General features: G+C 61.6%; 107 protein-coding genes and 2 tRNA genes (2 of these 109 cut by a window edge). 41 read left to right on the top strand and 68 right to left on the bottom strand.

Annotated features, from left to right (window positions below; genetic code table 11):
- The 3 genes in view from KYT97_RS28485 to mca are tightly spaced (at most 19 nt apart) and all read right to left on the bottom strand, a layout consistent with a single transcriptional unit that may run on beyond the window.
- Positions 1–376 carry the start of a thioredoxin domain-containing protein gene (locus tag KYT97_RS28485; RefSeq protein ID WP_219111403.1) on the bottom strand. It extends 1,634 nt beyond the left edge of the window, so the window shows 376 of its 2,010 coding nt (coding positions 1–376); its start codon is at positions 374–376; its stop codon lies beyond the left edge, outside the window.
- A 19-nt stretch (positions 377–395) separates the two neighbouring features.
- Complete coding sequence (locus KYT97_RS28490) at positions 396–710, bottom strand: hypothetical protein (RefSeq protein ID WP_219111408.1); 315 nt, start codon at positions 708–710, stop codon at positions 396–398.
- 2 nt (positions 711–712) lie between these two features.
- Positions 713–1,585, bottom strand: coding sequence for a mycothiol conjugate amidase Mca (gene mca / locus KYT97_RS28495; protein WP_033234618.1), 873 nt, complete (start codon positions 1,583–1,585; stop codon positions 713–715).
- Between the two features lie 184 nt (positions 1,586–1,769).
- On the opposite strand from mca, the gene KYT97_RS28500 reads away from it, so the two are divergent.
- Both KYT97_RS28500 and greA read left to right on the top strand, forming a co-directional pair.
- On the top strand, positions 1,770–2,195 hold the full coding sequence (locus tag KYT97_RS28500) for a DUF4307 domain-containing protein (RefSeq protein ID WP_033234528.1): 426 nt from the start codon (positions 1,770–1,772) through the stop codon (positions 2,193–2,195).
- Positions 2,196–2,482: 287 nt separating this feature from the next.
- Positions 2,483–2,977, top strand: coding sequence for a transcription elongation factor GreA (greA, locus tag KYT97_RS28505; RefSeq protein WP_033234619.1), 495 nt, complete (start codon positions 2,483–2,485; stop codon positions 2,975–2,977).
- 61 nt (positions 2,978–3,038) lie between these two features.
- On the opposite strand, the gene KYT97_RS28510 is transcribed toward greA, so the two are convergent.
- The gene (locus KYT97_RS28510; protein ID WP_141486281.1) at positions 3,039–4,106 is read right to left on the bottom strand and encodes a C40 family peptidase; all 1,068 of its coding nucleotides are present in this window, start codon (positions 4,104–4,106) and stop codon (positions 3,039–3,041) included.
- A 144-nt stretch (positions 4,107–4,250) separates the two neighbouring features.
- Between KYT97_RS28510 and KYT97_RS28515 the strand changes: the two genes are divergently transcribed.
- Together KYT97_RS28515 and KYT97_RS28520 are read left to right on the top strand one after the other, a co-directional pair.
- Complete coding sequence (locus KYT97_RS28515; RefSeq protein ID WP_239654783.1) at positions 4,251–4,550, top strand: hypothetical protein; 300 nt, start codon at positions 4,251–4,253, stop codon at positions 4,548–4,550.
- Complete coding sequence (locus KYT97_RS28520; RefSeq protein ID WP_033234529.1) at positions 4,547–5,344, top strand: FAD:protein FMN transferase; 798 nt, start codon at positions 4,547–4,549, stop codon at positions 5,342–5,344. Before KYT97_RS28515 ends, KYT97_RS28520 begins: the two co-directional genes overlap by 4 nt.
- Before the next feature lie 53 nt (positions 5,345–5,397).
- On the opposite strand, the gene KYT97_RS28525 is transcribed toward KYT97_RS28520, so the two are convergent.
- The 3 genes from KYT97_RS28525 to KYT97_RS28535 are packed head-to-tail and all read right to left on the bottom strand — an operon-like array spanning position 5,398 to position 8,595.
- Entirely contained in the window at positions 5,398–6,570 is a 1,173-nt protein-coding gene (locus tag KYT97_RS28525; protein ID WP_033234530.1) for a cystathionine gamma-synthase, read from the bottom strand.
- Between the two features lie 44 nt (positions 6,571–6,614).
- Positions 6,615–7,169 carry a hypothetical protein gene (locus tag KYT97_RS28530; RefSeq protein WP_219111410.1) on the bottom strand — a complete coding sequence of 185 codons (555 nt, stop codon included), beginning with the start codon at positions 7,167–7,169 and terminating at the stop codon, positions 6,615–6,617.
- Between the two features lie 40 nt (positions 7,170–7,209).
- Positions 7,210–8,595 carry a cystathionine beta-synthase gene (locus tag KYT97_RS28535; RefSeq protein ID WP_033234532.1) on the bottom strand — a complete coding sequence of 462 codons (1,386 nt, stop codon included), beginning with the start codon at positions 8,593–8,595 and terminating at the stop codon, positions 7,210–7,212.
- 71 nt (positions 8,596–8,666) lie between these two features.
- Between KYT97_RS28535 and KYT97_RS28540 the strand changes: the two genes are divergently transcribed.
- Positions 8,667–9,635 (top strand): SGNH/GDSL hydrolase family protein, encoded by a 969-nt coding sequence (locus KYT97_RS28540; protein ID WP_415395141.1) that lies wholly within the window; start codon positions 8,667–8,669, stop codon positions 9,633–9,635.
- 123 nt (positions 9,636–9,758) lie between these two features.
- Positions 9,759–10,976 (top strand): acetyl-CoA C-acetyltransferase, encoded by a 1,218-nt coding sequence (locus KYT97_RS28545; RefSeq protein ID WP_033234533.1) that lies wholly within the window; start codon positions 9,759–9,761, stop codon positions 10,974–10,976.
- Positions 10,977–11,027: 51 nt separating this feature from the next.
- On the opposite strand, the gene KYT97_RS28550 is transcribed toward KYT97_RS28545, so the two are convergent.
- A complete protein-coding gene (locus tag KYT97_RS28550) occupies positions 11,028–11,771 on the bottom strand; it encodes an enoyl-CoA hydratase/isomerase family protein (protein WP_219111412.1) in 744 nt (247 codons plus the stop codon).
- Positions 11,772–11,860: 89 nt separating this feature from the next.
- Positions 11,861–12,703 carry an SDR family oxidoreductase gene (locus KYT97_RS28555; RefSeq protein WP_219111414.1) on the bottom strand — a complete coding sequence of 281 codons (843 nt, stop codon included), beginning with the start codon at positions 12,701–12,703 and terminating at the stop codon, positions 11,861–11,863.
- A gap of 114 nt (positions 12,704–12,817) precedes the next feature.
- Between KYT97_RS28555 and KYT97_RS28560 the strand changes: the two genes are divergently transcribed.
- On the top strand, positions 12,818–13,045 hold the full coding sequence (locus KYT97_RS28560; RefSeq protein WP_204368998.1) for a PLD nuclease N-terminal domain-containing protein: 228 nt from the start codon (positions 12,818–12,820) through the stop codon (positions 13,043–13,045).
- 51 nt (positions 13,046–13,096) lie between these two features.
- Here KYT97_RS28560 and KYT97_RS28565 read toward each other — a convergent pair whose 3' ends face one another.
- The 7 genes from KYT97_RS28565 to KYT97_RS28595 all read right to left on the bottom strand — a co-directional run bounded on the left by KYT97_RS28565 (position 13,097) and on the right by KYT97_RS28595 (position 22,552).
- Positions 13,097–13,954 carry a Bax inhibitor-1/YccA family protein gene (locus KYT97_RS28565; protein WP_172937472.1) on the bottom strand — a complete coding sequence of 286 codons (858 nt, stop codon included), beginning with the start codon at positions 13,952–13,954 and terminating at the stop codon, positions 13,097–13,099.
- A gap of 175 nt (positions 13,955–14,129) precedes the next feature.
- On the bottom strand, positions 14,130–15,263 hold the full coding sequence (locus KYT97_RS28570) for a class I SAM-dependent methyltransferase (protein ID WP_219111416.1): 1,134 nt from the start codon (positions 15,261–15,263) through the stop codon (positions 14,130–14,132).
- Between the two features lie 57 nt (positions 15,264–15,320).
- Positions 15,321–16,007: a nitroreductase gene (locus KYT97_RS28575; RefSeq protein WP_141486289.1), complete on the bottom strand. Its 687-nt coding sequence runs from the start codon at positions 16,005–16,007 to the stop codon at positions 15,321–15,323.
- 53 nt (positions 16,008–16,060) lie between these two features.
- Positions 16,061–16,966, bottom strand: a complete 906-nt coding sequence (locus KYT97_RS28580; protein ID WP_219111420.1) for a TIGR03619 family F420-dependent LLM class oxidoreductase — start codon at positions 16,964–16,966, stop codon at positions 16,061–16,063.
- Between the two features lie 3 nt (positions 16,967–16,969).
- Positions 16,970–17,761 carry an SDR family NAD(P)-dependent oxidoreductase gene (locus tag KYT97_RS28585; protein WP_045069865.1) on the bottom strand — a complete coding sequence of 264 codons (792 nt, stop codon included), beginning with the start codon at positions 17,759–17,761 and terminating at the stop codon, positions 16,970–16,972.
- 128 nt (positions 17,762–17,889) lie between these two features.
- The gene (locus KYT97_RS28590) at positions 17,890–20,253 is read right to left on the bottom strand and encodes a putative bifunctional diguanylate cyclase/phosphodiesterase (protein ID WP_245005949.1); all 2,364 of its coding nucleotides are present in this window, start codon (positions 20,251–20,253) and stop codon (positions 17,890–17,892) included.
- Positions 20,246–22,552: a putative bifunctional diguanylate cyclase/phosphodiesterase gene (locus KYT97_RS28595; protein WP_245005950.1), complete on the bottom strand. Its 2,307-nt coding sequence runs from the start codon at positions 22,550–22,552 to the stop codon at positions 20,246–20,248. The genes KYT97_RS28590 and KYT97_RS28595 overlap by 8 nt, the downstream gene beginning before the upstream one ends.
- Positions 22,553–22,945: 393 nt before the next feature.
- On the opposite strand from KYT97_RS28595, the gene KYT97_RS28600 reads away from it, so the two are divergent.
- Positions 22,946–23,623, top strand: a complete 678-nt coding sequence (locus tag KYT97_RS28600) for a TerD family protein (protein WP_033234542.1) — start codon at positions 22,946–22,948, stop codon at positions 23,621–23,623.
- A 306-nt stretch (positions 23,624–23,929) separates the two neighbouring features.
- On the top strand, positions 23,930–24,112 hold the full coding sequence (locus KYT97_RS28605) for a hypothetical protein (protein ID WP_045069339.1): 183 nt from the start codon (positions 23,930–23,932) through the stop codon (positions 24,110–24,112).
- Positions 24,113–24,164: 52 nt separating this feature from the next.
- On the opposite strand, the gene KYT97_RS28610 is transcribed toward KYT97_RS28605, so the two are convergent.
- Positions 24,165–24,872: a metal-dependent transcriptional regulator gene (locus KYT97_RS28610; RefSeq protein WP_219111421.1), complete on the bottom strand. Its 708-nt coding sequence runs from the start codon at positions 24,870–24,872 to the stop codon at positions 24,165–24,167.
- 104 nt (positions 24,873–24,976) lie between these two features.
- On the opposite strand from KYT97_RS28610, the gene KYT97_RS28615 reads away from it, so the two are divergent.
- Entirely contained in the window at positions 24,977–25,657 is a 681-nt protein-coding gene (locus KYT97_RS28615) for a response regulator transcription factor (protein WP_045069336.1), read from the top strand.
- 56 nt (positions 25,658–25,713) lie between these two features.
- Here the strand turns inward: KYT97_RS28615 and KYT97_RS28620 are convergent, their stop codons facing one another.
- Complete coding sequence (locus KYT97_RS28620; RefSeq protein ID WP_245005951.1) at positions 25,714–27,120, bottom strand: sensor histidine kinase; 1,407 nt, start codon at positions 27,118–27,120, stop codon at positions 25,714–25,716.
- A 137-nt stretch (positions 27,121–27,257) separates the two neighbouring features.
- Between KYT97_RS28620 and KYT97_RS28625 the strand changes: the two genes are divergently transcribed.
- Together KYT97_RS28625 and KYT97_RS28630 are read left to right on the top strand one after the other, a co-directional pair.
- Positions 27,258–27,776 carry a hypothetical protein gene (locus tag KYT97_RS28625; protein WP_172937394.1) on the top strand — a complete coding sequence of 173 codons (519 nt, stop codon included), beginning with the start codon at positions 27,258–27,260 and terminating at the stop codon, positions 27,774–27,776.
- 62 nt (positions 27,777–27,838) lie between these two features.
- Positions 27,839–28,186: a DUF3703 domain-containing protein gene (locus tag KYT97_RS28630; RefSeq protein WP_033234546.1), complete on the top strand. Its 348-nt coding sequence runs from the start codon at positions 27,839–27,841 to the stop codon at positions 28,184–28,186.
- 154 nt (positions 28,187–28,340) lie between these two features.
- On the opposite strand, the gene KYT97_RS28635 is transcribed toward KYT97_RS28630, so the two are convergent.
- The 7 genes from KYT97_RS28635 to KYT97_RS28665 all read right to left on the bottom strand — a co-directional run bounded on the left by KYT97_RS28635 (position 28,341) and on the right by KYT97_RS28665 (position 33,384).
- Entirely contained in the window at positions 28,341–28,685 is a 345-nt protein-coding gene (locus tag KYT97_RS28635) for a TraR/DksA family transcriptional regulator (RefSeq protein ID WP_092807355.1), read from the bottom strand.
- Between the two features lie 136 nt (positions 28,686–28,821).
- Positions 28,822–28,898 (bottom strand) — tRNA-Leu (locus KYT97_RS28640).
- Between the two features lie 100 nt (positions 28,899–28,998).
- Positions 28,999–29,961 (bottom strand): Ppx/GppA phosphatase family protein, encoded by a 963-nt coding sequence (locus tag KYT97_RS28645; protein ID WP_219111422.1) that lies wholly within the window; start codon positions 29,959–29,961, stop codon positions 28,999–29,001.
- Positions 29,958–30,503 carry a DUF501 domain-containing protein gene (locus KYT97_RS28650; RefSeq protein WP_045069327.1) on the bottom strand — a complete coding sequence of 182 codons (546 nt, stop codon included), beginning with the start codon at positions 30,501–30,503 and terminating at the stop codon, positions 29,958–29,960. Before KYT97_RS28650 ends, KYT97_RS28645 begins: the two co-directional genes overlap by 4 nt.
- Positions 30,500–31,168 (bottom strand): FtsB family cell division protein, encoded by a 669-nt coding sequence (locus KYT97_RS28655; RefSeq protein ID WP_033234549.1) that lies wholly within the window; start codon positions 31,166–31,168, stop codon positions 30,500–30,502. Before KYT97_RS28655 ends, KYT97_RS28650 begins: the two co-directional genes overlap by 4 nt.
- Positions 31,169–31,190: 22 nt before the next feature.
- On the bottom strand, positions 31,191–32,477 hold the full coding sequence (gene eno, locus KYT97_RS28660) for a phosphopyruvate hydratase (protein WP_033234550.1): 1,287 nt from the start codon (positions 32,475–32,477) through the stop codon (positions 31,191–31,193).
- Between the two features lie 196 nt (positions 32,478–32,673).
- Positions 32,674–33,384: a lytic transglycosylase domain-containing protein gene (locus tag KYT97_RS28665; RefSeq protein ID WP_371851326.1), complete on the bottom strand. Its 711-nt coding sequence runs from the start codon at positions 33,382–33,384 to the stop codon at positions 32,674–32,676.
- Between the two features lie 244 nt (positions 33,385–33,628).
- Here KYT97_RS28665 and efeU point away from each other — a divergent pair, with 244 nt between their 5' ends.
- The 4 genes from efeU to KYT97_RS28685 all read left to right on the top strand — a co-directional run bounded on the left by efeU (position 33,629) and on the right by KYT97_RS28685 (position 37,905).
- Entirely contained in the window at positions 33,629–34,528 is a 900-nt protein-coding gene (efeU, locus tag KYT97_RS28670; protein WP_219113185.1) for an iron uptake transporter permease EfeU, read from the top strand.
- 15 nt (positions 34,529–34,543) lie between these two features.
- Positions 34,544–35,674 (top strand): iron uptake system protein EfeO, encoded by a 1,131-nt coding sequence (gene efeO, locus KYT97_RS28675; protein WP_045069320.1) that lies wholly within the window; start codon positions 34,544–34,546, stop codon positions 35,672–35,674.
- Positions 35,674–36,960, top strand: coding sequence for an iron uptake transporter deferrochelatase/peroxidase subunit (gene efeB / locus KYT97_RS28680; protein WP_141486309.1), 1,287 nt, complete (start codon positions 35,674–35,676; stop codon positions 36,958–36,960). Before efeO ends, efeB begins: the two co-directional genes overlap by 1 nt.
- A 117-nt stretch (positions 36,961–37,077) precedes the next feature.
- Positions 37,078–37,905: a glycoside hydrolase family 16 protein gene (locus KYT97_RS28685; protein WP_245005952.1), complete on the top strand. Its 828-nt coding sequence runs from the start codon at positions 37,078–37,080 to the stop codon at positions 37,903–37,905.
- A gap of 166 nt (positions 37,906–38,071) precedes the next feature.
- On the opposite strand, the gene KYT97_RS28690 is transcribed toward KYT97_RS28685, so the two are convergent.
- The 6 genes from KYT97_RS28690 to KYT97_RS28715 are packed head-to-tail and all read right to left on the bottom strand — an operon-like array spanning position 38,072 to position 45,888.
- The gene (locus tag KYT97_RS28690) at positions 38,072–38,911 is read right to left on the bottom strand and encodes a glycoside hydrolase family 16 protein (RefSeq protein ID WP_233363441.1); all 840 of its coding nucleotides are present in this window, start codon (positions 38,909–38,911) and stop codon (positions 38,072–38,074) included.
- Positions 38,908–40,065, bottom strand: coding sequence for a glycosyltransferase family 4 protein (locus tag KYT97_RS28695; RefSeq protein WP_179300855.1), 1,158 nt, complete (start codon positions 40,063–40,065; stop codon positions 38,908–38,910). The genes KYT97_RS28690 and KYT97_RS28695 overlap by 4 nt, the downstream gene beginning before the upstream one ends.
- Positions 40,058–41,833 (bottom strand): hypothetical protein, encoded by a 1,776-nt coding sequence (locus KYT97_RS28700; RefSeq protein ID WP_141486311.1) that lies wholly within the window; start codon positions 41,831–41,833, stop codon positions 40,058–40,060. Before KYT97_RS28700 ends, KYT97_RS28695 begins: the two co-directional genes overlap by 8 nt.
- Positions 41,830–43,617 (bottom strand): glycosyltransferase family 2 protein, encoded by a 1,788-nt coding sequence (locus tag KYT97_RS28705; protein ID WP_179300854.1) that lies wholly within the window; start codon positions 43,615–43,617, stop codon positions 41,830–41,832. Before KYT97_RS28705 ends, KYT97_RS28700 begins: the two co-directional genes overlap by 4 nt.
- A 4-nt stretch (positions 43,618–43,621) precedes the next feature.
- Complete coding sequence (locus KYT97_RS28710) at positions 43,622–44,854, bottom strand: lipopolysaccharide biosynthesis protein (RefSeq protein ID WP_141486313.1); 1,233 nt, start codon at positions 44,852–44,854, stop codon at positions 43,622–43,624.
- Between the two features lie 38 nt (positions 44,855–44,892).
- The gene (locus KYT97_RS28715; protein WP_141486314.1) at positions 44,893–45,888 is read right to left on the bottom strand and encodes a glycosyltransferase family 2 protein; all 996 of its coding nucleotides are present in this window, start codon (positions 45,886–45,888) and stop codon (positions 44,893–44,895) included.
- A 230-nt stretch (positions 45,889–46,118) separates the two neighbouring features.
- Here KYT97_RS28715 and KYT97_RS28720 point away from each other — a divergent pair, with 230 nt between their 5' ends.
- A complete protein-coding gene (locus tag KYT97_RS28720) occupies positions 46,119–47,054 on the top strand; it encodes an endonuclease/exonuclease/phosphatase family protein (RefSeq protein ID WP_141486315.1) in 936 nt (311 codons plus the stop codon).
- A 218-nt stretch (positions 47,055–47,272) separates the two neighbouring features.
- Positions 47,273–49,081: an alpha/beta hydrolase family protein gene (locus tag KYT97_RS28725; RefSeq protein WP_219111423.1), complete on the top strand. Its 1,809-nt coding sequence runs from the start codon at positions 47,273–47,275 to the stop codon at positions 49,079–49,081.
- Between the two features lie 271 nt (positions 49,082–49,352).
- On the opposite strand, the gene KYT97_RS28730 is transcribed toward KYT97_RS28725, so the two are convergent.
- The 11 genes from KYT97_RS28730 to KYT97_RS28780 form a co-directional block, all read right to left on the bottom strand.
- Positions 49,353–50,135, bottom strand: coding sequence for a glycosyltransferase family 2 protein (locus KYT97_RS28730; protein WP_095888475.1), 783 nt, complete (start codon positions 50,133–50,135; stop codon positions 49,353–49,355).
- Between the two features lie 276 nt (positions 50,136–50,411).
- On the bottom strand, positions 50,412–51,341 hold the full coding sequence (locus KYT97_RS28735) for a nucleoside triphosphate pyrophosphohydrolase (protein ID WP_095888474.1): 930 nt from the start codon (positions 51,339–51,341) through the stop codon (positions 50,412–50,414).
- Positions 51,338–54,964 (bottom strand): transcription-repair coupling factor, encoded by a 3,627-nt coding sequence (gene mfd / locus KYT97_RS28740; RefSeq protein ID WP_051730510.1) that lies wholly within the window; start codon positions 54,962–54,964, stop codon positions 51,338–51,340. The genes KYT97_RS28735 and mfd overlap by 4 nt, the downstream gene beginning before the upstream one ends.
- Before the next feature lie 103 nt (positions 54,965–55,067).
- The gene (locus KYT97_RS28745; RefSeq protein ID WP_245005953.1) at positions 55,068–57,611 is read right to left on the bottom strand and encodes a glycosyl hydrolase 2 galactose-binding domain-containing protein; all 2,544 of its coding nucleotides are present in this window, start codon (positions 57,609–57,611) and stop codon (positions 55,068–55,070) included.
- Positions 57,611–58,597, bottom strand: a complete 987-nt coding sequence (locus tag KYT97_RS28750) for a DUF1839 family protein (RefSeq protein WP_033234562.1) — start codon at positions 58,595–58,597, stop codon at positions 57,611–57,613. The genes KYT97_RS28745 and KYT97_RS28750 overlap by 1 nt, the downstream gene beginning before the upstream one ends.
- Entirely contained in the window at positions 58,597–59,553 is a 957-nt protein-coding gene (locus tag KYT97_RS28755; protein ID WP_045069309.1) for an amino acid--[acyl-carrier-protein] ligase, read from the bottom strand. Before KYT97_RS28755 ends, KYT97_RS28750 begins: the two co-directional genes overlap by 1 nt.
- Complete coding sequence (locus KYT97_RS28760) at positions 59,550–60,740, bottom strand: acyl-CoA dehydrogenase family protein (RefSeq protein WP_045069307.1); 1,191 nt, start codon at positions 60,738–60,740, stop codon at positions 59,550–59,552. Before KYT97_RS28760 ends, KYT97_RS28755 begins: the two co-directional genes overlap by 4 nt.
- The gene (locus KYT97_RS28765; RefSeq protein WP_033234563.1) at positions 60,737–60,979 is read right to left on the bottom strand and encodes an acyl carrier protein; all 243 of its coding nucleotides are present in this window, start codon (positions 60,977–60,979) and stop codon (positions 60,737–60,739) included. Before KYT97_RS28765 ends, KYT97_RS28760 begins: the two co-directional genes overlap by 4 nt.
- Positions 60,976–61,449, bottom strand: a complete 474-nt coding sequence (locus KYT97_RS28770) for a holo-ACP synthase (protein WP_095888469.1) — start codon at positions 61,447–61,449, stop codon at positions 60,976–60,978. The genes KYT97_RS28765 and KYT97_RS28770 overlap by 4 nt, the downstream gene beginning before the upstream one ends.
- A gap of 335 nt (positions 61,450–61,784) precedes the next feature.
- Complete coding sequence (locus KYT97_RS28775; protein ID WP_033234297.1) at positions 61,785–62,426, bottom strand: ScbR family autoregulator-binding transcription factor; 642 nt, start codon at positions 62,424–62,426, stop codon at positions 61,785–61,787.
- 188 nt (positions 62,427–62,614) lie between these two features.
- Entirely contained in the window at positions 62,615–63,247 is a 633-nt protein-coding gene (locus KYT97_RS28780; RefSeq protein ID WP_219113189.1) for a TetR/AcrR family transcriptional regulator, read from the bottom strand.
- A gap of 184 nt (positions 63,248–63,431) precedes the next feature.
- Here KYT97_RS28780 and KYT97_RS28785 point away from each other — a divergent pair.
- The 5 genes from KYT97_RS28785 to KYT97_RS28805 all read left to right on the top strand — a co-directional run bounded on the left by KYT97_RS28785 (position 63,432) and on the right by KYT97_RS28805 (position 68,589).
- A tRNA-Gln gene (locus KYT97_RS28785) sits at positions 63,432–63,502 on the top strand.
- 10 nt (positions 63,503–63,512) lie between these two features.
- Positions 63,513–65,012, top strand: a complete 1,500-nt coding sequence (gene glmU, locus KYT97_RS28790; protein ID WP_245005954.1) for a bifunctional UDP-N-acetylglucosamine diphosphorylase/glucosamine-1-phosphate N-acetyltransferase GlmU — start codon at positions 63,513–63,515, stop codon at positions 65,010–65,012.
- A complete protein-coding gene (locus KYT97_RS28795) occupies positions 65,009–65,989 on the top strand; it encodes a ribose-phosphate diphosphokinase (protein ID WP_033234295.1) in 981 nt (326 codons plus the stop codon). Before glmU ends, KYT97_RS28795 begins: the two co-directional genes overlap by 4 nt.
- A 249-nt stretch (positions 65,990–66,238) precedes the next feature.
- On the top strand, positions 66,239–66,907 hold the full coding sequence (locus KYT97_RS28800) for a hypothetical protein (protein ID WP_141486320.1): 669 nt from the start codon (positions 66,239–66,241) through the stop codon (positions 66,905–66,907).
- 101 nt (positions 66,908–67,008) lie between these two features.
- Positions 67,009–68,589, top strand: a complete 1,581-nt coding sequence (locus KYT97_RS28805; protein ID WP_033234293.1) for an SLC13 family permease — start codon at positions 67,009–67,011, stop codon at positions 68,587–68,589.
- Between the two features lie 24 nt (positions 68,590–68,613).
- On the opposite strand, the gene KYT97_RS28810 is transcribed toward KYT97_RS28805, so the two are convergent.
- From KYT97_RS28810 to KYT97_RS28835, 6 genes are all read right to left on the bottom strand, one after another.
- The gene (locus KYT97_RS28810; RefSeq protein ID WP_219113193.1) at positions 68,614–69,753 is read right to left on the bottom strand and encodes a PQQ-dependent sugar dehydrogenase; all 1,140 of its coding nucleotides are present in this window, start codon (positions 69,751–69,753) and stop codon (positions 68,614–68,616) included.
- A 52-nt stretch (positions 69,754–69,805) separates the two neighbouring features.
- On the bottom strand, positions 69,806–70,771 hold the full coding sequence (egtD, locus tag KYT97_RS28815) for an L-histidine N(alpha)-methyltransferase (protein WP_033234291.1): 966 nt from the start codon (positions 70,769–70,771) through the stop codon (positions 69,806–69,808).
- Entirely contained in the window at positions 70,768–71,532 is a 765-nt protein-coding gene (gene egtC, locus KYT97_RS28820) for an ergothioneine biosynthesis protein EgtC (RefSeq protein ID WP_033234290.1), read from the bottom strand. Before egtC ends, egtD begins: the two co-directional genes overlap by 4 nt.
- A gap of 1 nt (position 71,533) precedes the next feature.
- Positions 71,534–72,841, bottom strand: coding sequence for an ergothioneine biosynthesis protein EgtB (egtB, locus tag KYT97_RS28825; RefSeq protein WP_219111424.1), 1,308 nt, complete (start codon positions 72,839–72,841; stop codon positions 71,534–71,536).
- Positions 72,841–74,046, bottom strand: a complete 1,206-nt coding sequence (gene egtA / locus KYT97_RS28830; RefSeq protein ID WP_219111425.1) for an ergothioneine biosynthesis glutamate--cysteine ligase EgtA — start codon at positions 74,044–74,046, stop codon at positions 72,841–72,843. Before egtA ends, egtB begins: the two co-directional genes overlap by 1 nt.
- Before the next feature lie 94 nt (positions 74,047–74,140).
- Positions 74,141–75,373 carry an APC family permease gene (locus KYT97_RS28835; RefSeq protein ID WP_141486325.1) on the bottom strand — a complete coding sequence of 411 codons (1,233 nt, stop codon included), beginning with the start codon at positions 75,371–75,373 and terminating at the stop codon, positions 74,141–74,143.
- 56 nt (positions 75,374–75,429) lie between these two features.
- Here KYT97_RS28835 and KYT97_RS28840 point away from each other — a divergent pair, with 56 nt between their 5' ends.
- The 4 genes from KYT97_RS28840 to pth all read left to right on the top strand — a co-directional run bounded on the left by KYT97_RS28840 (position 75,430) and on the right by pth (position 79,708).
- Entirely contained in the window at positions 75,430–76,611 is a 1,182-nt protein-coding gene (locus KYT97_RS28840; protein WP_219111426.1) for an aminotransferase class V-fold PLP-dependent enzyme, read from the top strand.
- Between the two features lie 87 nt (positions 76,612–76,698).
- Positions 76,699–78,162: an FAD-dependent oxidoreductase gene (locus tag KYT97_RS28845; protein WP_219111427.1), complete on the top strand. Its 1,464-nt coding sequence runs from the start codon at positions 76,699–76,701 to the stop codon at positions 78,160–78,162.
- A 268-nt stretch (positions 78,163–78,430) separates the two neighbouring features.
- Positions 78,431–79,027, top strand: a complete 597-nt coding sequence (locus KYT97_RS28850; RefSeq protein ID WP_033234285.1) for a 50S ribosomal protein L25/general stress protein Ctc — start codon at positions 78,431–78,433, stop codon at positions 79,025–79,027.
- 108 nt (positions 79,028–79,135) lie between these two features.
- Positions 79,136–79,708, top strand: a complete 573-nt coding sequence (pth, locus tag KYT97_RS28855) for an aminoacyl-tRNA hydrolase (RefSeq protein WP_219111428.1) — start codon at positions 79,136–79,138, stop codon at positions 79,706–79,708.
- Positions 79,709–79,711: 3 nt separating this feature from the next.
- Here the strand turns inward: pth and KYT97_RS28860 are convergent, their stop codons facing one another.
- The gene (locus KYT97_RS28860) at positions 79,712–81,346 is read right to left on the bottom strand and encodes a fatty acyl-AMP ligase (protein WP_033234283.1); all 1,635 of its coding nucleotides are present in this window, start codon (positions 81,344–81,346) and stop codon (positions 79,712–79,714) included.
- 191 nt (positions 81,347–81,537) lie between these two features.
- On the opposite strand from KYT97_RS28860, the gene KYT97_RS28865 reads away from it, so the two are divergent.
- The 3 genes from KYT97_RS28865 to KYT97_RS28875 all read left to right on the top strand — a co-directional run bounded on the left by KYT97_RS28865 (position 81,538) and on the right by KYT97_RS28875 (position 84,626).
- Positions 81,538–83,232 (top strand): peptide chain release factor 3, encoded by a 1,695-nt coding sequence (locus KYT97_RS28865; RefSeq protein WP_033234282.1) that lies wholly within the window; start codon positions 81,538–81,540, stop codon positions 83,230–83,232.
- Positions 83,232–83,882, top strand: coding sequence for a nicotinamide riboside transporter PnuC (gene pnuC / locus KYT97_RS28870; protein ID WP_219111429.1), 651 nt, complete (start codon positions 83,232–83,234; stop codon positions 83,880–83,882). Before KYT97_RS28865 ends, pnuC begins: the two co-directional genes overlap by 1 nt.
- A gap of 153 nt (positions 83,883–84,035) precedes the next feature.
- A complete protein-coding gene (locus KYT97_RS28875; protein ID WP_141486329.1) occupies positions 84,036–84,626 on the top strand; it encodes a hypothetical protein in 591 nt (196 codons plus the stop codon).
- Positions 84,627–84,635: 9 nt separating this feature from the next.
- Here the strand turns inward: KYT97_RS28875 and KYT97_RS28880 are convergent, their stop codons facing one another.
- The 7 genes from KYT97_RS28880 to KYT97_RS28910 all read right to left on the bottom strand — a co-directional run bounded on the left by KYT97_RS28880 (position 84,636) and on the right by KYT97_RS28910 (position 91,287).
- Positions 84,636–85,295, bottom strand: a complete 660-nt coding sequence (locus tag KYT97_RS28880) for a pyridoxine/pyridoxamine 5'-phosphate oxidase (RefSeq protein ID WP_033234279.1) — start codon at positions 85,293–85,295, stop codon at positions 84,636–84,638.
- Entirely contained in the window at positions 85,292–85,795 is a 504-nt protein-coding gene (locus tag KYT97_RS28885; RefSeq protein ID WP_033234278.1) for a nuclear transport factor 2 family protein, read from the bottom strand. Before KYT97_RS28885 ends, KYT97_RS28880 begins: the two co-directional genes overlap by 4 nt.
- A gap of 557 nt (positions 85,796–86,352) precedes the next feature.
- The gene (locus KYT97_RS28890) at positions 86,353–87,381 is read right to left on the bottom strand and encodes an ABC transporter substrate-binding protein (RefSeq protein WP_219111430.1); all 1,029 of its coding nucleotides are present in this window, start codon (positions 87,379–87,381) and stop codon (positions 86,353–86,355) included.
- Positions 87,378–88,226: an ABC transporter ATP-binding protein gene (locus KYT97_RS28895; protein WP_187328613.1), complete on the bottom strand. Its 849-nt coding sequence runs from the start codon at positions 88,224–88,226 to the stop codon at positions 87,378–87,380. Before KYT97_RS28895 ends, KYT97_RS28890 begins: the two co-directional genes overlap by 4 nt.
- A 42-nt stretch (positions 88,227–88,268) precedes the next feature.
- Entirely contained in the window at positions 88,269–89,318 is a 1,050-nt protein-coding gene (gene fepG / locus KYT97_RS28900; protein ID WP_033234276.1) for an iron-enterobactin ABC transporter permease, read from the bottom strand.
- On the bottom strand, positions 89,315–90,397 hold the full coding sequence (locus tag KYT97_RS28905; RefSeq protein WP_219113195.1) for a Fe(3+)-siderophore ABC transporter permease: 1,083 nt from the start codon (positions 90,395–90,397) through the stop codon (positions 89,315–89,317). The genes fepG and KYT97_RS28905 overlap by 4 nt, the downstream gene beginning before the upstream one ends.
- A gap of 2 nt (positions 90,398–90,399) precedes the next feature.
- Entirely contained in the window at positions 90,400–91,287 is an 888-nt protein-coding gene (locus KYT97_RS28910; protein ID WP_245005955.1) for a siderophore-interacting protein, read from the bottom strand.
- Between the two features lie 224 nt (positions 91,288–91,511).
- Between KYT97_RS28910 and KYT97_RS28915 the strand changes: the two genes are divergently transcribed.
- Genes KYT97_RS28915 through KYT97_RS28925 form a run of 3 tightly spaced genes read left to right on the top strand, consistent with a single transcriptional unit; the run spans position 91,512 to position 95,420 of the window.
- The gene (locus KYT97_RS28915; RefSeq protein ID WP_245005956.1) at positions 91,512–93,173 is read left to right on the top strand and encodes an ABC transporter transmembrane domain-containing protein; all 1,662 of its coding nucleotides are present in this window, start codon (positions 91,512–91,514) and stop codon (positions 93,171–93,173) included.
- On the top strand, positions 93,170–94,927 hold the full coding sequence (locus KYT97_RS28920) for an ABC transporter ATP-binding protein (RefSeq protein ID WP_219111432.1): 1,758 nt from the start codon (positions 93,170–93,172) through the stop codon (positions 94,925–94,927). The genes KYT97_RS28915 and KYT97_RS28920 overlap by 4 nt, the downstream gene beginning before the upstream one ends.
- Before the next feature lie 25 nt (positions 94,928–94,952).
- Positions 94,953–95,420: an SRPBCC family protein gene (locus tag KYT97_RS28925; protein WP_033234272.1), complete on the top strand. Its 468-nt coding sequence runs from the start codon at positions 94,953–94,955 to the stop codon at positions 95,418–95,420.
- Positions 95,421–95,443: 23 nt separating this feature from the next.
- Here KYT97_RS28925 and KYT97_RS28930 read toward each other — a convergent pair whose 3' ends face one another.
- Positions 95,444–96,268, bottom strand: a complete 825-nt coding sequence (locus KYT97_RS28930) for an AraC family transcriptional regulator (RefSeq protein ID WP_033234271.1) — start codon at positions 96,266–96,268, stop codon at positions 95,444–95,446.
- Positions 96,269–96,421: 153 nt separating this feature from the next.
- On the opposite strand from KYT97_RS28930, the gene KYT97_RS28935 reads away from it, so the two are divergent.
- Both KYT97_RS28935 and KYT97_RS28940 read left to right on the top strand, forming a co-directional pair.
- Complete coding sequence (locus KYT97_RS28935; RefSeq protein WP_219111433.1) at positions 96,422–97,909, top strand: acetyl-CoA acetyltransferase; 1,488 nt, start codon at positions 96,422–96,424, stop codon at positions 97,907–97,909.
- Between the two features lie 209 nt (positions 97,910–98,118).
- A complete protein-coding gene (locus KYT97_RS28940; protein ID WP_045069265.1) occupies positions 98,119–99,507 on the top strand; it encodes an HNH endonuclease signature motif containing protein in 1,389 nt (462 codons plus the stop codon).
- A 193-nt stretch (positions 99,508–99,700) separates the two neighbouring features.
- On the opposite strand, the gene KYT97_RS28945 is transcribed toward KYT97_RS28940, so the two are convergent.
- Genes KYT97_RS28945 through KYT97_RS28960 form a run of 4 tightly spaced genes read right to left on the bottom strand, consistent with a single transcriptional unit; the run spans position 99,701 to position 104,292 of the window.
- The gene (locus tag KYT97_RS28945; protein WP_045069263.1) at positions 99,701–101,509 is read right to left on the bottom strand and encodes an ABC-F family ATP-binding cassette domain-containing protein; all 1,809 of its coding nucleotides are present in this window, start codon (positions 101,507–101,509) and stop codon (positions 99,701–99,703) included.
- Positions 101,509–102,444, bottom strand: coding sequence for a 4-(cytidine 5'-diphospho)-2-C-methyl-D-erythritol kinase (locus KYT97_RS28950; RefSeq protein WP_033234267.1), 936 nt, complete (start codon positions 102,442–102,444; stop codon positions 101,509–101,511). Before KYT97_RS28950 ends, KYT97_RS28945 begins: the two co-directional genes overlap by 1 nt.
- A 58-nt stretch (positions 102,445–102,502) precedes the next feature.
- Positions 102,503–103,279, bottom strand: a complete 777-nt coding sequence (locus KYT97_RS28955) for an ABC transporter permease (RefSeq protein ID WP_141486338.1) — start codon at positions 103,277–103,279, stop codon at positions 102,503–102,505.
- Positions 103,280–103,305: 26 nt separating this feature from the next.
- A complete protein-coding gene (locus KYT97_RS28960) occupies positions 103,306–104,292 on the bottom strand; it encodes an ABC transporter ATP-binding protein (RefSeq protein WP_233363407.1) in 987 nt (328 codons plus the stop codon).
- Positions 104,293–104,390: 98 nt separating this feature from the next.
- Between KYT97_RS28960 and KYT97_RS28965 the strand changes: the two genes are divergently transcribed.
- On the top strand, positions 104,391–105,359 hold the full coding sequence (locus tag KYT97_RS28965) for a helix-turn-helix transcriptional regulator (protein WP_033234265.1): 969 nt from the start codon (positions 104,391–104,393) through the stop codon (positions 105,357–105,359).
- Between the two features lie 98 nt (positions 105,360–105,457).
- On the opposite strand, the gene KYT97_RS28970 is transcribed toward KYT97_RS28965, so the two are convergent.
- Positions 105,458–105,661 carry a cold-shock protein gene (locus KYT97_RS28970; RefSeq protein ID WP_033234264.1) on the bottom strand — a complete coding sequence of 68 codons (204 nt, stop codon included), beginning with the start codon at positions 105,659–105,661 and terminating at the stop codon, positions 105,458–105,460.
- A 313-nt stretch (positions 105,662–105,974) separates the two neighbouring features.
- Here KYT97_RS28970 and KYT97_RS28975 point away from each other — a divergent pair, with 313 nt between their 5' ends.
- Genes KYT97_RS28975 through KYT97_RS28985 form a run of 3 tightly spaced genes read left to right on the top strand, consistent with a single transcriptional unit; the run spans position 105,975 to position 108,591 of the window.
- Positions 105,975–106,184, top strand: a complete 210-nt coding sequence (locus KYT97_RS28975; RefSeq protein WP_033234263.1) for a heavy-metal-associated domain-containing protein — start codon at positions 105,975–105,977, stop codon at positions 106,182–106,184.
- A 5-nt stretch (positions 106,185–106,189) separates the two neighbouring features.
- On the top strand, positions 106,190–106,357 hold the full coding sequence (locus KYT97_RS28980; RefSeq protein WP_155276682.1) for a hypothetical protein: 168 nt from the start codon (positions 106,190–106,192) through the stop codon (positions 106,355–106,357).
- Positions 106,354–108,591: a heavy metal translocating P-type ATPase gene (locus tag KYT97_RS28985; RefSeq protein WP_141486339.1), complete on the top strand. Its 2,238-nt coding sequence runs from the start codon at positions 106,354–106,356 to the stop codon at positions 108,589–108,591. Before KYT97_RS28980 ends, KYT97_RS28985 begins: the two co-directional genes overlap by 4 nt.
- 60 nt (positions 108,592–108,651) lie before the next feature.
- Here the strand turns inward: KYT97_RS28985 and rsmA are convergent, their stop codons facing one another.
- The 3 genes from rsmA to KYT97_RS29000 are packed head-to-tail and all read right to left on the bottom strand — an operon-like array spanning position 108,652 to position 111,846.
- Positions 108,652–109,548 carry a 16S rRNA (adenine(1518)-N(6)/adenine(1519)-N(6))-dimethyltransferase RsmA gene (gene rsmA / locus KYT97_RS28990; RefSeq protein ID WP_033234261.1) on the bottom strand — a complete coding sequence of 299 codons (897 nt, stop codon included), beginning with the start codon at positions 109,546–109,548 and terminating at the stop codon, positions 108,652–108,654.
- A 10-nt stretch (positions 109,549–109,558) separates the two neighbouring features.
- On the bottom strand, positions 109,559–110,686 hold the full coding sequence (locus KYT97_RS28995; RefSeq protein ID WP_033234260.1) for a resuscitation-promoting factor: 1,128 nt from the start codon (positions 110,684–110,686) through the stop codon (positions 109,559–109,561).
- A 35-nt stretch (positions 110,687–110,721) separates the two neighbouring features.
- The gene (locus KYT97_RS29000) at positions 110,722–111,846 is read right to left on the bottom strand and encodes a resuscitation-promoting factor (protein WP_095888450.1); all 1,125 of its coding nucleotides are present in this window, start codon (positions 111,844–111,846) and stop codon (positions 110,722–110,724) included.
- Positions 111,847–112,082: 236 nt separating this feature from the next.
- Here KYT97_RS29000 and KYT97_RS29005 point away from each other — a divergent pair, with 236 nt between their 5' ends.
- A complete protein-coding gene (locus KYT97_RS29005) occupies positions 112,083–113,531 on the top strand; it encodes an amino acid ABC transporter substrate-binding protein/permease (protein ID WP_051730475.1) in 1,449 nt (482 codons plus the stop codon).
- Complete coding sequence (locus KYT97_RS29010; protein ID WP_080711718.1) at positions 113,528–114,295, top strand: amino acid ABC transporter ATP-binding protein; 768 nt, start codon at positions 113,528–113,530, stop codon at positions 114,293–114,295. Before KYT97_RS29005 ends, KYT97_RS29010 begins: the two co-directional genes overlap by 4 nt.
- A 36-nt stretch (positions 114,296–114,331) precedes the next feature.
- On the opposite strand, the gene KYT97_RS29015 is transcribed toward KYT97_RS29010, so the two are convergent.
- The 3 genes from KYT97_RS29015 to KYT97_RS29025 form a co-directional block, all read right to left on the bottom strand.
- Positions 114,332–114,757 carry a DUF6578 domain-containing protein gene (locus KYT97_RS29015; protein ID WP_141486340.1) on the bottom strand — a complete coding sequence of 142 codons (426 nt, stop codon included), beginning with the start codon at positions 114,755–114,757 and terminating at the stop codon, positions 114,332–114,334.
- Positions 114,754–115,176, bottom strand: a complete 423-nt coding sequence (locus KYT97_RS29020; protein WP_245005957.1) for a DUF6578 domain-containing protein — start codon at positions 115,174–115,176, stop codon at positions 114,754–114,756. Before KYT97_RS29020 ends, KYT97_RS29015 begins: the two co-directional genes overlap by 4 nt.
- A 77-nt stretch (positions 115,177–115,253) precedes the next feature.
- Positions 115,254–115,343 carry the end of a TatD family hydrolase gene (locus KYT97_RS29025; RefSeq protein ID WP_033234256.1) on the bottom strand. 738 nt of this gene lie beyond the right edge of the window, so the window shows 90 of its 828 coding nt (coding positions 739–828); its start codon lies beyond the right edge, outside the window; the stop codon is at positions 115,254–115,256.

Below are 115,343 nucleotides of genomic sequence, written 5' to 3' on the forward strand. Positions count from 1 at the left end.
ACGTGCCGCAGTAGAACGGCGAACCGTCAGGAGTCAGGAAACACGTCATCGGCCAGCCACCCTGACCGGTCATCGCGACCGTGGCATTCATGTAGACGGCGTCGATGTCAGGCCGCTCTTCGCGGTCCACCTTCACACAGACGAAGTTGTCGTTCATGACCGCCGCGATGTCGCCGTTCTCGAACGATTCGTGGGCCATCACGTGGCACCAGTGGCACGCCGAGTATCCGATCGACAACAGAATCGGCACGTTACGTTCGCGTGCCCACTCCATGGCCTCCGGCCCCCACTGCTGCCAGTGGACCGGATTGTTGGCGTGCTGACGAAGGTAGGGACTGGTGGACCCACCCAGATTGTTCTTCATCCGTGGGTCCATGTGCCATACCTCGCTCGCGTCAGGATTCGTGCTTGGGAGTCTTCTCGGCTGATGCGTCGCCGGCATCCGTTTCCGGCGTGGCGATCGCACCACGATCCGTTCCTTCATCCAACTGCTGATCGGCTTCCGGGTGTTCGGGTTCGAAAGTTTCCGGCAACTTCTTGAGCTGACGGTTCATCGACACGACCAACAGGATCACACCGATGAACAATGCCAAGACGACAACCAGTCCGACCGGCGACGACTTGCCGAACTCAGGGCCCGAGGGGTTACTCGGGCTCTGTGCAAGCAATTGTGTTGTGCCGATTACCAACTCGGCGGACAGTGCATTCACTTTCAGACGTCCTCTTCAAGACCTGCGAACAGGTCGGTTTCCGGGATGGACGTAGAAACCCGCGTCTTCGCGAGTTCGAATTCTTCTGTGGGCCAGATCTTCTGCTGAATATCGAGCGGCACCGCAAAGAACGAACCGTTGGGGTCGATCTGCGTCGCATGCGCACGCAAAGCGTCGTCGCGCTGGGGGAAGTAATCGCCGCAGGCGATCTGGGTGGTGACCCGGACCATCATGTCACCGCGCTCGGTCTTCCACTTCTTGAGCCAATCCGCCATGGGGAACGGCTCGCCGCGGCGCTCGTACTCCTCTTGGAAAAGTTCGAGACGCTTACGGATGAAGCCGTGCGAGTAGTAGACCTTCTTGATCTCCCACGGTTCGCCGTCCTCGGGATGATATTCCGGGTCGGCAGCCGCTTCGTACGCAGCCATCGACACCTCGTGGCACCGAATGTGGTCGGGGTGCGGGTATCCACCGTTCTCGTCGTACGTCGTGATGACGTGTGGACGGAATTCGCGGAACACCTTGACCAGTGCGCGCGTCGATTCCTCGAGCGGCACCAGCGCAAAGCAGCCCTCCGGAAGCGGCGGCAACGGATCACCCTCGGGCAGGCCCGAGTCGACGAAGCCCAGCCAGCGGTGCTTGACGCCCAGAATCCGCGCAGCTTCCGCCATTTCTTCCTGGCGCACCTCGCTGATGCGGTCGCGGACGCCGGGGACATCCATGGCCGGGTTGAGAATGTCGCCACGTTCACCCCCGGTGAGCGTCAGGACCATCACTTCATGGCCTTCGGCTGCATAACGGGCGGTGGTGGCCGCACCCTTGCTCGACTCGTCGTCGGGATGGGCATGGACGGCCATGAGCCGGAATCCGCTCACGTGTTCGTTCACCTCAACTTCACCTGTAGCCGTTACCGGCGTCTGCTCCGAACTCTTGCCGTCAAACCTACCGGCAGCGCCAGTGGGCGCGTCCTCTATAGTTCCACCCGAGAGTTCCTGATGCAGCCATGACCCCAGTCCGCGGTTGCGTAGAACACGAACTCGAGTCTTCGAGAGCAGAGTGATGAGTAATACGCTTCCCCAAGATCGGTACCCGAGCGCGACTCGCACGGGCGGTTCCAAGAAGTGGATCGTGTGGGCTCTGACCGCCCTCGTCATCGTTGTGGGCACCGGTATCGCCTACGTCGGATACACCAAATTCTCGGTGAAAGAGATCACGACCGAAACGATCTCGTACGACATCGCCGACGACTCGACCATGAAGATCCGGTTCACCGTCACGCGTGACGATCCGAGCCAGGAAGCTGTGTGCATCGTTCGCGCCCGCTCCAAGGGTGGATCCGAAACCGGTCGACGCGAGGTTTACGTTCCCGCTACGACGTACCAGACCTTGGAGTTCAACACCGAGATCAAAACGTCCCTCCCACCAGGCATGGCCGACGTCTTCGGATGCAGCCTCGACGTCCCGGAGTATCTGACCAAAAACTGACTGCGCCTACTACCCGCCCTGTCCGACGTTTGAGTTCCGACAGGGCGGGTAGTCCTGCGTGATAGAATTGCTTGGTACACGGTTCCGGGTGGAACCGTGTATTGCTGCATTGACGGCCAGGTTGGCGTCGAGCGCAGCGCTGACGGCAAGATCACGCCTAGCCCAGGCGCGTTCGAGCCGTTGTTTATTGCTGTTGCAGTGAGTTCAGTGCTGTTGCGGTGAGTTCATTGCTGTCGCAGTGATCTGTCGAGGGAGCCCCCGGCTCCGACTACTAGGGAGTGATCGAGATGACCGAGACCCAGGTGACCTGGCTTACGCAGGAATCACATGACAGGCTCAAGAAGGAACTCGACCAGCTCATCGCGTACCGCCCCATCATCGCCGCCGAGATCAACGAGCGTCGCGAAGAGGGCGATCTGAAGGAGAACGGCGGCTACCACGCTGCACGTGAGGATCAGGGGCAGCAGGAAGCTCGTATCCGCCAGCTTCAGGATCTGCTCAACAGCGCAAAGGTCGGCGAAGCACCCACTCAGTCCGGTGTTGCACTCCCGGGTTCGGTAGTGAAGGTGTACTACGACGGCGACGAGAGCGACACCGAGACCTTCCTGATCGCAACCCGCGAAGAGGGCGCGCGTGACGCCAAGCTCGAGGTGTACTCCCCCAACTCTCCGCTGGGTAGCGCACTTCTCGAGGCCAAGGAAGGCGAGACTCGCGAGTACAACCTGCCTAACGGCGGCACCATGAAGGTCACCCTCGTTAGCGCGGAGCCGTACCACAGCTGATCGGTTACACACGAAACAAACGTCGCCCGGACCTACTCGTCCGGGCGACGTTTTTTCTTGCCTAGATCACTCGTCGCGCCTTCATACCGGCGAAGATCGGACCGACTTTCACTACGTCGCCGAAGGTCGGCGCGTGCAGCATCTGCCCGTTTCCGACGTAGATCGCGACGTGTCCGGGGCCGCCTGCCTGCCAGTTTCCGAACAGCAGATCACCTGGTTGCGCTTGATCGAGGGGAATCTCGACGCCGACACCCCATTGGGTTTCCGACGTGCGTGGCAAAGTGATCCCGGTTGCGGCGTGGATGGCGTACGACGTCAGTCCCGAGCAGTCGAACCCGCCCATCGACGGACCGTTGATGTTTCCTCCGCCCCACACGTACGGCAGTCCGAGGAATTTCAGTCCGGCTTGGACTACACCGCCTACCGCGGCCGCAAGATTGTTGTAATTGAACGGCGCAAGCATCAGGGCAAAGGAATCCTGCAAGGACGTGACCTGCGCGACGAAGGGTGCCGCAGTCTGATCCTGCGGAACGCCGTGCGCTGCCCGCACTGCCTCGGGCCCGACGTCGTAGGCTGCCAGCGCCAGTTCGACGGTATCGCCCTGGACCTCCCCTGATTGCTGCCACGACTGGGCCTGCTTCACCAGTTCACACAGTCGGTAGCCGGACGTCATCACGGGGTCTGCGACACCGAAGATGTCCATCTTGCCGTCGCCGTCGCCGTCCTTGCCGTACGCCGTCCACGCTGCTGTGGTGAATCGGCCAGGTCCGCGCCCACCCTCGTCTGACACTTCTGCGCCGGGGCCGTATTGAAAGCCACTGCGCGTCGAATACAGAGATGCCACCACCGCCGGCGTGATCTCCGGGCAGATTGCGCCCGCTTTCTTGACCCACGGAGCAAATACCGCGACCGCGCCAACCGGCGCCAGAGCAGCACCGGGAAAATTGGACGGCACCGAGGGCACAAGCCCTTCCGGATTCTCTTGTGCTCGCACCGGCCCGCCCCAGGCCGCGAGTGAGATTTCCGCGGCGGGAGCTGCATTCGCCTCTGCGGGCGTCCCCAGTGTTGCTCCTATCACCCCCAGTGCAGTACCGATCGACACAGTGATCGCCAGGACACTCACTGCCATCAAAAACCTCCGGTAACTGATCGATCCACGAGCCGGCCGAACCTGTCGGTGGCACCGCCTAGGGTTTCGAACATGCATTCGATATCCCCGGTGGCACACCAACCTGTAACCAATGTCTCATTTATCACGTCAGACGTTACCCAAATGACCACATACCCCAAGGCTTTTCTCAGGTTCGGCGGGCAGGCTGTGGACATGAGCGACGATCGGACACGGCCCACTCGGGCTCGCACCTCGGCATACCGACCCGTTCACCTCGCGCTTGCTGCGACGGCTGTTGCGGGCGCCATCGCAAGTGGTGGCTTATCCCTCGTTTCCAACCCCACCGACAGTTCCACCACGACGGCCATCTCCACCGACACCACCTCGAAGCATGCGGCCGCATCACGACTGGTCGTAGCCAGCGGGTTCGGAGTTCCGGACGCCGTCTCGAACGGTTCGTGAACGCACCACGCGCCGCAACCGAATGGCTCACATGGGGCGTCCAGGCCCGCGTAGTCGTCACCGATCCCGGTGCCCTCGCCTCCGCCGCCAGTCTCGTGCGGGGTTATCTGAGCGCTGCCGACGCGGCCACCAATCGCGATCGCGCAGACTCCGAGATCCGCACATTCGGATCCGGCCCGGCTCTCGAGGTCGACGGCGCCCCCATAACGCCGATGTTTGCGCATTTCCTCACGGACGCACTCGCGATCGCGCGCCTCACCGACGGCAAACTCACCCCAACGGCAGGCTCGCGAGATCCACACTCCTGGTGGAAGATCCGCGTCGAGAGCAACCGGGTGTTCAGCCCGGCCGACGTTGTCCTCGATCTATCCGCCACTGCGCGCGCCAGTTCGGCTGACCATTGCGCCGCAACCACAGCCGAACTTCTCGGCTGCGGGGTTCTCGTTGCCTTGGGCGGAGACATAGCCGTGGCCGGACCGTCGCCGGAAGGCGGCTGGCAGATTCAGGTTCAAGATCTCCCGGGTGACCCCACGTGTCAGGTTGCCGTTCCTTCCGGGTGCGGCATCGCGACGGCCAGCACCGTCAAGCCGCTTGCCCGGGAATCGACGGCAACATCGATGTGGCGCACGGTATCGGTGATAGCCGAATCCTGTGCGGAGGCAGCAGCACTGAGCCGGGTAGCCGTGGGAATGAGCGGCTCCGCCATCGATTGGCTGCACAAGCTGGATCGCCCGGCCCGCCTGGTCGATCAGGAGTTCCGGGTCACCACCCTGGCGGGGTGGCCGGACGACTGACACTGTGCGCCTTTGTCAACCGCCCGCGGTTGACAAAGGCGCACAGCACAGAGTTACGCCAGCGCCTGCTCGATATCGCCGACCAGGTCGGAGGCATCTTCGATACCAACCGACAGACGGACCAGGTCGTCGGGAACCTCGAGCGCCGAACCGGCGGTCGACGCGTGGGTCATGGCGCCGGGGAACTCGATGAGCGATTCGACGCCGCCGAGAGATTCTGCGAGCGTGAAGATTTCGGTGCGTGAGCACAGTTCGAGCGCGGCAGCTTTGCCACCCTTGAGGCGCACCGAGATCATGCCGCCGAATCGCCGCATCTGCTTGGCCGCAACCTTGTGCGACGGATGCGAGGCGAGACCCGGGTAGATGACGCTCGCGACGGCGGGGTGCCCGTCGAGCAGTTCGACAACCTTTTCGGCGTTGTCGCTGTGACGCTCCATCCGCAATGCCAATGTCTTGATGCCGCGCAGCGTGAGGAAGGCGTCGAACGGACCGGGAACGCCGCCGGAACCGTTCTGCAGGAACGCGAAAGCGTGGTCGAGCTCTTCGTCGTCGCAGACCAGTGCGCCACCGACCACATCGGAGTGTCCACCGATGTACTTGGTAGTGGAGTGCAGAGCGATGTCGGCGCCCAACTGCAGGGGCTGCTGCAAGTAGGGCGATGCAAAGGTGTTGTCCACCACGATCTTTGCATTGCCCTCATGCGCAACCTCGGCCAGGAGTTCGATGTCACCGATGTTGAGCAATGGGTTCGTAGGTGTTTCCACCCACACCAGCTTGGTGTTGGGTCGCATCGCTGCGCGTACCGCGTCGACGTCCGAGACCGGAGCCGGGGTGTACTCGATGCCCCACTGTGTGAAGACCTTGTCGATGAGTCGGAAGGTTCCGCCGTAAGCGTCGTCGGGGATGACGAGGTGGTCACCCGGGCGCAGAACGGATCGGAGGAGGCAGTCAGTGGCAGCCATGCCCGAGCTGAAAGCCCGACCGTAGCTACCTGATTCGAGTGCCGCCAGGTTCGCTTCGAGCGGTCGACGAGTGGGATTGCCCGTGCGCGCGTACTCGAATCCACTGCGCATCCCACCCACACCGTCTTGCGCGAAGGTGGAACTCGCGTAGATCGGAACGTTGACGGCACCGGTCAGCGGATCGGGCTCGTAGCCCGCGTGTACCGCTTTCGTGGAGAAACCCTGCCAGCTGATGTTGTCGGCCTTGCTGCGTTGCTCGCTCATGCCCACCAGACTAGTAGCCACCTCGCCGATGCAGGGCGGCTGTGTCAGTTCTCGACCAACTCCACGACTCTGATTGCCGCATCCAACGCGGCGGTCTCGGTGAGGTCGGGGCTGTACATCACCATGGTCATGTGTTCGGGTGAGAGAACAGTGATCGTCAGACCACCTTTGGCAACCGCACCCAAACTTCTCAGTCGCGGGTCCTGCAGGTCGTATCCACTTTTTGCCATCGTCTCGCGCGTACTCTGCGAGTTGGTCATCGTAAAGGACGTGATGGCGATGGACCTGCCGCCGTCCATCCAGATGCACCCGTTCGGCATGTCGTTGGGGGCGCCGTACGGTTCGACGATGTCACGGACTGCCGGCATGAGTGTCGAGCATTTCACCGAGCCTGAGAAGGCCGGAGCGAGCGATGCCGTCGGCTTAACCGTCGTCGGCGCCGTTTCGGCGGTAGTCGACTTCCCGGACGGGGCGGTAGTCGACACCGCTACCTTTGCCCCCGATGCTGCTTGCGGAGTGCCGGCAACCGTCGAACTACACGCCGTTGTCACCAGCACTGCCGCAAGAACACCGATATATCCGACGAGTTTGTCCCCCATGGGCGCTGACCCTACCTTCCGGGGGACAAACTCGGATGTCTCAGGATCCGGCGCTGAGGAATCCCAAAAGGTCGTGGCGGGTGATGACACCGACGGGCTTACCGTCGTCGACGACCATGAGGGCGTCAGTATCGCCGAGTGCCTTGGTCGCGGCCGAGACCGGCTCGCCCGATCCGATGAGCGGGAACGGCGCACTCATGTGCTTTTCGACCGAATCGGCAAGTTGCGCACGGCCTTCGAATACTGCGCTGAGCAGATCACGTTCGGTGACACTGCCGGCCACCTCACCTGCCATGACGGGCGGTTCGGCACCAACCACCGGCATCTGTGACACACCGTATTCACGCAGGATCTCGATGGCGTCACGCAAGGTTTCCGATGGGTGCGTGTGCACGAGATCGGGCAGTTCTCCCGACTTTCCGCGCAGCACGTCGCCCACGGTGGGGACGTTTGCCTTGCCGTCGAGCGGAGTCCGCAGGAAGCCGTACGACGCCATCCACTGATCGTTGAAGATCTTGGACAGGTAGCCGCGGCCACCGTCGGGAAGGAGTACGACAACAAGTGCGTCGGGGCCTTCGCGCTTGGCGACCTCGAGTGCCGCGACGACAGCCATGCCGCACGATCCACCGACCAGCAGGCCTTCTTCACGGGCCAGACGACGCGTCATCTCGAAGGAGTCCGCATCCGACACGGCGATGATCTCATCCGGAATGGACGGATCGTAAGCCGTGGGCCAGAAATCTTCGCCGACACCTTCGACCAGGTACGGACGACCCGTGCCGCCGGAGTAGACGGAACCTTCGGGGTCGACGCCGACAACCTTGACCTTGCCGCCCGACACCTCCTTGAGGTAGCGGCCGGTGCCGGTGATGGTTCCACCGGTGCCGACGCCGGCGACGAAGTGCGTGATCTTGCCGTCGGTGTCTGCCCAGATCTCGGGGCCGGTGGTCTCGTAGTGGCTTGCCGGTCCGCCCGGGTTGGAGTACTGGTTGGGCTTCCAGGCACCCGGGATCTCACGGGTGAGCCGATCGGAGACGCTGTAGTAACTGTTGGGGTGCTCGGGTGCGACGGCTGTGGGGCAGACGACTACCTCGGCTCCGTAAGCACGCAGAACGTTTCGCTTGTCTTCGCTGACCTTGTCGGGGCAGACGAACACGCACTTGTATCCGCGTTTCTGAGCGACGAGCGCCAAACCGATTCCGGTGTTGCCTGACGTCGGTTCGACGATGGTGCCGCCCGGCTTCAATTCTCCGGAGGCCTCCGCCGCGTCGATCATCTTGACGGCGATACGGTCCTTGGAGCTACCGCCCGGGTTGAGGTATTCGACCTTGGCTGCCACAGTGCCGTAGTTCTCGCCCGTGACGGACGTGAGTTTGACGAGTGGGGTGTTGCCGATGAGGTCTACGACGTGTTCCGCGATGCGCATCGCTCCATGTTCCCAGATCCGGCGAATCGCTGCGCGTAGACGTCGGGCGAAGGTGCGGCGATCCGGCTAGATTGACCACTGTGAGTCGGACCGGAGTGAAAGCGTCGGTGGCCACAGTGGTGGCCGGGTCGAGCGCCGGCACGGCGACGTGGTTGGCGTACCAGTACCTGATGTCGCAGGCCGGTGCCGCACGCGGCTTGATCGGACGCAATGTCTCCAAACCACCCGAAGCGGACGGTGTGTATTTGCCGGGCATCGACGCACCGGAGCGGTGGTGGCGCGGCGTTCCGTTCGACCTCCATCTGATGATTTTCGGCGATTCGTCAGCCGCTGGTGTTGGCGCCGTGACCGCGGACGAGGTACCGGGGGTGCGGATCGCGAAACTCCTCTCGGAGGAGACCGGGAAGCGAATCCGCCTGAGCACCAAGGCTATCGGCGGCGCCACGTCGCGCGGTTTGAGTGGCCAGGTCGACGCCATGTTCATTGCCGGGGCGGCGCCGGACGCGGCGGTGATCCTGATCGGCGCAAACGACGTGACTGCCAAGAACGCTATTCGAGCATCGGCCAGGCGTCTCGGTGACGCAGTACGGCGCTTGCGTGAGAGCGGCGCCGTCGTCGTGGTCGGCACGTGTCCCGATCTGGGGGTGGTCACCGCGATCCCACAACCGCTGCGAACCGTCGTACGCGAGTGGGGACATCGTTTGGCGGCAGCGCAGGCGTCGGCGACAAGAGCTGCGGGTGGGCATCCTGTTCCGCTGGCCGATCTGCTCGCAAAAGAATTCCTCGCTTCGCCTGACACGATGTTCTCGGCTGATCGGTTCCACCCGTCGGCGGCCGGCTACGAGCTCGCGGCCCGCCAGATCGTGCCGGTGCTCGCTGCGGCGTTAGGCGAATGGACCGGCGGACCACTCCCCGATCTCCCCCAGATCTCGGACGCCGCACAGGCACAGACGATGGCTGCCCGCGTATCCACTGCTCTGCACCGCGTTGGGTGGATCGGCCACCCGAAACCCGCAGTACAGGAGCTTGGCGACGACTGAGTGAGACTCCGTGCCCCTGTTTTCGGGTCGGCAACGTAAATTGGCAGTCGAAGCTGCATTCATCTTGCCCTGCTCGTCGCGCAGTCGTCTGCGCCGACCACGCAGTACACAAAAGGAGTTTTCATGCCCGAGGCAGTAATCGTCTCAGCAGTACGGTCGCCCATCGGCCGCGCAATGAAGGGTTCGCTCAAGGACATCCGCCCCGATGACCTCGCCACCCAGATGGTTGCAGCCGCGCTGGCGAAGATCCCCGAGCTCGACCCCACCGAGATCGACGACCTCATCATGGGTTGCGGTCAGCCTGCCGGACAGTCGGGCTTCAACATCGCCCGCGTCGTCGCAGTTCAGCTGGGCTACGACTTCCTCCCCGGCGTGACGGTCAACCGTTACTGCTCCTCGTCGCTGCAGACCACCCGGATGGCACTGCACGCCATCCGCGCAGGCGAGGGTGACGTCTTCATCTCCGCCGGCGTCGAGTCCGTCTCCAGCTTTGTCACGGGCAACGCAGACGGCCTGCCGAACACCAAGAACCCGCTCTTCGACGCAGCGCAGGCGCGTAGCGCCAAGCTCGCCGAAGGTGGAGTCGCCTGGACCGATCCTCGCGAAGAGGGACTGCTCCCCGACGTCTACCTGGGCATGGGCCAGACGGCGGAGAACGTTGCCTCCGCTACCGGCATCAGCCGCGAAGATCAGGACCGCTTCGCTGTTCGCAGCCAGAACCGCGCAGAGGAAGCCATCAACCGTGGCTTCTTCGAGCGTGAGATCACCCCGGTCACCCTCGCGGACGGCACCGTCGTCTCCAAGGATGACGGCCCGCGCGCCGGCACCACCTACGAAGGCATCAGCGGCCTCAAGCCCGTCTTCCGTCCCGACGGCACCGTCACCGCAGGCAACGCCTGCCCGCTCAACGACGGCGCTGCCGCTCTGGTGATCATGTCCGACACCAAGGCCAAGGCTCTGGGCCTGACGCCCCTCGCCCGCATCGTCTCCACCGGCGTCTCGGGTCTGTCCCCCGAGATCATGGGCCTCGGCCCGATCCAGGCCGTCAAGAACGCCCTGAAGTTCGCGGGCAAGTCGATTTCCGACATCGACCTGTTCGAGATCAACGAGGCTTTTGCGGTCCAGGTCATCGGATCTGCTCGTGAGCTCGGCATCGACGAGGACAAGCTCAACATCTCCGGCGGTGCACTGGCACTCGGCCACCCCTTCGGTATGACCGGTGCACGTATCACCAACACCCTGATCAACAACCTGCGCGAGCAGGACAAGACCTTCGGCGTCGAGACCATGTGTGTCGGCGGCGGACAGGGCATGGCAATGGTGATCGAGCGCCTCAGCTGATCTCCTGAGCACGTCGAAAACGGCCGCCCGGCTTCTGCCGGGCGGCCGTTTTCAGGTGGTCGTGAATTTCTGAGCAAAACTTCCCAACTCGCGGATCAGCTCGCGCGCGGCATCGTCTTCGCGTTGGACCGCCGCTCGGGCTTCCTCCGACCATCCCTGGCGCAGCAGCTTTTTCGCGGCCAGGACTGCGGGTCCGACATTGCCCGCGATCTGCGACGCAGCCTCCATCGCTCGGGGATGTAGCTGATCAGCCGGAACTGCCGCGACCGCAATGCCAATCTCGGCTGCTTCTTTTCCGCTCAGCCATCTGGCCGTCAACAGAAGTTCGGACGCGCGTTGCGCGCCGATCACCTTGGGCAGCATCCAACTACTTGCCGCCTCGGGCGCCGTTCCGAGCGATGTGAACGGGGCACGCAACCGAGCATCGTCGGCAACGTAGACGACGTCGCAGAAGAGCAGCATCGTCAGACCGATACCGACAGCGGCGCCGTGCACGGCAGCGACGAGCGGCTTCGGGAACTCCACCAGCGCCACGATCAACGGCGCAAATGCGTGTCCGAAATCAGCAGTATCCGCCCCAGGTTCGGAGAGCGCGCGCAGGTCCACTCCGCTCGAAAATGCCTTGCCCGCACCCTCGATCACCACCACCGCGACGCTTGAATCTGCGGCCGCGTCGTCGAGCGCTTTGGTCAGAGCCCGGAAGCCTGCGGCATCAAAAGCGTTGAGTCGCTCCGGTTTGTTGAACGTCACTGTCCGCACAGATCCGTTGTCCGAGACGAGTACAGGTGTCGACATGGATATACGCACGCCCTTCATCGATAGGAACCAAGCAACTGCTAGGTATCCCAAGCACCGTAACCCGGCCGCACCGACATAAGAAGTTGTCAGGAGTCGTAGGACAGAGATTCCGAAAGGTCGCGGTTCGCATCGAGCTGGGCCGAAATGACGGCAAGGTTCTGCTCGACTCCGCTAATCGCGTCCGCGCCGGCGACGAATCGCAGCGGCAATGTCTCCGAGTCGGAAAGAGTAACGAGAGCTCGGGCGAGCTTCTTGGGGTCGCCTCCCTGCTGTCCGTTCATGCTCTTCCACGCCTCGATCGTCTGGGCAGTACGTTCCGCATAGTCCTCGATCTCGAGCTCCGGCCAGATCGTGGACGAGCCTTCGACCAACAGTTCCGTCCGGAAGAATCCGGGCTCTACAGCCATCGTGCTGATGCCGTACGGCTCGAGATCGAAGCGCAGAGACTCCATCCACCCTTCCAGAGCGAACTTCGATGCGGCGTAGGCGGCGCAGAACTCCTGACCGATCAAACCGGCAGTGGACGTGATGGTGATGACCTGACCTCTGCGCCGGCGCCGCATGACGGGGAGGACAGCACGAGTCACGTTGAGCGGGCCGAAAAAATTGGTTTCCATCTGCGCCCGGAACTGTTCAGGACTGATGTTCTCGAAGTAACCGGCGTAGAAGTTTCCGGCGTTGTTGACCAACACGTCGATTCGACCGAATCGTTCGACTGCAGTCGCAGCTGCCGCCTGCGCCGCTTCGGTTGAGGTGATATCGAGAGCAACGGCGAGTAGCTCCTCATGTGCACCGATAGCCTTCTCGACCCGGTCCGCGTTTCGTCCCGTCGCGACGACCGAATGTCCGGCGGCGAGCGCGGCTTGGGCGATGTCGACACCCATTCCTCGACCAGCGCCGGTAATGAACCACACCTTCTTTTCAGACATGACACACAGTCAAACTCGGTTTGTCCGAAGGAGGGAGACCCTGTCTATACGGTTAATGCCAGTGCCTCCCTGGACTCGTCTACGGGGACGGGAGCGGGAATGGAGGAGTACGACGTGAATGAAGAGACTCACAATCCGACGGTGCCGATCGGTTTCGACATCGCTTGGTCTGTGTTCATGCTGTTGTGGATCGTTCTCACGGTGACTGCGGTGGTGTCCATCGTGAGGTCCGATGCCGATCCGGTCGCAAAAATCGGATGGTCTGCCCTCTCCGTCATCCTGCCGATCGTCGGGCCTGCGGCATGGTTCTTCGCGAGCAGGCGTCGACAGAACGCGCTATGACAAAAGAAATGGCCCCCGCATCGCGGAGGCCATTCTTGTTACTGCGAGTTGTCAGTCGCGACTGAAGTAGCTCAGCAGGCGCAGGATCTCGACGTACAGCCAGACCAAGGTGACTGTGAGGCCGAGGGCGACGCCCCAGGCTGCCTTCTCGGGAGCCTGTGCGCGGATCAGCTGATCAGCGGCATCGAAGTCGAGCAGGAAGCTGAAGGCTGCGAGACCGATGCAGACCAGGCTGAAGATAATGGCGATTGGTCCACCGTCACGCAGGCCGAGTCCGCCGTCGATAAAGAAGCTGGCGACGAGGTTACCCAGAGCCAGAACCACGACGCCGATCAAGGCACCGATGATCATGCGGGTCAGTCGCGGCGTCACACGAATGGCGCCGGTCTTGTAGACCACAAGCATGCCGAAGAACACGCCGAACGTGCCGAGAACTGCCTGTGAGATCAGCACCGAGGCCGACACACCGCCAGCCGCTTCGATCGGGGCAGTGAACATGAATGACAGAGCACCCAGGAAGAGGCCCTCGAACGCGGCATAAGCCAGCACGATGGCCGGGTTGTCCATCTTGCGACCGAAAGTCGCAACGAGAACCAGGACAAGTCCGACCAGACCGCCGACGATCACAAACGGCGATGCGAGACTCGGGTCGTTGTTCACGAGGAAGTACGAGACCAGCGCGGTCAACGCAAGCACACCGAGCGTCATGCCCGTCTTGGTGACAACATCGTCGATTGTCATAGCCCGCGAGGTGGGGCCGGTCTGGTACGGCTCGGCCGGAGCGTACTGCGGCTGACCGAACTGCTGGGTGACCTGCGAGGCGCCCGCCGTCGCAGATCCGAACGAGGCGTATCCGTTGCCCTCTTGCTTGGGCAGATTGCGGAACACCGGGTTGCTGGTGGTGCGCACCGTGATCATCCCTTCATCGTGGTGACCTGCGACGGGTGCGTCGCGGGTTCGCCGAACGGATCCGAGTTTCCGACCGGTCCGTGTACTTACTAAAAGTAAAGCACTCGTAATTTACAACGTCGGAGCGTTCGCCGTAGTTCCCGGCAGGTTTCCGGTGGGTCAACAGTTCCCGATACTAGGACGCTTTGATCGATCGCATGACGATGAACTTCGCGTTCTTCGCCATCGCTTGACTCTCACCGACTGCTGCTTTCAACGGTTCCCGGTATCCCAGGTGGGCGTTGTGCACGGTCCATAGCTGCCCGCCCGGACGCAGTACCCGACCTGCTGCCTCGAACAGCTTGAGTGCACCACCGGTATGAACGGCGGCACCGACGTGGAACGGCGGGTTCAGGAGGACCAGGTCGACACTGGCGTCGGGCAGAGTGCTCATGGCGTCGTCCCGCAGGCCGCGAACTCGATCTCCGACGCCGTTGGCCGACGCCGTAGCCATCGCCGACGCCACGGCCGCCGACGACTGGTCCGTCGCAACTACCTGAGCGTCGGAGAACTTCAGCGCGATAGCCGTCGCCAGAATGCCACTGCCGCAGCCCAGGTCGACGACGTCCCGGGGCGTGATGTCGATCTTGCCCAGATTCTCGAGCAACAACCGGGTTCCGATGTCGAGGCTCGCACCGGCAAACACCGCTCCGTGTGCAACCACGTCGAGACCGAATTCGTCGAGCCACTCGGTCATCGGGAACGTGACGGCGACGTCGGCCTTCGGCTCAGCGGCCCGCAGAACCCGGGACTTCTGCCGGCCTCGCGACGCGCTTACCGCCGAAAAGGACTCTGCGAGAACCTTGTTCATGGCCGGAGTGATGTGCTTGTCGCGCCCGCCTGCGAAGACGCGTACCTCTGGATCGGCGTGCAGCGCGATCAGCTGGCTGATCTCCCCCAGCTCGGCGAGGCTGCGCGGCAACTGCATGAGGACAACGCGAGCGCCGCGCAGCAGGGCTTCGCCCAGTCCGTGCGATGTGTAGCGCTCGGTGAATCCGAGTTCGCGGGCATTGTTCGCCAACGCCAGTTCGCCGGTGAGCGGGTCCTGGTAGACACGCACCTCGGACCGGCCGTGCTCGAGAACCGCTCCGGCCGTCAACGCTCCGTAGTGATCGCCGACAACAACTACCGATCCCGACGGCGCCGCCGCAAGGGCGTCGGCCGCCTCGTCGAGGATCAGCCGATCAGCCGCATCGACAGCAAATAGATTGGGTGCCTCGATGTCGGGAAAGCGGCGGAGTCGATCGAACATTTCGGGGGTGTCGGACATGCGGACCAGTCTCTCAGGTCCGCCTGCCCAACACTCAATCCCGCTCCGAGCAGGTGATCAGTTCGACATCCACTGCACGACGTTGTCGACGTCCTCGCGGGCTGTGCGGAACCCGTTCACGGGGTGTTCCGTGTCCGCGTATCCGAAGGAGATCGCGCACACGACCTTGCGGGTGTCGTCGATGCCGAAGTGCTCGTGGATGAACTTGGAGCAACCGGCAAGCGCTGCCTGCGGGATCGTGGCGACACCAAGACTTTGAGCAGCGAGCAGGAAACTGTTGACGTAAAGCCCACAATCGACGGCCCCGTAGGTCCCCAATGCCTCGTCCGTGGTGATGATGGCGACGTGCGGAGCGCCGAAGAGTTCGAAGTTCTTCATGGTCTGCGCACCGGACCCGGCACGATCACCGTGTTCGATACCTACGCTCGAATACAGCGCCATCGCGCAATCGAACCGGCGCGACTTGTAGACACCCTGGTACTCACGCGGGAACTCGAAATCGGACTCCTGTGGATTGGCCATGACATAGGCGCCCAGACCGGCCCGGAACCTTTCGGTCCCCTCACCTTCCGTGATTGCCACCTGCCACGGCTGTGTGTTGCACCAGGAGGGGGTCTTCTGCGCGAGCCGCAGGATCTCGTTGACGACCTCGCGAGGAACCTGACGATCCTCGTATGCCCGGCAACTGATTCGGGAGTCGAGGAGAGATTCCAGGCTCGACAAGGTGGCGGTGGTCTCGGTCATGTATGCGTCTCCTCGGGCTTGACCAGCGAGTATTTACTAGCGTTCGTTAGACACTACGTGGTTACGGATGTGAAGGCAGATGCCAGTTCCCCGAATACGGCCATCGCCTCGTCCGGGTTCGGGTCGAGCGCTCCCAGTGCCACCAGCACATCGGTCGCGCCGGCCTCGACAAGTTCTTCGGCCCCGAGCATCGTCGCATGTAGGTCGATCGATCCGTCCGACGCCCTGACAATCGTCAGACGTCCACGAATGTCCAGGGTCGACGCATCCCGTCCGAGATCCGCCATCGCCTTACGGATGAGCGCTCCACCCTCTCGCAGGTCGTCGTTGGTGGCGCCCATGATCGGAATCCACCCGTCACCCCAGGTTGCGACACGTCGCACGACGGCCTTCGACAACGAACCTGACACCCAGATCGGGATTCCAGTGGCCGGCCGAGGCGCGCAGTACACGTCGTCGAACTTCAGGCGGGGTGTGTCGATGCTTGCCGGTGCCGAAGTCCACAGTGCCCGGCAGATCGCCAATGCGTCGTCGAGAAGCGGTCCGCGCTTGCCGAAGTCGATTCCCGCAGCGTCGTATTCACGTTGCTGCCAGCCGGTTCCGACTCCGAGATCCAAGCGGCCCCGCGAGAGAAGGTCGATGGTCGCCGCGGTCTTGGCCAGCACGGCTCCCCCGCGCAACGCCGCGATCACGATGCCAGTGCCCAGTCGAATCGTTGTAGTCTGTCCGGCAACAAAAGCCAGCACGCTCAAGGGTTCGAGCCAATTCGCGTCCGGCTCGGTGGGAAACGCCGACCATGTGTATGCGGAGTTGTCCGAACCCATCACGACGTGATCGGTGACCAGAACTCGATCGAACCCGGCTGACTCCGCGCTTTGGCAGACCTGAACCAGTTTCCCGTAGGAATCCGCTGCCAACGTAGTGCCGAAGTTCGGAACGTTGAGACTCAAAGTTGTCATGGGTCAAGCCTTTCGGGGGCGGTTGGTCCAACCACCCTCTTCGGTGGGGAACCAGCCGCCCGCGGCGTGGGAGCCACCGTCGACATGGATGACGGTGCCGGTGATGTACCTTGCCAGATCTGATGCAAGAAACAGTGCCGGCCCGGCGATATCCACTGGTTGCCCCGGACCACCCAACGGTGCCCACTGCGGCCACTTGGCCCAGTCGTCGGCGGCCACGATCGACCGGTACGGCACCTGCACGGATTCAATGAGATCGGGCGCAATTGCGTTGACGCGCACGCCTGTTCTACCAATCTCGACGCCGAGGCTTCTGGTGAACTGCGTCAGCGCGGCCTTGTACGCCGAGTACACGGTGTGTCCCGGGATTGCCCGATGCGCTTCCACGGTGGTCAGATTCAGGATCGATCCGCCTGCGCCGCGTTCGATCATGCCGGGAAGCAGGGCATGTGTCAGGCGCAGAACCTGGTCGAAGTTGATATTGCCCATGTCCGACCAGAACGCCGGCGTCGTGGCTGAAAAGGTTTGCGGCGGTGCCAGAAAGTGGCCGACGTTGTTCACCAGAATGTCCGGTGCGAAGTCGATCAGCTCCTGCGGAATTTCGGCCTTGCGGACGTCGTAGGACAAACTCGCAACCGAACCACCTGCTGTGGAATCGAATTCGATGTCCGCGACAGGCTCGGTGTCGACGTCGACAACAAGCACCTGGGCGCCATGACTCGCATAGGCCCGTGCGATTGCGGCGCCGATGGCGTGCGCGCCACCCGTCACCACCGCCTTCTTGCCCACCAACATCGGCCCCGGGACAAACGCCGAATCGCTCACCACACATCACTCCGTCACTGTTCTCGCTCGGCAACTCGAGATGAGGCCGCTCCGCAATGCACCATCACACAGAGAGAAACCAAACGCGGCGCGCGTTCTCACTCAGCGGCAGAAGGCAATCTGTAATTCCGGCGAGACTCGATGAACGCGTCGACGTCCGCCGCCGGCATCGGGCGACCTTCCAGATAGCCCTGAACGACGCGGCAGCCACACTCGGTCACCACGGCTCGCTGACGATCGGTTTCGACGCCCTCGGCAACCGTTTCCAAGCCCATCGACTCGGCAATGTCGACAATGGCGCGAAATACCGCGGTTCTCGACTCCGTCGGATCCGCGTCCAGTTGACTCACGAAAGCTCGGTCGATCTTCAATCTGTCCACCGGCAGCAAGGACAGGCTCGCGACCGAGGAGTACCCGGTGCCGAAATCGTCCATGGCGATGGCAACACCCAACTCCGCGATCCGTAGCAGGACTTCTCGATCCGAGTCGTCGATGACCAGCGACTCCGTCACTTCGATCTCCAGTCGCTCCGCAGCCAAGCCTGTTTCGCGGAGAACGTTGCGAACGGATTCGACGTACCCCACGGAACGCAACTGCACCTGAGAAACATTCACTGCAATACGCACGTGGTCGGGCCACGTCGTCGCCAGCGCGGATGCGGTGCGCAAGACCTCTGCCCCGATAGGAACGATAAGCCCTGTTTCCTCCGCGACCGAGATGAAGTCAGCCGGTGAAACCACACCCGAGACGGGGTGGTTCCACCTCAATAACGCCTCGAATCCCACGACCGCTCCAGTAGCTGCCGACACCTGCGGTTGGTAGGCAAGTTCGAACTCGCCGTTCTGCACCGCCATTCGAAGATCCAGGAGTGCCCTGGCCCTACCGGTAGCGCGCTCACGCAGAGTCGAGTCGAACCGTCGAATCTGATTCCGACCACTCACCTTCGCGTGATAAAGCGCGAGGTCCGCGACAACGACCAAATCGTCGAGGTTTGCCGCATCATTCGGAAGTGAACCGTATCCAAGACTTCCCCGAACCCGAATCGAGTTGCCGGCGAGGTCGAATGGAACATCGATCGCATCGACGATCGACTGGAACCGCTCCTTGACTTCCTGCTCGTCGTCGATCCCGCTGAAAGCCACGGCAAATTCGTCCCCACCGAGTCGAGCACAGATTTCCGTCAGGCGCAGCACGGCGTTCAGCCGCGCCGCCACATCGACCAGCACGTTATCGCCGACGCGGTGCCCCCAGCGGTCGTTGATCGACTTGAAATTGTCGAGGTCGAGCATGGCCAGCCAGACATCGTCTCCGTCGGCGATCATCTTCGACAACCGCGCCGTGAACGTGTACCGATTCTGAAGTCCGGTGAGCGAATCCACCTCGGCAAGTTCGCGAATGTACTCCCGCTGCTGATGAACGCGCGTGATGTCGGAGCCGACGCCGCGCCAACCGCCGTCGGAAAGGCTGTCACTCCTACGATGCCCGGACATCGACCACCGTCGAGGTCGACCGCCGATCCACACGTCCAATTCGATGTCACGGAATGCGTCACCGTTGTCGAGGCGCTCGACAAGTGTGTCGAGCGCAATGCGTCCGGTCGCTGTTCTGTCGGCCCCGACGCCCTTCAGAATCTCGCTCATAGCCCGTCCACTGATCTCGGCGGCCGGCAATCCCAGACTCTCCGCAAAACGATGGGACACAGCCACCGCGATACCCTTGTCGTCGGTTTCCCACAGCCAGTCCTGCGCACCGTCTTCGAGATCGTTGAGTAGCAGTTCGACAAGATCGCGCTGATCCTCCGCGTTGAGTTCTGCGCGGAGGCGACGCTCGAAAACGTTTGCCAACACCAATGTTCCGCATTGGAGCGACACGAGATAGAGACCGAGCAATCCTAGTAGTACCCAACGCTCCGAACCTGGTTCAGTCCAGAATCCCCACGCCAGACCACCGCCGACAATCACGATCCACACAGTCGTCAAACCCCGGAACATCACTACCGGAATGATCCCAACTACCACGCCTCCCAACAAAATTGCCGTCAGCGTCAGCTCTTGGGCCGCTCCGAGAATTGGAAAGAGAACAAAAGCGGCCCAAGCCAGCAACGCCGCCCATGTGACTACCTGAATCGCCACGACGACAAGATCCGTGATCTCCCGCTCGGCCTCGCGTTTTTTGAGTCTCGTGAACCAGAACACGGCGAGCGAGATATTGGATCCAAGTACCAAAGCCATCCAAGTCCACCGGAACCAACCGGTTTCGACAGGCATAAAAGCGACGACCAAGCTCAGTGAGAATGCCGCGACGAGGAATGCCATGGGCGCGACGCGCGCAGAGTAGTGCAATCGGCGGATGAGAAGTCTTCGATCTTCGTAGTACGACGCGGGGTCGCCCGTCCACGACGGATCGATGAGATGAAACACCGTGTGGAATGCCCGCTGCCTCATCCCTCTGCTCTCACTCATGGTGCACCGACAAGATCCGCATCAGATTCTCGAGCGTCATCGCCTCACCCGCGACACGACCCTGCACCGTCCGCACTTTCATGTCGGCCGCACCCGCGAGTTGCTCCTCGCTGTCGACCCCCAGCATCACCGCCTCCAAACCCAACGACTCGACCAAGGTCACAACGGCGGCAAGAATCGGCCACTGCCCCGGAACGGTTCCCGAGAACGACCGATCGACGCGGACTCGAGTAAAAGGGAGATCCGACAGCGATGCAAGGGACGAGAATCCGGTTCCGAACTCGTCGACGGTCAACGAAACACCAAGCCCAGCCACTCCACGCATCCCAGCCTTCGCTCGATCCGAGATCGCCGATGATTCGGTGAGCTGCAACTCGATTCGACGAGCAAGAACACCCCATCTGTCGAGCGCGTCCGCAACATGGTCGACAAGCCCATCCGATTCGAGTTCGCGCCCAGAGACGCTGATTGCCAACCGGATATCACCCGGCATTTTCGACGCAGCGCTGCATGCCTTCTCGAACAGCATCGAGCCGACGGTCGACGACAGTCCGGCGTCGTCGACAACAACCATGAATTCGGTTGCCGGCACCATTCCCAGCCTCGCGTTGTTCCACGTCGCTTTGACCTCGACCGCGACTATCGAGCGCGAAGCCACGTCGAGCTGCGGCAGAAAGCGGAGCTCGATATCGTCGGGCGATACGCCATTTCCGATGTCTTCCAACAGATGCGCGCGTCTGGTCGCGGTCAGTTGCATCGAATGCTGATACTGGAGGATTGTTCCTCGCCCCGATTCTTTGGCTGCGTAGAGCGCAAGGTCCGCCGCCACCAGTAGCGCATCAGCGGTTTGTCCCCGATCAGCCGGAACGTGGAACCCTATGCTGCATCCGATATCCAACCGGTTACCGGACACCAAAACCGGTTCTCGGAGAATATCGACGTAACTCAGCAGATCCGTGTGCACGCTGTCGTGATCGTCAACCGTTCGGAACAAGATTGCGAACTCGTCACCGCCGAGACGCGCACACAGGTGTGCTGCTCCGCCTACCTCCACCAGGCGTGCTCCCACCTCTTTCAACACTTCGTCGCCTATCGAATGTCCCAGCGTGTCGTTCACCGATTTGAAGTTGTCGAGGTCGAGCATCGCAAGCGCGATCCGAGGTTTCCCTTGCTCCGAGTTACGCACGCTGCGTTCGAGTTCCAACCAGAAATTGTGTCGGTTGGGCATCCCGGTCAGCGCGTCGATCAGACCCATGCGAACGATTTCGTCGCTCTGAATCTTCACATCGGTGACGTCCGAGCCGACGCCTCGCCAGACAAAATCGTCAGGTGCCAGTCCGGGGGTAGGCCGACCGGACAGTTTCCACCACCGTATGGCGTCGCGTACCCGCACCGGAAGCATGACGTCGACAAACGCGTCCTTTGCGCTGCGAGCCTTCTCCAGTTCCAACAGCGCGTCACGTCCACCAGGTAGCTCATATGACCCCAGCTCGGCAAAGAGTTGCTGCCATGACACACCTCGCACCGCAGCCGGATCGATCCCGGCGTCGAACGCGAGCCTGCTGGGAATCCGCAAGAACCGACCTTTGCTATCGGTCTCCCACACAAAATCCGCGGCATTGCCTTCGAAATCGTCGAGCAGCATTTGCGCAACAGTCCGCTCTGCCGCGGCGCTGAGTTCCGCTTTGTAGCGCCCTTCGATATGCCCCGATACCACGATCGTGCCGGCGATCAGCGCGGTTCCGTATACCAGGAGACTGATCAGAAGCCGTCCGAACTCCGGGCCTGGTTGCTGCCAGAACGCGATGCCGAGAATCACCGTACTCGACAGAATCCAGATGACACCTAGAGAACGCAGCACCGCCGTAGTCAGCGCACCCGCACCGATAATCGCCGCCATCGTGCCCGTCATCACCAGGTCGCCGGCGTCGTCGAGGATCGGGTACAACACAATCGCGAGCGCTGAGTAGAGGACGCCAGCGGCGGCAAACTCGAATGCCAGGAAAATATAGGCAAGGTGCTCGGACTGCACGATCGCCCCTCGTCTGACGGCAACCCCTACATACGCGCCGACAAGGCCGACTACTCCTGCAGCAATCGGCCAGGCCCTGAGCAAAAGGCCGCCGTCCTCGGGAATGACGTACATCGACAATCCGAGTACAACCAGAAGGTGTACCGCTGCTGCCCAGGGCAACATCGTGAAGCTGACGGTGATCTGCCGGTTCCTGAGGTCACGCCGCTGCGCCGCTGTCAGTGCGCGCTGCTCGGCGAGCAGTGCCGAACGTGGTTCGAAACCCATCGAGCCCCCTCGCCCGTCGGACTCTGTGCGGACCGACCTACATGCAGCCTTGCACCAATCGGGCAATTATGCCGTAACAAGAATTAACCCATCGATACGGACGTCCAAGTGGCACTACGGTAGGAAACCACACGATTGCCCCAAAGTCAGCAAACCACGAGCGCCATCATGGCAACATCATGTGAATCGGCCGGACACCGGCCGTGACACCGGCCGTGACACCGGCAGGGTTCCGCACCGGCCGAGGAGGCTCGGTTGATGTCCACACCGTCACCAAAATCGGACATCAGGAACAATGGGATCTGATCGACCATCACAACGGACAAAATTCGCAACTGATCGCGCACCAGGTTCCACGATCGAACTCTTCGGGTTCAGAGAAGGACAACTACGATGGCAATCGACTACACCCGGCGCCCCTCGGAATCCACACCCTCGACAGGCTCGGTCAATCTGAGCAAGATCACACTGACCAAAGCCGCACCGACGGTCAATCTCGCCAAGGCCGGCGAACGCCAGGGAAACATGCGTGTGAATCTCAACTGGTCACAAGGTGCCGCGCCGAAGAAAACGGGTTTCCTGGCCAAACTCGCCGGCGCAGGATCTGGTGCCGTCGATCTCGACCTCGGCTGTCTCTACGAACTCGCAGACGGTTCCAAAGGGGTTGTCCAGGCACTGGGCAACAGCTTCGGAGCATTGAATACCGCGCCGTTCATCATGTTGGACGGCGACGATCGCAGCGGTTCGAACACCGGCGGCGAGAACATGCACGTCAATCTCGCCGACCCGAGCGTCTTCCGACGGATTCTGATCTTCGCGATGATCTACGACGGCGCACCCAACTGGGCTGCCGTCGACGGCGTTGTCACCCTGGAGCCGACCACTGGACCCCAAGTGGAAGTTCGACTGGACTCTGCGAGCAATCAGGCTCGCATCTGCGCAATCGCCTTCATCCAGAGTTCTGGACAAGGCGTGAGTGTTACCCGGGAAGTGCAGTACATCAACGGCAGTCAGTCCGACCTCGACCGCGCCTACAGTTGGGGCATGCAGTGGTCTGCGGGCCGTAAATAGGCAGCGACGAGACCAATCAGGGTCTGCCACTATTGCGCAATTTGTCCATATTTGACTGTGGAATTGGCTAGGCTCGATTTCTGTGGGGTCAGACATGAGGGGTCAACTCGACACCGATAGTGGGTCGGCCGTGCTATGTGCTTAGCCTGGTCGGCGGTGGTGCCCCGATTCCCTCGAGATCGGGGCATCACCTAGCTCCATCGCCACGTAATGCGCCGCAATTTCGCCATTTCACACGCGGTTTCGCGGCTCACCGGCACGGGTACCAGAGAGGAAGTTCTCCTCTAGCTTCTCAAGACTGAACTGGTGATCCGAATGTGGGTGAAGCGAACCGACACAGCGCTGATCGTCATCGTTGCCGTCATCCTCGGGATCATGGTGTGGATCTCGAGTTCTCACCTCGCCGCGTCGATCGGGGTCACCGTCGCCGCCGCCGCAACCTTCTGGATCGCCTGCGGATTCATCCACGGATTCCATTCCCCGAAATGACCTTCATCCCTACCGTAAACGAATAGTCAAGTACCGCAATATTTCTGACATGTCAGTTGAATGCCGATATATTCGAAGAAGTGGACGTGCAGTCGACATCAATGATGTGGGCCAGCTTCTTCGGGAGTTCGATCTCATCAAGACCTCTGACAGCGTAGGACTTTCCATTCGGCCTGATCGTCACGCGGGCACCGGGAATGACGCCGGCGTTGACCAGGAACCTGATGAGTTCGGGATCGGACTGCGCATGTTCGGAAATGGACCTGACGACGCCGGCCACAGGCAGTGTCGATTCCGGAATATCGGCCAGTTTTGTTGCTGCACCCGTTGATTCAACTGTAATTCCGAAGTGCTCCAGCCCCGGGATGGGGTTTCCCCACGGCGAAGTGGTCGGACCACCGAGGAGGTCGACAATGCGCCGCTCAGCCTCCTCGCTCATGACGTGTTGCAGGCGGCTGGCTTCCCCATGCACAAGTGTCGTTGGCATGTTGACGACGTCGGTGAGCAGTCGCTCGGCAAGTCGATGTTTGCGGGTCACCTCGATCGCACGGATGCTTCCCGGATCGGTAAGTTCGATGAGGTTATCGTCGGCAATCGAGACCAGACCGGCTCGTTTCATCCGTGTCACAGTGTGAAATACCGTCGCAGCGGCTTGGTGCATTCGTTCGATCAAGCGAGATTGCCGCACCGGGACACGATCCTCGTTGAGGTCGTAGATGGTGCGCAGATACATCTCAGTGGTGTTGACGATTTCCTTCACGCGGCCAGATGCCTTTCCAAACAGAAGTCGTGCTTGCTCGAACGCAGTGATGGTTCCGATACCGGACTTTGGTGGTGCCGGACCGGAGCAGGGATAGTAGAGCCGTGCGAATTCTTGTGGTGGACGACGACCGTAATGTCGCGGAAACTGTGCGCCGGATGCTGGTGACCGAAGGCTGGGTCGTGGACGTGGAACATGACGGCCGCGCTGGGCTGGAGAAGGCGACTACAGAGCATTTCGACGTCGTGATACTCGACATCATGATGCCTGCACTCAACGGGTACGAGGTGGTGCGCCAGCTGCGCCGCGACGGTGTGTGGACACCAGTATTGATGCTGACCGCCAAGGACGGAGAGTACGACCAGGCCGATGCCTTCGATTTCGGCGCCGACGACTATCTGACAAAGCCTTTCTCGTTTGTCGTGTTGATCGCGCGCTTGCGAGCTCTGGTGCGCCGCGGCGCACCGGAGCGGCCGGTGGTGCTGACTGCGGGTTCGCTGAGCGTCGATCCCACGTCTCACGTTGCCAAACGAGGAGATACCGAATTGACCTTGGCACCAAGGGAATTCGGAATGCTCGAGTTCTTGATGCGCCACAAGGGCGAAGTCGTGACCAAAACCGAAATCCTCCAGTCCGTGTGGGATATCAACTACCGAGGCGACGAGAACGTCGTGGAGGTGTACGTCAGCTACCTCCGGCGACGGATCGACACCCCGTTCGGGTGCAAGTCGATCGAAACGATTCGTGGAGTCGGCTACCGGTTGGCAGCCGACGGCGGAGGCTAGTCGCTCCACGGTACCGATCGTGGAGGCTATTCGCTCCACGGCACCGATCGTGGAGGCTATTCGCTCCACGGTGGCACCGGGAGGGTGAATCCGACTGTGGCGCCGCCGTCGGGAGCATCTGCAACAGTGACGTTTCCGTGGTGGGCCCGCACGATTTCGTCGACAATCGCCAAACCGAGACCTGAACCCCCACTGCTACGTTCACGGACAGTGTCGAGACGGACAAAGCGTTGCAGTACTCGCGATTTATCGGCATCGGCAATCCCGGGCCCATTGTCGGACACGGTCACACTCACATGACGCCGATCGGCGTCGACGGTTATCGCGAAGTCCAGACGGTCATGAGTGTGACGGGATGCATTGTCCGCGATGTTACGCAAGGCACGAGCCAGTTTCTCGCCGTCACCTTGCACCCGCACCGCGCTGATCTTCGCGGTAATCGTATGCCGACCAAGCGCTTCGAGCCGTGCAACCTCGGCGCTGACCACCTCGTCGATGTCAACGTCGGCCAGCCGCAGCGGCACACCGCGTTCGTCGGCGCGTGCGAGGAACAACAGGTCGGAAACCATCCCTTGCAGCCGAAGTGCCTCAGGCATCATGACTGTCGCGACGGTCTCCGGGTCGATGGGCTGCTTCGTTGTCCGGGACAGATCAAGCAGACCCACCAATGTGGTCAACGGACTGTTGAGCTCGTGCGACGCGTCGTTCACGAAGCGCATCTGCTCGGCCCGGGCAGTGCCGATGCGTTCGAGCATTGCATTCATTGTGGTTGCCAGAGTGGCGATCTCGTCGCCGGTATCCGGTACAGGCACCCGCTGATCGAGGTCTCCACCGGTAATGTCGTCAACCTGTCTACGAATGTCGTCAACCGGTTTCAGGGTCCGGGCGACAAAGTAATGGGTCAAGACAGCTGTCCCGATCACGATGATCGGGATCACCACGGCGGCCAGCACAGCAACAAAGCGAAAGAGCGAATCGAGGCGACTCTCGGCCGCCCCGACTTCCACCGTGACCACTTCACCACCCGGGGCGAGTGCACCGACAAGTGCCCCGCGATACGCGGGACCGTCCGGGGTTGTCTGCAAACCGCTTTCGCGTCGTTCCTCGCCAGGCCGCAGCCCCGAGCCGAGCGGACCAGCCGGATAACGCTCCCCGCTGAACACCACGTGCCCCGCGTCGTCCACCACCTGAATGATGTCGACGTACCGACTGTCAGTCAGCAACGACTCGTCGAGGCCCGCAAGCCCCTTCGACTCAATGACCGCCGCGATCTGCCTCGCACGGGCTGTAGTTGCCACGTCGGCTGACTGGCGCGACGACTGGTACAGGGCGTAGAGCACTGCCCCTGCCGCAACAGTCAACGTAAGCGCAACCAACAACGTCGCCAGCACCGTCAGACGGGTACGCACAGGCCTGAGCCGCCGACGAATTCGGCCGGTCCACGCAGTGAGTGATGAGTGCACGAGTAAGACAGTAGACGCGCCATGCGCTCGATCCGTAGCGCAACTCAGCGTCCCCTAAGTATTGCTGGTCCAGGATGCATTCTGTGCGACTTGCCGTAGATGCTGTCGTCACCACACGAACCGAAGGGACACCATTCATGGCTACTCGTACCGGGCACCGCCTGGCCGTCGCCGGCACCATTGCCGGCCTGTCGGCACTCGCCCTCGTCGTCAACCCGGCAATCGGCTCCGCAGCGATTACCGGCGGCGCATCCGTGCATGCCAACGCCGGCGCAGGCACCATCACGACCTCGATCACCGGCCTCAACACCACCAAGGCTTTCGTCAAGTGTGAGGGCACCGTTTACCGCGCCGACGCCACCATCCTCGACTCGACCACCAAGGTCGGCTCGAGCTACCTCGTCGTGGGCGACACCATGGTCGCCGGTCAGGTACTGACCAACGCCTCCGGCATCGGCACCTCTGCAGCCTTCCCCGACGGCGAGTACCAGGTCCGCACCAAGTGCAAGGAAGACGGCGACACCGAGTACCAGGATCCGATCGCATCGGTCCGCGTCACGGTCACCAGCACCACTCCGCCGACTACCGGTTCACTTGACCCGGCGGCCCTGCTGCAGGGCCTGCTCAACGGCGTCTTGAGCCAGTTCGGCAGCTAGAGCATCTGATTGCATACGCGGCGCGAACACCACACAGTCGAATCCGAACGAAGGAACCCGCCATGACAAGGATGCCCGAGCGTATTCGCGCCGCGTATAACGCCGAAATGTACGACGTCGGAACTACCAGCGACGACGCGCAGAAATGGATTCACCTCGAACAGGCGCACATCTTGGCGCAGCCATACCCCTGGCCGCACACGCGCAATCACGTCGCCATGCTCACACTGGCACTGCGGCAACGCGATTGGCGTGAAGTGCGCGGACAGCTCGTGCGGATCGTTGTTGCGGCACCCGGTTCGGCCCTTCGCCGCTACCCCTCCGGCAACACCGGACGCACTGCTGCTGGGCTCACGACACCGATGCCGATACCGGATCAGCTGGCGAACCTTCTCACCAATTCGGCTTAGCCGACCCGCCACCGGATTCGGTGGCGACTCGAACTGGAATGGCCAACCCACGATGCGGGCGGAAACTGTGCGGACCATCGCGACTGCTCGACATCGATCCGTGCTACAGGGGCGCAGGACAGTCTTCTCGATGCCGGATACACGCACAGAACTGTCATCGACTCCGTCGCACACACTCGATGCACTGCCGCGCAGTGGGTAGCGCCTCCAGTCTGGCGTCTGCAATCGGCTCCTGGCAGACCTCACAAATTCCGTATTCACCTGACCGGAGGCGGGTTGTCGCCGCTTCCAAATCCCGCAATTCGGCTTCGGTATCGGCAATGAGAGACGCGATTTTGGCCCGCTCGAACGCGATGGTCGACCCTTCGGGATCGTGTTCATCGTCGTCGGTAGTCCAGCGGGAACCTTCGATTATGGATTCGAGTCCTTCGCGGAGTGATGCCAAGCGGTGCTCTGCCCGCCGCCGTTCCAGGCCGATGGTCGCGTGGAAATCCTGCATCATAGTATTCAACGCTGCCCGAGCACCGCGCACAATGCGTGCGATCGGCTGGTCGGAGAGCTGCGTACCCTCTGCGTACCGAAGCGAAGTCGGATGAACATCCGAGGCTTCGAATTGTGCGGTGAGCTGGTCTTTTTGGTGCCCCCAGTCGGACTTGAACCGACACTTGACGGATTTTAAGTCCGTTGCCTCTGCCAATTGGGCTATGGGGGCCTTCCCTGTTGTTGCCGGTTTCCCGGCAACAACAGGGATCACACTATCGTGCGCTCTCAGGCATCGTAATCAGACCCACCGATCGTGATGCCCATCAGCACTATTGGGATGCGGGCAGCGGAATCGACATGGCAATACCGTCGAGGATGTCGTGCTCGCTGACCACCAACTCGGTAATTCCCGCTTTGTCCTCGAATGCCCGCGCGAGGATGGTGGTGACGATCGCTCCCCCGCCGATCACGTCGACGCGTCCGGGATGCATGGGCCCGAATTTCGCTCGTTCGGCGCGCGGCATCGCGGTGAGGCGCTCGCACACGTCGATCAACTGGCCGAACGAGATTCGGGACAGGTGCACCTTGTCTGCGTCGTAGTCCGGCAGATCCTGCGCGATTGCCGAGAGCGTCGTCATGGTTCCCGCGACACCCACAAAAGTCCGAGCCTTCTCGATGGGAACAACCGCAAAGGCTTCCGCCAGCTTCGCGGACGCGAATTCTGTTGCATCGGAGACCTGTTCAGTGGTCGGAGGATCGGAATGCAGGCACCGCTCGGTCACCCGCACACAGCCGATATCGGTGGAATACGCAGCCTGAACACCAGCAGAGTCGCCGAGAACCAACTCGGTGGAACCGCCGCCGAGATCGACCACCACAAACGGACCCTCGGACGGATCAAGCTCTCCCACAGCACCACTGAACGAGAGTCGCGCTTCCTCGTCGCCGGAGATCACCTCGGCTCCCGCACCGGGAATCACGCCGCCCAGCACTTCCTGCGTCATCGCGAAGAAGTCGTCGCGGTTGGAAGCATCGCGCGTCGCGGATGTAGCAACCATCCGAACGGCGCTTGCTCCGGCTTCGGCGATCATGCCCGCGTACTCGACCAATGCGATACGGGTGCGTTCGATGGCTTCGGGAGCCAAAGTTCCTGTTGCGTCAACACCTTGACCGAGACGGACAACCCGCATTTCGCGGCGGACGTCAACCAATTGCCCGTCTGCACCGACATCCGCGATCAGTAGGCGGATCGAATTGGTGCCGCAATCGACGGCGGCAACGCGACCCTTCACTTCTCGGGATCTACCGCGTCGTCGATGCCCGGCCAATCAGCGGGGATGGCGGTGCCGCGCAGCTTGCCCTTCCCTGCCAGAGCCACCGACTCGTCACCGAGCGGGTTGACGCCAGGCCCCTTTGCCAGTGAATGCGCCATCAGAACGTGCAGGCACTTGACGCGATCCGGCATCCCGCCACCGGCGAAGTCGGTACCGAGGGATTCGATGGCGTCGCGCTCGGCAAGATACGACTCGTACGCGCGGCGGTACGCAGCAGCCAGTTCGGGATCCTGCGTCAGGCGCTCGGTCATCTCACGCATCACACCGGCAGATTCCTGACGGCTGGCCTCTGCGGTCAGCCTGGGGTCTGTCAAGTAGTAGAGCGTCGGAAAAGGTGTGCCGTCAGGAAGTTTGGGAGCTGTCTTGACCACGCCTGGTGTGCCGTCGGGACTGCGGTATGCAATCTCGAGCACTCCGCGCGGCTCACGGCCCAACTGAGCTGCGACGGCGTCAAGATCTGCCTGCGCGACGTGAGGGGAATTTTCGGACGGATTGCTCACCCGGTGGGTACTCCTTGTTCTTCTGACTGCTCTGTCGGCATCACCGGCATCGGCGCCGGCGTTGCCTTCGTCTCGGGAACCACTGGTGGCTCCGAAATCGTTTGCCACAGATCGCGATACCACGGACCTGTCAGCGGGGCTTCTTCAACTTGCTTCTTCTCGGGTTCTTGATAGTCACCGGGAAGTTGTACCTGGAACGGCGTCTCGCCAGGCTTGACGTACCGAAGGCGTTCCCGCGCAAGCGCTTCGACATATGCGGGATCATCGAAACGCGCATTCTGCTGCCGGAGCGCGTCAACTTCCTCCTGGAGTACCCGTCGTTCGGCAGCGATCTGAGCGGCATCGGAACGCTGAGAAATGTACGTGCGCAACGGCACCGCCAACGTCAACGCGAGCATCAGAACAACCATCGCGAGAATGACAGCCCGGCTGGTCGAGAGCCCGAAGACCGTGTTGTCGGAACTGGGCAGTCTCGACCAGAACTTACGCGTCGAGGCCGACGTTGCCTTTGCCCCGGTCGACGCTGCTTCCGCCGACTCGGCTTCCGTGCCGCGTGCACGGCGGGTGCTGCCGGGTTTGGTGCGACGAGCAGTGTCCGCGCGCCCGGAACCACGACCCCCCGGACTTCCGCCGGGGGATCGTGGTTTACCGCGTTGTGCAGACACTGCTGATACCTAAATGTGTTGCTCAGGCCTCGAATGCGAAGCGCGGGAATGCAACCTCGCCGGCGTAACGAGCGGCATCACCGAGGTTCTCCTCGATGCGCAGCAACTGGTTGTACTTGGCGACGCGCTCGCTACGAGCCGGCGCACCCGTCTTGATCTGGCCGCTGCCGACGGCAACTGCGAGGTCCGCGATGGTGGTGTCCTCGGTCTCGCCGGACCGGTGGCTCATCATCGTCTTGTAGCCGTTGCGGTGAGCGAGGTCGACTGCGTCGAGGGTCTCGGTCAGCGTGCCGATCTGGTTGACTTTGACCAGCAGTGCGTTTGCCGCGCCCTTGACGATGCCCTCTTCGAGGCGCTCGGGGTTGGTGACGAACAGGTCGTCGCCGACGAGCTGAACCTTGTTGCCGATCTGGTCGGTGAGTGCAACCCAGCCGTCCCAGTCGTCTTCGTCGAGCGGATCCTCGATGGAGACGAGCGGGTAGGCGTCGATGAGCTCGGCGTAGAACGCTGCCATCTCGGCTGCCGTGCGATTCTTGCCCTCGAACTTGTAGCCGGTGCCGTCGGTGTAGAACTCGGTGGCTGCAACGTCGAGCGCGAGCGCGACATCGGTACCCAGCTTGAGGCCGGTCTTGTTCACGGCGATCGTGATGAGGTCGAGAGCTTCCTTGGTGCCGGCAACGTCAGGCGCGAAGCCGCCTTCGTCTCCGAGGCCCGTGGACAGACCCTTTTCCTTCAGGACGGACTTGAGGGAGTGGTAAACCTCGGCACCCCAGCGCAGGGATTCCTTGAAGCTCGGTGCACCGATCGGAGCAACCATGAACTCCTGGACGTCGACGCCGGTGTCGGCGTGAGCGCCACCGTTGAGGATGTTCATCATCGGGACGGGCAGGACGTGGGCGTTGGGGCCACCGACGTAGCGGAACAGTTCGAGGCCCGAGGACTCCGCTGCGGCGCGGGCAACTGCCAGCGAAGCGCCGAGGAGTGCGTTGGCGCCGAGGCGAGACTTGTCCGGGGTGCCGTCTGCGTCGAGCAGCGCCTGGTCGACGGTGCGCTGTTCGGTGGCGTCGATGCCGATGATTGCGGGCGCGATCTCGCCGAGAACTGCCTCGACTGCCTTCTCGACACCCTTTCCGCCGTAGCGAGCGCCACCATCGCGCAACTCGACGGCTTCGTGCTCACCGGTGGATGCGCCGGAGGGCACTGCGGCCCGGGCGAAACTTCCGTCGTCGAGCAAAACCTCAACTTCAACCGTGGGGTTGCCACGGGAATCAAGGATCTCGCGAGCTCCGACCTGCTCAATACTGGCCACTGTGTGGTTCTCCTTCGATGGGCTTCGCATTGGGGCGCACTCCGCGTGCGTGGACATTGGGACACACACTGCGTGCATGGGCATTGGACCACGATCGTGCCGGGGCCCCCGTAGTGCCAGCACACAGCCTAACCGCAGCGCGCGAAGGCTTCTTTATCGACGCGCACACACCGGCCTGAACTGCGGTCATGAGCACTCATGCCGGCCGCGTTCCCACCGAGTATGCCGAAGCCCGATCACGCACGAGCGCGAGGTAGTCCCCGGAGAGGTTGTACGCCATCAGAGCCTGCTGCCACCCTGCGGCTGTGGTCAGGTCTCCCCCGCGGGCACACAGATACCGCGCCGCGGTGAGGGCGGCGTCATCGATATTGTCTGGATCGATACGACCGTCACCGTTGGCGTCGACGCCCCACTTCAACCAGGTTTCCGGGATGAACTGCATCGGTCCCATCGCGCGATCGTGGACAGAATCTCCGTCCATGGTGCCGCCGTCAGTGTCGGGAATCTCGGCTACGCCCGGCCCACCGTCGAGTGGTATGCCGCGAATGATCGGACTGACTTGACCCACGGCGTCTACCGCTGAGCCGTCGTACGTTCCGTGACGGCTTTCGACGCTCCCGATCCCCGCGAGGGTCGTCCACCCGATCCCGCAACCGGGCAACGTCTCAGCCATCACGGCGGCGGCGTACCCGTAGGCCGTGAGCGCTGTCGTACCGATTCCGACGTCACTGCTCAGTCCGGCGGCCCAATCACCGAGTTGATCTGCGCTGCGGCCGGGTGCATTGATGTCGATCGGCGGTGTCGGCAAGCCAACGCCCGGCGGGATTCCTTCGGGAATCGCGATCTTCGGTTCGTCGGATCCACACGCTGCAATACCCACTCCGGCAAGCACCGTTCCGGCAGCTATCGCGGCGACGACGCGCACGACGCGCCGGGGTCTCGAGGTCTTGGCAGTGGTTCGGTACACCCCTCCATCATCCACACGAGTCGACTGAACACCCGAATTTGATAGTAAAGAGAATCAAAAGGCCTGGTCAGGGTGTGGATAGCAGCCGCAAGGTGGAGTATCTTCATCGGAGTTAAGGCTGTCCTACTTTTGGCCGATTCCGTGAAGCTGCCGAGCTTCCTCCAGTTAAGGAGCATCCGTGCCCGTGTCGGTACTCGCAGCGTCGAGCAGTCCGTCAGTTGCCACGCAGCTATTCGGCAGTGGCCTGATCGGTCTCCGCGAAGGCCTCGAAGCCGGCATCGTTGTCATGATCCTGGCCGCCTACCTCGTCAAGGCACAGCGGCGGGACGCACTGAAGTGGGTGTGGCTCGGCGTTTTTGCCGCCGTGGCGATGGTCGCGATCATTTTCGTTGTCATCCACTACGGAACATCCACCGTCGACGGCCTTACCGCGGAAGTCATCGCCGGAATTGCGTCACTGATCGCCGTGGTGATCGTGACTGCGATGGTGTTGTGGATGCGAACCGCGGCCAAGACCATCTCCGGCGACCTCAAGGCCGGAATGGAAAAGGCCCTCGTCGCCGGACCGATCGCAATCCTGACGCTCGCATTCTTTGCTGTCGGCCGCGAAGGCGTCGAGACGGCACTGCTGATGGTCGGGTACGCCGAGAACACGGCAGGCAGTTCCTGGCCACTCATCGGATTGCTGCTCGGCATTCTCCTGGCCGCCATCCTGACCGTCGCCATGTACTTCGGGGCGCTACGTCTGAATCTCACGACGTTCTTCCGCTACACCGCGATCTTCCTCATCGTCGTGGCCGCCGGAATCCTCTCGTACGGCATCCGCGCCCTGCAGATCGGGAACGTCCTGCCAGGAGCCGAAAACATCGCCTTCAACCTCACCCCGGGCTACGACCCGTCCACGTGGTACGGCACTGTCCTGGCCGGCATCTTCAACTTCCGCCCTGACCCGACGGTTCTGCAAGCGACCGCGTGGGTCGTGTATCTCGTCGTCGTGCTGGCGCTCTTCCTGCGTCCGCAATCGTCACCGGCACCTGCCATCGCTGCATCGCCGACCACTTCGTCCGAACCGACAGAATCCTGAAAGGCACTTCCAACGATGCGCAAATCCACTCTCGTGCTCGCGACAGCCGCGGTACTCCCCTTCTCACTTGCCGCGTGCACCGAGAAGTCGACGGCAAGCGACGGCGACGTCATCGTCACTGCCACCGATGATTCGTGCGACGTCAGTGCCACCACGGGTACGACGGGCAAGTCGACGTTCCAGGTCACCAACAACGGCACGAAGGTCACCGAGTTCTACGTCTTCGCCGAGGGTGACCGCGCGATGGGCGAGGTCGAGAACATCGGGCCCGGTCTGACGCGTCAGCTCATCGTCTCACTCCCCGAGGCAGCGACGTATCAGCTTGCGTGCAAGCCCGGAATGGTCGGAACCGGTATCCGACAGGACTTTGTCGTCACCGGCGATTCGCAGGCAGCCACCGACGAGAGTGGCCAGCTCGCAGAAGCAGCAGACGGGTACCGCCGATACATCCGCAGCCAGATCGTGGCACTACAGGACACCGCCGCTCAGTTCGTCGCAGCCGTTCAGTCGGGCGACATCGAGCAGGCAAAGGCGCTGTTCCCGATCACTCGCACGTACTACGAACGCATCGAGCCCGAGGCCGAGAGCTTCGGTGAGCTCGATCCCAAGCTCGACTTGCGTGAGGCAGACCTGGAGCCCGGCCAGGTCTGGACCGGCTTCCACCGCCTCGAGAAGGATCTGTGGGTCACCGGTCTGCAGCCCGACACCAATGCCGTCGCAGATCAGCTGCTCGTCGATATCCAGTATCTGGCTGATCAGGTAAACGCCGAAGACTACTCGGTCGATCCCACCAAGATCGCCGGCGATGCACAGGGACTGCTCGACGAGATCTCGACATCCAAGATCACCGGCGAAGAAGACATCTTCTCGCACACCGACCTGTGGGACTTCCAAGCCAACGTCGACGGCTCCCAGGCTGCGATCGCCGCTCTGAACCCGATTCTGCAGGAACGCAATCCCGAACTTGCCCAGCGCATCTCGGATCGATTTGCCGACCTCGACGCAGCGCTCGCGCAGTTCCGCGTCGGCGACGGATTTGTCTTCTACGACACCGTCACCGAAGCTCAGCGCCAGGAACTTTCACGTAAGATCGACGCTCTGTCCGCAGAGGTCAGCCAGGTTCAGGAAGTAGTTGCGGGACAGTAATGACTGATGCACCAGAGGGCACACCTAGCCCGGAAAATCCGACACCGCAAGGACTCTCACGGCGCAAACTGTTCGGCGCCGTGGGAGCCGGTGTTGCCCTCGCTGGTGCCGGTGCTGTTGTCGGACGGGTCACCGCTGACAACAGTTCCAGCACCGACAACTCCGACGTGGTGGCTTTTCGTGGTGACCATCAGGCCGGCATCACAACGCCCGCCCAGGATCGTATGCACTTCGTCGCGTTCGACGTGACGACGACGTCCCGCGACGAACTGATCGCTTTGTTGCAGACCTGGACCACAATGGCCGAGCGAATGACAAAGGGTGAGGAAGCAACCGAGGACGGTGCAACCGGTGACGGCCCGTATGCACCGCCGAGCGATACCGGCGAGGCACTCGACCTTGTTGCCTCACAACTGACTCTCACTATCGGTTTCGGACCGTCACTGTTCGACGACCGTTTCGGACTGGCTGACAAGAAGCCTGCTGCGCTACTGGACCTTCCGCATTTTCGGGCCGACAACCTCGATCCGACGCGCAGTGGCGGCGACATCGCAATCCAGGCGTGCGCCAACGATCCCCAGGTCGCGGTTCATGCCATCCGCAACCTCGCGCGCGTGGCCTTCGGAACGGCGTCGGTCAAATGGTCGCAACTAGGATTCGGGCGAACATCCTCGACGTCCACGACACAACAAACTCCGCGAAACCTGTTCGGGTTCAAGGACGGAACCGCCAACATCAAGGCGGAGGATCCAGCGCTACTGAGCGAACACGTCTGGGTCGACGGCGCCGACGATCAGGAATGGATGGCGGGGGGATCATTTCTGGTCGCCCGCCGCATCCGGATGCTGATCGAGCAATGGGATCGCACAGTCCTCAAGGAACAGGAAGCCGTCATCGGCAGGTCGAAGCGCAGTGGCGCTCCGCTCGGCGGAAAGGACGAGTTCGACGAACTCGATCTAGACTCGAAGGAAGGCCACGACTTCGTCATTCCCGAGGACGCACATGTCCGTCTGGCGTCTTCCGAAGAACTGGGCGGAATCCAAATCCTGCGGCGCGGATACAACTTCACCGATGGTTCCGACGGGCTCGGTCACCTCGACGCCGGCTTGTTCTTTGTTGCGTACTGCCGGAACCCTGTCGAGCAGTTTGTTCCGATGCAGCAAAACCTCTCCCGGCACGACGCGCTGAACGAATACATCCAGCACGTCGGTTCTGCCGTCTTCGCCTGCCCCGGCGGACTTTCAACAGGAAGTTATTGGGGCGAAACACTGTTTTCGAGCGAATAGACCGGGAAAAATCCCGATACCATACTTGGAACCAAACTGCACGTTATTACTATATCGAAATTATAACAATTCCGAACGATCGGGATTAAACCGACAACTCGAACTTACGATCTGCGCATGACAATTTCATCGATCCTTCGCACTTCCATAGTTTCAACAACTCTGGCAGTGGCGGCGATTACGCTGTCGCCCTTGGTATCACCGACAGCTGCGGCGGACCGCTTCACGGTCTACGCCTACGACGAGTTCAACGGTCCTGCAAATTCAGCTCCGAATCCAAACATCTGGCGTTACGAAACCGGCGGAGGCTGGGGAAACAACGAGAAACAGGTATATACCGATTCTCGCGCGAACTCCCGTTTGGACGGACAAGGCAATCTCCTGATTCAGACCCAAAAAGTTGGCAATACGATGACTTCCGCAAGGCTGGGGACTTACGGCAAGGTCGACTTCACCTACGGGCTACTCGAAGCAAGAATCAAACTGCCCGCGGGGAAGGGCTTACATCCGGCGTTTTGGACGCTCGGAACGAACCTGTACTCAGCAGGCTGGCCCGGCTGTGGTGAAATCGATGCCATCGAAACCATCAACGACGCAACGACATACACGAGCGCGGTCCATGGTCCGAAAAAATCAAGCACGAGAGTAACCGGCGTGTGGGATCGGAGCGTCGGTGGAACCCGCCCTGGCACCGACTTCACGGCATTTCACACCTATGGCATTCTGAAACGACCTGGTCGGATCGAAACGTACATCGACGGTGTCCGAATGCTGTATCTCGACAAGTCCCAAGTCTCCGGAGCCGAGGCATGGGTATTCGACGCCCCCGCATATACCTTGCTCAACATCGCGATTGGCGGAGACTGGCCTGGCGCAGTGAATTCCACGACCCCATGGCCAGCTACCATGACCGTGGACTACGTCCGATGGTTCCACGAAAACTGACTGGCGCCCACACCTACGTGGTAAGCGGACAAATTGCAGTCGATCCCTTCGCGGAGAAACACAACATTCCCGGAATCAGTAGGGATCGACTGCTCTCACGCGCACATCCTCTCCATGCGAATACCACTATGCTGCAAAGGATAAGCACGAGTTCCAACTACCGAACTCAGCGAAAGTAGCGGATCCAATCGACAGTCATCGTCGACACATCCGATGTGGTGATGTCTGTCGGACCTGGCCATTCACCGCCGACAGCGATATTCATCAACACGTAAAAAGGCTTGTCGAATACCCATTTGGCGCCCTCAGGTGCCTCACTACGCAAGTAGTCACCAACAACGACCCCGTCGATGACGATGGAAATCGAGTCAACAGTTCTCATCACCTCGTAGATGTGAAAGTCTTCGGAGGCATCACTGCCCAGTGGTCCGTCGGACGACATCTTCCATTTGCCCTCGGAATGTGCGGCCGGATCAACCCACGGCCCGTGCACGGCATTGTGAAACTCTGCGCCGTCATGGACCAACTCCATGATGTCAATCTCGCCACTTTCTGGATATCCAACCGTTTCAAGATCCTCACCAAGCAACCAGAAGGCGGGATGAATCCCCGGGGACATAGGAAACTTGATGCGTGCCGCGAGTGTCCCCTCGGTAAACGTGAACTTGTCCCTGGTCACGATTCGCGCCGACGTGAATCCTTTGTCCGTACGACGCGCTTGCAGTACAAGATTGCCGTTGCCATCCAGCGAGGCGTTATCGACGGAATCGGTATAGACCTGCTTCTCCTGGTTTCCCCAACCACCACCCCCGACATCGAAGCCCCACAACGCCGGATTCGGCGGTTGTCCTGCCGCTCCATCGAATTCGTCGGAACCGAGTGCCCCCACCATCATTCGCATCTCCGGACTTCGCGTGACGTCGTTTACGCAGGAGGTGACAAGGAGCAGTGACGTGAGCGAGAGTACGACACCCGAACGCACGGCGACCGCCGAATTCCTACTCATTTCATAGCCTTTCGATATATCTCGATCACCCGCTCAGCTCGTGCCGAAGCCTCGTGATTCTGTGACACCGTGTCGTGTGCGCGTTCTACCAATTGTGTTCGGAGATTACCGTCCGATACCAGCGAGAGAACCTTTCTAGCAATATCGGACGCGTCACCCGGCGTAGTCAACAGACCGTTTTGACCGTCGACCACGTAGTCGAGAAAACCGCCGGTCCGACTGGCCACCACAGGAGTTCCGACCGACATGGCTTCAATCGCGATCATCCCGAACGGTTCTCGCATCGAAGGTACACACAAGATGTCGACTGACCGTAGGATCTCGGCAACGTCGTCACGCTGACCGACAAACCGGACAGCACCTGGTAGCAACGCCTCAGCCAGCCGCCGAAGTCCTGTGGCGTAGTCAGCATTCCCGTCTGTTGGTCCACCAACGACAACTAAATGCACGTCTCCTCCGACAGAACGGATCTCGGACACTGCCTCGATCAGCGTTTCGATGCCCTTCACCGGATCCATTCGACCGACCACCGCAACCAGCACAGAGTCCGGCGAGTTGGTCAATTCTGCTCGCACCGATCCGCGACCGGGAGTAAAGATCGCCGTGTCGACCGCCTGTGGGACGACACTCGCCTTCCGCTGTGCCCGAACCGACAGTTGTTCCAGTGCGGCATTGCTCACGGCAATCGACGCGGAGGCACCCCGCACCGCTGCACTGAGCAACGAGCGCCCTCTCCCCTCGTTGAGGATGTCATGAATTTCGAGCACCACCGGCGTTCGTGTCAATCGACCCGCCGCAACACAATCCAGATGGGACAGAAGAGAATTCGAGTGAATTATATCCGCGCGCAGCGCCTGTCTTCGAAACGCCGAAATCCACGATGCGGATCGCGGAATCTGAGACAACAACGCAGAGGCCGGCGCGGATCCACCCGACGAATCACGCAAACCCACGCGTTGTTCATCTGGCATGCCCACAAACTCGAGGCCCATGGCCGTCCACGCCCGTTCGAGTCCGCCCCCGGCAGGAGCTGCCATCACGACGTTCACACCGCGTTCGCGGAGGTGCGGAAGGAGTCGAATGACGCTGTGCTCGATACCAGTGACGTCACGAGTCAGGGTAGATGTCACGACCCGGAGGGTTCCGTCAGCCACCGTCCCCACCTTTCTGCAGGCTTGGCGCGCGCTCGAATACTACAAATCCGTTGCCCTCGAGAAAGACATGCCATGCGGGATCCGCCCTCATCCGGGTCTCGAGATTCGGCAGTGCATCCTCCGGGGACAAGCCGAAATACCAGTTGTAGAAAACCATTTGATCGGAGATCGCAAAGTACGTCGCCCGGCTTTCGGCCACGAAGTGCTCGTTGAATGTCGAATACTCTTCATCGGTATTGAAGTCCACCCCGTAGAACAGCGTCGAAGCCTCAGGCTGAATATCGAATTTCGGGTCGACGCCAGCAAGCCTCAAATAGGCTTGTGTCGGCCGGTCGGGCCACGCAGGCGACAGAGCCCTCAGCACACCGTTCGGATCGGCGGTTTCCAGGACTTCCGACGCTGCTTTCACAACTACAGGCTTGGTCAGATAGGCAAACCACGCGCCGAAGTATGCCTCTGACGACGACAAGGTCGCGCCCAGAAGCATGATGGCGACAACTATCATCTTTGTGCGCGGCACTCGCCTTGCGCGGAGCATCCAAGTGAGCGGAAATGCCAATAGCAGGCAGCACCCCACCAGGCAGTAGAGGTATACCCGGAATATCGCTTCCCCGCCGTAGCCTTGCCCAGCCAGAATCGCCAACGGCGCAAAAGCGATGATCACCAAGGCGAATACGGGTAGCTTTCTGCGCCACATGATGATCGCGGTGACAGCCGATGCCGCCAGCAAACCGACGGTCAGTAGGCGCATCGTCAAACTCGCAAAGGACTGTCCGGGGGTAGGAGTGAGACTCGCCCCGGCCAGATTGGACTTCGCATTCGACGCCAGATCAAACGAGAACTTGGCGAAATCTCCTGCGCTGTCCCAGTTGTATACGAGGAAACCGACTGCGACGCTGCCAAACACGAACATAAGCCACCAAGGCCGGAACATCCGAGAGATCGTCAGCGCTCCGATGATCAACCCCATCCAGTACGGAGTCAGTTGATGCGTGACGACGATTGCGCAGAAGATGACGACCATCACGAGGACCAGGTTTGGGCGATCTCTGGATGCTCCGACGAGCGTCAGGAAGGCAAGAACGAGTATCATCGCGAGCGATTGCGGCGCAAAGTAGTCCTGTGCAACCCAATTGAGGACCTCGAACAGGAACGTCGCGGAGATCGCCGTCGGTACATCGAGTCGCCACGCCCGCCCCATACAGTAGAAGAACACGACCATGAGCAAATGCGCACAGATTGCGAACCAGTTCGCGATCGTGATGTCGGGGACTCCTGTCACCCGCGAAAACCACGCTGTCGCAGTAAAAAGCCCGGGCCAACCGTTGTACACGTCAACCCCACGAGCGAGAAAGTGACTGCGTTGGATCAGGTCGGTCACACCGAGGTGTTTGTAGGTCCATGTGTAGAGCGGAACGTCCGATGCAATGAGTGTGGCTGTCCGTTGTATCAGCGCAATCACAATCACGGCTGCGAAGGACGACCGGTTGTTCCGTCGGTACATTGCGACGACAAACCCGATCACGGACAGGACGATCGATACCACGAAGAAGGGAGAGGCCGCGAATAGCAACCCGAAATCGGAGGGTTCCGCAGTGGATAGCGATGGGGTCGAAATCCACCAACTCGTCACGGCCGCAGCAAGAATCGACCACGAGATCCGGTCACGGCTTTGGACTGCCGGTTTTTCGATGACAGAAAGCACATCAGTCGGGTCACCGGATGAATCGACTGGTGCGGCACCTACAGGTTTCTCCAAGATAGTCATGACCGTCTGCGCAGCGTAGGAATAGACACCGTCATCTGCGGACGTGCGACGAGAAGGTACACGCGTAGTGACGCCAGAACTACTGTTACAAGGCTGGGAATCACTAACTGCGAGAAGGGGTAATACTCCTCGATCGTTGTCATGAACAGCGTCATCAGAACGATGATCGAAATACCCAGCGCAGGAACAGCTGCAGTCCGCACGTACCCGGGTTGATTCGGATAGAAGGACATGATGGCAGCGCCTGGTCCCACTATGACAAAGAAGAGAACCAGCATTCCGCTGAGAGTTCCAGTCGCGCCCATTATCGCGGCCAGCAGGCCACTGACACCGCCAACCACTCCGAGGGCGGCAAGCTTGTGTTCACCGGTAGGGAAACGATTTTCAATCTTCTTGACCAGGTGCGTAAATGGACCGGATAGGTGCGGACCTCGGATTATCGGGCTCGAGCGGACATCTTCGCCGGCGGATGCGAGGGGTTTACTCTTCAGGCCTGCGCGGCGAGAACGAATCAATGCGGCGGGTCCTCGCAGAACTGCCCACCGCTCGAGCTTGGGCAGTCTGTCGAGATCCGGAGTCAGAGGTACTCGGCCTGCAACCGGTTTGGACACTGCGCCAAAATGTCTAAGCCCTTTGACAGAGCGACTCGCCAACATCAAGGCCGTGCGCGGGTTCAGCATCAGTTTCGTGATCCATGCCCCCAATCCGAGTCCGTAGTCCGCCATCTGCTTGTCGAGGCCTGCGTTGTCGATCCGGTGCCTGTGCCACACACGCGCAGCAGGTTCGTAAACCAACGCTCCGCCACTGAGAAGTATGCGCACGAACATGTCGATGTCCTCGCCGCCGCCACAGGGCGAACCCACTCCGAGTCCCTCGTCGAATCCGCCGAGTGCAAGTACCGCGGAGCGACGTACTGCGAAGTTCGCGCCTGTTCCGAAGTTTCCCACTTCGAAGGGGAACAGCGGATCAGCTGGTGGTGGCGCCGCCATCCGATACGTCTTCTGCACCAAGTTCTTCGACCAACTGACGCGTCGGTCGAAGTACGCTTGCGCAGCCGTCGAAACTTCACCTGTTGGCACGAGCCCGGTAACCAACTGGACGTCGTCGGCCACAGCAAATCCACCGACTATCCCGCGGAGCCAATTACGGTCGATCACGACATCGTCGTCGGTGAACGCGACGATGTCATGGGTGGCGGCTGTCAATCCGATATTGCGTGCCTTCGACAACCCTCGTTCGGGCGCGCCCACCAACCGGATTCCTTCGAATTCTGCAACCACAGGCGGTGTCAGACCCGACGACGGATCGTTATCCACCACCAGGACTTCGTAGCTGCTGTAGTCGAGGTCCGCAAGCGAATTGAGTACTTCCCGAAGCAGTTCCGGTCGATTCATGGTGCAGATAATCAGCGTCACCAGCACTTCAGGAAGGGGCGGGGAAGCTACGGCGCCGGTTTGTGGCAACAGATCCAACGCCTCTCGGGACCTGATCACTCCGTCCGCCACGTGCACTTCGACAAAAGCCGACGATCCATTCAGACGAGACACCAGGAGTCGAGCCCGGATGTAGCGGTGCCCGCCTGCGAGTGCTACGAAGGGCGCAGCGAGTAGCTCCCATTCGTCGACCTGTCCAATCCAGATCGCACCAGCCCATAGTTCGATGTTCGGTGTGGGCGCCATGACAGGTTGTAGGATCGTGATCCCGTCGGATCGATGATTCTGCACCACAATCTCTTTCGTCATATCAGCGGCACTTGCATTGCCGGAGTTGTCATCGCGATTCATGCCATCAAACCTCATACTGAAATACCCGTTTTCTTATCGAATCCCGACGCCGCGCTACGCCGAATACCGCCGCGATACTTGCCGCTGCCTGCGCGATACCAACCGTGAGCGCAGCACCCACAGCTCCCCACAAATGGCAGGCGAAGGGCAAAATTGCCATCACAACAGCGGCGAACAGACCGTTGATCACCACAAGCGGGCCGATCTCGCGTCGTGCACGCTGCAACGCCGACCACACGACGAACATCGTCCGCAACAACGATCCGAGTGCGAGCAGCACAACTACGAGTTCCGCGTTCAGATCGAGATACTCGGGATTGAGAATTCCAAAGATCACGGGCGCCGCCAGCGACAGGAGAATGCCTCCCACCGCTACCAGGACCGAAACACGAACGAACAACACCAGCGCCATCTTCGAACCTTCACGGGGGTTCTTCGACGCGTGAACCACGAGCGACGTTCCCATCGCAGAACCTACGAACTCCAGTGTTTGAGCGATGCTCATCGACAGAGAGAAGACCGCACCCTGCACAGGCCCCGCGTATGCCGTCACCAGGAAGGGCATCAGCAGAATGACACCGATTCCCATCGCCTGCGTGGGCACCGCCTGCTTGCACATTCGGACAACCTCGGTTGCCGCTGCCTCTGCCGTCCACGTTCCTTGGCGTGCACTCGCGGTGCGCTCCGACACGATGCGCCCGATGAACACGCGCATCGCCACCACTGCGACCCCGCCTACCAACACTGTCGCCATGACAATCGGTTGCCAGTTCGCCAACCACACGAGCAGCAGAAGGACTGCGATTCGGCCCAAACTGACGGCGCCGTTGACCAGTGGTTGTCTCCGTGCTTCGTCCAGGCTGGTCAATGTGCTGTTCTGCAGAACGAACAGTCCCCAGACGATTACTCCCGCGAATACCATCGCAGCAACGGGGATCGAAAATCTGACCTCGGAAATGAACACCACGGCTGCGCCCGCTGCGATAATGCCTGAAGGAACGGACAATAGGTAGAAAACCCGCAGACCGCGTCGATACACTGACGGTAATTCAGGGCCAGCTGCCGGCATCATCGAGTTGAACACGTCGCCAACACCCGTCCCGATCACCATGGCAGGTGCGGTTACCAATGCCAACAATGCGGTCATAACGCCAAGTTGCGCGGGCGGCAGGATCAGCGCGGCAATAGCCCAAAATCCCATTCCCAGAGCAGCATTGATGACTTGCGCGGATGCCATCGACGCTGCATCGGAATAGATTCGTGGTCCGTCCGCCATCACGACGGCCCTGGAAACCGTGAGCGCCGAAGGCCGATTGCAGTTGCTGATGCAGCACCCAGTCCCGCGGAACCAATTCCCGCCATCAGCGCGGCAGCCTTGGACGCCGACGCATTTCGGCCACCGGCATACCTTCTGACGCCCTGGGTCAAGACGGTTCGAACGTAACTACGCTCGTCGGAGAGTTCGTCGGAATTGTTCTCGTCGTGACGAAGTTCGACCTTTCCCTTTCCTTCCGAGTAACAGCGCCTCAGAAAAAACCGGAAGGTGCTCCTGTGTTGCGGAATTTCGTGATCGATCACGGCAGTGGGCACGTAGATCCAGTGAAAATCCTGACCGTGCTCCGACATTCTGATGCATAGATCGGTGTCTTCTGGTTGAGACCGATTTCCTTGCTTGCCAAACCCCACTCGAAAGCCACCGACCGCGCGGAAGACCTCGGTTCGGACCGCCATGTTGCCGCTCCACACGTTTCGCACCCTCGAGGTAACGACCGGCATTCCGAGGAACGACTCTCCGACAACCCAACCGAACTCGTCAGGGAACCAGTTCGGCTTGGCCGATGCCCAGACCGCGCGGTACCGACCGCCGGTGCCCACAACCGCCCCGTCGACGAACGGCGCCATTAACGCCGCCAACCAATCGCGCTCCGCGATCTCGTCATCGTCGAGGAAAGCCGTATACGGCGTAGCCACAAGTTCGACACCGGCATTGCGCGCACCCGACGCTCCTCCTGGACCATTCTCATATGACACAACGGAGATTTCGGGCAACTCACGTCGAAGCCGCTCCACGAGTTCGGGATTGTGATCGACGGCAACGATGATCTGGTCCACTGGTACGGACTGGGCGACAACCGATCGAACTGCGTTCGTGATCCCATGCCAACGCGCCATCGAGTAGCAGGCGATCACCACACTGACAGCTGTGGACACCCGATCCACGCCAGCCGTCGACGCGCAGCCTTGTCGAGCACTGTCATTTTGTGTGAGCACGATCACCCCTCTGGACTCTTTGCCGACTGAACTTCGAGGCTCTTCACAGGCAAATCACCCAATTTCTGCCCGGAATCGGGTCGGGCACAACGCCCTCAACACCTCAATAAGCAAACTATTGGTTTGTTTGTCTGGTTTAACACCCTCAATCTCCCCGTTTAAGGTGTCACCACAACATACCCCAGTAATGTTCCAGCGATCATCTTTGCAAAGTCGGGTACAACCGACTGGTGACCTTTCTCAGATGGATAGGCTGGGCCATGTTGGCTGTAACCGGCGGGCTGCTCCTACTTCGATACCTTCCACTCCGCCACCCCGGTCTGATCTCGCTCGTCGTCGCCGTGCCCTACTTGCCGTTCGTGATGCTGCCGGCGACGGTCGGGCTGCTGGCAAGCCGCGAGTGGATCGGTTCGGCCATCGGCATCACCCTGATCACACTCACCCTCGGCACTCAACTCACAATCCCCGGATCACCCCCTCCCACAGGGGACCAGCTACGAGTCCTGTCGATTAATGTCGCCAAGGGAACTGCCGAGTCACAATCGACACTGACCACGGCACGCGAACAGAATGCGGACATCGTCGCCATTCAAGAGTTGACACCAGCCTTCCAACAAAGGCTGACCGAGGGTGGGATCAACGACGCTTTCCCTTATTCCATTGTTCGAGCTGGCCAGGGAGCCACCGGCACCGGACTTTGGAGCAGGATTCCCCTCGCTCACACCCGAGAGTTGGATAACTTCGGATTCGCGTGTGTCGCCGCTACCTTCGAATTCGACGGTGCCATGTTCGACATCGTCGCGACCCACATCACCGCGCCCGTCCAGGATCAAGATTCCTCCGCATGGGTCTCGGACCTCGCGGAAATCAGCAATGTGATCCAATCGAATCCGTACCCCACAATCATCGCCGGCGACTTCAACTCGACGTTGGACCACAAACAGTTCCGCGATGTACTTCACCTGGAAACCGCGGATGCTGCTCGACAAGCCGGACGCTCGTATGCAACAACATTTCCGGCCGACTGGTCACTTCCTCCGTTCACCGCACTCGACCACATCCTGGTACCGAAGCCCCTTCGCGCTACCGATTTCCGAACGGTGCGCGTGACGGGATCCGACCATCTCGGAATCGTCTCCACCTTGTCATCGCGGGGGTCCCGCTGACACACTGCTGCGCAACCGAGGCAATCATTCAGCAATGTTAAAACAAACCTGTATATTGTTTTCCGTAGGTAAAAAGTCATCGAGTTTACGGGCGATTACGGCATCGACATCTCCAGTATCGAGTGCGGGTTCGCTGTCGATGGCGACATGACGAGGCACAGAGGACTCACATGCTGTCAGCTCGAGCAGACGATCGATCCGGTTCACCATCCCGCGCGATGGAATCCCGATCGATGGCGCAGAATCAGCCTGGTCCCACCGGTCGGGTGACGTACAAGATTCACCCGGTTGTCGGCGGTGGAAAGTTCACCACGTGGTTCGGTCCCGAGACCGCTCCACTACTCGGCACTCTTCATGTTCCTGCGGGGGGTACAGCGCGCGGAGGGGTCGTGCTGTGCCCCCCTGTCGGGAAAGAACACGTCGATTCCTACCGTGGCCTCGTCTTACTGGCACAAAAACTATGCGCGCAGGGCCATCTCGTGCTCCGCTTCGACTACTACTGCACCGGCGATTCTTCGGGGGAGCAAACCCAGGCAAACGCGGTCGAACTCTGGGAGTCCAGCGTTCGCGAGGCGGCCGGATATCTTCGCCGGTGCGGAACCGACACGGTGACCGTTCTCGGACTTCGCGTCGGTGCGCTGGTAGGTGCGCGAGCGGCAGCTGACATCGACGGGGTCAATGCACTTGTCCTGTGGGATCCGGTGGTCTCCGGCCGCAAGTTCCTGCACCGACAGAAAGCTCTTGTGAGCCTCACGAGCAGGACAGACGCCGAGCAGCAGTATGTTTCACTCATCGGGATGGCTCTCCACCGATCCGCCGCACAACAACTTTCAAATATGGACCTCACATCAACGCCGATCGATTCGTCGGTGCGCGTCCTGATCGCCACCCGTCCAGAACACGCGGACAACCGCGGAATTACACGTTTGGTCGAGCGGACCGACGCCGAGCACTTCGTCGTGGACGAGCAGATCGAGTTCATCGAGCCAGCCGATTTCGCCGTACGAGTACCGGCGAAGACAATCACGTCGATCGCCGACTGGATCGACGCGGCAACCACCCGCAAACGTTCATCCGTGGCAGTGCAGCTTCGAGACTCGGCCAATCTTGTCGACCCCCGGTCCGGAAGAACTGTGACAGAACAGCTTTCACACCGCGGAACCCACAACATGTTCACAATCCAAACGACACCGGCAGGAAGCGCGCCTGGTGGACCGACGCTGGTCGTTTATGGAACAGCATCGGAACATCGAGTTGGCCCCAGTCGCCTGTGGGTAGAACTCGCCCGCGCGTTGGCTGCTCACGGCGTCAGTACCATTCGCTTCGATCGCGCGTCAACCGGCGAAACCTGGCCTGCTGACGATCACGAGATCAGTACAATCTACACACCCGAACAACGAACAGACGCGGTTGATGTGGTCGAGCTTGCTGGCGCACCAGCCGGGAATCTTATTGTCGCCGGACTCTGCTCGGGATCCTGGAGCGCAGCGATCGCTGCGGCCGAAGTCGGCGCTCGTCACGCAATACTCGTTAACCCCCTGCGATGGACTACACGCCAGATTGAGTTCACTCGAAGTCACGAGCTCGCAGGCGATGTCCCAGGAAAGCGATCTCTGGCACTCCGCGCGCATGATGCTGCTGTCCGCTTCAAGGACGTCATACGAGATCGACTCCCCTATCGCCTATGGCTTCAGTTGGGACAAATCGGTCTGGTCCAAGTGCCAGAGGTGCTCCTGCGCCCACTGAGCATCGCCGGCGTGAATGCCACTGTGCTGTTGTCACCTGGTGATCACCGATGGTTCTTGGAGAACCGCGGACCCACCGGACTCTCCCGACTGCAACAACTTCCGGGATCGGTAGACACACGATTACTCCCCGCAGGCGATCACCCACTCATCGGTTACCCGATCCGGGAATCTGCGCGAGCCGAAATGACATCTGCAATTCTTGACGCATTTGGCATCCGCGAAACCACCCTGCCCAATGAACCTCAAGACTTCGCTAACGCCGTCGGAATCGCCCGCTGATTCCGGACAGAAGTCCAACACCACGGAACTGTTGGCATGGGCACAGACCACAGTCTCTGCCGGAGCGAAGATGTTGGTGAGCAGATTGCGGATGGCCGCAGCGGCATCGGCGGTCGGGATCAAATGCACGAAACAGTGGCATGGGACAATATTCACACATTAATAGCTGCGTTCCCGTGAAACGATCCAAGAGGGTGTTTCAAAGCATAAATGAGACGGATGCCCCGCCCTCGATCGAACTATGGGCGGGGCGAGACGACGCAAATACTTGTTAACGTTTGGTGGACTTTCTGCCTGTGACACGTCGCTCGCTACGAATAGTCCGAAGCACTCTGAACCCGTCGCGAACAGCATTCAGATTGCTCTCACCGTGAATGCGGTCCCGCTCGTAGCTCGGGACTTCTGTGATTTTCAGACCTGCGTTGGAAACACGAACGTTGATCAACGTTTCGATCTCGAAGCCATCCCCCCATTGAGCATCGGGAGCAGCGGTTTCGGGGAGGTCCATGACGGGGATGTGATGACGCCAGAAAGCATTGTAGCCGTAGCAGAGATCGCTGAAGGCTGCGCCGAACTTGATGTTGACGATTCCGTTCAACGCCTTGTTGCCAAGCTTTCGTGAGAACGTGATGTCGTCACTACCTCCACCCAGTGCGAACCTCGTCCCCTTCGCGAAGTCAGCACCGGCAATGAGCGCCGATACGAACAGAGGGATTTCAGCCGGATCCGTAGACCCGTCCGCATCTATCATCACGACGATGTCCGATGTTGCGGCCAAGAATCCGCACGCGAGTGCGTTGCCTTTTCCTCGCCGAGTCTGCGTGACGATCGTGGCCGTCGGCCACAGCTTCCTGGCAACCTCTATCGAATCGTCCACCGAATGTCCGTCCACGAATACGATCTCGTCGATGTTGTCGGGCATCCGCGCTGCAACGTGTGGAAGGTTCTTGGCCTCGTTCATAGCTGGAACTACAACCGTCACACTCGGACGTCGAGGGCTCGTGCCATGTGCCTGCCGGCTTGCTCGGATGCTCTCACTGGTGTCCACGCTCATTGGTACTCATCTCCCCGTTTCGACCCCCGACGGCTTAGACCGCGGATAACGTAGTAATTCTCAAGCAATCACCTTGATGGCCAGCCTGGTTTTGACTGCCCGATGGTGACACTCGACAGCTCGCCCCACCTCTAACGAACTCAACGTCCGGTACCCAAAATCCCCAAATAGGCGTGCACCGGTTTGCGTTTCGAACGTAAACATACCTCAGGTTTGTTTTATTTGCAGCCTAGAATCAACGTGATCCGGCACCCAGTTACGAAATGGCAATCCAAATCATTCAGTGGCTGACAGTCGCCATGCCGCGCTCCAACGATCGAGAGGTGGTGTCAAGCAATCCACCGGGGCACGATCGACCTCGTCGACGTGGTTCTTGACGTACTGCTCCGCCACTCGAAAGCGGTCCGCGAAGCTGAGCGCTTTCATCCGCAGCAACCCGTCGAGGTCGCGCATCTGTGTTGCCATCGCAATCAACTCGACTGGTATCAGTTCCTCCGGGAACCCGGCACGAGACACTCTGGACACATACTGCTCGACCAGCCTGAATGCAGGTTGACTCACTGCGACACCGTCCAATTCGGAGGCGCGTCTCTTCTCTATGGCTTTCATCTCGTCCCACGCACGCTCCTGCGCAGCGACGTCGATATCACCCGACGGATCGGTCGCCAGATGGGGAGTTCGATGAGTCAGTTTTACAATCAGTCCGCGAGCGACGTCGTCGATATCGAAAGCTTCCTCACCTGGTACAGCCTCGGCAATTCGTGAATGAAACAGAACCTGCAACAGTAGGTCGCCTAATTCTTCCCGCAATGTCTGGCGGTCACCGTCCACGATCGCGTCGAGCACCTCGTATGTCTCTTCGAGAAGGTAGCGAACCAACGATTCATGCGTCTGAGCAACTTCCCAGCCCTCATAGCTCCACAAACGATCCATCAGGCGACTTGCCGCGACAAGTTCATCACCTTTGAGTGCTTCAGCTGCGATCAGCCGTGCACCTCGCGCAACTCTTTCGACGGCGCCCTCACCGTTTGGATTCGACGTCACATAGACAGCGGCTCCCGGAACGGACGTCGGAAGTGCACGACGAGTCGAATGTGGCACATCGTCAGCTATTTCGATCGGATCGCGTAGCACGGTCAACGCGTTCACTGGTATTGAATCCGGACGTGTCGCGTCCAGTACGACGACAACCGACTCGTAACTCATGCCTCCATCACCACGGCACTCGCGGCGCGACCGTCGATCGCCAGGATGAAATCGGCAATGTATTGCAGCAATTCCACGTCGCGCAGGCGATCGGAACCCACTCCCCCGGTTCGAGGCAGTGGCAGCTGCACCAAGCCTGTCGTCGCCCGGTACTGCGCGCTCGGATAGATCCGCTTGAGCCTGATCTGCTTGGAATCGGGCAGCGACATTGGCGAGATCTTGAGTTGAGTACCGGTTACCGCCACTTCCTCGAGTTGGTACTCGCGGCACAGCAGCCGCAGCTTCGCCACCGATACGAGTCGACGCACTTCTTCCGGTATCGGGCCGTACCGGTCAACAAGTTCTTCTACGACGGCAGCGATGCCCTCGGAATCCGTTGCGGCAGCAATCTTTCGATAACCTTCGAGACGAAGCCGATCGCTGGTGACATAGTCCGGCGGAATATGTGCGTCGACGGGTAGATCGATGCGAACCTCTTTCGGGCCCTCGTCGGTCGTGATCGGGAGCCCGTCAGCGGCGGCGCGGTAGGCCTCGACCGCCTCGCCGACCAGGCGGACGTACAGGTCGAACCCGACGCCGGCAACGTGTCCGGACTGCTCGGCGCCGAGGACGTTACCGGCGCCGCGGATTTCGAGGTCCTTCATGGCAACGGCCATACCGGCGCCGAGATCGGAGTTCTGCGAAATGGTGGCAAGGCGATCGTATGCCGTTTCGGTCAACGGCTTCTCCGGCGGATACAGGAAGTATGCGTATCCGCGTTCCCGGCTGCGTCCGACGCGACCTCGCAACTGGTGGAGCTGTGAGAGGCCGAGTGAATCAGCGCGCTCGACGATCAACGTATTCGCGTTGGAGATATCGAGACCCGTCTCGATGATCGTGGTACACACCAGGACGTCGAAATCTCTCTCCCAGAATCCTTGAACCGTTTTCTCGAGAGTGTCCTCGTTCATCTGACCGTGGGCGACCACAACCCGCGCTTCCGGTACCAGTTCACGGATTCGCTTGGCAGCCTTGTCGATCGAGCTGACGCGGTTGTGAACGTAGAACACCTGACCGTCGCGCAGGAGCTCACGCCTGATGGCGGCTGCGACCTGCTTGTCTGCATACGCCCCGACGTACGTCAGAATCGGATGACGCTCTTCCGGCGGGGTCAGAATGGTAGACATCTCGCGGATGCCGGCCATGCTCATTTCCAGCGTACGAGGGATTGGCGTTGCCGACATAGTCAGAACATCGACGTGGGTCCGCAAGGATTTGATGTGTTCCTTGTGCTCGACGCCGAATCTCTGTTCCTCGTCGACGATCACCAAACCGAGGTCCTTCCACCGAACCCCGGTCTGCAGAAGGCGATGTGTGCCGATGACGATGTCGATCTCGCCCTCGGCCATGGAAGTGATGATTTCCTTGGAGTCCTTGGCATCGGTGAAGCGCGACAATCCGCGTACCTTCACCGGGAACGACGCCATCCGTTCGGTGAACGTCTGAAGATGCTGCTGTGCCAGCAGAGTTGTCGGAACCAGGACAGCCACCTGCTTACCGTCCTGTACCGCTTTGAAGGCGGCTCGCACAGCGATCTCGGTCTTGCCGTATCCGACGTCACCGATCACGACGCGGTCCATCGGGACGGCTTTCTCCATGTCGCCCTTGACTTCACTGATCACGGTCAGCTGATCGACCGTCTCGGTGAACGCAAAGGCATCCTCGAGTTCCTTCTGCCACGGAGTGTCGGGGCCGAATGCATGACCGGGTGCTGCCTGACGCGCGGCATAGAGCTGCACGAGTTCGCCCGCGATTTCACGAACCGCTTTGCGCGCCTTACGTTTGGTGTTCGCCCAATCGGATCCACCGAGCTTGCTCAGCGCGGGCAGCTCACCGCCGACATAGCGGGAGAGCTGATCGAGCGATTCCATCGGCACGAACAACCGGTCCCCCGGATGGCCTCGCTTGCTCGCAGCGTATTCGATGACCAGGTACTCACGCCTGGCCCCGCCGATGGTGCGTTCGACCATCTCGACAAAGCGGCCGATACCGTGCTGATCGTGAACGACCATGTCGCCTGCGGCAAGTGCAAGCGGATCCACTTGGTTGCGACGCTTGGCCGGCAACCGCTTACCGTCGCCCACTGCCGCAACTCGATTGCCGGTGAGGTCGGCCTCGGTGACGACAACCATTCCGGGAACGTCGCCGTCGCCGTGCAGAACCAGACCGTCGTGCAACGATCCACGCAATACCGAGACCTGACCGCGTGCCGGGACCGCACCTGGCTCAGCCATTGTGGCCGGAACCTCGGCCTCACCGAGTCGTTCGAGGACTCGTTTTGCCGTGCCGGCACCGGCAACAACCACGGCCGCGCGTCCACCCGTGGTCACGTGCGCACGGAGGCTGACGAACAGCTCGGCAAGAAGATCGTCCGACCCACGCACCTGTGGGGCAGGCTGAATCGGGAGTTCGAGTTCTTCACCACTCCCCGATGCCAGCGGGCTGACGGTCCACCACGGACGCCCACCCGCTTCTGCGGATTCGCGCACCTGACGCAGCGACCGGTAGGCAGACGCGCCGAGCCCCGAGTCGCCGCCGGCGAGGATGGAGGTGTCGAGGGGTGCCGCGCCGCCGATGGACGCCGCAGTCCACGACGCTTCCAGGAACTCCTGCCCGGTGCGAACCAAATCCGTTGCGCGGGTGCGCACTTTCTCCGGGTCACAGAGCAGAATGTGGGTTCCGGCGGGAAGAACATCGGAAAGTAATTGCAATTCACCAGGTTTCAGCACCGGAAGCAACGCCTCCATGCCCTCCACCGGAATACCCGCCGAGATTTTGTCCAGCATCTCCACCAGCGAGGCGTCGGCCTGGTTCTCTGCGGCAATCGCGGCAGCCCGATCCCGAACGTCGGGGGTCAACAACAATTCACGGCACGGCGGCGCGATGACGAGGTCGACGTCGATATCCGGTAGCGAACGCTGGTCGGCAACGGAGAAGTAGCGCAGCTCCGAAACTTCGTCGCCCCAGAACTCGATGCGAACAGGGTGATCCGCGGTGGGTGAGAAAAGGTCGAGAATGCCGCCCCGCACTGCGAACTCGCCGCGCTTGCCGACCATGTCGACGCGCGTGTACGCCATTTCCACCAGCCGGACCAGAACCGACTCGAAGTCGATCTCGGTGCCGACGCGCAGTGTGATCGGCTCGATCTCACCCAGCCCGGGGGCCATCGGCTGAACCAGAGAGCGCACGGTCGTGACCACAACCCGCAGCGGCGCACCGTACGAGGAATCGTCAGGACGAGCAAGGCGTCGGAGAACCTCGATACGCCGCCCGACGGTATCCGCGCTGGGCGAGAGCCGCTCGTGAGGCAACGTTTCCCACGACGGGAACTGTGCAACCGATCCGCCGATCATCTCGGTGAGTTCGGCCGTCAGATCGTCGGCTTCACGACCTGTTGCGGTCACCAACAGCACTGGCGTTCGCGATGCAAGCGCGGCCGCGATGAACGGCCTCGCCGGTTTCGGCGCAACGATGTCGAGGGTGGCTCTACCGATCGCCTCGGTCACCGAGGCGAAGGCCGCGTCTGCGAGCGCGGCCTCGGCAAGGCCGGCAAGCGAAGTCTGGGCGGCGGGCAAGGCAGTCAACGAATGCGCTCCTCGGCGGTGACGGCGAGCTGCGGACGAACAACCCGAGCGTCACCCACCAGCAGTGGCGTGACGCCGAGTCGATTCTATCCGCGAGCGTGCCCTACCTCCGCGGAACCCGCTTGGTCGACGGTTGCCGAGGTGGATCGGCAACCAACGGCGGGCTGACCGGCGCGCTGGAATGGGAATTGAGTGCTCGAACGCGACCGATCACCATCTTCGCCTGACCGGTGCGACGCAACCTCACCGTCCGCGCACCGCCTGGTGCGAGATGAAACCAGGAATCTTCGGGCTCGAACCCCTGCAGGTCCAGCGACACGTATTGCGCAGTACCTTCCGAGGTGACGTCGACAAACCAGTCGTCGCCGACACTGCGGGCAATGGCGGCGAGGCCGACGGTGCGTTCGAGGGGTCTGGCCGGGCTTCCCAACAGATGCACAACTTCGTCGATAACCACGCCTTCCTCGTTCTCGAGAGTGATGGTGACTGCGTCGTAGTTGCGCGGCCCGAACTTGAAGACGTGCGTGAGATCGGTGAATCGCCCCACCACCTCGTCGACCGTCAGACTCCGTTTCCCGTGGGCGTCGACCTTGACGGGCGCGACCACATCCACCGGGACCACACCAGACCTGTTGTGCGCTCGGATACGGATTTCGGCAACCAACGGGTCACCGGTCTCGTTGATCACGTCGAGCCGGAGTCCGTCCAGACCGTCATCGGTGACAATGAGGGCCACGGGTTTCGAATACCGGCGTAGCACGTACCACGGAGCCTTCGGTGTGCCATGCCAGTCGAGGACTCCCCACCCTGGCCCAGGTTCGAGATCCATCAAAGCCAAGATCAACGCACCGTCACAACCGGAATCTGCTCGACGCCAGTAACCGAGTACTGCGCCGAAGGCCTCGCAGATCGCCGCACGCCCCAAGTCGAGATAGCGTTCCGGATCGGACCAGCGAACCTCACTCGGATCCTCGCCGAACAACGTTCTGACGTAGTGATCACGAACGTCCTCGAAGTCCCAGGACGACCCGTTGTCCCGTGGCACAGCAGCCTTCCACGACGGGTGGTGGCCCGCTACGGACACAGAGCCGAACTCGTTCTCGACGGCAGTGTTCGACGGCGGAATGGAGAACGCCAGGCACTCCGTTGCGAAGCGCACCCGCGCGCTCAACACGTCGTCGAGTGGACGCCGGTACCCGCCTATTCCGAAGTAGTGGGCGATACCGGTGCCTACGTGAGTGGCCAATGTTTCACGGTCGGGCGGTGCGGACGGAGACGAAGTGACGTACTCGAGTGCCGGTGCGAGTTCCTCGAGCATCGCAGGCAAGCGGGAATGAATGATCGAGATGTGCTGATCGACCAGACCGAGCATGGTCGGTTGCTGTTCGGTTTCACTTCCTCCGCAGAAAACCGCGAGGGCCGGGTTGCCACCGACCTGTTGCAGGAACGCACGTACCTCGGCGGCAAAGAGTGCAAAGAACTCGTCGGTGTCTGGCGGATCGAGCGTCGCGAGCATCGCGTCCTGCCAGACGAGAATGCCCAACCGGGAGCATTCGTTCCAGAAGTGATCACTCTCGTAGACCATGGTTCCGGGAATACGCAGCATGTTCACGCCGGACGCTGCACAACGCTCGAGCACCGACGTTGTTTGCGCCTCGCCGCGGAAGGAGACGGGATCGGTGGGCACCCACACTGATCCCCGGCAATACACGTCGACCCCATTGACCGATACTCGAAATCCACCGCCGGTTCGATCTATCTCGAGACTACGAAAACCGATGTGCCCCAGGTGGAGCACATCTCTGCCAACGTCGATCGACACAGAGTATCGATGCGGCCGACCGTGCGTGTGCGGCCACCAGAGATCCACATCAGGAATTTCGACGACGCCGGATACGACGGCGAGTCCACCGTCTCGCGATGTCACTGTGAGGGAACCACGAACGTTTCCGACGGTCACCGGCACTGCCGTGACAGTGCGGAGCAGACCCGTGAGACGCGCCGAGATCTCGACGGCCCCGGACGTTCCATCGACGGTAGCGTGAAGAGTCCGGGAAACGACGCTTGCCTTGCCGACGTCCAACAATCGAATACCCCGCCACGGCCCCACCGGCACCGGCACACCGGCGAATACGGGTGCACTCCCCAGCAGTGTTGTACGTATCCATCGCAGGCCCTGCTCGCGCACCAACGACGAACGCCATCGGCCACGAGGCCGACGCGTACTCAGAACTGTTGCCAGAGAATGAAAGTGGATCGAGAGTGTGAATTCACGACTCTTGGCCGGCTCACGGGTTACGACTACCTCACCGGGAACGAACATGGACTCAGAAGACAAGACGACAGTGTCATCGACCCAGACGTCCGCGCCCGCCGTCAGCCCCTGGAGGTGGAGCAGCCACGACCCCTCACCGGCCGTGGCAACCCTCGTGACGAACCACCAATCACTGGCGTCGGCAGCCACCCGACGAGCCGCAGCGGAGCCGTCGGCTTCGCGGACCGCCCCGGCCACCGTGCCCGGCACCGTAGCCGGTAGCCATCCCGTCTTTCCCGACAGCTGCGCGGGATTCACGATTTCGCCGGGTTGCGTTGCGATACAGCGCCACTGCGCTTCCTCGAGAAGATCTGTAGCGTATTTCCGCGGCATCACACCAACCTGAGATGTCGCTGGGAATCAACTCCGACAATGGAGGTGATGATGTCCATGGACTGTGTCCAGGACACCGCCATCTCGTCGAGTTGATCACGGGGATCCACGACGCGCCCCCTCGCCGCACGCGCCATCTGAAATTGCACACTCTTGGCGCCCGCAGCGACACTGCGGAACCCCGCTGCCGCCTGCGCTGTACCGGAAAAACCTGACGCATCGAGAAATTCGCTGACATCACCGGCAAGTTCAGCGCTGGCGCCGCACTGCCTCAGCAACCCGAACGACCACAGATGGAATGCCTCCATGCCGGCTGTGCGGATCCACTCCGAATCCTCGACGACCCTGCGCCCCAGCTCGCGTACCGGATTTCCCGGAGGCCGAACTGCCGCGTTCCGACGAGCTACTTCTGCGATGTTTCCCGCGTTCATCTCGTGAACGGGCGAAAGACGGACCTGCTCGACGTAAGGAACGAAAGGCGGGATGCTCGAACGATCGAGATCGAACACCCCGGAAAAATCGTCGCCCCGAAGCACATAATATCCGCTGTTGTGGAAGTACTCGAGTTCTCCCGCTACTCGATCGATCCGGTTGGGGACAATTGTTGTCTTGGTATGCGTCTCATGGTAACTCGTACCCAATGTGTCCGGCAGCCAGTAACCGTCGACCTCCACCGTAGACAGCATTCCTGCCTCGAGGTTGTCCTCGACGTGTATCAGTGGCGCGCGCCAGACGTTCATCTCGGCAACGTCGATCCCGTAGAGCGCAAAGATATCCTCGGCTTTGAACTTGAGGAACGTCCACTGAGCACCGTCGAACCTTGACGCAAACGCACATGCCATGGCGGGAACCGGGTCGAGGCCGAGCGAATGCAGAACCTCGATCCAGAGATCCAGGTAACAGTTGGTCTGCGCCCACACCCGGTCCTCGTGATGCACGGCATGTGAGTTGTAGCGATCGGGGGTGATATCGAGGAGTCTGGCCATCACAAACCCATATGTCCACGGACGCCGCCTGGCCAGGCAGCAATGTCAAGACCGTGTGTTCGCAAGAGAGACAGAGCGATTCGCTCCATTCCGAAACCGACGCAGGAACTGTGCGCAACCTCCCCGTTGGCGGTAGTGATGTCGAATGTCTTGCCGAAGTGATCGAGGTGGTTGTTGGATGACACGATTGCCGTACCCTCGTCGAGATCGCCGTACAACCGAACTGTCAGCTCCGTCTTCAGGTTTTCATCGCGTTGGTTGGCCGCCAACATCCGGCCGGCCCTTCCGAAGAACGGATCGTTGGCAATGACCGGCGTGGCATCGAGGCCGAGGTCGCCCAAGACTCCCATTCCGCGTTCGATCCACTTTTTGCGGTGAGCTGCAGCGGCGTCGGCGTCGCCGATCGTCACGAACTCGTGCATGCGGAACGCCTGCATACGGGCTGGATCGATGGCCGGTTCGTGCCGAAAGCAGAATCCGTAGATATCAAGAAGCACTCCGCCTTCGGGCAACTCACCCGTGTACTGAGCGTAGGCGGGGTGGCACGCGGCCGACACCAACATCGTCTCGGTCGGTTCGAGATAGCGATCCCACGATTCACCGTTGGCGCGATCTGCGAGCAACTGTGAGTGATCACGATTGCTTCCGTTGAAAGTGTTGATGGCACCGGTCAAGTTGGGGAACGACGCGATGTAATCGGTGCGCTCGAAACTCGTGCGAGGAAACACCGGCGGAAAGCGCAGACGCGTTGCTGCGGATCCGGGACCCGCAGCAACGACCACGCGGTCGATTCCGTCGATGATGTCCTCGAACAACCCGGAACGACCGTAAAGACCTAGAACATCTGTCTCGATGAGAATTCCGGCACTCAGCAATTCACGCTGAAACTCGGCCCTGGCAAGATCGAGTTCGGAAGGGGTGGAATCGGTCTCGGCGTTCACGAAGTCGGTAGTCACATTGTTCCTTGGTATCCGATGGCCATTTGAGCGGACCCAGCCATGATGCGATCGTTGTTCACCATCACGGCAGCCCCGTGGGCATCACGGAGATGCCGCCCGAGCGAGAACTCACTGTCTTCTCGGTATCCGGAGATACCGCAGATCAACATCGTCTGACCGACAATCTCCACCACAGATCTCGATGTGGCGACCTTCAGGTTGTTCATCGACAGCGAGAACCCGACACTGTCGGTTGTCGTCGCCCCATCCAGTTCGCCGCGAGCGCAGACGGCGCGGTCGTAGCGACTGGCGGATGCATCAACCAGGTCCGCGAATTGTTGCGCAGTGGAAGCTGTTTCAGCCAGTCGCAGCGCTGCCGGCGACGAGACTCCCGGCTGCTTGCGCGCCGCGGCGCGCACGTACTTACGCGCCTTGTCGAGTGCCGCGTCAGCGATGCCGAGCCACACCGAACTCCACACGACGTGCGAGACGGGCAACATCGTGTTGGTGGAAATGTCGGCGTACGGAGTATCGATCATCATGTCCGGCGTGGACGTCGCCCGCAGGATGTACCCGAGGCTGCATGTTCCCCGCAACCCGAATGCGTTCCATTCGGCAGTCTTTTCCAGTGTGAGATCCCCGCTGCGACAGACAACAAGAACCTGATCGTTCGGCTGACTTTCCGGCGAACGTCGGGCGGTGACCAGAATCGCGTCTGCATGCTCGCCGTACGAGATCACCGGCGCGTTCTTGATCAGCAGCAGATGGCCACCGAGATCCTCTACAGCGCAGTAACTTCGGCTGACGTCGCCGCCGATTCCCAACTCCGTTGTTGCCGATGCGAGCAGCAACTGCTTTTCGACGGATTCGACCACGAACGCCCGCAGCGCCTCGGTGTTGCCGTGCTTGACCAGGGAGTAAATCTGCGTCTGATGCATCGCAAAGATCATTCCGCTGGACGCACAGCGTGATCCGATGATCCGCGCGATGGTGGCAACCTCACGCAAGGACAAGCCGTCGCCACCGAGCTCGGCAGGAACGGCGACAGAGAGCAGACGCTGCTCGCGCATCGCAGCAACCGCCTCGACGGGGAATCGAGAGTCTTCGTCCACCTCGGCCGCCCACACGGCAGCAACTTCGTCTGCGACACGGCGTGCCCGATCGAGGGCGGGCTCGACAATAACGTCGGGATGCGGAATGCTCACGCTTCACCCAGGCCGATCAACGCACTCTCGATCGCCCTGACGCTGGCAAAAGTGCTCTTCCGGAGCAACTCGTCCGGGAATTCGATATCGAACGAATCTTCCAGCGCCAGCATCACATTGACACTCGCATGGGAGGTCAAACCCAACGCGTACAGATCGGCGTCGATGTCGATTGTGCCGACGTCGACTGCAAGCCGACCATGCTCCATGAGCACTTTGCGAATTGCCTGATCACTCATCGGTGACTTAGTCCTTCTGTTTGTTGCGAACCGCCGCGATGCATGGCAATCACCATGGCGATAGCGACGTCGGCCTCATGCGAAATAGACACTTGAAAATCCTGAAGATCCTGTGCCACAGCAAGTTTTGCTGCTTCGCCGAAAAGCTCTACCCCACATCCCCCCCACAGCTCACGCGTAATCTCGATGGAATTCCATGGAATTGCTGTGTCCGCGGGCCGGAGAACCTTGACCACTGCTTCCTTCGCGGCAAAGCGCGCCGCGAGTCGCTGATCCCTGGCAGCCCCGCTGCAGATCTCCAACTCGCGTGCGGTGAACGTCCGCTCGAGGTATCGGCTCCCGAACAGATCGATACTTCGACTGACATCCACGACATTGACGACGTCGCAGCCGATCCGGGGGGTCGCATCGAATGTTGCTGACGAAACAGCCGAAACTGCCGAAGTCCCCGACGGTACAGATTCACCCATCTTCGATACCCCTTTCATCGATGGACCGGGCGACCCCCTACCCCGCCCGGTACACCGACTTCGTCTCGAACAATCGAGCTTCCCTGACCGATCGACAGGTTGCAGCAATTGTTCAGCTACTGGAAGAACATACCGCAACGTCGAGCAGGTCGGCAAGATCGGACCATCGGACATTTAGTTACGGGATAAACATACTCTGAGTTTGTTTCAAAAGCCCAATATAGGCCAACACCACTTCCGTGACACGATTAGATCCACACAAATGGGAGATACATCCCACCAACTGTCCAGGTCACCGACCCGAACGCCATTCGGACCGTCGAAACCGGATTAACTCAGTGGTCACTACTTAGACGCCGAGCAGCAAACTGGCGGAAGTATTCGACCTTCGATTCCGGAACGACGACCGGAAGAATGATGTTCCAGGACGTCTTCATCGACTCAGACAAATCACGCATTGTTCCCGTAGCCGAAGCTATCAATCGGACACCCGTCACCATTTGCAACAAGAAGCGCGCAATGTCCGAAGAGTCGACGTCGGATTTGAGGTCACCTTCATCGGCAGCTCTGGTGGCGAGTTCCCGGAAAATATCGAGCCAGACGTCGAACGTTGCCGGACCCGATCCACGGTAGTCACCGATTTCGACCAGCAAACGGAACGTGGCACGAACAAGTACGTCATGTGCGGCAGTATCGACTGCCACCGACGAGACACCGATCAGCGATTCCAGTGCTGGTGTTCGGCGGTCCAGCCACAATTCCGACTTGGCGTCGAAACGAGCAGACCCTTCGTCGATTACCGCGCGGGCGAGCTCTTCCTTGGAACCGAAGTGGAAGTACAGCGCCCCTTTGGTCACCTGCGATTCGGCGATGATCTCGCTCAGACTGGCGTTTGCATATCCCAGACGCAGGAAAACCCCCGCTGCACCGCGCAGTACCGAATCACGAGTGGCTTCCGCCCGCTCCTGCCTCACCATCGATCCGGCCTCCAGTCACCACACATCGAACGAATCCTCACCATTACCCGTTCACAGCGTCAAAATGGAAGGCGCTTTGCAACAAAGAACACCCCACGCAAACAAACCACATTTGCCCATCGAACGATCGTGATACAGCCAACACAGCTTAGACTGCGCTCCATACTTCGGCGACAGGCACGCCTGCGTTAACCCTCTAATTGCGGATCGGCCTCGAGATTGGTGAGGCCGTTCCAACACAGATTCACGAGGTGCGCGGCCACAACTTCCTTGGACGGAGTGCGCTCGTCGAGCCACCACGTGGCTGTGGTCGACACCATCCCAACCAGTGCCTGCGCGTACATCGTTGCAAGTCCCGGGTCGAATCCGCGCCGCGAGAAGTCTCCGGCCAACAGGTATCCCACCTGACTGATGGCGTCGTTGAGGAGACTGGAATAGGTGCCGCTCGGCGCCACGACGGACGAATCACGAACCAAGATCCTGAAGCCGTCTGTGTGTTCCTCGACGTATGTGAGCAACGCCAGCGCTACTCGCTCGACTCGAACTCTCGAGCGGTTCTGCGACAACGACGACGTAATCATCTCCAACAGTCGCGACATCTCGCGATCCACGACCACGGCGTACAAGCCCTCTTTACCGCCGAAGTGCTCGTAGACGACAGGCTTCGAGACATTCGCCCGCTGCGCGATTTCCTCGATCGAGGTTGCTTCGTATCCTCGTTCGGCAAAAAGTGCCCTGGCGATCTCGATCAACTGCTGACGACGCTGTGTTCCCGTCATCCGCACCCGAGCTGCCCGTTCAGGTGCGCGATCACTGCCCATCGGATTGGGAACCGTCGCCATCATTGCCTCTCTCCCCACACGGCGGACGGTTGTCACCGCACCGCTCTCGGCAAGCCTATCGGCACTGCTCGACCCGAAAACGGAGGAGCGGTTCGACCTAGACCGGGTCGGCATGCGATTATTCTTGCGCGTAATCCGCCGCAAGGTTCGGAGAGCGTGGCAATCCGCCGTGGTGTAATGGCAGCACCTCTGATTTTGGTTCAGATAGTTCAGGTTCGAGTCCTGGCGGCGGAGCCGGTAGTTGATGATCGACAAGAGGGAGCTCAAACAAGTGCAAACCGCCGTGATCGTTCTCGCAGCGGGTGCAGGCACTCGGATGAAGTCCAAGACCCCCAAGGTGCTCCACACTCTTGCCGGCCGCACCATGCTCGCGCACTCCCTCCACGCTGCCGCGTCGTTGAATCCGACGCATTTGGTGACCGTCGTCGGCCACGATCGCGAACGGGTATCCGAAGCTGTGGCATCCGTCGCCACCGACTTGGATCGCGCGATCACCATCGCCGTGCAGGACGAGCAAAAGGGCACGGGCCACGCGGTCAGTTGTGGACTCGAAGGGCTGCCCGCAGATTTCCGCGGCACGGTACTAGTGACTGCCGCCGACGTCCCGCTCCTGGACGGCACCACCATCGCGGATCTACTCGAGCGCCACATCAGCGCGCCGGCAGCCGCGGTGACAGTCCTGACATCCACGGCGTCCGACCCCACCGGGTACGGCCGGATCCTGCGCACCACCGACGGTGAAGTCAACGCGATCGTCGAAGAAAAAGAAGCGACGGACTCGCAGCGTTCGATCACCGAGGTCAATTCCGGCGTCTACGCATTCGATGTCGAGACGCTTCGCGATGCGTTGTCGTCCCTCGACTCCAACAATGCTCAGCACGAGTTCTATCTCACCGATGTGATCATGATCGCCCGTCGCGCCGGAAAGCGAGTCCGCGCTCAGCACATCGCTGATTCGGTTCTGGTCGCCGGTGCAAACGATCGCGTGCAGCTGTCGACGTTGGCACGTGAGAAGAATCGTCGAATCCTCGAGAAGTGGATGCGGGCGGGCGTCACCGTTGTCGATCCGTCAAGTACGTGGATCGATTGCGACGTCACTCTCGCGCAAGATGTGACGCTGCTTCCCGGCGTGCAGTTGGCCGGCACCACGTCAGTGGGCGAAGACGCTGTGATCGGCCCGGATACCACTCTGACCGATGTCACTGTCGGTGCAAGGGCCGTTGTCGTCCGCTCGCACGCAAGCGAGTCGACAATCGGCGACGACGCCACCGTCGGCCCCTTCGCGTACCTACGTCCGGCCACTTCCCTGGGCGCTCACGGCAAACTCGGTGCGTACGTGGAGACCAAGAACGCCGACATCGGCGAACACTCGAAGGTTCCGCATCTTACCTACGTCGGCGACGCCACCATCGGCCATCACAGCAACATCGGAGCGTCGAGCGTCTTCGTCAATTACGACGGGGTGACCAAGCGCCGTACTGTGGTGGGGTCGCACGTGCGAACCGGCTCGGACACCATGTTCGTCGCTCCGGTTCACGTCGGGGACGGCGCGTACACCGGCGCCGGCACCGTCTTGCGATTCGACGTTCCGGCTGGGGCTCTTGCGGTCTCGGGCGGTAAGCAACGCAACATCGAGGGTTGGGTCGAGAAAAATCGACCCGGTACTCCTGCGGCCGATGCAGCAACGGCTTCGGAATCAGAGCGCACAGATCAGCAAGTACAAAAGGATGGCATGAACCAGTGACTGCGAATTGGATCGACAACCAGAAGAACTTGATGTTGTTCTCGGGTCGTGCGCATCCCGAGTTGGCTGAGCAGGTTGCGAAGGAACTCGACATCCGAGTCACCCCGCAGACTGCCCGCGATTTCGCGAACGGTGAGATCTTCGTTCGCTTCGAAGAGTCCGTGCGTGGATCGGATGCGTTTGTGCTGCAGAGCCATCCGGCGCCGCTGAACACGTGGGTGATGGAACAACTCATCATGATCGACGCCCTCAAGCGTGGATCTGCAAAGCGCATCACCGCGGTGCTGCCGTTCTACCCGTACGCCCGCCAGGACAAGAAGCACCGCGGACGCGAGCCGATCTCCGCTCGCTTGATCGCGGACCTGCTCAAGACTGCAGGCGCCGACCGGATCATCACGGTCGACCTCCACACCGATCAGATTCAGGGTTTCTTCGACGGTCCGGTCGACCACATGCACGCTCAGGGCCAGCTCGCCGAGTACGTGCGCGACAACTACGGCACCGACAACATCTGCGTCGTCTCCCCTGATGCCGGCCGCGTCAAGGTTGCCGAGAAGTGGGCAGATGCCCTCGACGGCGCGCCGCTGGCGTTCGTGCACAAGACGCGCGATCCGCTGGTCCCGAACCAGGTCAAGTCCAACCGCGTCGTCGGTGACGTCAACGGCCTCACCTGCGTGCTGATCGACGACATGATCGACACCGGCGGCACCATCGCCGGCGCCGTCAAGGTACTCAAGGACGCCGGCGCTGTCGACGTCATCATTGCCACCACCCACGGCATCTTCTCGGATCCGGCAGCCGAGCGCCTGGCTGCCTGCGGCGCCAAGGAGGTCATCACGACCAACACGCTGCCGATCCCCGAGTCGAAGCAGTTCCCGACGCTGACGATTCTGTCGATTGCACCTCTGCTCGCACGGACCATCAAGGAAGTTTTCGAGAACGGTTCTGTGACTTCACTGTTCAACGGCAGCGCATAGTCTTTCGCGTTACCGCGGGGCGGGCGCGTATCTGTGACCAGACGGTCACGGGTACGCGCCCTTCGTGTTTCACGGGGACGCTCATCTGTTGAACCAGACCGAGAGGTCTTCACGAAACCATTTGTGCGACACACAAATACCCGAGAATCGGACAATCGGCATGATCTTGGTCACGCCTCCGGAGAGAATCCCAGGTCGACGCCGAGCTGGTGTTCACCTGCCCGCAATCTTCGCCTAATGTGGCTCGTCGTGATCGACGCGCAAACCCTGGAATCTCCTTCGGCATCCCGGCCCGAATCTCATTCACCGAATTCTTCAGCTCCGACGGTCCGGCGGTGGCGCCCAGGATCCTGTGTCTGGTGTGGTGACGACAACTCCGTAGAAATGTTCCGCAACGAACCGCGCTGCGAACGGTGCCGCGAAAACGAAGGCATCATCGACGACGCCAAGCGATTCCTCGGCATGTACGGCCTGCGTCCGCTCGGCGGAACGCTGCAGTCCGACGACGACGAAGAGCGTGAATACCGCGTCACGGCACGCGAAGCTCGCCGCGTCCTCAACGAAATCCGCATGGACGTTCTCCCCGACGCTGCCGCTGTCCGCAAGGCCATCCGCCCGCGCGCGGCCACCGTTGTTGCCGACACGTCACCGGCACGCGCTTCTCGCCCCTCCAGCACGGGCACTGCGACTCGCGTTGCCGCTCCGGTGAAGACGGACACCGTCGACATCAACACGCTGCAGACGCGCGTTCTGGGGCTTCTCGATCAGCTCGGTTCCATCGACGAGCAGATCAAGGTCGCCGAACTTGCCCAGGGTCTGCCTGCTCGTGCTCGCCTGAGCGATCTCAACAAGCAGAAGGCAACCGTGCTCCGCACACTCGCTGCTCTCGAGAAGGCGCGCATCGCCGCCTCCAACTAATTCCACCGCGTCCGTCCCTTCGACCCCGCCTCCTTCCGAGACGGGGTCGTTCTGTATGCGATGCAGGGCGGTAGCCGTGGTGGGAGGTAGCTTTACGAATCGTGAATGACATCACCATCACCTTTGTCGTGCTTGCCGTGGTTGTGGCTCTGTTTGTCATAGGCAGAATTCCGGTCGGCATCATCGCGATCGGAACCGCACTGGCGCTGGCCGCAACCGGGGTGATCTCGGTGGAACAGGCACTGGCCGGATTCGGTGATCCCACAGTCATATTCATCGCCGCACTCTTTGTCGTCAGCGAAGCGCTCGACGCCACAGGAGTCACGACGTGGGCGGGCGAGAAACTTCTGACGAAGGTAGGCGATTCACGCGTTCGGTTGGTGAGCGCAATCATGTTGCTGGTCGCCGCACTGACAGCATTGATCAGTGTGAACGGTGCGGTAGCCGCATTGATCCCGATGGTGGTCGTCCTCGCGGTCCGACTCGGCCGGTCCACATCGCAACTGCTGCTCCCGCTCGCCTTTGCCGCGCATGCCGGTTCGATGCTCACGCTCACCGGCACACCGGTCAACATCATCGTCTCCGACGCCGCCGCCGACGCCGGTGTCGGCGCATTCGGCTTCTTCGACTTCACCTTGATCGGCGCGCCACTGGTTCTCGGAACCATTGCGATCGCAGTCTTTCTCGGTCCTCGCGTGTTGCCCCACCGCGCCGGGACGTCGATGTCACCGGACCTGAGCCGGCACGCCAAAACACTCGCACAGCAATACGCCGTCGCGGGCGGTTGCGATCAATCCGACGCGCCGCTGATCACCAAGGACGACGGTGTTGTCGAGGTGATCGTTCCGCCTCGTTCGGAGATCATCGGCGACAAGGTTTTCCCCGGCATGCTTACCGACAGTGGCGATCTGGTGGTTCTGGCCGCAGCGCGAGCCGGCGAGCCCTGTGGGCCTGGCGGTATCAGGCTCGCTGCCGGCGACACACTATTGCTGCAGGGCAGTTGGGACGACCTGGACACTCACACGTCCGTGGACCCGAACGTCCTTGTTGTCGACCCGCCTGCCTTGATCCGTAAGCAGGCCGCGCCGCTCGGAACCCGCGCGATCATGTCGCTGGTCGTTGTCGCCGCCATGGTGATCATGCTGACGTTCGGATTGGTCCCGTCCGCCGTCGCGGGTCTTCTTGCCGCCTGCGCGATGGTCCTGCTGCGCGTGATCAGCGTCGAACAGGCCCACCGCTCGATCTCGTGGACCACCCTCATCCTGGTCGGTGGAATGATCCCGCTTTCCACGGCAATTCAACAGACCGGCGCTGCCGAGAAACTCGCCCACGGTTTTGTCGACGTCATCGGCGGCGCCAGCCCGTACGTCGTTGTTGCCGGACTGTTCCTCGTCACCGCAACGCTCGGCCAGCTCATCAGCAACACCGCGACGGCATTGATCATCACGCCGATCGCAATTTCCGTCGCCTCCGAGCTGAACATCTCGGTGGTGCCGCTCCTGATGACCGTGACCGTCGCGGCCGCCGCGTCGTTCCTGACTCCCGTCGCAACCCCCGCCAACATGATGGTGATGGGCCCTGGCGGCTACAAGTTCGGCGACTACTGGAAGCTCGGACTCCCGATGCTCGTGTGGTTCCTCGTGGTTGCGACGGTTCTGATTCCGCTGATCTGGAGCTTCTGACACCTACTACGGCTGGTAATTCGGCTACGGAGACGGCGTCACGAGCAGCACCCGGTCGTTCTCGCCGTTGTCCGTGGTGACAAGAAGAGATCCGTTTGCCGTTGGCGTGACCGAACGCAGGCGTCCGTACTGATCTTCCAACCCGTACGTCTGGGCGTCGACGCTGCGGCCGTCGTCGCTCAGTCGCACGAAGATCAGTTTCTTGCTCTTGAGTCCGCCGATGACGACGCTGCCGTCCCACGAACCCCATTGCGGGCCCGAGGCAAATGCCGCGCTCGCAGTTGCCAGCGTCGAGTTACCCGAACTCCATACCGCTTCGATCGCGCCCGGCACGCGGGACGGATCGGTCATCTGCACCGACTCGTCGTATGTTCCGGGCAACCGGTCCGGCCGGTAGCCGTAGTTTCCGCCGGGGGTGAGTAGATTCAGCTCGTCGTCGACGCTGGTGCCCTGCTCCACCGAATAGAGCCTGCCGGTTCCGGGTTGAACGGCCAATCCCTGAACGTTCCGGTGGCCGAGTGTGTACACGAGACTCGACGGGTTGGGGTTGCCCGCCGCCGGCGTGCCGTCCGCGTTGACGTGCAAGACCTTGCCGCCCAGCGAGTTCGGATCCTGCGGAACACTGGGCGTCGCGCTGTCACCCGTGCCGATAAACAGCGTTCCGTCTTCGGATGCAAGTATTCGACAACCTCCGTGTCGCCCCGTCGAGACCGGCAGGCCGGACACCACGGTTCCCCTTCGCGTGAGTGCAGTCCATCCGGCGTCGACCGTCCACGAGATCACTCGAATATCCGTTACTCCCCCAGCGCTGAATCCCTGGCAGGTGTACAGGGTGCGGGACTGAGCGAAGTCGCGGGCAAGCGCGATTCCCATGAGTCCGGTCTCGGACCGAGCGTAGAGATCCGAAAGGTCTGCAGTGACGGGGCCGGTCGTGTTGTCGCTGCGGCGAACGACAAAACCTCCGGACCGTTGCCCGGTGAGAACCGTTCCGTCGGGCGCCTGCACAACATCCCAGGGATGGTCCAGTCCGTCGAGGAAGGTGGTCACCTCGAGTTCCGGCAACGTGTCCTCGGTGGGGACTTCCGAACTGCTGCCAACAGATTCGAGGTTCCCGGGCGGCGGAGCCGTCTGAGCGGAGCATTGTGCCAACGGGATCGTGAGCATCACGATTGTCGCTGCAATCAGGACAGCGCGCCCGGATCCGAGTGCACCCAAGTCAGGCTCGCTCCGCACACAACAACGCGAACCGCTGATCGGCGTCGGTCCACACTTTCTGTAACCGAAAGCCCGCAGCCTCCAACTCGGCAGTGATCCCGTCGACGGTGAATTTCGCGGAGATTTCCGTACGCAATTGCTCGCCCGCAGCGAAGGTGATGTCCAGATCCAGGTCTTCGATTCGCACCGAAAGATCGCGGAGTGCTTCCAACCGCATCTCGATCCACTGGTTCTCGGCATCCCAGAGTGCGACGTGCCTGAACGCTTCCAGCGGGAAGTTCGCACCGAGTTGCTTGTTCAACACGCTGAGCACGTTGAGGTTGAACTGCGCCGTTACTCCCGCGCTGTCGTCGTATGCGGGAACCAGCACGGCCGGATCGGTCACCAACCCCACGCCGAGGATCAAGCTCTCACTCTGGCCGAGGACCTCGGCGACACCGGCGAGGAACTCTGCGCGCTCGCCCGGAATCAGATTCCCCAGCGTGCCGCCCAAAAACGCGACCGCCCGCCTGCCGCCGCTGGGAAGATGATGCAGCGAACCGGTGAAGTCGCTGACCACTCCGATGACGTCGATACCCGGAAACTCCGCGCTGATCGCCTTGGCCGCACCTTCCAACGCAGTCACCGAAACATCTTGCGGGACATAGGTATGCAGTGAATCAGACATCGCTTCCAGCAGGAGGCGCGTCTTCTCCGAGGAACCGGAACCCAACTCGATCAGCATCTTCGGTGTAGTCAACGATGCGATCTCGCCGGCGCACTCGGCCAGCAAAGCGCGTTCCGTGCGGGTGGGGTAATACTCGGGCAGCTCGGTGATCTGCTCGAAGAGTTCACTGCCTCGGGCGTCATAGAACCACACCGGCGCAAGCCACTTCGCCTGCGCGGTCAGGCCGGAGCGAGCGTCGGACCGTAGTTGCTCGACAAGGTCGTCCGGAGTCAGAAAGATCTCGAGAATCGGGGTGCTCATCGTTCTCCCATCGGGATCGGGGTGATGATCAAATGCCCGGGGCGGGCGCAGACGAGGTGCCTGTCAGGAACTTGTTCCCACTGGGGTGAATCATCGAAGGGTTCGGACGCGACCAGTGCTTGCAACTCGTCGACGAGAACGTACAACGTATGGCCCCAGGTGCTGGCCCACAGTTCGTTCCCGTCGCCGAGCAGGAAATTCAGACGCGAACCTGGCGCCACTGCTTCGACGTCGTGAATGACGGTGGTCAAGGCGGCTTCCACCGACGTGCCCGTCAACGAAGATGCGTCCTGCAAGCGATGACGCAACAGGGCCCACAGCAGTGCCGAATCTGTTGGCGCCGACATGGTCAGCAGCGCGGCAGTCGGAACCTCCTGTGCAAGAGCGGCAACCGAACTCGGCCACCCGGTGAGGACTCCGTTGTGGCTGAATGCGTAGGTAGTGTCGACAAAGGGTGCGCATGCGCCGACTTCGACGGCCATTCCCTCGGTCGCGGACCGCACCGCGGCCAGAACCGATCCGCTGCGGATATGTGAAAGCGTTTCCTCGACAGTGGGATCCGACCAGATCGGGGTGCTACTTCGATACCGCCCCAACTGCCCGGCCGTCCACCAACTTACGCCGAAGCCATCGGCGTTGATGACTCCACCCTTGCGCATCTCACGGGGCGCCCACGACTGCTTCACCAGCGAATGGGTTCCGCCCTGCAGGAGATCTCGGACAGAGCGCGGCGGTCCGAGGTAGCCGAGATGTCGGCACATGTCAGACGTGCCCGGACAGTGTTCTGGCGCAGCGAAATCCGGAGAATATCTGACGCCGGATCGGATGATCCCAATTGCGGAAGGTGCCACGGCACGCAACGCTGTCGGTTCCGAACGAACCACCGCGCAGCATCTTGTAATCACCGCCGAAGAACACCTCGGAGTACTCACGGTATGGAAACGCGTGAAACCCCGGGTACGGATGGAAACCGGAAGACGTCCATTCCCACACGTCCCCGATCAACTGCTGCACGCCGTACGCCGACGCGCCGTCGGGATATGCCCCCGCATCAGCCGGAGACAGATGCCGTTGGCCGAGATTGGCGCGGGTCTCGTCCGGTGCGTCATCGCCCCACGGGAATCGGCGGGACCGCCCGGATTCGGGATCCCACCGCGCCGCTTTCTCCCATTCGGCTTCGGTGGGAAGTCGCTTGCCGGCCCAGGTTGCATAGGCTTCGGCTTCGAAGTAGCTGACATGCACCACCGGGCGGCGAATCGCTACCGGTTTGTCGGTGCCGAAAGACCGCTGCCACCACGTTGATCCGTCGCGTTCCCAGAACAAGGGCGCAGTGAGCTTGGCATCGATGCGATGACGCCACCCGACCCGCGCCCACAGTTCGGGCCGGGAATACCCGCCGTCGTCGATGAATTCGATGAACTCACCGTTGGTAACCGGGAATCGGTCGATGGCATAGGGGCCCAGATACACCTGGTGAGCGGTTCTCTCGTTGTCGAGAGCCCACGGTTCGTCATCGGTACCCATCACAAACGGCCCGGCGGGAACGACCACCTCGTCATGAAGGGGCTTGCGCCGCACAGCGGGAGCTGGTGTGGCCACGAGTGCCGCAGGGCCGGAACGTAATTGGTGTGTCGCGAGCATACTTTCGGCGTGTTGCTGTTCGTGCTGGGCGATCATACCGAACGCAAACCCGCTGCGTTCGAGTGGTTTTCCGTCGAAGTTGCTGTCAGCCAGGACGTCCAACACCTTGCCTCGAACCGTACGTATGTATTGACGCGATTCGGCCGGGTCCAACAGTGGAAGCTCAGGCCGCGTGGGCCGCGAGTGTTTGAACGCGTCGTACATGTCGTCGATATCGCGCCTGACCGGTTCTCGCCCGCCCACATCGCGTACCAGCCACAGTTCCTCCTGGTTGCCGATATGGGCAAGATCCCACACCAGCGGACTCATGAGCGGCGAGTGCTGGGCGATCAACTCGGTGTCGTCGACACAATCGGTGAGCAGCAGCGAACGCGCTCGTGCCCGATCCAGGACGGTCTCGACCGCCTCCTTGGTGACCTCTGCCGACATCAGGTTCCCTCGACCGGTGCCAGGCCCCGACAACACCGCTCGGCCGCACGATCGAGGAGACGAACAAACTCGGGATCAGGCGCATACGACGCTGCGAGCGACATCAGAGATGTTGCTGCCGAACGTAATTCGACGTCCACCAGCCCGTATTCCGCGGCATCACGCCAGCGGCCCGCCGTCGATGCCGCGGCATCGCTTGCTTCCTGCATCACTGCAGGCCCGGACAGCAGCGCATCGATCGCGGCTATCGGCACGCGCCACAGATCGCCGGGTTGAGCGTCGATGTACCTCACCTCCAGATGTCCTGCCGCACGGACCGGCGGAAACATCGTGGACAGGTGGTAGTCCAGATCCTCGGACGTGGGCGCACGACCTATGTCGGATTCGAGTGCCCCGTCGATCCAGTCGCCAAACGTGGCGCCCCGCGGCGCAGTCCAGTCTTCGGAACTGTTCCGGACACACATCAGCGGGACGTTCAAGGCCCACTGCGCATAATCGGCGGCATCGACGACGGGCATAGTGCGCCTGGCATCAAGTTCGAGCCACGTCCGCATCCGTTGCGACGCCCACTCACCTCGCGGAATCCCTTCCAGCTGTGGCGAACACGCAAATGCGGCGATCAGAGCCGGTCCCATGTCGCCGAGGAGTCGCCACCGCCGCGCTATAGCTTCTTGGCTGCCACCCGCATCGACGCTCACCTGCACGGCGGCGGTGTTGCACATCATAAGGGTTCCGTACGGCCCGATAGAGGCAAACTGATGTTCCATGGCGCAGTATCGGGGCAGTCGCAGCAAGCGGTGTGGTTCACGCAGCTCATCCGCCGAACCGTCGTACATCTCGATGGACTGATCGTGCAGAAGCGCACTCAACACGCGGTGGTCTTCACCCAGGTAGTCGCATACTTCGCGGGCTGACGTGCGCGGCGCCGAGGAAAGTTCGATCTGACCGCCCGGTTCGACGGTCACATAACTTCCGCCCGGAAGTGGGGCGCCAGGAGATTCCGGGTCGATACTGGTGGGCGTATGTTTCCCCAGCGCGTGGGCCAGCGCTTCGAGCGACGGACGACCACCACCGGCATCCCTGGTCAGCCATTCGACCTCGGTCCCGATGAGTCGCGGCGGGCCCTGTTTGAAACACACCCCACCGATGTATGCCTCGGCGGCGGGACGTGAGTCCAGCGTCGTTTCCAGTACTGCGGTTGCCATTCGACTTCCCCTTTGGGTATGTCTAGCGGTTCGCGGGCTCTAGCGGTTGTACCGACGATAGAGCCCGCACACACCGATTGCACCCTTTGCCGTGTTACGTGTCGCCAAATTTTTTCAGTCGTATCCACCGGTACCCACAACCCAGAAGAACAACACCTGTCCCCGCCGCAACTGCCGAAGTAGGCAGCGTGAACGCCAGGACCGCACATCCCAGCGCTCCGACAACCTGAAGCCAGCGCGGGAACATCCGATCCGCGCCGCCTTGGGTATACGCACTGACATTTGCCACTAGGTAGTACACCAGCACCCCGAACGACGAAAACCCGATCACACCACGCAGATCGACCATCGAGACCAGTGCGATCACGATTGCTCCGACAGCCAGTTCAGCGTGATGTGGCACAGAAAATTTGGGGTGAATCGCTGCGAAAGTCGGGGGCAGATCCCGTTCCCGGCCCATCGCCATCGCGGTTCTGCTCACTCCCGCGATCAGCGCCAACAGCGCACCAGCGGATGCGGCGGCGGCGCCGACGACCACAATCGGTTCAGCCCACCCCCACCCGGAAAGCGCGACGGCATCCGCGAGCGGACGGGTCGACTCCGCAAGTCTCTCCTGCCCCAGAGTAACCAGAAGAACCACCGCTACCAGTGCATAGATGACTACCGCAGCTCCCAGTGCTATCAGGATTGCGCGTGGAATTGTGCGCCGAGGATCCCGGACTTCCTCCCCCAGAGTCGCGATGCGGGCGTACCCGGCAAAGGCGAAGAACAGTAACCCCGCCGATTGCAGAACCCCGTACCAGGAGCCGAAGACAACGTCAGGCATCGCACGATGAGCGCCCGGCCCCCACAGCGATACGCACAAACCCACGCCGATTGCCGTCACGGACATCGCGACGATCACTCGCGCCATCTGCGCGGTCCTGGTGACACCGCGATAGTTCACCGCGACCAGCAGCACCACCAGCGCCACGGCGACGGGCTTCCGATACGGTTCGGGTACAACGTAAGTCGCGAAAGTCAACGCCATCGCCCCGCAGCTTGCGATCTTCCCGATCACAAACGACCACCCCGCAATGAACCCCCACCACGGCCCGAGTTGCTCACGTCCGTAGACGTACGTCCCGCCTGAGGTCGGATAACGCGCGGCCAGTTGCGCCGACGACGTGGCGTTGCAGTACGCCACGAATGCCGCGATCGCCAGACCGAACATCAATCCCGTGCCGGCCGCTGCCGCTGCCGGCGCGAACACCACGAACACTCCGGCACCGATCATCGCGGCAAGGCCGATCACCACGGCGTCGAACGTCCCCAGGGTGCGGTCCATCGGTATAGCTTCGTTCACAGAGCCTTTGAACCACACCGAAGTGAACGGATGGTGCCATGTTCGATCTCACCTCGATCCGCCGCGACACCCCTGGGTGCCTCGACAAGGCGTTCCTCGACAGCGCCGGATCCTCCCTACCGCCCGAACCTGTATTGACGGCGATGATCGAGCATCTGCGCCTGGAAGCCGACGTCGGCGGCTACGTCGCCGCAGATCGCCGCAGTGAGGCCCTGGCTGCGGTTCCACACGCACTGGCCCGGGTGATCGGCGCCCAGCCTTCGGATATCGCGTTGACCGACAGCGCAACCCGCGCCTGGAACGACTTTTTTGCGGCCGTGCCCTTGAGCCCGAGCGACCGCGTCCTGATCTGCGGTGTCGAATACGCCAGCAACGCCATCGCCGCGCTGGGGCGGGCGCGGTCGACCGGCGCGAAGGTCGAGGTGATTCCGAGCGATTCCGACGGCCGGATCGACCTCGACGCACTCGAAGCGATGCTCGACGACCGTGTCCGCGTCATCTCGGTTGTCCACGCCCCCACGAACAGCGGCCTGGTCAACCCGGTCCGTGAGGTTGTCGAACTGGCCGCGCGACACGGCGCACTGGTGCTTCTCGACGCGTGCCAATCGGTCGGCCAACTGCCCATCGACGTGGCTGCCCTCGGCGTCGACGCGTTGAGCGCCACGGGCCGCAAGTGGCTTCGGGGCCCACGGGGAACGGGGTTTCTCTACGTGCGTCCCGGACTGGCGACCGCGCTCGAACCTGCCGCGATGGACCTGCACGGAGCGGACTGGACCCACCCCGATTCCTATGTGCCCGCGCCGGATGCCACACGATTCGAACTGTGGGAAACCAGTGTCGCGGCTCGCCTCGGACTCGGCGCCGCGGCGGACTACCTCTTGGCGCTGGGGACGGAAACCGTTGCGCAGCAGATCGAATCGAGGGCGAACTATCTTCGGGCGGGCCTGGGCGCGCTGTCCGGTGTCACAGTCCAGGATCGTGGACCCATCCTCAGCGGCATCGTCTCGTTCACCCTGGACGCGGTTCCGGCCGCCGAAGTCCGCAGTCGACTTGCGACGCAGAGCATCACTGTGACTGTGAGCAGTCGCGGATCGACACTCCTCGACATGACGGCACGCGGGCTCGACGCCGTCGTCAGAGCGTCCCCGCACTGTTTTGTCGACGAGAATGATCTGGACAGTTTTCTCGGCGCGGTACGGGATTTGAGCGTCTCCCGATGACCGGGATCACATCGGGCAGGAGACGAGCGGAGCTGCAAATCTTGACTCTCACCTGATCAGTTCATTTTTTGCGAGAGGACGCCGCCCATGGCCGACGCCACAATTTCCCCGATTTCCGTTTCCGACATCTCTAGCTGGGACTTCGAAGCCGACGTGGTTGTCGCCGGCTACGGAATTGCCGGAGTCACCGCGGCAATCGAGGCTGCCCGCGCGGGCGCCGACGTGCTCGTGCTCGAGCGAACCGGCGGTTGGGGCGGTGCCGCGTCACTGGCCGGTGGCTTCATCTATCTGGGCGGCGGCACTGCGCTGCAGAAGGCATGCGGATTCGACGACACCGTCGACAACATGAAGACATTCATGAAAGCCGCACTCGGCCCGGGAACCGACGACGCCAAGATCGATACCTACTGCGAGGGCAGCGTCGATCACTACAACTGGCTCGTCGACGCCGGCGTTCCGTTCAAGGAGTCGTTCTGGGGTCAGCCCGGCTGGGAACCGCCCTTCGACGACGGCCTCATGTACTCCGGCGGTGAGAACGCCGCGCCGTTCAACACGCTGGTCGACCCCGCGCCCCGTGGACACGTTCCGCAGATGTCCGAGAAGAAGACCGGCGAGCAGGGCGGCGGCTACATGCTGATGAAGCCGCTCGTCGAGACGGCCGAAAAGATCGGCGTCCGAGCAGAATACGATTTGCGCGTCCAGACTCTGGTGGTCGACGGCCCCCGCGTGGTCGGCGTTGTCGCCAAGCGTTACGGCAAGGATGTCGCGATCCGCGCCAACAAGGGTGTTGTGCTGGCTATGGGCAGCTTTGCCTACAACAACGAGATGGTGCGCTCCAACGCGCCGCGTATCTTCGGCCATCCGGCCGCTTCCATCGAGGCGCACGACGGTCGCGCGATCCAGATCGGCCAGGCACTCGGCGCCGACACCGCGCATATGGACGCCACCGAGGTTGCGTTCTTCTGCGACCCGCAGTTGATGGTGCGCGGCATTCTCGTCAACGGCCGTGGTCAGCGATACATCCCCGAGGACACCTACCCGGGCCGCATCGGCCAGGCAACGCTGTTCCAGCAGGACAATCAGGCTTTCCTCATCATCGACGAAGCCGCATACGAGGAAGGCATCGCCGCCGAATCGTCCAGTGCGCAGTTGCGAGCGCAGCCGACCTGGGTAGCGGAAACGGTCGAGGAACTCGAAGCCGAAATGGGGCTTCCCGCCGGCTCGCTGCAATCCACTGTCGATCTCTACAACCGTCACGCCGAGTCGAACTCCGACCCGGTGCTTGGCAAGAAGCCCGAGTGGGTCAAGCCGATCGTCGGCCCGTTCGCCGCGATCGACCTGCGCGGTCGCACCGGCGGCTTCACACTCGGCGGGTTGAAGACAACCGTCGATTCCGAAGTTCTGCACGTTTCCGGCGAGCCGATCCCCGGTCTGTTCGCTGCGGGCCGCTGCACGTCCGGTGTCTGCGCGGGCGGCTACGCCAGCGGAACCAGCCTCGGCGACGGCAGCTTCTTCGGGCGTCGCGCCGGAATCAGCGCGGCCCGCTCCTGATGCAGCAGTGAACTGAACACAGCGGGAACTACCGGAACTCGTGCGGCGATTCGCGGCGACGCGCGAGTTCCGGTACTGTATGGAACGTTGTCTCGGCGAGGGTGAATCGCAGCTGCTCCACTAACTGCAGGTTTTCCGTGATCGACGCGGCTACGGCTCAGCTCGAGCGTTTCGCTCCTGGCCGTGTGCGCGCCTGTCCTCGTCGCCGACAGAACCACACGTCAGTAAACCGAGCACGAACCCCGTGAGTTGTAGGAGCCGTTTCATCATGTCTGAAGAGAACAACCTCGTCGCTGTCGTCCGCACCGAATTCGGCAAGGGCGCAGCTCGCCGCGCACGCCGCGACGGCCTGGTCCCCACGGTTCTGTACGGCCACGGTGAAGACCCTAAGCACCTCAACGTCGTCGCTCGCGACTTCGCTTCCATCCTCCGCGCACACGGCACCAACGCCGTGCTGACGCTCGACATCGACGGCACGGAGCAGGTTGCACTGACCAAGTCGGTCGTCGTGCACCCCATCCGCAACTACATCGAGCACGCTGACCTCCTCGTCATCAAGAAGGGCGAGAAGGTCACGATCGACGTTCCCGTCGTCGTCACCGGTGACGCAGCTGCAGGCACCATGGTCGCTCAGGATGCCGCCACCATCTCCCTCGAAGCTGACGCGCTGCACATCCCCGAGCAGATCGAGGTTTCGGTCGAGGGCCTCGAAGCCGGCACCCAGATCCTCGCAAGCCAGCTCGAACTCCCCAAGGGCTCGACCCTGCAGGCAGATGCAGACGTGCTGATCGTCAACGTCACCGCAGCAGCTACCGAGGCTTCCGAAGAAGCGGCAGCGGCAGCGGCAGCAACCGAAGAGGCCTGATCCTCGCGTTCTCCTCGAGAACACAGCTTGTGCGCGGCGCGTCATTCCGAGTTTCGGAGTGACGCGCCGTTTGCGCGTCCACTCCCCTGTCGGTAAAGGAAATCTCCGATGAGCACAGATACAGCCTTGGTGATCGGACTCGGTAACCCCGGCCCGCAGTACGAAAAGACCCGGCACAACATCGGGTTCATGGTTGCCGGCACCCTGGCGGGCCGGATGGGCGGAAAGTTCAACGCGCACAAGAAGAGTGGGGCCGAGATCGTCGAAGGCCGCTTGGCCGGCCGACGCGTGATCCTCGGCAAGCCGCGCTCGTACATGAACCTCTCCGGTGGTGCCGTGGCCGGCCTGGCCCGGTTCTTCTCGGTTGACCCGTCGAACATCATCGTCGTTCACGACGAGCTGGATCTCGACTTCGGAACCATCCGCCTCAAGCTGGGCGGCGGCGAGGGCGGCCACAACGGTTTGCGCTCCATCTCGAGTTCACTCTCCACCAAGGACTACCTGCGTACGCGCGTCGGCATCGGCCGCCCGCCCGGCCGGATGGACCCGGCCGACTACGTACTCAAGCCGTTCTCCGCAACCGAGCGCAAAGAACTCGATCTGGTCTGCGAAGAAGCCGCAGACGCAGTGGAGTTACTCCTCGAACTTGGACTCGAAGCAGCGCAGAATCGCCTGCACTGACCTTCACTTTCCGATCAGGGCGGCGGAGTTGGACCGTCGCAGTTTTCCCGACGACGTTTTCGGGATACTGCCGGGCCCCAGAACCGCGACGGCGCGTGGCCGCAGACCCACTTCGGAGAACACCGCCCGGATCACATCGTGCTCGATACGGGAAACTTCCTCGGGGTCCTCGAACGCGTTGGTCTCGACGGCAACTGCAAAGCTCTCTCGCTTCCGTCCGGCGTCGAGCCGAACAGCCACCGCATTTCCGGGTCGCACCCCGACCACCGTCGCGGCTGCCCGCTCGATATCGGTGGGATACACATTGCGGCCGCCCATGATGATGACGTCCTTGACCCTCCCACACACCACGACGAGGCCCTCTTCGGTGAGGTAGCCGACGTCGCCGGTGTTGAACCAGCCGTCGGCGCCATGCGCGGATCGGCGACCTTCGGTGGTGATGTACCCGTGTGTGACGGCCTTGCCTCGAACCTCGATGATTCCGACGCCTCGAGCCGGCAGCACCTCCCCATCTCCGTCGACGACGCGGCCCTCCAAGTCCGGAACAAGTCTCCCCAGAGTCGCGAGAGCCCGCGCGTTGGGCCGGTTCGAAGGAACCGCCCGCGACATCGCATCGAGAAAATCGGGATCCACGTAGTCGACGATCGCCCCTTGACCCGGGTCTGGGATGGACACCGCCAGAGTTGTCTCGGCCATGCCGTAGGCCGGTGCGAGCGCCGTCGGGTTCAATCCGAACCGTGCCCCGGCCTTGGTGAGGGCGTCCAAGGTGTCGGGGTCGACGGGTTCTGCCCCGTTCCACATGTAGCGGACCGTGGAGAGATCCACAGCGCCGTCCTCCGCTTGCGCCAGCCGTCGAGCAAGAAGCGAGTACGCGAAATTCGGTGCGGCCGTGACTGTTCCACCGTACTTTCCCATCAGTTCCGCCCACAGGATCGGGCTGCGGAGAAAGTCCAACGGCGTGATGCTGACGACCTCGGCCCCCAATTGCATGGGAACACTGAGGAATCCGACCATTCCCATGTCGTGGAATAGCGGGAGCCAACTCACCATGACGTCCTCGTCGATCGAGAACTTGATGCGATTGACCATCGCGTACGCGTTGACGTGAAAGTTCTCGTGCGTGATCTGCACAGCTTTCGGCGAACCGGTCGAGCCTGACGTCAACTGCTGCAGAGCGATATCTGATTCCGCGGTGTCGACCGGATCGATCGCCCGACCCGTTCGCAGTTCGTCGATCGTGACCACCGTGATGCCGCTGGCTTCGAGGAGTGGTTTTGCCGCGTCGAACGGGCTCCCGACAATGACCGCCCGCGCGGCGATCATGTCGATCACCTTCTGGGTGTCCTGCGCCCACACCGCCAGATCGGTTCGCGGTGTCGGCTGGTGCAGCATGGTCACGGAAGCGCCGCGCATCCAACTCGCTTGACAGGCCGGCGCGATGTCCACCGGTTGACCGGCCAGGATTCCGACCGCGACCCCGTGATCGATCCCGGCGTCGGCCAATCCACCCGCCATCCGGCGCGCTTGCCGATGAATGTCGCTCCAGGTCTGTCGCAACGGGCTATCCGGTTCGCCCGTCACCATGCCGTGATCGCTGACAGCGGCACTCTTGTACATCTCGTCGGTGAATTTGCTCAATGCTGCTCCTCAGAACGCCTGAATACAGTGCCGAACCCGTCATGTGATCCAGCGCACACCTATCTGGATAATCAGACAAAGTTCGCCGAGTGTTACTGCAAATTCGTGGGCGAGTATCCTTTCTCTGTTGTGCGTCCGCACCCGTGCTTCATCGCGCTACGCCCACTACTCCCACTGCGAGAGGTTCTTCGTTGACTACCCCGTCCGACTCGACTGTCCCCACCGACTCGACTGTCCAGTCCGACACCGGTGCCACATCCGCTCCGGTCAGCACGAAGGGCCTCGCGGCCGAAGCTGCACGTCGTCGCACCTTTGCCGTCATCTCACACCCCGACGCCGGTAAGTCGACGCTCACCGAAGCGTTGGCCCTGCACGCAAAAAAGATCTCCGAAGCCGGCGCGGTCCACGGCAAGGCCGGACGCAAGTCGACGGTCTCGGACTGGATGGAAATGGAGAAAGCCCGCGGCATCTCCGTTAGTTCCACCGCGCTGCAGTTCAACTACCACTCGTCCGAGACCCCCGACGATCAGATCAACGTCATCAATCTCGTCGACACCCCCGGCCACTCCGACTTCTCCGAGGACACGTACCGCGTCCTGACTGCCGTCGACGCGGCTGTCATGCTCATCGACGCCGCCAAGGGCCTCGAACCGCAGACGCTCAAGCTGTTCCAGGTGTGTCGTCACCGCGGCATCCCCGTCATCACGGTCATCAACAAATGGGACCGTCCCGGCCAGACCCCGCTCGAATTGCTGGACGAGATCAGTGAGCGCATCGGCCTCACACCTACTCCCCTGTACTGGCCCGTCGGCATCGCCGGAGACTTCCGCGGCCTGCTGCGACGCGGCGAGGACGGCGAAGCTCGCGAATACGTCCGGTTCACCCGCACCGCCGGTGGCGCAAAAATCGCTCCCGAAGAAATCATGGACGCCGACGCCGCCCTCGCCAAGGAAGGCTCCGAGTGGGAAACCGCGGCTGAGGAGAGTGAACTGCTCTCGGCTACCGGCCAGGACCACGATCAGGAAATGTTCCTTGCCGGGCAGACGTCCCCGGTGATCTTCGCGTCCGCCATGCTCAACTTCGGTGTCCGCCAGATCCTCGACACCCTGGTCGAGTTGGCGCCGCCGCCGCGTGCCCGCGACGACATCAACGGCAAGCCGCGCGAGGTCACCGATCCGTTCAGTGCAGTGATCTTCAAGGTTCAGGCCGGCATGGACACCGCGCACCGTGACCGCTTGGCGTTCATGCGCATCGTCTCGGGCGTCTTCGAGCGCGGAATGGTTGTCACGCACGCCCAAACCGGCAAGCCCTTCACGACCAAGTACGCGCAGACGGTATTCGGCCGTGAACGTTCCACCGTCGAGTCCGCGTTCCCCGGCGACGTCGTCGGCCTGGTCAACGCCACCGCACTCGCACCCGGCCACACGCTGTACACCGAAAAGAAGACCGAGTTCCCGCCGATCCCGTCCTTCGCGCCGGAACACTTCTCGATCCTGCGTGCCGAGAGCGCCGGAAAGTACAAGCAGTTCCGCCGTGCCGTCGACCAACTCGATTCCGAGGGCGTCGTGCAGATTCTCCGCAACGACATCCGTGGCGACGCGTCGCCCGTCATGGCGGCTGTCGGCCCCATGCAGTTCGAGGTCGTCGCTGCTCGGATGAAGGCGGAATTCAACGTCGAAGCCAAGATGGAACCGCTCGGCTACGCACTGGCACGACGCACCGACGCCGCATCCGAGGTCGAGCTGAACCGTCAGCGCGGCGTAGAGGTCTTCACGCGCTCGGACGGTGTCCTGCTCGCCTTGGTCAGCGACAAGTGGCGCCTGCAGTACATCCAGAAGGAACTCCCCGATCTGACGCTCGAACCACTCGTCGCCGCTGCAGACTGATGAGCCTGATCGAGGCGCTGTTCGACGCCGAACTTCACATCGGCAGCGCCACGATCTTGTGGCGGGAGATCATCGGGAACACCTTCGGCATCGGCTCGGCAATTGCCGGGGCCCGGCGTTCAGTGTGGGCATGGCCTGTCGGTATCGCCGGAAATGCCTTGCTGTTCACCGTGTTCATGGGTGCGCTGTTCCATACGCCGCAGGAGCTCAACCTCTACGGCCAAGCCGGCCGCCAGTTGCTGTTCATCACCGTCAGCATCTACGGGTGGATGCAGTGGCGGCGCGGTGCACGCAGTTCCGGCGACGCAGTGTTGCCACACTGGACGACCCGGCGCGAACGTCTGGCGATGGTCACTGTCATGGCAAGTTGCACAGTGATTTTCGCCTGGGTCTTCACGGTCCTCGGCTCGTACGGCGCGTGGGCAGAAGCCTGGATCTTCACCGGGTCGATCCTCGCCACCTACGGCATGGCCCGCGGCTGGACCGAGTTCTGGCTCATCTGGATCGGCGTCGACGCGGTGGGCGTTCCCTTACTCTTCCGCGCCGGCTACTACCCTTCGGCGATCCTCTATCTCGTTTACGCCTTCTTTGTCGTGTGGGGATTCCTGGCGTGGCTGAAGATTCAACGGCGCACTGCGGTACCCGCGTAGCGATCACTGCGGTACCCGCGTAGCGATCACTGCCGAAGGCGCGTTAGGCAAAACCGACTCCTGGTATGTTTACTGAAATTGTGCAAACCTATGGTCTGTTTACGGGCCTGTCCGACTACGGGCACCAGGAGCACACAGCATCAGGAGCGCACGATGGAAGACACGACTTCGCATGGAGCAAGTAACCCCACCGGGTCGACAAACGGGGCCACCAACGGTTCCGCACATCGACCCGCCAATGGATCACATGGTGGGCTCACCAACGGCTCCGCCAGTTCCACAGCAACAGCCAACCCTGCGCCAAGTAAGCCGACCGACGCCTTCAGCTTTGCACTTCCGACTGACAGCACTGCACTTCCGACTCACGACACTGCACTCCCCACCTACAGCACCGCAGCACACAGCAGCGGAGAGGACCCGTCCATGCCTGCCGCAACACCCACACCTTCCCGTGAATCGTCGCGCAACCTCGAGACTCGTAGCCGCACCGTTGTCCGACGCGACGCCATGGGCGTAGCCGCAGTTCGTGTTGCCGGACGCCTCACCCACACCGAACTTCTTGCCAACCAGGCATCGCCGTCCAGTGCGCATTCGTCGGATCCGACGATTGATCTGGACGAGCTACTGACCATGCTCGGCAGCTACCTGCTCTCGTCGGGGTTCGAGCATCCCGAGATTCACGCAAAGCTCGGCGGGCAGTCCATCGTCGTCAACCTCGTGTCGCCGGAGATCAGCGCGACGTAGCACGACCGGTCAGGGCCACAGGACCTCACGGAGATAATCGCCGTTTTCGGTGCGGCGATACTGCCACCGCTGGTGCCGACGGCCTTGGTCCGCTTGCCAGAACTCGACCGTTTCGGGAACCAGGCACCATGCACGCCAGTTCTCGCAGACATAGCCTGGATCTTTGTCGATGCGCGCCACGGCTTCTTCGACAACTCGGTTGTACTCGTCCGGGTCGGTCAGTACCTGACTTGTCCGGCTCGCTGCCGCCACGGCTCTCGCTGTGACGGAGCGCTCGACAAAGTCAGCGTCCCTGACCGGCCCGGTTTCGGTTTCCACTGATCCCCTGATTCGGATCTGACGCCCTTGCTCGCGCCAGTAGAACGCCAATGACGCATGCGGATTCGCTTGCAGCTCAATCCCCTTCATGGAAACCGAGCTGCCGGAAAACCAAAATCCAGCGTCCGTCACATCTTTGAGGATCAAGTAGCGGGTATCGGGGACACCGCTTTCGTCGACGGTGGACAGCGCGCACACGTGTGGTTCGCGAACACCGGCGGCTACGGCTTCACGCAGCCAGTCCACGAACAGGTCGTTCGGACGGTCGGGAAAGGTCGACGGTGCCTGCGGGGGTGTCCCGGTCAGCGCGGGCAGTCCTCGAATCCAGGACCGGATATCTTCGCCCGTCACCCTGCGGACACAGCCGGAATCGAGTTACCGTACGAGTTCGGCTGCAACATGGCCCACTTGTTCGACGTCAGCCGAAAGCTCGGCATGTCCGAGAGCGACATCACCGACTCCCAGGTCCGCTCGTAACTGGTATGCGAGATCCTCCACTTACCGTCGCTGCACAGGGCATACCTGTCGTGATAAAAAGCCGAACCGCGCATCAGCATGCCGTCCTCCGGCACCACGACGGTATCGGCGAGGCACCACACCCCGGTCGCTGTGTCACCGTCGACGTCGATCTCCGGTTGGCCACACTGATGCTCGGTGATGACATGGGAGCCGAGAGTGTTCTCGAGGAAAGACACAAAAGAATCACGGGAGTCGAAACTGAGTTGCTCACCGTAGATTGCGGTGGCGTCAACCGTCAGGGTGTCTGCGAATTCGACCCAGGATTTAGTATCCAACGAACGCGCATATCGGTACTTGAGCCGTTGGATGTGCACAATCGCTTCGAGATCCATGATCCTCGCCTCTCGTGGAGCAACCACCCGAATCAATCTGAACCATAACCCGCAACGGAATGAATCGGGCATTACCTTCTAAGTTAGTAGATAAGTCACCGGACCACACGCCTTTCGAGGCCGTCGAGCATGATCGTGATCTTGTCGTAAAGCCAAGCCTTCCCGCGACACGTCGGTTCGCCGCCAACTCTCTCCAAGCCGATGTATCGGATGCATTCCTACCGTCCTGGCGCGCCTGCAGCGCCAAACGCCCACACCATCAGGCGCACAATACGATCCGTACAACCTTTCCGACTGCCGCCATCCTGTTTCGATGGCGTTGATTCATTCGCGCGCTTACCACCGGGCCGCGGGTGAGACGTTGGATACCCACTTCTACGACCGATCCAACGGTCGTCGTTACAACGATCTGATCAGCGTTCGCCACCTATGGCATGACGCGATCACGAGCAGGGCGTCATTCACGGTCTCGAGGCAATAAGGCCGGAACTAGTGGCAGCGAGTCTGGTTGTCGACTGACGGATCGATCGTGGTTGTGCGTATCTCGGGCGCCGGGGTCAGAAGCGTCCGGCAGCATCCGCCAGAACGTCGAGGAAGATCGCCGATGTGAGCGCAAATCCCTGGTTGTACCGCGCGTCCGTCGTGATCACATTGCCCGCTTGCACGACGGGTAACCGCTGCCACGTCGGCTGCGTCTTGATGACGTCAAGCGCTTCCTGGTTTCTGGCCTGCGCGATGATCACGTCGGCCGGCGCCAGAACATCGAGTTGCTCGAACGACACCTCGAACGAGTTCTCGGAATTGTTGTCGTCACGGAAGAGAACATCGAGTCCGGAGTCCAGTGCCACGCTGATCCGCAGATTTCGCTGGTGTACAACAAAACCCGTCGGCGTCTGGACGCCGAAGACCAGCTTCCTCCCGCCGAGCTTGTCCTGCAACAACGGACGCAACTCGGCGAGCTTGCGCTCGTACTCGGCGATAGATGCCTCGGCGATGGCAACGCGATCGAGTTGACGCGCTTGCGCCAGCAATGCTCCTCGCCAATCAACCGGATGTCCCGCAATCGGTTCGATATCGTCTCCGACCACCAAGAGCGGTGCAATGGACGCCAAGCGTTCGTTGCCGTACCAGTCGCTCGAGTATCCGATATGAGTCATCACGATCAGATCGGGATCGAGGCCGAGTACCGCCTCGAAGTTCGTCGAGAAATCGCCGGCAACGTTGACGAAGCTCGCGTCCTCGATAGCGCGTCCGGGAAATTGAAACCCGGCGCTTTCATCGGGGAACCAGAAATTGCCTGACCCCACGATCGGGTAGTCCATCATCATCGCGAACTCGAGATCGACCCGGCCGTCGAGAACCACTACACGCTTGGGGCTGCGCGGAACGTCGCCGCTGAACTCCGCCCACGTGTACGGAACAGTGTCCCCGACCGCCTCGGATTCCGCATCCGAGGTTCCGCAGGCGCTCAGTGCGAGTGCCGCTGCCACACCTGCTGCGCCACCGAAGAATTGACGTCGCGAGATGCGGTCGACTATCTGCGCCCACTCGAAATCGGTGACCTGCGTGTCCAAAACGAGTGTCATACCTTCACTCCTTCGATGCGTCGTTGCCGCTCCCGTCCCAGCGGGATGACCAGTGGCGTATGGGAAACCGGATCGTCGATGATGCGGCACGCCATGCCGAACACCTCCTGCACCAGTTCTTCCGTGATGATCTCGGCCGGTGGGCCTTCGGCTACAACCGCGCCGTCTTTCATGGCGATGATGTGAGTTCCGTAGCGACACGCGTGATTCAGATCGTGAAGCACTGCTACCAACGTGTGACCGTCGTTCTCGTTCAGGTCTCGGCACAGCTCCAACAATTCGATCTGATGCGCGATATCGAGGAAAGTAGTCGGCTCGTCCAGCAACACCAGTGGCGTCTGCTGCGCGAGAACCATGGCAACCCACACTCGTTGACGCTGCCCGCCTGACAGTTCGTCGACAAGACGGGCGGACAAGTCCGTTACCTTCGTGGCCTCCATAGCAGTGATGACTGCTGCCTCATCCTCGCGCGACCACTGCCGAATCAGTTTCTGATGCGGATACCGGCCGCGCGCAACAAGATCGGCGACCTTGATGCCGTCGGGTGCTATCGACGTCTGCGGTAGCAGCCCGAGCCGACGAGCAACTTCCTTGGCTGGATACGACGTGATCGCCTTGCCGTCGAGCAGGACAGTGCCGGTGCTGGGCTTGAGCAAGCGCGAGAGCGCCCGCAGAAGCGTCGATTTGCCGCAGGCATTCGGCCCGACGATGACGGTGAAGCCGCCGTCGGGGATGTCGACGTTGAGGTTCTGCGAGATGACCCGCTTGTCGTACCCGATCGTGACGCCCTCGGCGCGCAGCCGATTTGTGTTCTGCCCGCTGGTTTCGTTCACGCTTTTCCTCATTCCTACGCCGGTCACTGCTTGCGGGGATCGCATGGGCGGGGCTCACTGCTTGCGGGCCTCACGTGCGAGGAGCCAGACGAAATAGATACCGCCGATGGACACTGTCACAACTCCGACAGGCAACTGAGTCGGGGCAAATGCTCGCTGTGCGACCCAGTCACTGATCATCAGCAGCGCCCCACCCATTGCGGCAGAAGGCAAGAGCGTCACACCCGCACTGCCGGTCAGTCGGCGCACCAATTGTGGTGCGGCAAGGGAGACAAACCCGATGGGACCGGCCGCCGCCGTCACCATCGCAGTGAGCGCAACACCGAGAACCACCAACGACAGCCTTGTGGGTTCGGCTCGAACCCCGAGTGCCTTGGCCGCGTCGTCGCCCATCTCGAGCATCTGCATCCGCCTGCCCAGCACCAAGATCAGCGGAACCAGCACAACCAGGACTACGACAACCGGCCACACCTGGGTCCATCCCAGTCCGTTCAACGAACCGGCTCCCCACACGGCGGCAGCCATCGCGTCGTCGAGTTCGGCCTTGAGAATCAACCAGGTGTTGACCGATCCCAGCATCGCGCTGATCGCGATTCCCACGATGATCAAACGGAAACCTTGCACACCGCGTTTGTACGCGAGCAGGTATACAACTGCCGCGGTGGCGATTCCGCCGACCAGCGCGCCCACCGCGATCTCGTAGTACGTTCCGCCTACCAGCAGAATGACAACAAGCGCGCCGGTGTATGCACCGGAATTGAAGCCGATGATGTCGGGGCTGCCCAACGGATTTCGGGTGAGCGACTGGAAGATCGCACCGCTCATACCCAACGCCGCACCGAGCATCAACGCCAACAACACCCGTGGCAGACGCCATTCCACGACAACCATGTGGATGCGCGCCGGTGCCTCACCGAACAACGCGCCAAGGACATCGGTGATCGGCACCTGATAGTCGCCACTGCCCAGGGCGATAACGCCGATCCCCAACCCGATGACAACAAGTACGACGCACACGGTGACGGTGCGGACGTCGACCCGAGCCGACCAGCCCTCCTTGGGTGAGCGCACCACCGTGGTGGGGCGCCCGAAATCGATACTCACAGGCCGCTCACCTTGCTTCGGCGCACCAGCAGGATCAGTACCGGAGCACCGATGAAGGCCGTGACGATGCCAACTTGAAGTTCACCGGGGCGCAGCACGATTCGTCCGACCACATCGGAGGCAAGGAGCAGGATCGGCGCGCATACCATCGTGTACGGAAGAATCCAGCGTTGATCCGGTCCGACGAACCAGCGGGCAACGTGTGGAACCATCAGTCCGACAAACCCGATGGGACCAGCAGCTGCAGTGGCCGCGCCGCACAACAGGGTCACGGCAACAACCCCGATCACACGGGTACGGGTGATGTTGGCACCGAGGGAACGCGCAAGGTCGTCACCGAGAGCGACGGCGTTGAGTTGCCGCGCGAGAGCCAGCGCCAGTACGAGCCCGATCAGGATGAACGGTGTCACAGCCAGCACGATGTCCAAGGATCGACCGCTGAGAGAACCTGCGTTCCACTGACGCATCTGGTCGAATGCCGTCGGGGTGAGCAAGGTGATTCCGGACGAGATGCCGCCGAGCACCGATCCGATTGCCACGCCGGCAAGGGTGAGCCGGATCGGAGTGGCGCCGCCTCGTCCGATCGAGCCCAATGTGTACACGATGACGGTCGCGATCACCGCGCCGATGAACGCGAACCAGATGTACGACCAGATGCTGGTCAGCCCGAACACCGCGACCGCAACCACCATCGCAAATCCCGCACCGGCATTGACACCCAGAATTCCAGGGTCCGCCAATGGGTTTCGAGTCATCGCCTGAATCAGTGCACCGGCTACGCCTAACGCCATGCCCACCAGCAGGCCCAGCAGTGTGCGAGGCAATCGCAGATCACGAATGATCACGTGATCGTTGGAATCGTCATAGTTGATCAACGCGTCGACGACGGTCCCGAACGGAATGGTCTTCGATCCGACAGCGATACTCACGAGCACAACACATCCGAGAACTGCCAGGCAGACAACAAGCCCCAAGGTTCGACGCGAATTCGTTTCGACAAGTCCGGCCGGTTGCTTCTGTTTCTCCGCCAGCGATTCGTCGATCAGTTCCGCAGTCTTCTCGCTCTCGTTGACTGCGATAGTCACAAGCCCGCGCTCTCGAGCGTCTTCTCGACTTCGTCACGAATTTCCTCTTCGTCACGATCGGATTGCCACGCCGCATCCAACTGCGCCCGAATCCTCTCGTCGAGCGCTTCGTATTTCGCATTCCATACTTCGGCCTTGTACGTCCAGTAGCCGATCACCTTGTACTGCTCTGCCGGCAACTTCAGTTCATGTCGGAGATACTTGCGGATGTCACGCAGCATCGTGCTTTCCCCTGCCACCCAGACGTATCCGGGGTCGGTGGGCAGATTCAGTGCACGCACCGCGTCCGGTAGTTTCGACGGCGCAATGCCATTGCCACTGCCCACTAACCAGATGAATTCGACATCCGCGGCCGACTCGATCTGCTGCTTGTGCGACTCGTCCACCACCTCGACTATCGCCTTGGCCGACATGCCCGCAGGCAACTCTTCGATCAGGCGGCCCAATGCCGGGAGTCCGGTTGCGTCGGCAACAAACACCTGCCAGGACGCACCGACCGGTGGCTCGTACAGACCGCGGGACTCGCCGATCGCCAGCGCGTCACCAATCGCGGCGTTCTGCGCCCAATCGCTGGCTATCCCACCGTCGTGAACCACGAAATCGACAGTCATACGGCTGGTTTCGGAATCGAACCGTCGCACCGTGTAAGGCTGGCACGGCGAAGCTTCCTCCCCTTCCGGGTATCGCCATCCGCGTGGCGCGTGCGGATCTTCTTCCGGCAGAACGAACTTACCCGTTGCGGGAACCGGGAAATGGAGGCGGAGATACTCGTCACCGACACCTGTTGATCGGAACGTGGTCAAGCCCTCCCCACCGAACACGATCCGGACCATTCCCGGGGTCACGTACTCCTTGAAGAGCACCTCGCCGAACACAAGACTCACGACAATCTCCAACATCGGTGAAACACGAAACGCACAACAACCGCACAAAGGTAAGGCAGACCTTAATTTATTGCAGAGCCGAGGCCACGTCGACAAATTCTCCGTCACAACGGGGTCAACTAGTATCGCAATTCGGCCAGTGCGCCCTATATGGCCTGTTCACGACAAGTTTTGGCATCGGCGTGACTTCATAACAAGCGCTGTCGATCCCTAGCGTGGACCGAGTGTCATCAACGCCGCTTCATCCGAGTAACGATACCGACCGTCCGCTGCTGCCTCAGGCGATCACGCCACGTCAGGTGATCACGCGTGCCATCGCAGCCGAAGGGCGCGGGCCGAAGCTGGCCGCCGCGTCAGTGGGCTTCACCGGGCACCAGGTGGCCGAAGCTCTGGTCCCGGTCGTGATCGGTGCGGTCATCGACCGCGCTGTGGCAACCAGCGACGCTGCGGCGCTCGGCAAGTGGATTCTGGTTCTCGGCATCCTGTTCACAGGCCTGCTGCTCAGCTGGAGAATTGCCGCTCGTATCGCAGACTCGGTCGCCGAGTACGGCGCTCATCGACTTCGGATGGACATCGCCAGACGCGGCCTCGATCCGCACGGCATGAATCCGCGCAGGATGCCCGGTGAGGTCTATTCGATCGCCACCTCCGACGCCGGTTCCGTGGCCGGATTCACTCACACTCTCAGCACCAAACTCGGCGCTGCCTGCGGAGTGCTGACCGCAGCAATCTCGTTACTGGTCATCTCAGTGCCGCTCGGACTTCTTGTCATCCTCAGCACTCCCCCGGTGCTAGCACTGATGCAGGTCGTGAGCCGCCCACTCGAACGTCGAGCCGAAACGGATCAGTGGCAGGGCGCGCGCGCCGGGGCACTCGCTGCCGACTTGCTGGCGGGTCTACGCATTCTTTCCGGCATCGGTGCCGGAGACGCTGCGGCGCAGCGCTATCGAGGTGCCAGCCGGACATCGCTTGATGCCACCTTGCGCGCCCAGCGTTACCAAGCGATGTACTCGGCAGCCAACGTCGCCATCGCGGGCGCTTACCTTGCCGTCATCGCATACGTCGGCGGCAGAATGGCAGCGTCCGGCAGTATTTCGATCGGCGAGTTCATTGCGGTGGTGGGGTTGGCGCAGTTCCTTCGCGGACCGCTGATCGACATCATCTATTTCGGCGCCGGACTGGCCCGTGCCCGAGCGTCCGCGAATCGTGTTGCGGCGCTTATCGGGACGAGCCGCGCCGTCGCCCCCGCAAGCGATCCGGTAGCACTGAATCATTCGGAGTCTCTGACACTTCGTGACGTTGTCCTGGCCGGTTCGGCGCCGGTCGATCTGGATGTCAAGCGCGGCGAGATCGTCGGTATCACCTGCGACAACACGGCCTGGGTCGATGCTTTCATGGACGTGCTGGCGCGCCGGACAGATCCCATCGAAGGATCAATTCACCTGGGTGACAACGCTATCCACGAACTGGATATCGACGAACTTCGCACACACATCCTTGCTGCGCCGCATGACTCCGCGCTTTTCATCGGCACTGTCGGTGAGAACATCCATGCCCTGGCTCCGGTCGGCCACCGAACCGACTTCGCCATCTCCGCCGCCGCCGCAGATCAAGTGATCGAGGCTCTCCCGAACGGCCTTGCCACCGCCGTCACCGAGCAGGGCAACTCACTGTCCGGCGGCCAACGTCAACGAGTTGCGCTCGCGCGCGCGTTGGCGAGCGACGTGCCGGTACTGGTACTGCACGATCCGACCACTGCCGTCGACTCCGTCACTGAAGCGCGCATTGCCCGCGGGATATCCGAGGTTCGCAGTGCTCACGCGACAATTCTTCTCACCAGCAGCCCCGCGCTGCTCGATATCTGCGATCGGGTGATCGAACTGTGAACGACCTACTCCCCACCGCAACTCCCAAACAGGCTCGTACCGAGGCACTTCGGTTGTTGCATCCGCACCGCCTCGCCGCGAGCGGTGCGGTGGTCACCTTGACCGCAGCCACGGCAATCGGCCTTCTCACCCCGCTGATTCTGGGCGAGATGGTAGACACCGTCACGTCTGGTGGAGCCGACATCGTCTCCCGCATCGGAACATTGACCGGGGCCTTGGTTGCCGTTGCCGTTCTGTCCTCGCTGCTGGTCGGTGCCAGCGAATATCTTCTGGCCGGGGTCGGGGAACGCGTCGTAGCGGACCTTCGCGAAGAAGTAGTCGTCCGAGTGCTCGACCTCCCCCAGAGCGATGTCGAGCGCGCCGGGCGGGGCGACCTCGTCTCCCGCATCACCGGTGACGTCCGCCTGGTAACGCAAGCCGTGTCACAGGCGTTGCCGGTGTTTGCCACCGCTGCGCTCACCATTGCGTTGACTCTTGTCGGGTTGGGCGCACTCGATTGGCGATTTGCGGTTGCTGCAGTGATTGCCGCACCGATCCAGGTACGCGCCCTGCGCTGGTACCTCACACAGTCAGCCCCAGTCTACCGACAAGAACGTGAGGCGGAAGGCGCCCGCGCACAACAGCTCCTCGACTCACTGAGTAATTCCGACACCGTCGGATCCCTACGGTTGGCGAAGCCACATCTGGAGCAGATCGAATCCCGTTCACTGACCGCGGTACAGCTCAGCCTGAAGACAACACGACTACGGACCAGGTTTTTCGGTCGTCTCAACATCGCCGAGTTCATCGGGCTCTCAGCAGTTCTGATCACGGGATTCTGGCTCGTGAAGAACGGGCATGCCACCATCGGAGCCGCCACCGCAGCGGCCCTGTTCTTCCATCGGTTGTTCGACCCCGTCGGAGCCGTTCTCAGTGTCTTCGACGAACTACAAGAGGGCACAATCGCTCTGGCTCGCCTTGTCGGCGTCACCCTGGCACCGGTACCTCCGCTTCCGGCCGATCCCCGTGAACCCGTCGACAGCTCCGCGTCGCTCGAGGACGTGACCTTCTCCTACCGCCCGGGCGACGCCCCCGTGTTGCGCGATATCGACATCACCATTCCGGCCGGTACCGTCACCGCGCTCGTGGGAGCCACCGGCGCCGGAAAGTCCACGGTGGCAAAACTTCTCGCCGGCACCTACGGGCCCACCGAGGGCTCCGTGCGAATCGGCACCGTTCCCCGAGATCAACTCTCGCGGAGCACCGCTCGGAGCGCCGTTGCGTTGGTTACCCAGGAAGTGCACGTCTTTGCAGGCACGTTGGCCGAGGATCTGCGTCTGGCCGCCCCGGCAGCAACCGACGCCGACATCGCCTCCGCCCTCGATACCGTCGGCGCCTCGGACTGGGTCGGAGCACTGCCCGAAGGCATCGAGACAGTAGTCGGTGACGGCGGGCATCGCCTCACTGCGACCCAGGCGCAACAGCTTGCACTCGCACGGATCGAACTCCTGAATCCACCCCTGCTGATTCTGGACGAGGCAACGGCAGAAGCCGGCAGCGCCGGCGCCCGCATACTCGACGACGCCGCTCTCGCGCTGACTCGTGGGCGCACCTCGATCACTGTGGCCCACCGGCTCTCACAGGCTGTCGACGCCGACAACATTCTTGTCATGGACGGCGGACGCGTCGTGGAACAGGGTTCCCACGACGAGTTGGTCAACCTCGGCGGCCGGTACGCGCAACTGTGGGAGGCATGGTCGACACCGCGGCGTTGAGAGCCTGTGGCTCTAGAATCGGACTATGGACAGGATCGACCGCGCCAGCCTGGTGATCGAGGCACCACCGACGGTCGTCTACGACGCCCTCCTCGACCGAGAGTCTCTCGAGGCTTGGTTGCCACCGGACGGTATGCGCGGGCGGATCGAGCTGTGGGATCCGCGGCCAGGTGGCGGGTTTCGAATGGTTCTCACCTATCTGGACTCCACCGACAGCCCTGGCAAGACGTCAGCCGCGACGGATGTCGTCGATGTCGGATTCGCCGAACTGGTGCCGCCGGAGCGTGTGGTGCAGCGGGCGGTGTTCGAGTCCGACGACCCGTCGTATGCCGGAACCATGACGATGACCTGGCACCTCGCTGCCGCTGTTAGCGGGACCGAGGTGACCGTCACAGCCACGGATGTGCCACCCGGCATCGATCAAGCGGTACACGAGACGGGGATCGCCTCCTCGTTGGCTAACCTGGCATCGTACGTCGAAGGGCGCGGCTGATTCAGATCAGCGGCGACCGCAGATCAGGCGCGCAGAAGCTCCTGCGGTGCATGAGAGCCACGATTCGGGTGCTTCATCATGGCGCCCGGGGTCCGGCCGGTGACCCTGCGGAAGACCGCGACAAACGCGCTCGGGGTTTCGTATCCCACGCGTCGACTGACCACTGAAACCGGAACCCCGGCTGCGAGATAGGTCAGTGCCGCTCGTACGCGCACCTGAATTCTCCACTGGGCAAAGGTCATTCCCGTTCCCTGGGTGAAGACGCGGGTCAACGTTCGGACGCTCCCGCCGGCAGTCAGTGCCCATTCGGACAGTGACCGCTGATCCGCTGGATTAGCGACCAGTGCTTGGGCGACGAACAACGCTCGCGGATCCGTCGGCATCGGAACCTCGACAGCGGCAACCTCGAGCGGTTGCAGCATGTCGAACGCCACACGCTCGGCACGACTGCGAGCCTCGTCCGGCATGTTGCGACGATGCATGTGCAGCAGAACCTCCCGCAACAAGGCACTCACCCCGAAGAGCCCGGGCACTGTGGCGGGCGCAGCGTGCGCCTCAGGGCGGAAGTAGGTGCAGAAAAACTCGGTACCCGGACCTGCCTTGACCGAATGCAGCACTCCGGCCGGCAGCCACAGGCCCGCCGACGGCGGCACCTCCCACGTGATGCCATCGGCAACAACGGTGAGCATTCCGCCAGAGTTACCCCAGATCAGCTCATGTTCCGGGTGTCGGTGCGCCGCCCACTGGCGCTGATGCGACAACTTCAATGTCACGGTGGTCATCGAATACGGATCGTCGATGACCCGAGGCCCCACGGGCACCAACATTCTCTCCGCAACAGCTGTCATGCAAACGAGTATAGGACTTTCGTTAGGCATACCTAAATAGTAATCCGAAAGTTTCTGAATGTGACCCCCTGGTTACACGTACTTATCGCAGCGCTATCGTGGCGGAACTCCCGACGTCGGGCACACACGAGAACTGGCTGAAAGAGGAACACGATGGTTGACGCATCACGGATTCCCGTCATCGTCGGCGTAGGGGATCTGCGATGGAATCCGGATGACGGGCACCTCGAACCGCTCGACTTGATCTACAAAGCGACAATTGCCGCCCTCACGGACAGTGGAGAGCCCTCGTTCAGTAGCCACATCGACACGATCTACGCGATCAAGACCGTCAGTTGGGCATACGACAACCTCCCCGAGCTTCTGGCCACCAGACTTGGCGCCACCCCCGCGATCACCACCACCTCACCGATCGGTGGGCACTGGCCTGCAGCACTTCTCGATCGAATCGGCGCTGCCATTGCAGACGGCACATCCTCCGTCGCGCTGCTCGTGGGCGGTGAATCACACGCCACCACAACCGCACTGCGAAAATCGGGCGTCGCTCCCGATTCTCTCGGGTGGGCCACCGAACCCGGCGGACCTCCCGGCTTCGATCCCGCCGATCTGGGCGGCGCCGAGATGCAGCGCGCGGGATTCATCGTGCCCACCCGCGTCTACCCACTGTTCGAGAACAGTTTCAGCGAATCGATCGGCCACGACGCCCAAGCGTCCCTGGACTGGTCAGCGCAGATGTATGCCGAGTTCTCAACTATCGCCGCGAAGAACTCGGCGTCGTGGACATCGGAAGTACGTACCGCAGAAGAGATCAGCACCGTCGGGCCGGGCAACCGGATGGTGTCCGAACCCTATCCTTTGATGCTCAACGCCATGCCCTTCGTGAATCAGGCTGCTGCCGTGGTGATCTGCTCCCTGGCGAGGGCCCTCGAATTCGGCATCGACCAAGACAGGCTCGTCTATCTGTGGGGCGGAGCCGGGGCCGTTGATCCGCTGGACATATTGCACAGAAATAACTTTCACAGATCCGAAGCCTTGCAGGATACCGTGGACCGCACACTCGGCAACGCCGGAGTAAGCGCCGAAGCCCTCGATATCGTGGACGCCTACAGTTGCTTTCCGATCGTGCCGAAGCTGTTGATTCACGAACTCGGACTGCCGGGTGACACCGTCCCCAGCGTCACCGGTGGTCACTCGTTCTTCGGCGGACCGCTCAACAGTTACACCCTCCATTCCTTGACCGAGGTGACACGCCGACTCCGATCAGGCGACCAACTCGCCTTGGTTCACGGCAACGGCGGATTTCTCACTTACCAACATGCCGTACTGCTCTCCGCGTCCGCACATGAACGCGGATATGTCGGAGATCCCCAGGCCCGCACCCTCACACCCCATGCACCCGACCTGGTCACCGGCTATGTCGGAAGTGCCAAGATCATCACCGCCACAGTCGAATACAACAGAATGGGCGAACCGGAAACCGGGTTCGTCATCGCTACGACGCCGGACGGCCGACGTCTCGCCGGCCACACCGGCCCCGAGAACGCCGCCGAGTTGACTCAACTCAGCGGCACCAATCCCCCAGCGGTGGATCGTCACGTTCACATCAGCGACGAGAACGGTCGACTCACCCTGAAGTTCTAGCCGCAGTCGGATTGCCTTCGCGCCACCCTAGTCGACAACTACATCTCCAGCCAACATCGCATAGAACCGACGGATCCGCTTGACTAGAGCCACTTTTCAACGCGTTGATCGCGATCATTCTCCCAACTTTGGTCGAAAATGTGTCCGAAATATACCTTGAATCGAAAAGGTGTTCGAGTATAATTGGAGTCACGGGTGGGGAGGCCTTGATGACGACGGTAAGTGATTCAACTGCAGTGGGGGATGTTGTAGCCGGTTCGGCAGTAGGTGTGCGCGCGATGTTGTGGCGGTTACGCCCAGCCGAGGTTCGGGACGTTGCAGTCTGTGCATCGGCGGAAATTCTTCGGCTGGAAGCGATTCGGGTTGCCGCCGTTGATGAATTGGCGCTCAATCCGGACGAGCAGGTGCTCTGCTACCGCGGTGTGGGGCGATGGTTGGCAGCGAACACGATGCTGCAGAACGCGGCCGGTAACAAAATCGCCGCTCTCGGTGCCGCGCTGCGAGGGTTTCCGGACATTAATGCTCAATTCGAGGCCGGTGACCTCTCGCTCGATCATGCGGCAATAGTTGCCGCGTTCTGCGAATCACCACCAAAAGGCATGCCCGACAGGGCGTTGCCGTCCTGCATGAAGACTCTGTTGGCTGCCGCATCCGGGGTGGAAGCGACCACCATCAAACTCCGCTACGCGATTGCGGTCCTCGAGCGGATCTTCGAGTCCGACGACACCCCGCCCGGCGAGGACGATGACCTCAACGTCTTGCGGATCGCTCCGACGTTGAACGGTCGGGTCGCGATCAAGGGCGATTTCGACGCGCTCACTGGTGAAATGTTGTTGTCGGCGCTCTCGGGGTTGTCGATACCGAAACCGGCCGCGGACGGAACCCCGGATCAGCGATCAGCTGCCAAACGAACCGCCGACGCCTTCACGGAACTGATCCGCCGGTACCTCGACAACGCCGTCACCGGTGTTGACGGTGGGCAGCGTCCGCACGTGAATGTGCACATCACCGCGAAAGATCTTGCCGAGCATCGGGAATGCGCCACCATGCGCAGCGAGACAGCCTCAGGTAACGATACCGACGTCAGCGATGGCGAGTTCTACAGCAGTGCATTCGATGACGACGAGCCTGATGTCGAGGATCTTGATGTCGGATACATGCCCTGGATGGGACCACTCCGTGTGAGCCTGACGCGGATGCTTGCGTGCGACTGCATGCTCTCCACCGTCCTGATGGACGGCAACGGCGCACCGCTCGATGCGACGCCGCACAAACGCCTCGTCACGCCCGAACAACGCACGGCGCTGATCGCCCGGGACAAAGGCTGCGCCTTCCCCAACTGCGATGCCGTACCCGCTTGGTGCGACGCCCACCACATAAAACCCTGGTCAGTGGGCGGTCCGACGGTGATGGACAACCTCACCCTCCTCTGCCGTAGCCACCACCGATTGATCCACAGCACCAGCGGGTTCCGCGGCATCTGGGAAATCAAGATGGGCGACGATCACAAACCTTGGTTCATCCCACCAGCTGCGATCGACCCGAAACAACGACGCCGACGCTCCACCACCCGCCAAGGCCCAATGCACCGAGACTGAAACCGGCTCTGCCGGAACTGAATACCGTGTGAGAGCTTCGCATCACCAGCTAGCCGATGCGAAGCCCACACGCATGCGCGGGTTCAAAGATCAGCGTTCCGGATCAGTGCCTATGCACGCAAAAACCCGGCATCGCAAGAAAACTCTCGACACCGGGTTCGCGGGTAACTCACCGCCGATATGGCAGATGCCTCTAGCCGTCGAGTTCCTCGAACAACTCCATCCACTGCTCTTCAGCAGCTTCCTTGTCCGCGAGAACAGTCTTGAGTTCAGCGCCGAGGCTCTGCAACTTGTCGGGGTCAGTGGCCGCATCGGCCAGCGACGCATGCAGCTTCTTCTCCCGATCGTCCAGCTTGGCGATGGAACGCTCGAGCTTCGAAAGTTCCTTACGTGCAGCGCGATCCGCTGCCCCGTCACGAGCCTGCTTACTCTTGGTCGCGCCGCTGGCCGTTGATGCCACAGACGGGTTGTCGCCGTCGCCCATCGCTGCCCGTCGACGCAGGTAGTCCTCGATACCGAGGGGTAGGTTGGTGAGCTTGCCGTCACCGAAGAGCGCCCAGGTGGTGTCACAGATACGTTCGATCAGGTAACGGTCGTGCGAGATGACGACCATCGTCCCGGCCCAGCCGTCGAGCAGATCCTCGAGTTGCTGGAGCGTATCGATGTCGAGGTCGTTAGTGGGCTCGTCGAGGAGCAGCACGTTGGGCTCTGCCATGAGAACTCGCGTCAACTGCAAGCGTCGACGCTCACCACCGGAGAGATCCCCCACCGGTGTCCGCTGACGTGCCGGCGTGAAGCCCAGACGTTCCGCCAACTGACCGGCAGAAACTTCCTTGTCACCCAAGGTGATTCGCTCAGCCACATCCTTGACCGCGTCGAGCACCCGCATATCGGTGGGCAGATCGTCGAGTTCCTGCTTGAGCCACCCGATATGCACGGTCTGGCCCTGAATACGCCGTCCCGCAGCAGGTTCCAGCTCACCGGCGAGCGTGCGCAGCAACGTCGTCTTGCCGGATCCGTTGACTCCGACGAGGCCGACGCGCTCTCCGGGAGCAAGACGCCACGTCAGATCTTCGACCAGAACGCGGCCGTCCGGAGTCTCGAGCCGAGCGTCTTCGAGTTCGATGACAACCTTGCCGAGTCGACGCTGCGCGAACGACGCCAATGCGACGGCGTCGCGAGGTGCCGGGACATCGGCGATCAACGCTTCGGCGGCCTCGATGCGGTACTTCGGCTTGGACGTTCGGGCCGGCGCACCGCGGCGCAGCCACGCCAATTCCTTGCGCGCGAGGTTGCGTCGACGCTCCTCGGAAGCGTCGGCCTGACGGGAGCGCTCGGCGCGGGCGAATACCCAGTCGTTGTAGCCACCCTCGTAGCTTTCGACGCCGCCGCCGACAACTTCCCAGGTTCGCGTGGCGACAGTGTCGAGGAACCAACGATCGTGGGTCACGACCACCAGGGCGCTACGACGCGATACGAGGTGCTCGGCCAGCCACTGCACGCCCTCGACGTCGAGGTGGTTGGTGGGCTCGTCGAGTACGAGCAGGTCCAGATCCTGAACGAGGGCTGCGGCCAGTGCGACGCGTCGACGCTCACCACCGGAGAGTCCGTCGACCTGCGCGTCCAATGCGGAACGCTCGCCGCCGGCGCCGAGGTTGTCGATTCCGATTCCGGAGAGAACGGAGCGGATCCGGGCATTGCCTGCCCATTCATGCTGAGCGACACCCAGCGGACCCAGAACGATATCGCCGACAGTGGATCCGGGAGGCAGCACACCGCGCTGCGTCACGACCGCCATCCGCAGTCCACCGACGCGGCTGACCCGACCTGAATCAGGTTCCTCGACGCCCGCGAGGACTTCGAGCATGGTTGTCTTGCCGCCACCGTTGAGGCCGACGACGCCGATACGCTCGCCCTCCTCGACGCCCATCGACACCCCGTCGAGCAACGGCTTGACGCCGAACGACTTCGACACGTTTTCCAGATTGATCAAGTTAGCCATCAGTGCTGTCCCTTTGCCGCTTTGTCGAGTATTCGTGCTCCGGGAACGGGTCCGCTCGCCACGCGAACGGTGCGGCACACCCCCGCTCCCGCAAGTTCAGCGCTGACATCCACGGCAGACTGTGCGTCGCTGCAGAGGAAAGCGCAGGTCGGTCCTGATCCGGAGACGATGCCGGCCAGAGCGCCGGCGTCGACGCCTGCGCGCAGTGTCCGGCGCAGCGCCGGATTGAGCGACAACGCCGCCGCCTGCAGATCGTTTCCGAGTAGTGGTGCCAGTTGTCGCGGATCGCCGGTGGTGAGGGCGTGGATCAGATCGTCCGCGTCACCGAGTCGGTTTGGGGTGCCCTCGGCCCGCAGCTTGTCGAGTTCGCGGAACACGACCGGTGTGCTCAGCCCGCCCTTGGCCAGCGCCAGCACCCAGTGAAAAGTGTTTCGAGTCAGCACGGGAACAAGCTGCTCGCCGCGCCCGGTTCCCAGCGCGGTGCCGCCATGCAGTGAGAACGGGACATCGCTACCCAGCTTCGCGGCAAAGCCGTCCAGTTCACGCCGCGAGAGATCCAATTTCCAGTACGCATTGAGCGCAACCAACGTCGCCGCTGCGTCCGCGCTGCCACCGGCCATACCGCCGGCGACGGGGATTCCCTTGTCGATGAGAATCTCGACGTCCGTCTCCACTCCGGCTTCGGCCGACAGCAGCTCTGCAGCCTTCCAGACAAGGTTGGTCCGGTCCGTGGGCACGGCGGCGGCGTCATCGCCCACAACACTGACGGACAAACCATCGGCGGCCGACACCGTCACCGTGTCTGCCAGCGACAATGCCTGGAATACGGTGGTCAGATCGTGATAGCCGTCGTCGCGCAGGTCCCCGACAGCCAGATGCAGATTCACCTTGGACGGGGCCCGGACTACTACAGGGCGTGGAACGACGGAGAGCACAAGGTACAACAATAGGCGCTGCGAACACCTGGGCGAAAACCTACAACCGGCTGACGCCTCATTTGACGGCTCGGACACCTACTCCAAGCCCGACAACTGCCACACTCACGGCGGCGACAACCCCGGCCAGAACGCTGCCCGCCGCGAAGTCCCCGGCAAATAGTGCACGCTCCGCATCCACGACATATCCCAGCGGGTTGATATTCACGAGTACCTTCATCCAACCCGGCGCATCGTCGAGCGGAAGCATGGTCCCCGAGAGAATCAGGAGCGGGAACATCAGCGTTTGCTGCACCACCCAGAACATCCAATCCTGCTCCCGCACAGCCAGAGCCAAAGCATAGGACAGGGCCCCGAGCCCGACGCCGAATACTCCGAGCAGAACAATCCCGACTGCCGCGCCGGCAGCATTCACGTCCAATCCGAGTGGTAACGCCACGAGAATGATCAGAATCGCCTGCGCCGCAAGTGGAACCATCTCCTTGCATGCCCGACCGATCAACAACGACGAGCGTCGTAGCGGCGTCACCAACATTCTCTCGTGCGATCCCTGCTGCATTTCGATCAGGAGGTTCGAGCCTGTCATCGTCGTGCCGAAGATCGCGATCATCACCAGCACACCGGGGATGAACCAATTCCACACGCCGTCACCGGTGCCCGGGACGCCTTTGAGCAGCGGACCGAACAATGCGAGCAGAATCAGTGGCTGAATGAGACTGAAGACAACACTGACCGGGTCACGCAACATCGGGCGCAGTTCACGCCCCATCACTATCGCGCTGTCGCGAACGATGTTGCCGCGCACAGCGCGTGGGGTATCGAGTGTGAGTGTCATGGCAAAGTCCTACTTTCTCGAGTGCTCTAGGAAGCGACTGCGGCAGCGCTCTCACGCAGGCTGCGTCCGGTCAGGGTGAGGAAGACGTCGTCGAGCGTCGGGCGGGTGATGTCGGCGGCCAGAGCGCGGGCACCCCGCGCATCCGCTTCGCGCAGAAGCACCGGGAGCGTCGAATCACCCTCGCTCGCACGGATACTCACCATGAGTCCGTCGACGGCAGTCTCCCGCACCGTGACAAGTTGCTGCGCCACCGACGCCGCAACTGCGGCAGCCTCTTCGGTCTCGAACGTCAGCGACAGATGATCGCCCGCAAGGTCCGCCTTCAGCGCGGCGGCCGTGTTGTCGGCGATCACGGTCCCCTCGTCGATGACGATGACTCGCTCCGCCATCGAATCCGCTTCTTCGAGATAGTGCGTCGTCAACACGATTGTCGTGCCCATCTCGCGCCGCAACCGGAGTATGTGATCCCACAAATTGGCCCGACTCTGCGGGTCCATGCCCGTCGTGGGCTCGTCGAGAAACAGTAGCGGTGGCCGATGTACCAGGCCGAGTGCAATATCGAGCCGTCGGCGCTGACCTCCTGACAGCGTGCTGACCTTGCGAGTTCCGAGATCCGCGAGTTCCAGATCGGTGAGAAGTTCGTCAGCCCGACCCTGTGAATCCGGCTTGGACATTCCGTAACACAGTCCCTGCGTCACCAATTCGTCGCGAACCCGCTGGTTGTGGCCGGCGCCATTGCCCTGTCCGACGTATCCGAGACGCGAACGCACCTCGCTTCGCGCATCGGACACATCAAAGCCAGCGATGCGCGCACTGCCTGAGGTCGGTTCGAGCAAAGTAGTCAGCATGCGCAACGTCGTCGACTTGCCGGCGCCGTTCGGCCCCAACAGGGCTACCAACTCCCCCTCCGCAACATCGAGCGTCACGCCTTTGACCGCTTCGACAAGGTTCTTACCCTGCGAGAAGTGCTTGGTGAGCGACTTCGTCTCGATCATCGGACTGCTGTGATTCATGATTGAGCCCCACATTTCTTCTCGATTTCCCGGATGCGGATAAACCTAGAATCAATTGAGGACCGTTACAGTCCTCAATCTCTGCGACACTGAATTTCATGAAGGAGACATCAGCTCGTCTACTGCGGTTGCTGTCACTACTCCAGACCCGTCGAGACTGGTCCGGCGCCGAACTCGCAGACAAGCTTGCAATCACACCGCGCACCGTTCGCCGCGACGTCGACCGCCTACGCGACCTCGGATATCCGGTGGACGCGACGGTGGGTGTCGGTGGTGGATACCGTCTCGGCGCCGGGGCCGAGATGCCTCCCCTTCAACTCGACGACGAAGAAGTACTTGCGGTGGCGTTGTCATTGCAGTCCGGCGCCACCGGCTCGGTGGTCGGCATCGGCGAGGCCTCGATGCGTGCTCTTGCCAAGCTCCGCCAGATCATGCCGCCCCGGCTGCGCTATCGCTTGGAATCGCTGCAGATCGATGTGGTGCCGCGTGAACCGGCCACGAGCGCAGTGGACGCGTCCGTCCTGTCCGCCATCGCATCGGTGTGCCACAACCACGAGCGACTTCGGTTCGACTACGCCACCCATGACGGCACGCAGAGCCGCCGCGAAGTGGAGCCGTACCGCCTCGTGCGGTCGGGCGTGCGGTGGTACCTGGTGGCGTGGGATCTCTCACGGGAAGACTGGCGGTCATTTCGCGTCGACCGAATGGAACCCAAGATTCCTACCGGACCACGTTTTTCGCCTCGAGAGCTACCTCAGGGCGGGGCAGCGGAATTCGTGTCCCGAGGAGTCGCCCGCGCCTTTTCGTCCACGCGCGCAACAGTTCTGCTCCATGCGCCCATCGAACAGATCGCGCCGATGGTCAGCGATCAGTGGGGATCAGTGGAATCCGACGGCGAAAATCGCTGCGTCATAGCACTTTCCGGAAATTCACTGCGCTCCGTCGCACAATGGCTGCGGGCCTTCGAGGTGGACTTCACAGTGCTGAATCCACCCGAACTACGCGCGGAATGTCGAATAATCGCCGAGGAGCAGGCTGTGATCACCGCCCGCTATCGTAATGCCTGACAACACTTTTCATTCGGATACAACAAAACCCCAACCCAAAAAGAGTTGAGGTTTTGTCGAGTACGTCATGCGCCGGTTGCCCGGCTCACATGGACGTCTTAGACGACGGTAACGCCGGTGGCCTGCGGGCCCTTGTTGCCCTGACCGATCTCGAACGCAACACGCTGGTTCTCCTCGAGCGTGCGGAAGCCGCCGCTCTGGATCTCGGAGTAGTGAACGAAGACGTCAGCGCTGCCGTCTTCGGGAGCAATGAAGCCGAACCCCTTCTCGGAGTTGAACCACTTCACGATGCCCTCTGCCATGTAAATCTCCTCTAACACAGTGTCTACAGGCTGTCACTGCGACCGCCCGGGTCACTTACTACGACCGTTCTGAGACAAATCCGTGGAGGATGTCCAAACGCTCGCAACTTAACCATTTGCGAGCGTGGAAACACAAACACAAACACTTACGACCAACACAAGTAGATCATAGATCCTCGACTTTGTCTCGCTCGAGTGTCAGATCACAGCCCAGCCCATTGACAGTCATACCCCCTGGGGGTACCTTGAATCTCGAAGCGATACCTACACGGGGTATCCGTACAATAGAGCCAGTCAACCGAAGGGATCTCCCATGACCACCGCCGAATACACCGTTTCCGGAATGACCTGCGGACACTGCGTCGGATCCGTCAAGGAAGAGATCGGCAACATCGCCGGAGTGACCGCCGTCGACGTCGATCTGGCCAGCGGCCGCGTCAGCGTCACGAGTGACGCACCCGTATCCGCAACCGACATCGCCGCGGCAGTCGACGAAGCCGGCTACGCCGTCGTAGACAGCTGACGGCCATGCGCACATCGGCAACACTTGCCGCCTACGCCGGAGGCCTTGTCGTCGTATTCGGCGCCGCCTTCGGAGTGGGGGCGGCAGTCGGAAACCCCGTCGAGAGCCCGAGCCACGCGCCGGCGTCCAGCACATCGAACACGCCCGCACCCCATGAGGAAGGTCACCGATGAGTACACCCACCACCGTCGGTAGCGTCGAACTCGCCATCACGGGAATGACCTGCGCGTCGTGCGCCGCTCGAATCGAGAAGAAACTCAACAAGATCGACGGCGTCAGTGCCACGGTCAACTACGCCACGGAGAAGGCCAAGGTCTCGTACCCCGACACCGTCGGGGTAGATGAACTGCTCGCCACCGTAGAAAATGCGGGCTACTCGGCAGCGCTCCCCACGCCGCCTGCCAGCACCGCCGACGCAGACGTGGAGACCCCACAGGATCGTGACCTCCGCGAACTGCGCGCCCGGCTGATCGTCTCGACCCTACTCTCGGTTCCCGTCATCGCGATGGCGATGATCCCCGCACTTCAGTTCACGAACTGGCAATGGCTCTCCCTCACACTGGCGGCCCCTGTCATCGTCTGGGCGGCTCTGCCTTTCCATCGCGCCGCCTGGATCAACCTCCGGCACGGCGCAGCCACGATGGACACCCTCATCTCCATCGGCACCATTGCCGCGTTCCTGTGGTCGCTGTACGCGCTGTTCTTCGGCACAGCCGGCGAAGCCGGGATGAAACACGCGTTTTCGCTCACCGTCGACCGAATGGACGGCACCGCCAACATTTATCTCGAGGTCGCCGCAGGTGTGATCACCTTCGTGTTGGCCGGACGCTACTTCGAGCACAAGTCCAAGCGCACCTCGGGTGCGGCGCTGCGTGCACTCATGGAACTCGGCGCAAAAGACGTTGCAGTCCTGCGAGACGGTGCCGAGGTCAGAATCCCGGCCGAAGATCTTGTCACCGGCGACGTCTTCATCGTCCGCCCAGGTGAGAAGATCGCCACCGACGGAGTCATCACCGAAGGCCGCTCCGCCGTAGACCTGAGCATGCTGACCGGCGAATCGGTGCCCGAGGAGGTAGGCGTCGGCGACAGCGTTGTCGGAGCCACCGTTAACGTAGGCGGCACCCTGTCCGTCCGGGCCACCCGAGTCGGCAGCGACACGCAACTCGCCCAAATGGCAGCACTTGTCGAAGACGCACAGAACGGTAAGGCTGACGTTCAGCGTCTCGCCGATCGCATTGCGGGCATCTTTGTTCCGATTGTCATCGCGATTGCCGTTGCCACACTGGGTTACTGGCTCGGTAGCGGCAACGGAATCGAGATGGCGTTCACCGCGGCCGTCGCCGTCCTGATCATCGCCTGCCCCTGTGCGCTCGGATTGGCAACACCCACCGCACTGTTGGTCGGCACCGGTCGAGGCGCCCAGATGGGAATCCTGATCAAGGGCCCCGAAGTGCTGGAATCGACTCGCGCAGTGGACACCATCGTCCTCGACAAGACCGGCACCGTCACCACCGGCCAGATGACTCTGCTCGACACCATCGCAGCCGACGGAACGAGTATCGATGACGTCTTGCGTTTGGCGGGCGCTCTCGAACATCGCTCCGAGCACCCGATTGCTGCGGCAATTGCCAAGGGTGCCAAGGAAACCGTGGGCGAACTTCCCGCGGTCTCCGACTTCGTGAACGTCGCCGGACGAGGCGTTCAGGGAATGGTCGACGGCCACGCTGTAGTAGCCGGCCGTGAGGCGTTGCTCGAAGACTGGGCTATGACGTTGCCCGAGAACCTGCGGGCTGCAAAGACCGAAGCAGAAAAGGCGGGCCGCACCGCCATCGCAGTCGGCTGGGACGGAGCGGCACGCGGCGTCCTCGTGATAGCCGACGCCGTCAAGGACACCAGCGCCGAGGCGATAGCGCAGTTGAAGGCACTCGGCCTCGAACCGATCCTACTGACAGGCGACAACAAGACCGTCGCCCGGACCGTCGCAGACCAGGTGGGCATCAGCACCGTATTTGCCGAGGTCATGCCAGCCGACAAGGTCGACGCCGTCAAGAAACTGCAGGCGGAGGGACGCGTCGTGGCCATGGTCGGCGACGGCGTCAACGACGCGGCGGCTTTGGCTCAGGCCGATCTCGGTCTGGCGATGGGTACCGGCACCGATGTCGCAATCGAAGCCAGCGACATCACACTGGTTCGCGGTGACCTTCGCTCGGCAGCGGATGCAATCAGGTTGTCTCGCAAGACACTGAAAACAATCAAGGGCAACCTGTTCTGGGCCTTTGCCTACAACACGGCAGCTATCCCCCTCGCGGCGGCGGGACTGCTGAACCCGATGCTGGCCGGTGCCGCGATGGCATTCAGCAGCGTGTTCGTGGTGAGCAACAGCCTGAGGCTGCGCCGGTTCAAGTAAGGGGCCTTCGGCCCCTGTGCGCCTTTTTGGTAGCGATGGCTATCAGAAAGGCGCACAGGGTTATTCGACTCCTGCCAAACGCACAAACGCCGCTGCGTCGAGCATCTCGCCACGCGTCTGCGGCTCGATTCCGGCAGCAAGGAGCCTGCGCTCCGCTTCAGCCGGCGAACCCGCCCAACCACTGAGTGCTGCTCGCAAGGTCTTGCGACGCTGAGCAAAAGCTGCGTCGATCGCGGCAAAAACACGCTTGCGGTGCTGCTCGTCCATCGGCCACGGCGGCTCGGCGTAACGGTCGATCCGTACCAGACCGGACTCCACCTTGGGCGCCGGCCAGAACACATTGCGACCCACGGCGCCGGCACGGCGGACCTCACCGAAGAAATTGGCCTTGACGCTCGGGACGCCGTAGATCTTGCTTCCCGGATCAGCAGCCAGGCGATCAGCGACCTCGGCTTGCACCATCACCAGCGCGGTACGCAGGCTCGGCAGCGACGCGAACAGGTGCAGCAGCACCGGCACCGCCACGTTGTACGGAAGGTTCGCGACCAGAGCCGTCGGCTCCCCCGGGATCTGCGACGGCAACACGCGCATGGCGTCGGCCTCCACAACCGTCAGACGATCTGCCAGTTCAGGAGCGCGCTCGGACACCGTCTTGGGCAGACGAGCCGCCAGATTCGGATCGATCTCCACCGCGATGACACGGTCCACGACGTCCATCAAGGCCATGGTCAGTGAGCCGAGACCTGGTCCGACCTCGAGAACCACGTCGTCTCGTGTGACGCCGGCGGTAGTGACGATACGTCGCACGGTGTTGGCGTCGTGAACGAAGTTCTGCCCCAACTGCTTTGTGGGGCGCACACCGAATTCCTCGGCAAGAGCGCGCACCTCGGCCGGGCCGAGCAGCGCTGCCTGCCCGCGAGGGGTGGCGATGGGTTGGTTCGATTCGGCGTCTGACACAGGTAAGAACTTAACCCAGTCCGAGACGACCCGAGCACGACGGCCATGCGCCCCAGCCCTGGGTACGCTGGGTTTGCGTGGCAATGGCGATCTGCTCCTCGCGGGTCGCGAGGTCGGCGCGGGCAGCGTACTTGAGCCCGCCCTGTCGTTCCCAGGTGTTCTGGTCGAACTGCACGCCGCCGTAGAAACCGTTGCCGGTGTTGATAGCCCAGTTGCCGGTGGCCTCACACTGAGCGAGCGCATCCCACGTGCTGCCGTTCTCGACCGGCGGCACCTCGGTGCCCGGCTTGGTACCGACGCGGACAACCTTGGGTTGCGCGGGTGTGGTGATCGTCTCGGCAACAGGCGTGCGACCGGTTTCGACACCGTTGACCAGATTGACCGCAAATGTGACGTCACGAACGCCGGGCACTCCCGGGTTCTCGACGATCGTTCGGCTCTGATTCATGGTCGGATCCTCGATGCGCTGATCCGGCGGATCGAGCGGCAAGGTCTCCACTCGGCTTTCGGTGATATTGCGCGTCACCGTGATCTCGAGGCCTTCGGTGAGCGGCGCATCTGCTGCGGGAACAACGGTGTCCGCAGCTGCGAGCGGAGTTCCGTTGGCGGTCAAGAACTCACCGACAGTGGGAGCTGCGAGCCGGACATCCGTCGTCGCATGTGCTCCGTCAGTCAGCTTTGCGACAACAGGCGTGAGGACATCGAGCGCTGCGCCGTCCAACGGAAGACGCTGCGAACGTGAAGCCGAAACATGAACATCTGCAGCAACATCGAGTTGCTTCAAGGCATCTTCGACTGTGAGAGCTGTTGTCCACACGGACTTCTGCTGACCGTCGACCGTCAAGGTGATCTCGCGCGCACGACGCAGCACGACGGTGTCACCGTCGGACACGGACGCGTCCGATGCCGGTGCAACAGCGTCCTTGTCACCGATCGAATAGCCCGCATCTTCGAGAATGCCGTCGACGTTGCTCGCCATGGTGCTCAGGCGAATCTGCTCACCGTCGACATCGAGAGTGATGGTCTTGTGGTTGACCACAGCCAGAATTCCACCGGCCACCAGCGTGAGAAGCAACGCGGCGATCATCGAATACAACAGCGGTGATCGCGTCGAGTTGAGCTTCGCAAGCGGTGACATAGGTTCCTGACTTCTGGTCCGGGGTCAGTGCGCGGTTAGCGCAGACCCAATTTGCTTGTGCACGAAGGCCATGCGCCCCAGCCCTGACCGGCGCGAACCTTCTCGCCGATCGCGATCTGCTGCTCACGGGTTGCGAGGTCGGCACGCGATGCGTACTCGCCACCGCCGAATGCCTGCCAGGTGCTCTGGGTGAATTGCAATCCGCCGTAGAAACCATTGCCAGTGTTGATCGCCCAGTTGCCGGTGGCCTCACACTGCGCAATCGCATCCCAGGTCGCCGCATTGGAAATTGCCGGTACCGCAGGCTCTTTGGTGCCGACCTTCACTACCGCGGCAACAGGTTCCTTGACCACGGTCGCAGAAAGCTCAGTACGCGCTGCCTCGACACCATTGACGGTCTTGACCTCGATGGTCGCCGTGCGCTCACCGGGAACTCCCGGGTTTTCGACGACGGTCGAGTCCTTCTCGAGCGACGGATCGTCGATCTTGTTCTCCGGCGCGGGAATCGGCTGGTTCTCGACACGGGTGTCGGTGCGCGACCGGGTAATTTCGACGGTGAGCCCGTCAGTGACAGGAGTCTCGGCGGGCGGAACAACGGTATCGGCCTGCTCGAGCGGAGCATTGCGTGCGGCCAGAAGATCACCGACAGTAGCGGCGGCAAGCTTGATTTCCGTAGCGGGCGCACCGCCGTCCGCAACGTTGACAACCTTGGGGCTGATCACGTCGAGTTCCGTGCGTTCGAGCGGCAAACGATGCGAGCGTGACGCCGATACGGCAAAGTCGTCGGCCACGTCGAACTGCTTCAACGCTTCGTCCACGGTCAGCGCGGTGGTCCACACCGTCTGCTGCTTGCCGTCGACGGTCAAGTCCAGCTCGCGTGCGCGTCGCAGAACGACAGTGTCTCCGTCGGCCAGGGAGGCGTCGGAACTGGGCGCAAGTGTGTCCTTCGGATCCACCTCGTATCCGGCCTTGTCCAAAGCGCCACCGACGCTGCTCGACATGGTGGACAGCGAGATCATCTCGCCGTCGACGTCGAGCGTGATCGTCTTGTGCTGAACCACCACGAGCAGCCCACCGACAACAAGCGTCAGGAGCAGCGCCGCCACCATCGAATAGAGAAGTGGTGACTTCGTGGAGTTGATCTTGGCAAAAGGCGACACAGGAAATCCCAAGGCAGACGACGTTCGATCACAATACGGTAACGGCCACACACCGCTTCGGCAACCAAACGGTCACGAATTGCGACTTTTGTCACGGAATAAACACGGCGTGTCGCAGGTCGGTAACTTTTTACCTCAGTTAACGGTGTACCGATTCAGCGCGGCGCGCAGTATGTTCTCGTCTGGTCATAAGCAGTCCGGCGATCCCGGGCGTGACATACGAAAGCTGGGCGAGAGTGCGAAGAAAAGTCGACAAACCCCGTAACCCGAGGTGGCCGATCCTGGCCATCCTTCTGGCGCTCATCGCAGCGCTGTTCGCTCCAGGCATCGCGTCGGCGCAGCCGGGCCGGACGTACATCATCGCCACCGACGTCACGTTCGCCCCGTTCGAATTCGAGGACGAAAACGGCAATCTCACCGGCATCGACATGGAACTGATCCGGGCCATCGCCGAGGATCAGGGATTCAACGTCGAGATCAAGCAATTGGGATTCGACGCAGCTCTGCAAGCAGTCCAGGCCGGCCAGGCAGACGGCGTCATCGCCGGCATGTCGATCACCGACGCCCGCAAGCAGGTCTTCGACTTCTCCGACCCGTACTTCGAGTCGGGCGTGCAGATGGCAGTGCTCGAATCGAACAACGACGTCAAGTCCTACGAGGACCTGAAGGGCAAACGCGTCGCCGTCAAGAACGGCACCGAAGGCGCCACGTTCGCCGAATCCATCAAGGATCAATACGGATTCACGACTGTCTACTTCGCTGACTCCGCCAGCATGTACGACGAGGTCCGCACGGGTAACTCCGTCGCCGTGTTCGACGACTACCCCGTGCTGGCCTACGGCATCACCCAGGGCAACGGACTCAAAACCGTGACCGAGAAGGAAGCCGGCGCAAGCTACGGCTTTGCCGTCAACAAGGGCCAGAACGCCGAACTGCTCGAGATGTTCAACGCCGGACTTGCGAACCTGCAGGACAGCGGCGAGTACGACGAGATCCTCTCGCAGTTCCTCGGCCAGGACGCCACGTCGTCCGACAACTCCATCATCGGGCTGATCAAGAGCACCTACCCACAACTGCTCAAAGGTCTGTGGCTGACCATCGTTCTGTCGGTCGTCTCGATCGCGATCGCTCTTGTCCTGGGTGCGATCTTCGGACTCTGCCGCGTATCGACAAACATCGTCGTCCGCGGAATCGGTACCGCCTACGTCGATATCTTCCGTGGCACGCCGCTTCTGGTGCAAGCGTTCTTCATCTACTTCGGCATCCCGGCCGCTCTGCACTTCCAGATGTCGGCATTCACCGCCGGTGTCATCACGCTCTCGCTCAACGCCGGCGCCTACATGGCCGAGATCGTGCGCGGCGGAATCCTGGCCGTCGACAAGGGCCAGATGGAGGCATCACGCAGCCTCGGCATCAGCTACATGAAGACAATGCGGAAAGTCATCATGCCGCAGGCAATTCGCACGATGATCCCGTCGTACATCAACCAGTTCGTCATCACCCTCAAGGACACGTCGATCCTGTCGGTCATCGGACTGGCCGAGCTCACTCAGACCGGGCGCATCATCATCGCGCGCAACTTCCAGTCCTTCAACATGTGGCTGATCATCGGCGCCATGTACTTCATCATCATCATGGCGCTCACCAAGTTCTCGAACCGCCTCGAAAAGAGGATCAACAAGTGACCGAAACAGCCGTCAACATGAGCAAGCCAGACACCGAAATCAAGATCGAAGTCAAGGGACTGAAAAAGTCGTTCGGCGACAACGAGGTCCTCAAAGGCCTCGACGTCGACATCAAGAACGGCGAAGTGGTGTGCGTCATCGGGCCGTCCGGATCGGGCAAGTCCACCTTCCTACGCTGCCTCAACCGCCTCGAGGACATCACCGCAGGCACCGTGCGCGTCGACCAGTTCGACCTGACGGACAAGAACGTCGATATCGACAAAGTGCGCCAACACATCGGCATGGTGTTCCAGCACTTCAATCTCTTCCCCCACATGACCGTCATCGAAAACGTGATGCTCGCTCCGATCCAGACGGGCCGTTCCACCAAGGAACAGGCACGTGAGATCGCGGCGAAACTGCTAGGTCAGGTTGGTCTCGCCGAGAAGGCCGACGCCAAGCCCGCGAGTCTGTCCGGCGGTCAGAAGCAGCGTGTTGCCATCGCCCGCGCACTCGCCATGAGCCCGGACATCATGCTCTTCGACGAGGCCACCAGCGCCCTCGACCCCGAAATGGTGGGCGAGGTTCTGCAGGTGTTGCGCGACCTCGCGAAGCAGGGCATGACCATGGTCGTCGTGACCCACGAAATGGGATTCGCGCGCGAGGTATCCGATCGCGTCATCTTCATGGCCGACGGCTACATCGTCGAGGAAGGGAAGCCGGAAAACCTGTTCGGCAATCCGCAGCAGAAGCGCACCCAGGATTTCCTGGGGAAGGTGCTTTAGGGGCTCCGCCCCTGTGCGCCTTTCCGGTAGCGCCGACTACCGGACAGGCGCACAGGGGGTGGCCAACTCGACGACCACACCGGTCTCGATCCGGTTCTGTGGACCGACGTCGAAATCACCGAACCTCCGGAACCACCGAGGACTCGCAGCGACCCGTCGATAGGTCTCACTGCCTGCGACGGGCAACCACACGCGTGGACTTCCGACTTCCTCGTACGTCGTCGTGACCACGAGAATCCCGAGGACTACGCCTGCGGTCCTAACTCCTGACGCCGGCATCCCGCCGTGAACCCAACCGTCGAACCTGCCGGTGTCGGCGCGCGGAGTCAGCGTCCACGAACACTCGTCTCCGACAACCGGATATGGCCCGCAACATTCGATTTCACCCATGTCGATGTGAACGGTGAGGATCTCGACCGAGGATTCCACCGGAGTCGGCTCGGTGTAGCTGTGCGCCCTCACGTCCTCGCAGGAACAGCCAACTCAACGACGACGGCCGTCTCCATCGACCCACGGCTACCGGCAACCAGCGAAGACACGCCACAAAAATATCTCGGGACTTTCTCGACGCGAACGTGATCGATGCTCCCCGGCACCAACGCCCAATGCCCCGACCCTTGTTCGAGAAATTCGCCACGCTCGAGTCTGATCGAGAGAACGGTCCCTGCCGTGCGTTCTAAATCTGGATAGATACCGCCGTGGACCGACCCGTCGAACCACTGCCCGTCCAACCACAGCGAGTCACGCATCGGGCGCAAAGCCCACGAAGATTCTTCGCCGACAACGGGCAGCGGCGCACAGCACTCGAATTCCCACGTTTCGATGCGGACTGTGACGACGTCGTAGGGATAGATGTCGTCGGGATAGATGTAGTCATTCATCTGAATACTCCGCGCAGTAGACGGGCCGGGACACGACGGTCCCGGGCGCGGAGTTACCTGTCAGCTCAGAATAGCGCTCAGAGCTTGTAGACCCGCTCCGCTGTCGCCGTCGACGCCGCTGCCAGAGCCTCCGGATCCTCGCCGCGGATATCGGCCAATGCGCGCAC

Origin of the sequence: Rhodococcus globerulus, from assembly GCF_019334125.1 — a bacterium.
Taxonomy (GTDB): Bacteria; Actinomycetota; Actinomycetes; order Mycobacteriales; family Mycobacteriaceae; genus Rhodococcus_F; species Rhodococcus_F globerula.

Excerpts from the sequence above, each read along its gene's own strand:
- KYT97_RS28500 (WP_033234528.1), top strand. The coding sequence starts at position 1,770 with ATGAGTAATACGCTTCCCCAAGATCGGTACCCGAGCGCGACTCGCACG.
- greA (WP_033234619.1), top strand. The coding sequence starts at position 2,483 with ATGACCGAGACCCAGGTGACCTGGCTTACGCAGGAATCACATGACAGG.
- KYT97_RS28510 (WP_141486281.1), bottom strand. The coding sequence starts at position 4,106 with ATGGCAGTGAGTGTCCTGGCGATCACTGTGTCGATCGGTACTGCACTG.
- KYT97_RS28515 (WP_239654783.1), top strand. The coding sequence starts at position 4,251 with ATGACCACATACCCCAAGGCTTTTCTCAGGTTCGGCGGGCAGGCTGTG.
- KYT97_RS28525 (WP_033234530.1), bottom strand. The coding sequence starts at position 6,570 with ATGAGCGAGCAACGCAGCAAGGCCGACAACATCAGCTGGCAGGGTTTC.
- KYT97_RS28530 (WP_219111410.1), bottom strand. The coding sequence starts at position 7,169 with ATGGGGGACAAACTCGTCGGATATATCGGTGTTCTTGCGGCAGTGCTG.
- KYT97_RS28535 (WP_033234532.1), bottom strand. The coding sequence starts at position 8,595 with ATGCGCATCGCGGAACACGTCGTAGACCTCATCGGCAACACCCCACTC.
- KYT97_RS28545 (WP_033234533.1), top strand. The coding sequence starts at position 9,759 with ATGCCCGAGGCAGTAATCGTCTCAGCAGTACGGTCGCCCATCGGCCGC.
- KYT97_RS28550 (WP_219111412.1), bottom strand. The coding sequence starts at position 11,771 with ATGTCGACACCTGTACTCGTCTCGGACAACGGATCTGTGCGGACAGTG.
- KYT97_RS28555 (WP_219111414.1), bottom strand. The coding sequence starts at position 12,703 with ATGTCTGAAAAGAAGGTGTGGTTCATTACCGGCGCTGGTCGAGGAATG.
- KYT97_RS28570 (WP_219111416.1), bottom strand. The coding sequence starts at position 15,263 with ATGTCCGACACCCCCGAAATGTTCGATCGACTCCGCCGCTTTCCCGAC.
- KYT97_RS28575 (WP_141486289.1), bottom strand. The coding sequence starts at position 16,007 with ATGACCGAGACCACCGCCACCTTGTCGAGCCTGGAATCTCTCCTCGAC.
- KYT97_RS28580 (WP_219111420.1), bottom strand. The coding sequence starts at position 16,966 with ATGACAACTTTGAGTCTCAACGTTCCGAACTTCGGCACTACGTTGGCA.
- KYT97_RS28585 (WP_045069865.1), bottom strand. The coding sequence starts at position 17,761 with ATGTTGGTGGGCAAGAAGGCGGTGGTGACGGGTGGCGCGCACGCCATC.
- KYT97_RS28590 (WP_245005949.1), bottom strand. The coding sequence starts at position 20,253 with ATGAGTGAGAGCAGAGGGATGAGGCAGCGGGCATTCCACACGGTGTTT.
- KYT97_RS28595 (WP_245005950.1), bottom strand. The coding sequence starts at position 22,552 with ATGGGTTTCGAACCACGTTCGGCACTGCTCGCCGAGCAGCGCGCACTG.
- KYT97_RS28600 (WP_033234542.1), top strand. The coding sequence starts at position 22,946 with ATGGCAATCGACTACACCCGGCGCCCCTCGGAATCCACACCCTCGACA.
- KYT97_RS28625 (WP_172937394.1), top strand. The coding sequence starts at position 27,258 with ATGGCTACTCGTACCGGGCACCGCCTGGCCGTCGCCGGCACCATTGCC.
- KYT97_RS28630 (WP_033234546.1), top strand. The coding sequence starts at position 27,839 with ATGACAAGGATGCCCGAGCGTATTCGCGCCGCGTATAACGCCGAAATG.
- KYT97_RS28635 (WP_092807355.1), bottom strand. The coding sequence starts at position 28,685 with ATGCAGGATTTCCACGCGACCATCGGCCTGGAACGGCGGCGGGCAGAG.
- efeO (WP_045069320.1), top strand. The coding sequence starts at position 34,544 with ATGCGCAAATCCACTCTCGTGCTCGCGACAGCCGCGGTACTCCCCTTC.
- efeB (WP_141486309.1), top strand. The coding sequence starts at position 35,674 with ATGACTGATGCACCAGAGGGCACACCTAGCCCGGAAAATCCGACACCG.
- KYT97_RS28685 (WP_245005952.1), top strand. The coding sequence starts at position 37,078 with ATGACAATTTCATCGATCCTTCGCACTTCCATAGTTTCAACAACTCTG.
- KYT97_RS28690 (WP_233363441.1), bottom strand. The coding sequence starts at position 38,911 with ATGAGTAGGAATTCGGCGGTCGCCGTGCGTTCGGGTGTCGTACTCTCG.
- KYT97_RS28700 (WP_141486311.1), bottom strand. The coding sequence starts at position 41,833 with ATGACTATCTTGGAGAAACCTGTAGGTGCCGCACCAGTCGATTCATCC.
- KYT97_RS28705 (WP_179300854.1), bottom strand. The coding sequence starts at position 43,617 with ATGAATCGCGATGACAACTCCGGCAATGCAAGTGCCGCTGATATGACG.
- KYT97_RS28710 (WP_141486313.1), bottom strand. The coding sequence starts at position 44,854 with ATGGCATCCGCGCAAGTCATCAATGCTGCTCTGGGAATGGGATTTTGG.
- KYT97_RS28725 (WP_219111423.1), top strand. The coding sequence starts at position 47,273 with ATGGAATCCCGATCGATGGCGCAGAATCAGCCTGGTCCCACCGGTCGG.
- KYT97_RS28730 (WP_095888475.1), bottom strand. The coding sequence starts at position 50,135 with ATGAGCGTGGACACCAGTGAGAGCATCCGAGCAAGCCGGCAGGCACAT.
- KYT97_RS28735 (WP_095888474.1), bottom strand. The coding sequence starts at position 51,341 with ATGAGTTACGAGTCGGTTGTCGTCGTACTGGACGCGACACGTCCGGAT.
- KYT97_RS28745 (WP_245005953.1), bottom strand. The coding sequence starts at position 57,611 with ATGCCGCGGAAATACGCTACAGATCTTCTCGAGGAAGCGCAGTGGCGC.
- KYT97_RS28750 (WP_033234562.1), bottom strand. The coding sequence starts at position 58,597 with ATGGCCAGACTCCTCGATATCACCCCCGATCGCTACAACTCACATGCC.
- KYT97_RS28765 (WP_033234563.1), bottom strand. The coding sequence starts at position 60,979 with ATGAGTGATCAGGCAATTCGCAAAGTGCTCATGGAGCATGGTCGGCTT.
- KYT97_RS28770 (WP_095888469.1), bottom strand. The coding sequence starts at position 61,449 with ATGGGTGAATCTGTACCGTCGGGGACTTCGGCAGTTTCGGCTGTTTCG.
- KYT97_RS28775 (WP_033234297.1), bottom strand. The coding sequence starts at position 62,426 with ATGGTGAGGCAGGAGCGGGCGGAAGCCACTCGTGATTCGGTACTGCGC.
- KYT97_RS28780 (WP_219113189.1), bottom strand. The coding sequence starts at position 63,247 with ATGGGCAGTGATCGCGCACCTGAACGGGCAGCTCGGGTGCGGATGACG.
- glmU (WP_245005954.1), top strand. The coding sequence starts at position 63,513 with ATGATCGACAAGAGGGAGCTCAAACAAGTGCAAACCGCCGTGATCGTT.
- KYT97_RS28810 (WP_219113193.1), bottom strand. The coding sequence starts at position 69,753 with ATGCTCACGATCCCGTTGGCACAATGCTCCGCTCAGACGGCTCCGCCG.
- egtD (WP_033234291.1), bottom strand. The coding sequence starts at position 70,771 with ATGAGCACCCCGATTCTCGAGATCTTTCTGACTCCGGACGACCTTGTC.
- egtC (WP_033234290.1), bottom strand. The coding sequence starts at position 71,532 with ATGTGCCGACATCTCGGCTACCTCGGACCGCCGCGCTCTGTCCGAGAT.
- egtB (WP_219111424.1), bottom strand. The coding sequence starts at position 72,841 with ATGTCGGCAGAGGTCACCAAGGAGGCGGTCGAGACCGTCCTGGATCGG.
- egtA (WP_219111425.1), bottom strand. The coding sequence starts at position 74,046 with ATGGCAACCGCAGTACTGGAAACGACGCTGGACTCACGTCCCGCCGCC.
- KYT97_RS28835 (WP_141486325.1), bottom strand. The coding sequence starts at position 75,373 with ATGGACCGCACCCTGGGGACGTTCGACGCCGTGGTGATCGGCCTTGCC.
- KYT97_RS28840 (WP_219111426.1), top strand. The coding sequence starts at position 75,430 with ATGTTCGATCTCACCTCGATCCGCCGCGACACCCCTGGGTGCCTCGAC.
- KYT97_RS28845 (WP_219111427.1), top strand. The coding sequence starts at position 76,699 with ATGGCCGACGCCACAATTTCCCCGATTTCCGTTTCCGACATCTCTAGC.
- KYT97_RS28850 (WP_033234285.1), top strand. The coding sequence starts at position 78,431 with ATGTCTGAAGAGAACAACCTCGTCGCTGTCGTCCGCACCGAATTCGGC.
- pth (WP_219111428.1), top strand. The coding sequence starts at position 79,136 with ATGAGCACAGATACAGCCTTGGTGATCGGACTCGGTAACCCCGGCCCG.
- pnuC (WP_219111429.1), top strand. The coding sequence starts at position 83,232 with ATGAGCCTGATCGAGGCGCTGTTCGACGCCGAACTTCACATCGGCAGC.
- KYT97_RS28875 (WP_141486329.1), top strand. The coding sequence starts at position 84,036 with ATGGAAGACACGACTTCGCATGGAGCAAGTAACCCCACCGGGTCGACA.
- KYT97_RS28885 (WP_033234278.1), bottom strand. The coding sequence starts at position 85,795 with ATGGATCTCGAAGCGATTGTGCACATCCAACGGCTCAAGTACCGATAT.
- KYT97_RS28890 (WP_219111430.1), bottom strand. The coding sequence starts at position 87,381 with ATGACACTCGTTTTGGACACGCAGGTCACCGATTTCGAGTGGGCGCAG.
- KYT97_RS28895 (WP_187328613.1), bottom strand. The coding sequence starts at position 88,226 with ATGAGGAAAAGCGTGAACGAAACCAGCGGGCAGAACACAAATCGGCTG.
- KYT97_RS28925 (WP_033234272.1), top strand. The coding sequence starts at position 94,953 with ATGGACAGGATCGACCGCGCCAGCCTGGTGATCGAGGCACCACCGACG.
- KYT97_RS28930 (WP_033234271.1), bottom strand. The coding sequence starts at position 96,268 with ATGACAGCTGTTGCGGAGAGAATGTTGGTGCCCGTGGGGCCTCGGGTC.
- KYT97_RS28935 (WP_219111433.1), top strand. The coding sequence starts at position 96,422 with ATGGTTGACGCATCACGGATTCCCGTCATCGTCGGCGTAGGGGATCTG.
- KYT97_RS28940 (WP_045069265.1), top strand. The coding sequence starts at position 98,119 with ATGACGACGGTAAGTGATTCAACTGCAGTGGGGGATGTTGTAGCCGGT.
- KYT97_RS28945 (WP_045069263.1), bottom strand. The coding sequence starts at position 101,509 with ATGGCTAACTTGATCAATCTGGAAAACGTGTCGAAGTCGTTCGGCGTC.
- KYT97_RS28955 (WP_141486338.1), bottom strand. The coding sequence starts at position 103,279 with ATGACACTCACACTCGATACCCCACGCGCTGTGCGCGGCAACATCGTT.
- KYT97_RS28960 (WP_233363407.1), bottom strand. The coding sequence starts at position 104,292 with ATGAATCACAGCAGTCCGATGATCGAGACGAAGTCGCTCACCAAGCAC.
- KYT97_RS28965 (WP_033234265.1), top strand. The coding sequence starts at position 104,391 with ATGAAGGAGACATCAGCTCGTCTACTGCGGTTGCTGTCACTACTCCAG.
- KYT97_RS28970 (WP_033234264.1), bottom strand. The coding sequence starts at position 105,661 with ATGGCAGAGGGCATCGTGAAGTGGTTCAACTCCGAGAAGGGGTTCGGC.
- KYT97_RS28975 (WP_033234263.1), top strand. The coding sequence starts at position 105,975 with ATGACCACCGCCGAATACACCGTTTCCGGAATGACCTGCGGACACTGC.
- KYT97_RS28980 (WP_155276682.1), top strand. The coding sequence starts at position 106,190 with ATGCGCACATCGGCAACACTTGCCGCCTACGCCGGAGGCCTTGTCGTC.
- KYT97_RS28985 (WP_141486339.1), top strand. The coding sequence starts at position 106,354 with ATGAGTACACCCACCACCGTCGGTAGCGTCGAACTCGCCATCACGGGA.
- KYT97_RS28995 (WP_033234260.1), bottom strand. The coding sequence starts at position 110,686 with ATGTCACCGCTTGCGAAGCTCAACTCGACGCGATCACCGCTGTTGTAT.
- KYT97_RS29020 (WP_245005957.1), bottom strand. The coding sequence starts at position 115,176 with ATGAATGACTACATCTATCCCGACGACATCTATCCCTACGACGTCGTC.